Raw genomic sequence first — 114,775 nt, forward strand, 5'->3', positions numbered from 1 at the left:
GACCTCGGTGGTGCGCCCGGTCACCATGATGACGTAGGCGTCGGTGAACTCACGCAGTCGACGGCACACCTCGGTGCCGTCGGCGTCGGGCAGTACCAGGTCGAGCGTGACCAGGTCGGGCCCGAACTCCCGCGCGATCACCAGAGCATCGGCCCCGGTGAGCGCCGTGCGGGTCTCGAGCCCCAGACCCGCCAGCACGGCTTCGATGAGTGAGGCGATATCCGGGTCGTCGTCGACGATGAGGGCTCGGTGCGGCTGCACCCTGCCACCGTAGACGAGTGCACTGGTCCAAACCTGTCGATCCCCCGTACTCGACCCCTTCGGCATGATCGAATGGGTCCGTGACCAGTCCCCCGCTGGGTCGGCGACTCCCGGCCGACTCCCTCGCCGTGCGCGAAGGGCAGACGCACGCGGGGCTCGACCGCATCACGCGGCTGCTGCGGCTGGCCCTCGACGTGCCCATGGCCGCGGTCACGGTCCTCGAGGACGACGTCGCGTGGCGCCCCAGCTCCGCGGGGTTCCGAGCGCCGAGCCTGCCCGTCGAGCAGACCCTGTGCCTGCGCGTCGTCGAGCACGACGGTCCCCTCGAGATCCGCGACACCTTGACCGAGGCCTCGGTCGCCGACCTGCCGGCCGTTCGCGACGGCGTCCGCTTCTACGCCGGCATGCCGCTGCGCGACGCGACCGGGGTGGCGGTGGCGACTCTCTGCGCGTTCGACCGGCGGCCGCGTGAGCTCACCGAGGACCAACGCGAGGCGATGGTCGACCTCGCCACTTGGGCCGAGACCGAGCTCTTCGCCTCCAGCGAGATGGCCCAGGCCCGGCGCGTGCAGGCCTCGCTGCTGCCCGCCGCCCCGTTGCGCGACGGCGCCTGGGCCGTCGACGGTCTCTGCCTGCCGGCCATGAGCGTCGGCGGCGACTTCTTCGACTACGAGCTGCTCGACTCCGTGCTGCACCTCAACCTCGGCGACGTGATGGGCAAGGGCACCGGGGCGGCCCTCATCGGCGCCGCCGTCCGCACCGCCCTGCGCGGCACCGGCAACGCCGTCGCCGCGGGCGTCGACCTGGGCATCACCGTCACCCACTCCGCGAACGCCCTGCTCCCCGATCTCGAGCGCGCGGAGTCGTTCGTGACCCTCGTCGAGGCCGCGGTCGACCTCACCGACGGAGAACTGCGCTACGTCGACGCCGGGTCCGGGCTGGTGCTCCTCACGCGGGCCGACGGCACCGTCGAGGCGCTGTCGGGCGAGGATCGGCCCATCGGCGTGTGGCGCGGCGACCACTGGACCGAGGTACGACGCGTCATCGCCCCCGGCGACCGGCTCCTCATCTGCTCCGACGGTCTGCTGGACCTGCTCGACGACCCCCAGGCCTGGAGCCAGGAGGCCGGAGCCATGGTCATGGAGGCCGACGACCTCCCGTCGTTCCTCACCTCCGTCGCGGCCCTCGCGGCCCGTCGCGAGGCAAGCGACGACATCACGGTGCTCGCGCTCTTCCGGGAGCCCGGCGCGTGACCGCTCCCACCAAGGTGCCGCTCACCAGCCGACTGCTGGTGATCCGCACCATCGTCGTCGTCACGAGCCTGTTGGGCCTCAACTACGTGGGTTGGCGGTGGCTGGCCTCGGTCAACTGGTCGGCGTGGTGGATCGCGGTGCCGCTCGTGATCGCGGAGACCTACAGCCTCGTCGACTCCCTGCTCTTCGGCCTGGGCATGTGGCGACTGCGTGAGCGGGGCGAGCCGCCCCGGGCGCCCGAGGGCCACACCGTCGACGTGTTCATCACGACCTACAACGAGCCGCTCGACCTGGTGATGACCACGGCCCGCGCGGCTCAGGCGATCCGATACCCGCACCGCACCTGGATCCTCGACGACGGCAACCGCACCGAGCTGCGGGAGTCGGCGGAGTCCGAGGGCATCGGCTGGCTCACTCGCTCGACGGACTGGGTGAACATGCCGCGGCACGCGAAGGCGGGCAACCTCAACAACGCCCTGCTCTCCACCGATGGCGAGTTCCTGCTCATCCTCGACGCCGACCAGATCCCGAGCCCCGAGATCCTCGACCGCACGCTCGGCTACTTCCGTGACGAGCGGATGGGCCTGGTGCAGACCCCCCAGTACTTCGTCAACGTGCCTGACAGCGACCCGCTGGGGAGTCAGGCTCCGCTCTTCTACGGCCCGATCCAACAGGGCAAGGACGGCTGGAACTCGGCGTTCTTCTGCGGCTCCAACGCGGTGATCCGCCGTGAGGCTCTCATGCAGCTGGGCGTCGCCCGGTACGCCCACGAGGTCGAGACGGGCGTGAAGCAGGCCCTACGCACGGCGCGGCGGGTGATCCGCAGCGCCCGCCGCTCGCCCGAGGCCGGCGAGGACAAGACCCTGAGGGCTCTCGATGCGCTCGAGCGCGACGTCAGGGCCGCGCGCAGCGAGCTGTCCGACGGCGATGCGCTCTTCGACGTCACCTACCGCTTCCAGCAGCGCGTGGCCGGCATCCGCCGCGAGCTGGTCGCGGCCGACCTCACCGCCCTCCAGGCCGATCTCGACGTCATCGCGGAGCTGGAGGAGCTGGCGGCCGAGCCGGGCGAGAGCCTGACCACCGTCAGCCTGGCCTCACTCGAGCAGCTGGCCGAGCGCGACTGGTCGCCCCTGGGTGCGGTGCAGACCGTGGAGGCGCTGGTCTCCGCGGTCGACGTCAGCCGTTCCGACGAGGCCCAGCCGATCATGCCGATGGCGACCATCTCGGTGACCGAGGACATGGCCACGTGCATGAGGCTGCACGGCATGGGATGGCGCAGCGCCTACCACGACGAAGTGCTCGCCCACGGCCTGGCACCAGAGGATCTCTCCACCATGCTCACCCAGCGCCTGCGGTGGGCGCAGGGCACCATGCAGGTGCTCTTCCGCGAGAACCCCCTGCGCCAGAAGCGGCTGCGCTGGACCCAGCGCCTCATGTACTTCGCCACGATGTGGAGCTACTTCTCCGGCTTCGCGGCCGTCGTGTACATCGCCGCACCGGTCATCTACCTGGCCTTCGGCGTACTGCCGGTGCAGGCCCTCAGCTCATCCTTCTTCATCCGGCTCGTGCCCTTCCTCATCGTCAACCAGCTGCTGTTCTGGGTGGTGGCCGCCGGCAGACCGACCTGGCGCGGCCAGCAGTACTCCCTGGCCCTGTTCCCGGTCTGGATCCGCTCCTTCACCTCGGCGTTCGGGAACGTCGTGCTCGGCAGATCCCTCGACTTCGCCGTGACGCCCAAGACCCGGCAGGCACACGAGCGGCGCTGGGATCTGGTGAAGCCGCAGCTGTGGGCGATGGGCCTGCTCGCTGGAGCCGTGATCATCGGGATCATCCGCTACGCCGTGGGGCAGGCCGAGCCCCTCGGGCTGGCCCTCAACCTCTTCTGGGCCGTGTTCGACCTGGTGATCTTCTCGGTCATCGTCCAGGCCGTGCTCTACCAGGGCTTCTCCCCTACCGACACCGACACCAACACCAACACCAACACCAACACCGACACCAACACCGACACCGACACCGAGGCCGATCCAGCAGGCGTCAGCGCCGACGACCCCGCTCCCCGCCGCACCACCGATCCGACCCCGACCGGAGGAACACATGATTGAGATACCCGTCGACCACCGAGCCGACGGCATCGGCGTGCTAGCTCCCAGCGGCAGGCTGAACATGGTCTCGGCCAGAGCGCTGCGCAGCGCGATCGAGGAGCTCGTCGCGGCGGGCCACGCCCGGATCGTGCTCGACCTGGCCGAGACCTCGTTCCTGGACTCCTCCGGGCTCGGCGCGATCATCGCGGGCCTGAAGACGGCCCGTCAGGCGGGCGGCGACCTGCGCATCGCCCGACCGACCCCCGAGGTGCTCGCCGTCTTCCAGCTCACCAACATGGACCGGCTGCTGCGGCCCCGCGACACGGTCGACGGTGCGTTCGATGACTGAGATCCCGGCCGAGCTGGAGTTCGACGCGCTCGCCGTCCCGGAGAGCATGGACGACGCCCACGGCGTCCTCGAGCAGCTGTGGGCGCTCGACGAGAGCATCTCCCCCCTGGACCGGATGCGTTTCGAGCTGGCGGTCATCGAGATCCTCGGCAACATCATCGAGCACGCCTACGCCAATGACGTGGACCCACGGGTGCGTCGCGTCACGATGACGCTGACCCTCGACTCCGAGCACCTCGTGGCCGAGCTCGCCGACAGCGGCGTGCCGGTCGAGCTCGACCTCAGCGACATCGGGCTGCCCGACTTCGAGGCGGAGTCGGGCCGCGGCCTCGCCATGGCCCAGGCCTCGGTCGACGAGATGACCTACTCCCGCGACCAGGGCCGCAACACGTGGAGGCTGGTGTGCCGACGCGCCTGAGTCGCCTCGACGCCCGGCCGCTGCACTCACTGATCCTCCTGCGCCTCGCCCTCGCGCTGGTGCTGGGAGTGCTGGTGCTGAACGCGGCGCCCGAGCGGGCCGACGCTGCCGACGACGACCCCGCCCCCGCCGCCGGACACCCCTGGTTCGGCCCCTACCTGACCTGGTCCAGTGACCTGCCGCGCGACTACGGCGACCGCCTGGGGGCGACGCCGTCGCTGTACGCCCAGCAGGTCGACTACCCGCTCACCGACGACTCCCGCACGTACCTGCGCCAGTTCGCCGAGCAGGCCGCGACCCAGGGCGCCGTGGCGCTGCTGACGCTCGAGCCGAACCAGGGGCTGAGCGGGCTCGACGAGAGCGACGCGCGCGAGCTGGCCCGCGAACTCGTGCGCCTGCACCGGGCCTACGACTCCTTCTTCCTGGTGCGTTTCGGCCCCGAGATGAACGGCTCCTGGACGCCGTGGGGCCAGCAGCCGCAGGCCTACCGGGCCGCCTTCCGCACGGTGGCCGACGCCGTCCACGCCGCCACCGACCAGGCGCTCATGGTGTGGTCGCCCGTCTACGGGGCCGGCTACCCCTTCGGCGCGGCCTACGGCGACATCGCCCCCGGGCAGGCCCGTGACATCACCGCCCTCGACACCGACGACGACGGGTCGGTGGACGACGACGACGACCCGTACGGCCCGTACTGGCCGGGTCAGCGCTACGCCGACTGGGTCGGCATCACCTTCGACCACTTCGGCGACGACCGCCGCCGCGTCGACAACAGCCTCGACGTGACCCGGCGCGGGATCCCGCAGGGCCAAGACGAGGACGGCACCGGCTTCGCCACGAACACCGTGCCCGCCGCCGACGCCGTCTCCGCGCGGTGGGACGAGACCTTCGGCTACACCGACCCCGGCCGCCCCCGCACCTCGTTCTACGACCGGTTCGCCGTGCGCTACGACAAGCGCGTCGTGCTCGACACCGCGGCCCTCTGGCAGCCGGATCGCCCCGGCGACGACGAGGTGGCGATCAAGCGAGCCTGGTGGAAGCAGGTGTTCGACTCCCTCCCCGGCCATCCCCTCGTCGGCGCGATCGACTGGCTCGAGCAGCGGCGCCCCGAGGCCGAGGCCGACCAGCGCGTCGTCGACTGGCGGGCCACCCACACCGCGGCGCTCGCCGACGCGCTGCTGCGCGACCTGCGCGAGGCGCGCGTCGACCTCGGCCCGGTGACCGACGTCGTCGACCTCCAGGCCGGAAACGAGGCCACCGCGCAGGGGCGGCTGCCCGACCAGGAGTTCGCGGCCTCGAACCTGGGCTGGATCGTGGTGTGCGCGGTGGCCCTGGCCGTCGTGTTCCTCCTCGCCGGGCTGGTGGGTCGTTTCGTACCGTCGTGGCGCTACCCCGACGACGGCTCCGGGCGCGACCACCGCGTCGACCTGCTTCGCGGCTTCATGATCATCGCCGTCGTGATCACGCACGTGGAGCTCGCGGGGCCGTGGTCCTACATCACGCTCAACATGGTCGGTGCGATCACCGGCGCCGAGCTGTTCGTGCTGCTCTCGGGCATCGTCCTCGGCATGATCTACGCGCCCACCGTGCGCAAGCTGGGCGAGTGGGCGACCGCGGTGTCGATGTGGAAGCGGGCCCGCAAGCAGTACCTGGTGAGCCTCGCGGTGGTTCTGCTCGTGTACGGGCTGGGCCGGATCCCGTTCGTCGACGCCACCGCCCTCACCACCTTCACCGACCGTGGCACAGGCGAGGGCGGAGCCGGCGCGACCGGACGGGTCTACGACCTCTACGCCAACGCCGACCGACTGCTGGACTACCCGCCGCCCTGGTACGCCGTGAAGGAGCTGCTCCTCCTCGAGATCGGACCATGGATCTTCAACATCATGGGACTGTTCGTCGTCCTCAGCCTGCTGCTACCGCTGCTGATGGTGCTGGTGCAGCGGCGGCTGTGGTGGGTGCTCCTGGCTCTCTCCTGGGTGGCGTACGTGGTCGGAGTACGCACCGAGTGGCACGTCTTGCCCTCCCAGTTCGAGTCCGTGTTCCCGCTCCTGATCTGGCAGCTTCCCTTCGTGCACGGCCTCGTCGTGGGCGCCTACCGGCAACGGATCGTCGACGCCCTCACCGGTCGGCTCGGCAAGATCCTCACCGGACTGTTCGTGGTCGGCTACGCAGTCGTCCTGGGCTGGCTGTGGCTCGCCCAGCAGCAGGGGTGGGCGCCCGACCCGTTCCCCGCCGACTCCTACGCCTGGCTGGGCGAGCACGCCTACCTGCGCGTCGTGCTGCAGCCGGGCCGCCTGGTCGACCTGGTGTTCTTCTGCGTCGTCAGCTTCGGCGTGCTCACGACGTGTTGGCGGCCGATCAACGCAGTCATCGGCTGGCTGTGGACCCCGCTGGGGCAGGCGAGCCTCTACGTGTTCGTGGTGCACGTGTTCTTCGCGCTCGCAGTGGCCAACGTGCCCGGCCTGGACCGCTCCAGCTGGTGGCAGGGCCTGGTGCTGCACACCGCCGTCGTCGGACTGATCTGGCTGATGGTGCGTCACAAGGTGCTGTTCTCGGTCATCCCCCGGTAGCGGAGGTGGACTCGCCGGGACCGACGACGTCGGCCCCCCAGCGGCGTCGGCGTTCGGCGTCCGACTGCTCCCACCAGGGCGTGCCGCGCTCACCGAGAGCCACTTTGGCGGCCTGCACTCCGTCGCGGGCCACCCGCTCGTCGGCGCTGCCGCGAGTCCGTTTGACCTCGCGACGCCAGGCCATCAGCACGCGCTGCAGCTCGTGCCGGCGCTCCTCGGGGATGTCGGGGTCGGTGGCCCGCCAGCGGCGTCCGTCGACCACGATGTAGCGGCCATCGTCGGTTCGCTCGGGCATGCAGCCCAGGGTGGAGCCGGCGCCCCTAGGCCGCCACGCCCGCTTGGAGGGCCGCCCGGTCGATGACCCGACGGGCCCGCAGGCGATAGCGCCAGATCTGCAGGAGGCCGAGCCCCCACAAGAAGTACTGGAGCGACATGGCCCACCGGAACGCGCCGGGTGTGTAGTCCGACCCACCTCCGGGGGTGCGCCAGTCGAGGACGAGGCCGATGGCCACCACGAGCAGCAGACTGGCGGTGAAGCCGCCCATGTTGATGATGCCGGTCGACGACGCCAGCCGGGTCGCGGGGTTCGACGTGCGGCCGACGTCGAATCCGATGACGGAGGCCGGGCCGCCGACGCCGCACGCGAGCAGCATCAGCACGAGGAGCCACAGCGGGGCGTCGCCGGGCCACGCGAGGACCGCCGTCCACAGCGCGACCAGGGTGAGCACGATGACGAGCACCATCGACGAGCGGTGCCACGGGTGCAGGGCCACGAGCTGGCCGAGCACCGGGCCGGCGACGACCATGGCGAGGACCATCAGCGTCAGCAGGACGCCGGCCTCGCCCGCACTGCGGCCCTCGCCGCGCACGAGGAAGGGGTAGCCCCACAGGAGCCCGAGGGTGGTGGCGCTGAACTGGGTCGTGAAGTGCATCCAGAAGCCGAGGCGGGTGCCAGGGTGGCCCCACGACGCCGCCAGGCTCGAGCGCACCGCACCCCACGCCATCCGGTCGCCGCGCGTGGCGCGACGCTCCGGGGCGTCACGCAGGACCACGAAGCCCAGCGCCGTCAGCACCAGCCCGATCAGGGCGGTGGCGCCGTAGGCACGGGACCACCCCAGCGCGCCGAGCGCGAGGGTCATCGGGGCGGCCGCCAGCATCGTTCCCAGCTGGCCCACCGTGCCCGTGAGCTGGGTGAACAGCGGGATGCGGCGCACCGGGAACCAGGTCGCCAGCAGGCGCAGCACGCAGATGAACGTCATCGCATCGCCGATGCCCACGCCCGTGCGGGCCAGCAGGGCCGCGGGGTAGGACGTCGCGAACGCGAACGCGCCCTGCGAGACGCCGAGCAGCAGCGCCCCGGTCAACAGCACGCGACGCGGGCCGAACCGGTCGACCAGCAACCCCACCGGCACCTGCATCGCGGCGTACACCAGGAGCTGCAGCATGGTGAAGGCCGCCAGCTGGGCGGCGGAGATGTGGAACCGGTCGACCGCGAGCAGGCCCGCCACGGCCAGCGAGGAGCGGTGGAAGACCGCGAGCAGGTAGAGCGCCAGGGCCATCAGCCACACCGTCAGTCCGCGCGCGCTGACACGCTGGATCGTCGACGGGCTCGAGGTCACCGCCCCATTGTGCGCCCGAGGGGGAGCTGTCGAGCCATCGGAGCCGGCGTGAGACGGGCCACGTGATCACAGCTCACCGGCGCTCGCTTCGCTCGCGCGCTCCTCGCTCCTCAGGGGCGTCACGAACCTCGTTCCTCGCCTTGCGCCGCGCCCTCCTCACTTCGTCGCCGGCGCTCGCTTCGCTCGCGCGCTCCTCGCTCCTCGGGCACGGCCACAAGGCTCGTTCCTCGCCTTGCGCCGCGCCCTCGTCACTTCGTCGCCTCCATCATCTGGCGGAGCTCCTTGCGGAGGTCGCCGATCTCGTCGCGCAGACGGGCGGCGAGCTCGAACTGGAGTTCCGCGGCGGCGGTCTTCATCTGATCGGTGAGGTCGGTGATCAGCTGGGCCAGGTCGGCGCTGGGCATGCCGGCGGCGTCCTTGACGCGCTCGGCCTCGCCGGAGAGCGCCGGGACGGGCTGCTTGGTGCGGCCGGCCTTGCCCGCGCGGCCCTTGGCCTCGGTGCCTGCCCAGGTCTCGAGCAGCGCCTGGGTGGTCTCGTCCTCGCGGGCGAGCATGTCGGTGATGTCGGCGATCTTCTTGCGCAGCGGCATCGGGTCGATGCCGTGCTCGGTGTTGTAGGCGATCTGCTTCGCACGGCGCCGGTTGGTCTCGTCGATCGCGGCCTCCATCGACGGGGTGATCTTGTCGGCGTACATGTGCACCTGGCCCGACACGTTGCGGGCCGCGCGCCCGATGGTCTGGATGAGCGACTTGTCGGAGCGCAAGAAGCCCTCCTTGTCGGCGTCGAGGATGGACACCAACGACACCTCGGGCAGGTCGAGCCCCTCGCGGAGCAGGTTGATGCCGACGAGCACGTCGTAGGAGCCCAGGCGCAGGTCGCGCAGCAGCTCGATGCGCTTGAGGGTGTCGACCTCGGAGTGCAGGTAGCGGCAGTTGACGCCGGCGTCGAGCAGGTAGTCGGTGAGATCCTCCGACATCTTCTTGGTCAGCGTCGTGACGAGCACGCGCTCGTCCTTCTCGGTGCGCGCCTTGATCTCGCCGATGAGGTCGTCGATCTGGCCCTTCGTGGGCTTGACGACGACCTCGGGGTCGACGAGCCCGGTCGGGCGGATGATCTGCTCGACGACGTGCGGGGGGCGGTCGCCGCCCACGAGGTCGAGCTCGTAGTCGCCGGGCGTGGCGGAGAGGTAGATCGTCTGGCCGATGCGCTCGAGGAACTCCTCCCACCGCAGCGGTCGGTTGTCCATCGCGCTGGGCAGCCGGAAGCCGTGCTCGACGAGGTTGCGCTTGCGCGACATGTCGCCCTCGTACATGCCGCCGATCTGCGGGACGGCGACGTGGGACTCGTCGACGACGAGCAGGAAGTCCTCGGGGAAGTAGTCGAGCAGGCAGTTGGGCGCCGACCCGCGGGAGCGGCCGTCGATGTGCATCGAGTAGTTCTCGATGCCCGAGCACGACCCGACCTGGCGCATCATCTCGATGTCGTAGGTGGTGCGCATGCGCAGCCGCTGGGCCTCGAGCAGCTTGCCCTGCGCCTCGAACGTCGAGAGCTGCTCGGCCAGCTCGGCCTCGATGCCGCCGATGGCGCGCTCCATGCGCTCGGGCCCGGCCACGTAGTGGGTGGCCGGGAAGACGTAGAGCTCGGAGTCCTCGGTGAGCACCTCCCCGGTGACGGCGTGCAGGGTCATGAGCCGCTCGATCTCGTCACCGAAGAACTCGATGCGCACCGCGTGCTCCTCGTAGACCGGGAAGATCTCGAGGGTGTCGCCCCGCACCCGGAAGGTGCCGCGGGTGAAGGAGAGGTCGTTGCGCGTGTACTGGATCTCGACCAGGCGCCGCAGGATGGAGTCGCGGTCGTGCTCCTCGCCCACGCGCAGCCGGAGCATCCGGTCGACGTACTCCTGCGGAGTGCCGAGGCCGTAGATGCATGAGACGGTGCTGACCACGATCACGTCACGACGGGTCAGCAGCGAGTTGGTGGCCGAGTGTCGCAGCCGCTCGACCTCCTCGTTGATCGAGGAGTCCTTCTCGATGTAGGTGTCGGTCTGAGGCACGTAGGCCTCGGGCTGGTAGTAGTCGTAGTAGGAGACGAAGTACTCGACCGCGTTGTCGGGGAACAGCTGGCGCAGCTCGTTGGCGAACTGCGCGGCCAGGGTCTTGTTCGGCTGCATGACGAGCACCGGTCGCTGGAGGTTCTCGGCGACCCACGCCACCGTGGCCGTCTTGCCCGTGCCGGTGGCGCCGAGCAGGACGACGTCTTTCTCGCCGCCGGCGATGCGCTTGCTGATCTCGGCGATGGCGGCCGGTTGGTCGCCGGAGGGCTGGTACTCCGACTGGACGTCGAAGGGGGCGACGCGACGCTCGAGGTCGGTGACGGGACGCATGGCTCGAGCCTACGGGCGACCGCCGACACCCCCCGGGTCGCGCGGACGCGCGCGCACTAGATTGTGCCCGTGACCGCACGGCCCTCCCTTCCCGATCATGTGCTGCGCGCACTGCGCCGCACCCTCCTGATCGTGTTCGGGGTGCAGGTGCTGCTGGCCCTCGGCATGTCGCTGGTCGACTCCTACCGACGCCGCGGCAAGAAGCCCAGCCCGTTCCCGACCTCCGAGCCGGCCACCACGCCGGTGGGAGACGGTGCCGTGACCACCTACACGTACGGATCCGACCTCTACGCCGACATGATCGAGGCCATCGAGGGCGCCGAGCAGCAGATCCTCTTCGAGACCTACATCTGGAAGGGCGACGAGGTCGGCGAGCGGTTCAAACAGGCTCTGGCCGACGCCGCCGCCCGCGGCGTCGACGTCTACTGCATCTACGACGGCTTCGCCAACCTCGTCGTCTCGCCGGTCTTCAAACACTTCCCGCGCGGCATGAAGGTGCTGCGCTACCCGATCCACCCCGCCGGCTGGCGAGTGCTCGACCTCAAGCGGTACGGGCGCGACCACCGCAAGATCCTGGTCGTCGACTCGCGCGTCGGGTTCGTCGGCGGCTACAACATCGGAGCCGCCTACGAGACCGAGTGGCGCGACACGCACGTGCGCATCACCGGCCCCGGCATCTGGGATCTCCAACGGGCGTTCGCGGACCTCTGGAACGCCCACCACCACCGCCGGGTCGGCCGCAGCGAGCCGCCACTGCTGCTCGAGACCGCCGCCACCTGGGAGCCGCACATCCGCTTCCAACGCAACATGCCGCGACTGTGGATCTTCCCGATCCGCGGCATGTACCTCGAGGCCATCAACCGGGCCAGCCGCAACGTCTGGATCACGACCGCGTACTTCCTGCCCGACCAGGACTTCGTCGACGCCCTCAAGGACGCCGCCGCGCGCGGCGTCGACGTCCGACTGCTGGTGCCGCTGAAGTCGAACCACATCGTGGCCGACTGGATCTCGCGCGGCTACTTCTCCCAGCTGCTCGCCGCCGGCGTGCGCATCCTCCGGTTCAAGGACGCCATGGTGCACGCCAAGACCGCCACGGTCGACGGCACCTGGAGCACCGTGGGCACCGCCAACATCGACCGACTGAGCCTCCAGGGCAACTACGAGATCAACGTCGAGGTGATCGACGCCGGGTTGGCGGAGCAGTTGGAGCAGGTCTTCCTGCTCGACCAGACCAACTGTCTCGAGCTGACCATGGGCGAGTGGCAGGCCCGCGACCTGCACCGCAAGTTCACCGAGGCGCTGCTGGGCCCCCTGCGGCCGCTGCTGTAGCGCTCACCAGCGCCGAGGCCGGCAGCGTGAAGAGGTGGCGGGCGACGCAGCTCACGACGGCGTGCTCGACCGGACCGTCGGTGCTGGGCCACACCTCGCGGCGCACCACCTCGGCCGACGCGTCGCAGTCGGGACACACCACGAGCTCGATCACCGGTTGCATGACACGAGGCTGGGCCGCTCGTGTTACCTCCGGGTCACGCCGTCGTCCACATCACACCAGCCGCCGCGGGAACCGGGCCCGCGCGTGACGCGTCCCACCGGTATGCGTGCGATCGCTCTGGCCCTGGTGCTGCTGCTCACCGTCACGGGAGTCGCCGGCTGCGGCGACACGACGTCCGCCACCGACCCGGCCCCCTCTCCCAGCTCCACGACGGGGCTACGAGCCACCGTGCTCAGCGCCGACGAGGGCCTGGGGCATCAGGTCGCCGAGACCGTGGGCACCGACCGCGCCGCGTGGCTGCCCGGTCTGCGCGCCCTGGTGTTCGTTCCCCCTGCCGGCTACAGCGCGTGTGCCCCCACGGCCCAGGTGCTCGACGACGACCCGACGCACCTGCACATCGCGCTGGTGCCCTACCAGGGCAAGCAGATGTGCGCCGAGCTGGCTGTCGTCTACCCCGTCTCCGTCACCGGCCTCGCGAAGCCGCCTCGCCAGGTCACGGTCGACACCCTCGGCGGGCCGGTCGTGGCCGACGTCGAGGTCATCGACGGCCCGGCGACTCCCCCGGCCGCTCGCTGAGGCGCGAGCGCACGCGACGCGTCGGCACGTGACTCCACGGATCCTCTGGCCACGGGTGCTTCGGGTAGCGGCCACGCATCTCCGCCCGCACGCCCGGGTAGGCGTTCTCCCAGAACGAGGCCAGGTCCGAGGTGACGGCCAGCGGACGGCCTGCGGGCGAGAGCAGGTGCAGCAGCACCCGCACCCGGCCCTCGACCACCGCCGGGGTCTGCGCCCAGCCGAAGCACTCCTGGAGCTTGACCGCGAGCACCGGCTGCCCCTCGGCCTCCACGGCCAGCGCCGCCGCGTAGTCGACCCGGTACGACGACCCGCTCGGCACACTCAGCCGCGGCGGTGCGAGCTCGTCGAGGCGTCCGGCCTGGGGCCACGGCAGCAGACCGCGCAGGGCGGCGGCCAGGTCCAGGCGGGAGGGGTCGGTGCCCAGCCACTCCTCGGCTCGCTCCAGCAGCGCGTCGTCGGCCACGTCGGGCCAGGGCTCCCCCAGTACCGCGTGCAGGAAGGCGAGACGCTCGCGCAGGTTCCTCGCCGCGTCGCTCCAACGCAACTGGTCGAGGCCGCCGCGAGCCAGCGCCTCGGACCAGGCGCGGGTCACCACGTCGGCCGGTGGATTCCCGATCGGAGTCGACGACACCTCGATCGCCCCGAGTCGCACCACGGCCCGCGCTCGTGCCTTGCCGCCGACGACGTGGGCCTCGATCAATTCGCGCAGGCGACTGCCCGCCGCACCGAGGGCGACGTCCTCGCTGATCGGGACGGCGCTGCGCACGCGCGCGTCCCGCTCACCGTGGCGGCGGTCGAGGTGAGCGACGGCGAGCCACTCCTGCGCGGCGAGCGAGCCCTCGACGCGCACGCCGGTGCCCCCGACGGTCACGTGATCACCGCTGGCCCGGCGGCGGGCTATCCGCTCGGGGTGCGCCAGCGCAACCACCAGACCCGCCGCCACGTCGTCACTCACGACGGCAGCGCTGTCTCCGGCGAGGGCCTCCAGCCGGCGCACGGTGTCGACCCAACCTCGCGGGCGCTCGCGACGGGCTCGCCTCAGCCCGGCGACGAGATCGACGTCCGGACCCCGGACATCGTCGGCGAGGAGCGCCACGACCTCGGCGGCCGCCCGGGCACCGATCTGGGGTGCCGCGACGAGCAGCGCGCGGCCGAGCCGAGGGTCGACGGGCAGCTCGCCCAACGACCGACCGGTCGCGGTGAGGGTGCCCGCCTCGTCGACCGCATCGAGATCGCGCAGCGTCCGCTGCGCCGCCTGCCACGCGGTCGCGAGTGGTGGATCGGGCAGCGCGAGATCGTCGAGACGCGCGCCCCAGCAGGCCAGTTGGAGCGCCATCGGGGTCAGGTCGGCCGTGGCGATCTCGGGCAGCGGGTGCTCGGCGAGGTGGGCGTGCTCGGCCTGCGACCAGCAACGGTGCACCGTGCCGGGCCCGGTGCGTGCGGCCCGGCCGCCCCGCTGCTCCGCCGAGGCGCGACTCACCCGCACCGTGACCAGGCCGCCCATCCCACGGCTCCGGTCGAAGCGTGGCTCGCGGCTCAGGCCCGCGTCGACCACGGCCCGCACGCCGGGCACGGTGAGCGACGACTCCGCCACCGCAGTGCTCACGATCACGCGGCGCGCGCCGTCGGCAGTCGGCCGCAGCGCGGCGTCCTGCTCCTTCGCCGTGAGGCGTCCGTGCAGCGGTACCGCGACGCCATCCAGGCGGCGCACCACCTGGTCGACCTCGCGCACCCCTGGCACGAAGACCAGCACGTCGCCCTCGGCGGTGGTCAGGGCGCCGGCCGCCACCGCGGCGACGTGGTCGAGGAAGGCCGGGGTCACCCCGCGGTCGTCGAGCGGGCGGACGCCGGTCGGTGCCGGGGCCCACCGCACCGCCAGCGGGTGCGGCGAACCGGGCACCGACACCACGTCGGCGTCGAGCAGGGTCGCGAACCGCTCCGCCGCCACGGTGGCCGACATGGCGACCAGGCGCAGGTCCGGGCGCAGCGCGGCGCGCACGTCGAGCAGCAGGGCGAGCGCGAGGTCGGCGTCGATGCTGCGCTCGTGCACCTCGTCGAGCACCACCGCCGTGACACCGGACAGCTCCGGGTCGGCCTGGAGCCGGCGCACGAGCAGACCGGTGGTGACGACCTCGACCCGCGTATCGGGGCCGGAACGCCGCTCGCCGCGCACGGCGTACCCGAAGCGGCGTCCGAGCGGCTCGCCGGCGAGCTCGGCCATCCGGGCCGCTGCGGCCCGCGCCGCGATGCGACGAGGCTGGGTGACGATGACCCGGCCGGGGCCGATCGAGGCGACCCGCGGTGGCACCAGCGTGGTCTTGCCGCTGCCGGGTGGCGCCTGCACGACCACGGCACCGCGGTCGCGCAGGGCCCGCTCGATCGCGGCCAGCCCCTGCTCGACCGGCAGATGGCCGAGCATCGCGTCGGGCGGGCCGTTCAGCTCAGGCTCCGAACGTCGGCTGTCCGCGCAGGTAGGTCGCCCGCACGGCCGCACCGAACTGCCGGCCGTGCCAGGGGTTGTTGCGCGACAGCGAGAGCGAGGCGTCGCGATCGACGGTGACGTCGGCCGACGGGTCGACGAGCACCAGGTTCGCGGGGGCGCCGACCTCCAGGCCGCGGCCCTGCTCACCCAGACCGGCGATGGCGGCGGGGGTGCTCGACATGACCCGGGCGAGGTCGGCCCACGTCATGCGCCCGGTCTCGACCATCACCGAGGCGACCACCGAGAGGGCCGTCTCGAGGCCGAGCATGCCGAAGGCGGCGTCGACGAAGGCGTGCTCCTTGTCATGGCGCGCGTGCGGGGCGTGATCGGTGGCCACGGCGTCGATGGTGCCGTCGGCCAGCGCCTCGCGCAGCGCCTCGACGTCCTCCTGCGGGCGCAGCGGCGGGTTGACCTTGAAGGTGGGGTCGTAGCCGGCGAGCAGGTCGGTGGTGAGCAGCAGGTGGTGCGGGGTGACCTCCGCGGTCACGGACCAGTGTCCATCCTTCTCGGCCTGCGCCTTGGCCCAGCGGATCACCTCGACGGTGCCGGCGGTGGAGGCGTGCGCGACGTGCACGCGCGAGCCGGTGTGCCGGGCGAGCATCACGTCTCGGGCGACGATGACCTCCTCGGCGATGCCCGGCCACCCGGGGAGCCCGAGCCGACCCGACAGCTCACCCTCGTGGCAGCAGGCACTGGGCCCGGCCAGGGAGGGATCCTGGGCATGCTGGCTGACCACGCCCCCGAAGGCGCGCACGTACTCCAGCGCCCGGCGCATGACGCGCGGGTCGGCCACGCACTTGCCGTCGTCGGAGAAGACCTGCACCCCGGCCCGGGACCGGTGCATGAGGCCCAGCTCGGCGAGCTCCTCGCCGGCCAGACCCTTGGTGACGGCCCCCACGGGCTGTACGTCGACCAGCCCGGCGGCGCGGCCGAGGTCGAAGACGTGCTCGGCGGCCTCGGCGGTGTCGGTGACCGGGCTGGTGTTCGCCATCGCCAGCACCGCGGTGTAGCCACCGGCGGCGGCCGCGCAGGAGCCGGTGCGCACGGTCTCGGCGTCCTCGCGCCCGGGCTGGCGCAGGTGGGTGTGCAGGTCGACGAGACCGGGCAGCAGCACGAGCCCGTCGCCGTCGACGACATCGCCGGGCTCGATGCCGTCTGCATCGAGTCCGGGACCGATCTCGGCGATGACACCCTCGACCACGCGGACGTCGGCCGTGGTGTCACCGAGTAGCGACGCTCCCCGGACCAGCAGGCTGGCACTCATGCTGCACTCCCCTCTCCGGCGAGCAGGTGGTAGAGCACGGACATCCGGATCGCCACGCCCGCCGAGACCTGGTCGAGGATGAGCGACTGCGCCGCGTCGGCGGCGTCGGCGGCGATCTCGAGGCCGCGGTTCATGGGTCCGGGGTGGCAGATCGGGACGTCGGGGCCGAGCACCGCGAGCCGGTCGCGGGTCAGGCCGTAGCCGACGGTGTACTCGCGCGGGGACGGGAAGAACCCGCCGCTCATCCGCTCCTTCTGCACCCGCAGCATCATCACGGCGTCGGCCTTCGGCAGCACCTCGTCGAGTTCGTGCGAGAGGGCGAAGCCGGCCTCCTGCGACCAGGCGCCGACACCGCTGGGCATGAGCGTGGGGGGCGCGACGACGGTGACCCGTGCGCCGAGGGTGGCGAGCATGATGACGTTGCTGCGGAAGACCCGGCTGTGGGTGAGGTCGCCGACGATGGCGACGTGCTTGCCCTCCAGCGTGCCCAGCCGGCGAGTGAGGGTGTAGGCGTCGAGCAGCGACTGCGTGGGGTGCTCGTGCGTGCCGTCGCCGGCGTTGATGACGACCGCGTCGACCCACTGGCTCACCTGGAGCGCCGCACCGCTGGCGGAGTGCCGCATGACGAGCGCGTCGACTCCCATGGCCGCGATGGTGAGCACCGTGTCGCGCAGGCTCTCCCCCTTCGATGTCGAGGATCCCTTGCCGGTGATGTTGATCGTGTCGGCCGAGAGCCACTTGCCGGCGATCTCGAAGCTCGATCGAGTGCGGGTGGAGTCTTCGAAGAAGAGGTTGATCACCGTACGACCGCGCAGCGCGGGCAGCTTCTTGACCTCGCGGCGCTGCACGTCGTGCATCTCCGCTGCGGTCGTGAAGAGGGTCTCGATGTCGTCGGCCGAGAGGTCGGCGGCCGAGAGCAGATGCTTGTTCATGCCAGCCACACCCCCTCCAGCCCGTCGAGCTCCTCGAGCCGGACCATCACCCGCTCCGATCGCGAGCTGGGCAGGTTCTTGCCGACGTGGTCTGCCCGGATCGGCAACTCGCGGTGACCGCGATCGACGAGCACGGCCAGGCGGACGACGTCGGGTCGACCGAGGTCGTTCATGGCGTCGAGGGCTGCGCGCACCGTGCGTCCGGAGTAGAGCACGTCGTCGACCAGGACCACGGTGCGCCCGTCGAGGCCGCCGGGCGGGATCTCGGTGGGCTGCGGCCCACGAGCGGGGTGCTTGCGCAGGTCGTCGCGATACATCGTGACGTCGAGGGCACCGACGGGTACCTCGACGCCCTCGACCGCGGTGATGCGCTCGGCGATGCGACGTGCCAGCGGTACGCCACGGCTGGGAATGCCGAGCAGGACGAGGTCGCCGGCGCCCTTGTTGCGCTCGAGGATCTCGTGGCTGATGCGGGTCAGCGCCCGGGTGATGTCACGGGCGTCGAGGACGACGCGAGCCTCGGCGGGCGGCTGGACGGACGACTCGGCAGTCACCGGCTTGCCGGACCTCCTTCTGCGCCTCACAGGACGCCTCGTTAAAGGATGTCGATCACAGAACCTGAACTCGGGCGACCCTATCAGCGCGGCTGCTCGGCAGGAGAGGGTCGGCCGCAGCATCCCGCCGGTGCGACCACCGGCACGACCAGGCCACGGCTGCTCCGCCCACGCTCGGGACGAACGACCAGGTCAGTCCCCGGCGGACCAGTGTCCCACGCTCGCGGCGACTGCACTCACAGCTCGAGGAGAACCTTGCCGACCGCGCCGCCCTCGACGGCGGCATGAGCCTCGGCGGTCTGCTCCAGCGGGTAGTGGTGCAGCGGCAGCCCGGCGTCCTCCCCCACGCGCAGCGCCCCCGCCTCGACGGCGGCGGTGACGTCGTCGATCGCCGCGCGCAGCAGATCGCGGCGGAGCGTGTAGAGGATCAGCCCCTGGAGCCGCGCGTTCTTGGCGAAGGTCGCCCGCACCGGCACCGGGGCGGACTCGCCCTGCTTGTCGGCGTAGTAGGCGATGACCCCACCGTTGCGCACGACGCGCGCGTCGATCGCGGCGTTGTCGGCCAGCGACACCTCGACGACGATGTCGACACCGTCGGCTCCGTCCGGCGCGACGGCCTCGATCGCGGCGGCCGTGTCGTCGGCGGATCCGGCGGTGTAGTCCACGACGTGGTGTGCGCCCGCAGCCGTGGCCAGGGCGGCCTTCTCCTCGCTGCTCACCGTGGCGACGACCGTCGCACCGGCCCAGCGGGCGAGTTGGATCGCAGCGTTCCCGACAGCCCCGGCACCACCGGCGACGAGGACGGCGAGACCCTCCATCGAGCCGGGCGCAACGCGGGTGGCGAGGTCACCGGCGGTGAGGGCCCGGTGGGCGGTGACGGCCGGCACGCCCAGGCTGGCTCCGAGATCGAAGGACGCCCCCTCGGGCAACCGGCCCAGCGTCTCGACGGGCTGCACGGTGTACTGGGCGGCGGTGCCGAGGGCGCGCTCGTGCTGCGCCAGCACGGTCCACACCCGATCACCCACGGCCAGCGTGTCGACGCCGGGACCGACCGCGTCGACCGTGCCCGCGCCGTCCTGGCCCGGCGTCACCTCGTCGAAGTCGCCGTGCATGCCGTTGGCCCGGAACTTCCAGTCCGTCGGATTCACACCGGCGCGCTCCAGGCGCACCCTCACCTCGCCCGGCCCGGGCACGGGAACCGGTCGATCGACCACCTCCAGCACCTCGAAGGCGGCTCCGGTCTCCCGGTAGACGACGGCACGCATGCTGGTGGGTTCCATGGGTGGTGCAGCAGTCAGAGGGCGTCGGCCATTCCCGCGCAGGCCGCCAGCCACGAGCGCGTCGTCTGCTTCGACAGCTGCAGGTAGGGCACGACCGAGCCGGCGACGAGCATCGGGTCGTAGGGCACGCGGTAGACCCCCCGCGTGCGCTGCTCGTAGACGTCGACCAGGTCGTCGGCGAGCGCCTTGTCGACTTTCGGCGAGGGGTCGGAGAGCACGGTGACGGTGCGTTGCTTGAGGTCGGAGTAGCCCGCGTCGGCCAAGGCGTCGAGCATCCACAACCCGGAGTAGCCGGTGTCTTCGCGCACCGTGCTGGTGACGACGAGCAGGTCGGCCTTCTTCGCCGCCGCCAACCAGTTCTCGGCGCGCATGTTGTTGCCGGTGTCGACCAGCGTGATGCGGTAGAACCGCTGGAGCAGCGCGTGCACCGAGTCGAAGTCCTCAGCGCGGATCATGCCGGTCACGTCGGGCCGCTCGTCGGAGGCCAGGGTGTCGAAGTGCGCGTCTCCCTGGGAGCGTACGAACGCAGCGAGATCGCCGATGCGGGACTGGTAGACGTCGCTGAACCGATCGAGCTCCTCGAGCAGCTCGCGGGTGGTGTTGCGGTGCGCGGCGCGCTGGCACCGCATGCCCAGGGTGCCGCGGGTCTCGTTGTTGTCCCAGGCCACGACCCCACCCCCACGCACACTGCCGAAGGTGTACCCGGCGGCGAGCACGCCCGTGGTCTTGGCGGCCCCGCCCTTGGGGTTGACGAAGGCGATGGTGCGCGGGGCACCGAAGTCGCGTTGGACCATGGCTCGCAGCCGCTGGTGCTCGGTCTCCGCCGGGCCCATCGAGAGCTTCATCGCGCCACCCGACGCGCGGTTCAGCCAGCCGCGCCAGCCCCACGTCGCGGCCGGGTCGGTCGTGACGGCGGCTCGGCGATCGAGGAAGTCCGACGCCGTCGCGAAGCGTCGTGGCTCGCCGCGATGGGAGCTGGCGGGCTGGGGAGAGGACTGGCTGGAGGGCTGTTCCGAGAATGCCTGCGACATGGGCCCGAGCCTTCCCCGCCGCGGCCGCAGTCACACCCCGGGATCCGTGGCTCAGAGGCCGGTCTTGTGCAGCGCCACCCGGATCGTGCGGTGGAAGGTCGGGTAGGCGAAGTGCATGCCCCGCAGCGTCGCGACCGGGATCCGGGCGTGGACGGCGGCGCTGAGCAGGCCGAGCACCTCACCGCCGTAGGGCGCCACGACGCTGGCCCCGACGAGCACGCCACGGTCGGCGTCCGCCACCACCTTGACCAGCCCCTCGGCGCCGTGGATCCAGCCGCGCGAGTCGCGCCCGATGTCGGCCAGCCCGGTCACGACCTCGATGCCCTGCTCGCGGGCCTGCTCCTCGGTGAGGCCCACCGAACCGACCTCGGGGTCGGTGAACGTCACGCGGGAGACGCCGTGGTACTCCGCCCAGGGGCCCTCCTCGCCCAGCAGATCGCGCACCACGACGTCGCCCTGGTAGAGCGAGACGTGGGTGAACGCGCCGTGCCCCGTGATGTCGCCTACCGCCCACAACCGCTCGCCGGCCCGGCACCGCTCGTCGACCTCGATCGTGGTCGCCTCCGGATCGAGCCCGACCGTCTCGAGACCGATGTCGTCGAGGTTCTGGTGCCTGCCCGCGGCCACCAGCAGCCGGTCGACGACGACCTCCTCGCCGTCAACCACGATCGTGAAGCAGCGCCCGTCGTGGGAGACCCGCTCGACGTCGGCCGCGGCCCGCAGGTCGATGCCGTCGTCGCTCAGCACTCCGCACATGAGCTCGGCGCTCTCCGGCTCCTCGGGCATCAAGATGCGGGGCGCGACCTCGATCAGCGTGACCGCCGTACCGAACCGCGCGAAGGTCTGGGCGAGCTCGCAGCCGATCGGGCCGCCACCGATGACGGCCATGGATTCCGGCGCCTCGGTGAGCTCGAAGATGTCACGGTTGGTCCAGAACGGGGTGTCGTCCAGCCCGTCGATGGGCGGCGCGGCCGGCTTCGTGCCGGTGTTGACCACCACGCCGCGCTCCCCGACGAGCACGCGCTCGCCGTCGTCGGTCTGTACGCGCACCCGGCCGGTGCCGTCGAGGCGACCGTGGCCGCGCACGATGGTGACGCCCTCGTCGTCGAGCGGCTCGGCGTGCGCGTCGTCGTGCCAGTCGTGATTGGCCTCGCGGATGCGCGCCGCGGCAGGCGCCAGCGACGGGGTGACGCTGACCTCGCCGGAGAGCTCGCCGGCGCGCCGCGCCTCGGCGAGCGCGTCGGCCGAGCGGATCAGCAGCTTCGAGGGTGTGCACCCCCAGAAGGGGCACTCACCGCCGACCAGGCGCGACTCGACGCCGGCCACGGAGAGCCCGGCGCGGGCCAGCTTGCGGGCGGCGAGCTCACCACCGGAGCCGATGCCGAGCACGATGACGTCAAAGGACTCCTCGTCGACCATGGTTCCAGCGTGCCAGGCCTCACGACGCCCGGAGGGGTGGCGCGGCCTCGCCCGGTCAGGTGTCCAGGTGCTTGGCGCGGGCGAAGTTGAAGAGCCCGTAGCAGAGGATGCCGAGGGCGACCACGGACAGCAGAACCGCTCCGCCGGGCGCCTCGAGGATCTTCTGGAGCGCCACGTCGAGGCCACCGGATCTCTTCGGCTGGTGCTGCACCGCAGCCCAGCAGAAGAGAATGCCGACGACGCCGATGGCGGCGCCCTTGGCGGAGTACCCGACCTTGCCGAACACCAGGAACGCACGCCCGCTCTGACCGGCCTGACCCTCGGCATCGAGATCCTCGCGGAACTCCTCCGACCAGCCCTTGTGGATCTGCGCCACGCCGTAGCCGATGACGGCCAGGCCCACGACGCCGACGATGATCTGCCCGCCGGGAAGGTCCATGATCGTGGCGGTCCAGGAGTCGGTCCCGCCCTTGGACCCGCTGCCCATCGCCACCTTGACGGCCGAGACGCCGATCGAGAGGTACAGCAACGCCTTCAGCCCCGACTTCCACTCGTGATCGACGACGACCTCGATGCCCCGCCAGATCACCAGCAGGAACATGCCGACGGCCACGGCCCACACCGCCGCGGCACCGAGCGGTTGCTGCGCGAGCTCGTGCAGCGCGCCGCTGCTGCTGGCGCTGCCGGACCGGTCGCCGAGGGCGAGTCGCAGGGCGAGGTAGCCGATGAGCAGGTTCACCAGTCCGTACGCCAGTAGTCCGGCTCGTGCGGCGTTCTGCACCCAGGGGTGGTCATCGCCCCGCCGGGCGACGTCACGAGCAGGGTCTCGAAGGTCCGGCATACGCTCGGTCCTACCCCTTCGGGGACGCTCGTCGGCTCACCCGACGGCTCACCCGTCGTCGTCGAGGTCGGCCAGCGCGGACTCGATGGCCCGGTGGAAGGTCGGGTAGGCGTAGATCATCTCCCGCAACGTGGCGACCGGCACCTCGGCGTGGACGGCGACCGCCAGGAACCCGAGCACCTCACCCGCCGCGGGTCCCACGACGCTGGCACCGACCAGCACCCCACGGTCGGCGTCCTCGACCACCTTCACCAGTCCCTGCCCGGCGCCGCCGTGCAGCCATCCGCGCGAGCCGAGATCCTCGACGAGGCCGACGCGCACGGTCAGACCGGCCTCGCGCGCACGCTGCTCCGTCAGACCGACGCCGGCGACCTCGGGGTCGGTGAAGGTCGTGTGCGGGACGGCGCGGTACTGCGCGGCCGCGCCGCCTTCGCCGAGCACCGAGCGCAGCGCGATCGCCTGCTGGTACATCGCCACGTGCGTGAAGGCGCCCTGGCCCGTGACGTCGCCGATGGCCCACAGCCCCTCGACGGGGCCGTCCGCGCCGAGCACTCGCAGCCGCTCGTCGACCGCGAGGGTCCGGGCAGTCGGATCGAGACCGACCGTCTCCAGGCCGAGGTCGTCGAGGTTCGGCGTGCGCCCTGCTGCCACGAGCAGCTGGTCGGCATGCAGGGTCTCGCGCCGGCCCCCGGACTCCTCGACCGCGACGCTGAACGTGCCGTCGAGGTACCCCACCTCGGCGATCGAGACGCCGCTCATGACGCGCACCCCCTCGTGCGCCAGCACGTCGGTGAGCAGCGCCGACGCCTCGGGCTCCTCGGGTCCGAGAATCCGCGGCCCGGCCTCGAGCACCGTCGTGCGGGCGCCGAAGCGCGCGAAGACCTGCGTCATCTCGGCGCCGATGGGGCCGCCGCCGATGACGAGCAGCGACGCCGGCACGGAGGTGGCCTGCACGGCCTCGCGGTTGGTCCAGTACGGGGTGCTGTCGAGCCCGGGGATGGGCAGCTGCGCCGGACGGGTGCCCGGGTTGAGCACGACGCCGCGCTCGGCGCGCCACGTCGAGGTCGCGCCGTCCGGGCCCTGGACGGCGACGGTCCGCTCGCCGGTGAGCCGGCCTTGGCCGCGGGCGAAGGTGACCCCTGCGTCGGTGAGCCGGTCGACCGCGACCTGGTCGTCCCAGTCGGTGGTGGCCTCCTCGCGGATGCGCCGGGCCACCGGCTCCCACGACGCGGTGATCGTCGCCTCGCCGGCCAGGCCGTCGATGCGGCGTCCCTCGGCGAGCAGGTCGGCGGCACGCACCATCATCTTCGACGGCACACAGCCGTAGTACGGGCACTCGCCGCCGGTGAGGTGCTTCTCGACCGCCACGACCCGCAGCCCCGCCTCGGCCGCTCCGGTGGCGAGGGACTCCGCCCCAGGGCCGAGCCCGACGATGATCAGGTCGCAGGTCTGCTCCTCGCTCATGTCGCCATGATGGCACCCGAGGGGGCACGCGTCAGGGCACGGGAGAGGGCACGCGTCAGGGCACGGGAGCGGGGCACGCGTCAGGGCACGACGACGAGCTTGCCCACGTGCTCGCGCCGGGCCAGCTGCCGCTGCGCCTCGGCCACGGAGTCCAGGGCGAACGTCTCGGCGACGAGGGGTCGGACGACGCCGTGACGGGCGAGGTCGACGAGTCGCTCGAAGATGCGGGGCGTGTGCATCGTCGACCCGACGAGGGCCAGGTTGCCCAGGTAGAGCTCGCGCACGTCGAGGTCGACGGCCCAGCCGTCGAGAGCACCGGCGACGACCCAGCGGCCCCCGGGGCGCAGCAGGCCGAGACCTCGGCCGATCAGGGGGCCGGCCACGACGTCGATGACCGCGTCGTAGCCCCGCGGTGCGGCCGCCGCGGCGCCCTCGCGCACGGCTCCGCGGCGCCGGTCGACGGTGACCGAGGCGCCCGCTTCGCGCACGGCCGCGGCCTTGTCGCCGCTGCACACGGCCACCACGCGGGCACCGAGCGCACTGGCGAGCTGCACGACCGCGAGGCCCACGCCGCCCGAGGACCCCGTGACGAGCACGGTGTGACCCGCAGCGACCGACCCGCGGTCGAGCATGCCGAGCGCTGTCCCGTAGGCGATGGGCAGGGCGGCGAGCTCGACGTCGCTCAGCGGCGAGCCGTCAACCGCGTGGGCGCACGCGGCGGGCACGACGACGAACTCGGCGAACCCACCGTCGCGCTCACTGCCGAGCACATCGGCCGGCCGGGCGTCGGGCCCGTCGTCGTCGTAGAGGGCGGGGTCGAGGAGCACCCGGCCAGCCACGAGTTCGGGTGGCACCCCGTCGCCGCAGGCGACCACCGTGCCGGTGACGTCGCCGCCCTGGATCCGCGGGAAGTCGAGAGGCCCGAGCCAACCGCCCGGCTCGCCGTCGGCACCGTCGTGTCCGTACGCGCCCTCACGGGTCCACACGTCGGTGTTGTTGCAGCCCGCCGCGGCGACGCGTACGAGCACCTCGCCGGGGCCGGGATGCGGGGTCGCCACCTCGCGGACCTCGATCACCTCGAGCCCACCGTGACCGGTGATCACGGCAGCCCGCATGGTCGCTGGCGTCGGCACCGCTCAGAGCGTGGCGCGGTCGCGCTGGATGGCCCCGAGCACGCCGTTGACGAACTGCGGCGACTCGTCGGTGGAGAGGTCGCGCACCAGGTGCACCGCCTCGGAGACCGCGACCTCGTCGGGCACGTCGTCGTTGAAGAGGATCTCGTAGACACCGAGTCGCAGCACGTTGCGGTCGATCGCGGGCATGCGCGCCAGGGTCCAGTCGGTGGAGTACCGCGTGAGCAGCTCGTCGATGCGCTGCTGGTGGTCGACCACGCCGCGCACCAGGTCACTGGTGTACGGGTTGGTCGGCCCCTCACCGGACTCGATGGCCCGGGTCAGGGCGTCGAGGGGCGCCTCGGAGCGCATCTCGGCGCCGTAGAGGACGTCGAGGGCGCGCTTGCGCGCCTTGGAGCGAGCAGCCATGCGGTCAGGACTTGACGCGGCCGAGGTAGGAGGAGTCGCGCGTGTCGACCTTGACCTTCTCGCCCTGGTTGATGAACAGCGGCACCTGCACCTCGGCGCCGGTCTCGACCGTCGCCGGCTTGGTGCGACCGGTGGCGGAGTCGCCCGCGACGCCCGGCTCGGTGAAGGTGATGACCAGCTCGACCGACGGCGGCAGCTCGACGAAGAGCACCCGGCCCTCGTTGGTGGCCACGATGGCCTCGTTGTTCTCGAGCAGGAACTTCGCGCCGTCGCCGAGCACCTCGGGCGGAACCTCGAGCTGCTCGTAGGTGCCGGTGTCCATGAACACGTAGCTGGTGCCGTCGTTGTAGAGGTACTGCATGGTGCGGCGGTCGACCGTGGCGGTCTCGACCTTGGTGCCGGCGTTGAAGGTCTTGTCGACGATCTTGTTCGACTCGACGTTCTTCAGCTTGGTGCGCACGAACGCCGGGCCCTTGCCGGGCTTGACGTGCTGGAACTCCTGCACGGCCCACAGCTGGCCTTCGATGTTGAGGACCAGGCCGTTCTTGAGGTCGTTCGTGGTTGCCATCTGCGTGCGTCAGCCTTCCAAGATCCGGAGCGGCCCGCGGGTCTCGGGCCAGCGGGTGAGTCTACTGTCCGAGGGCGCTCACGAGCACGTCGAGGGCCATCCGGTAGCCCTCGATCCCGTGCCCGGCCACGACCTCCACCGCGAACGGCGTGACGACCGAGTAGTGACGGAACTCCTCGGGGCGCTGCTTCGGTTCCGAGATGTGCACCTCGACCAGCGGGGCCTCGAGCTGCCCGCAGGCGTCGAAGAGTGCGTAGGAGTAGTGCGTCCACGCTGCCGCGTTGAGCACCACGGGGGTGCGCTCGTCGGCGGCGGCGTTGAGCCAGTCGAGCAGCTCGCCCTCGTGGTTGGTCTGGCGCACCTCGACCTCGAGGCCGCGCTCGGCGCCCCAGGCCACGCAGAGGTCGGCCAGCTCGTCGTGGGTCGTGGTGCCGTAGATCTCGGGTTGGCGACGCCCCAGGCGGCCCAGGTTGGGACCGTTGAGCACCAGCACGCGGGTGCTCATGCCGTCGCCTGCGCCCGGGCGACCATGGTGTCGTAGGCGGCGCGCAGCCACGCGTCGTCCGGCCCGGCGAGCACGCGCGGCGTGCCGACCTCGTGCAGCACCACGAACCGGAGCTGGTTGCCGCGGGACTTCTTGTCGACCGCCATGGCCGCGCGCAGGGTGTCGAAGTCGGCACCGGAGTAGCCGGTGGGCAGCCCGACCCGCCCGAACGCGCTCACGTGCCGGTCGGCCGTGGCGTCGGAGAGCACCCCGGCGGCCCTGGCCAGCTCGGCCACGAACACGCTGCCGATCGCCACCGCCTCGCCATGGCGCATCCGGTAGGCCTCGGCCCGTTCGATCGCGTGCCCCATGGTGTGGCCGTAGTTGAGCGCCTCGCGTCCGGGGTGGACGTCGCCCGAGGTGCCGGCGGTCTCCTTGAGGTCGGCCACGACGACGTCGACCTTCACCTGCACCGAGCGCTCGACCAGCTCGCGCAGCGCCGGGCCGTCGGTGTCGAGCAGCTCATCGGTCTCGTGGCCCTCGACCAGCTCCAGGATGCGCGGGTCGGCGATGAAGCCGCACTTGACGACCTCGCCCATGCCGGCGATCAGGTCGGCCCGCGGCAGCGTGGCGAGCAGGGTGAGGTCGCACAGCACGCCCGCGGGCTCGTGGAAGGAGCCGACGAGGTTCTTGCCGGCGTCGGTGTTGATGCCGGTCTTTCCGCCTACCGCGGCGTCGACCATCGCGAGCAACGTGGTGGGCACGTGCACGACACGCACGCCCCGCAGCCAGGTGGCGGCCACGAAGCCCCCCAGGTCGGTGGTGGCTCCTCCGCCGAAGGTCACCACCGCGTCGGAGCGGGTGAAGCCGGCCTCGCCGAGGGAGGCCCAGCAGGCGGCCGCGGTGGCAGCGGTCTTGGCCGACTCGCCGTCGGGCACCACCAGCTCGGTGACCTCGAACTCGGCCTCCAGCGACGCGCGTACGGGCGCCGCCAGCGCCGCCAGGGTGTCGGGCAGGATCAGCGCGACCCGTTGGGGCCGGCCGCCGGCCCCGAGCAGCCCTACCAGCCGGTCGGCCACGCCGTGGCCGATCACCACGTCGTACGGCGCGGCGCCGCCGACGTGCAGGGTCGTGGGATCGGTGGTCAGTGCCCTCACGGGGTGACCCCCGGTAGGTCGTGTCCCAGGGCGGCGACGATCGCGTCGGCGACCTGGTCGGGGGTGCGACCGTCGGTGTCGACGGTGTGGGCGGCGACCGCGGCGTAGACGGGGGCACGCTCGTCGAGCAGCTTCTTGACCTGGGCGCGCACGTTGCCGAGCAGCAGCGGACGCGAGGTACCCAGCCCGACTCGCTTGACCGCCTCGCTCAGCCCGACCCGGAGGAACACCACGGGGTGACCTGCCAGCGCGGCCTGCGTGTCGGCGTCCAGCACCGCTCCCCCACCCAGGCTCAGCACCCCGGTGTGCTCGGCCAGTGCCGCCGCGACCGCGGCGCGTTCCAGAGCACGGAACGTCGCCTCGCCGTCGTCGACGAAGATGTCGGAGATGCTGCGGCCCTCCTCGGCCTCGACGTCGGCGTCGGTGTCGCGCAGGGGCACACCCCAGCGCTCGGCGAGCACGGCACCGACGGTGGACTTGCCGGACCCCATCGGGCCGACCAGCACCACCCGGGGGCCACTCACGTCGGTCACCGGTACTTCAGCGAGTCGAGGTAGGCGGCGTGGTTGCGCGCGGTCTCGGCCACGGAGTCGCCGCCGAACTTCTCGACGACGGCCTCGGCGAGCACCAGCGCCACCATCGCCTCGGCGACGATGCCGGCCGCCGGCACGGCGCAGACATCCGAGCGCTGGTGATGGGCCACGGCCTCCTCGCCAGTGCTCACATCGACCGTGCGCAGGGCGCGCGGCACGGTGGCGATCGGCTTCATGGCAGCGCGCACGCGCAGCACCTCGCCGGTGCTCATGCCGCCCTCGGTGCCACCCGCGCGGGCGGAGGTGCGGCGGATGCCGTCGGCGGTCGGGACGATCTCGTCGTGTGCCCGCGAGCCGGGGGTGGCGGCCAGCTCGAAGCCGTCGCCGACCTCGACGCCCTTGATCGCCTGGATGCCCATGAGCGCTCCGGCGAGCCGCGAGTCGAGGCGACGGTCCCAGTGCACGTGCGAGCCGAGGCCCGGCGGCAGACCGTGCACGACGACCTCGACGACGCCGCCGAGCGTGTCGCCGTCCTTGTGAGCGGCATCGATGCGCTCGACCATCGCCTGCGCGGCCTCGGGGTCGAGGCAGCGCACGGGGCTGTCGTCGAGCTGCGCCAGGATCTCGTCGTCCACGCGCTCGGGCCACACGCCGGACGGCGCGCGCACGCCGCCCAGCTCGATGACGTGGCTGAGCAGCGAGATGCCGCAGGCCTGCTCGACGAAGTTGCTGGCGACGCGCCCCAGGGCCACGCGGGCGGCGGTCTCGCGCGCCGAGGCGCGCTCGAGGATGGGGCGGGCCTCGTCGAAGTCGTACTTCTGCATGCCCACCAGGTCGGCGTGGCCGGGGCGCGGACGCGTCAACGCGGCGTTGCGCGCCAGCTTCTCGAGTTCGTCGGGGTCGACCGGGTCGGCCGACATCACCTTCTCCCACTTGGGCCACTCGGTGTTGCCGACCTCGATGGCGATCGGTCCGCCGAGGGTCTCGCCGTGGCGTACCCCGCCGAGGATGCGTACCTGGTCGGCCTCGAACTTCATGCGCGCGCCGCGACCGTAGCCGAGGCGGCGCCGGGCCAGGGAGTCGCCGATGTCGGCCGAGGTGAGCGCGACGTGAGCCGGGAGACCTTCGAGGATCGCGACAAGGGACGGGCCGTGGGACTCGCCCGCCGTGAGCCAACGCAGCATGACGCCAGTGTTTCACGGGCGGCCGCAGCGGCCGCAGCCCCGTCTCAGAGCAGGGCGGCGACGGGAGCCCCGACGAGCACGCCGAGCAGCGCGCCGACCACCATCGCCGGCCCGAACGGGTAGGCGGTCTTCAGGCGCGAACGGTCGCGCGTGGCGATGGCCAGGGCCAGTCCGGGCACGCCGAAGACCAGGAACCCGGCGTACATGCCGACCACGGCCTCCCCGACACCGATGCGGCCCAGCACCAGGCCCAGCAACGCGGCGAGCCGCACGTCGCCGAATCCCATGCCGGCCGAGCGGATGAACCACAGCACCCAGAAGATCGAACGCACCACGACCAGGGTGAGGCCGGTGCGCACGAGCACCCCGGTGTCGCGCGTGACGCCCCACTCGACCAGTGCCAGCACCACCAGCAGGCCGGTGGTGGGGAGGACGACCCGGATCGGCAGCAGGCGCGTGTGCCAGTCGACGTAGGCCAGCAGCACGCACGGCGGCACCGCGATCGTCATGTAGATCAGCGGCCACCCGGCGCCGAGGACCAGGGCGGCCGCGCCGACCGCCACCGCACCCGCGACCGCCGACCAGAGACCGAGCCGGGATCTCGCGGCCAGGTCGACGTAGAGCGGCTTCTCGGGCTCACCCTCGACGGCCTCGCTGACCTCTGGCTCGGGCAGCGCGCGGACCATCGCGGGCACGGCGAGGCCCGCCACCCCGCACGCCACCACGGCGAGCGCGAGGGCCACCCAGTCCGCGCCGTCCACCCCCGGACCCTAACCGTGACCCGTCGCTAGTTTTCACGTGACCTGCCACAAGTTTCCAGCCCACCTGCCACAACTTTCACCTCGTGCGCAAAGTAGCGGCAGGTCAGTTGAAAAGTCGTGACGGGTCACGTGAAAACTCGTGGCAGGTCAGCGGGGGTGGAGGGCGGACTCGCCTGCGGTGCGCATGGCGTGGATGAGGGCTGCGCGGGAGTCCTGGGTGGTGCGCGAGTCCGGGGCGGCGGGGGTGAACTGCTCGAACTGGAGGACCGCCTGGTGCACGAGCAGGTCGAGACCGGTCACCAGCACGCCGCCGCGCTCGCGAGCGGCGGCGGCCACGGGGGTGGGCCAGGGGTCGTAGACGACCTCGAAGACGCAGGACGCCGTATGCGCGGCCACCACCTCGGGGGTCTGGGCTGCGGCCGGGACGGTCGAGACGAGCAGATCGGAGTCGGTCGGTGCATCCAGCACCACGGTGCGCAGACGCAGCGAGGGGTCGTACGCCGTGAGGACGTCGATCGTCTCGACGGCGCGTTCGGGCGAGCGCACGGCCAGCGTGATCTCCGAGCACCCCAGTCCGACGGCGGCGAGGCCGATCGACGCCGCCGTGGCGCCGGCCCCCAGGATCGTGAGACGGCTGGCGGAACCCTCGTAGCGCTCGCGGAGCGCATGCATCGCTCCGGGCACATCGGTGTTGTCGGCGCGCCACGCCCCCGACTCCTCGCGCACCAGGGTGTTGGCGCCGCCGGCCGCTCGCGCGGTCGGCGAGACCGCCCAGCCGCGCTGGTGGCACAGCGCGAGCAGCTCGCGCTTCAGTGGCATCGTCAGCGACAGTCCGCGCCAGTCGTCCTCGCGCCCCTCGAGGCCTTCGAGGAATGCCGGCAGCCCACCCGAGGGCACGCGCACGGCGCCGTACTCGAAGCCGTGCACGCCCAGCGCCGCATAGCCCGCGCGATGCAGCACCGGCGAGAGCGAGTGCTCGATGGGGTCACCGAGCACCGCGCACCGCGCGGTCACGGGCGCCTCGGCCTGGGTCCGCCGGAGCTCGTCGTCGCGCAGCAGGCGAGATGCGGCGGCTCCAGGATCAGCACCGGTCGGACTCGTTGGCGCAGTACTCGTCGAGCTCGCGCTTGTAGGCCAGGAACTGGTCGTAGGAGTCGGTGAACTTGGTCTCGCCCGTCGCGAGATTGACCGTGACGTAGAAGAACCACGGGCCGTCGGCGGGGTTGGCAGCGGCCGCGATGGCGTCGTCGCCCGGCGCCTCGATCGGCGTGGGCGGCAGCCCCTTCTGCGTGTAGGTGTTGTAGGGCGAGTCGCTCACCGAGTCGATGTCGTCGGTGGTGAGCCGCGCGATCGGCTCGCGCCCGAGTGCGTAGTTCACCGAGGCGTCGACCTGCAGGAAGCCGGCGGAGGGGTTGGAGTCGATCTCGAGTCGGTTGTAGATGACCCGGGCGATCTTGGGCATGTCGTCGCCGCGCCCCTCGGCCTGCACGAGGCTGGCGACCGTCATCAGCTGCTCGGGGGTGTAGCCGAGCGCCTTGGCCCGGGCCTCGAGGTCGGCGTCGTCGGCGGCCTGGCGCCACCGGTCGACCATCTGTCGCAGCATGTCGGACGGCTTCGCGTTCGGCCCGAAGTCGTAGGTCGCCGGGAAGAGGTAGCCCTCCGCATTTCCCTTCGCGTACGACGGCAGCCCGATCTTGTCGGGCTTCTTCAGCGCGGCCTCGAACTTCGAGGCCGAGAAGTCGGTCGCGTCGGCGAGCTTGGCGACGATGTCCTCGACGCGGAGCCCCTCGGGGATGGTCACGCTGCTCTTGACCAGGTTGGCGGGGTCGACGAGCACGTCGATCGCGTCGGCGGAGGCCATCTTCTTCTTGAGGCTGTAGTAGCCGACCTGGATGCCGCCGGCGTCCTCGTTGGCGTTCGCCGCGGCGATGCAGGCGTCGACCGACGCCACGACCTTCTCGTCCTTGAGGTTGCGGCAGATCGTGGTGGCGGTGTCACCCGAGGCGACCTCGAAGGTGACCGAGCCTCTCCCCGGCCCGGCGTAGTCCTCGGGGTCGGACACCAGACCGTCGAGGAACGACTTGCCCTTGGACACCGCGAAGTACCCGCCACCGAGCACGATCGCGAGGGCGACGAGCACGGCCAGGCAGCCGGGAAGGCGACTGCGTCGGCGGCGCCGGCGTCCGCCCGCGACCACGGTGGCGTCGGGATTCCCGGGCAGCAGCGTCGTGTCGTCGTCGCTCATGCCTGGCGATCCTCCACGGTCTCGGTCTCCACGATCTCTCCGGGGGGCGTGCCGCTGGCACGCTCGGTGTCGAGGGTGTGCTGGAGGATCACGACCGCCGCGGCCTGGTCGACCACCGCACGTCGCGCCGCCCCCTTACGGCCTCGGTCGCGCAGCATAGCCTCCGCACTCACCGTGGAGAGGCGTTCGTCGACGAGCCGCACGGGTGTCGGCGCGACGCGCGCAGCCAGGCGGGCGGCGAACTCGCGCACCTTGACGGCGGCCGGGCCCTCGCCGCCACCCAGCGAGCGAGGGAGCCCGACGACGACCTCGAGGGCCTCGGCCCCGGTGTCGTCGGCGAGGTCTCGCAGGATGCGACGGATCCGGGCGAGGTCGCCCTTACCGCGGCGCACCGTCTCGACGGGGCTCGCCAGCAGACCCGAGGGGTCGCTGCGGGCTACGCCGATGCGCGCGTCGCCGGGGTCGATGCCCAGCCGGGTGCCGTGTCTCACCGCTGGGCGTCGGACACCAGGCCGGCGACCCGCGCGAGGGCCGCATCGACGCCGGACACGTCGGTGCCGGCTCCCTGGGCCTGGGCCGCCTTGCCGCCACCGCGACCGCCGATCAGCGGCGCCACCTCACGCAGCACCGCATCGGCCTGGACGCCGCGCGACTGCGCGGACCCGTTGGCGAGCACCACCACGGGCGCCTTGTCGCCGTCGACGCCGATGAGCACGACCACCGCGGGGCGCTCCTGCCCGAACCGGCCGAGGACGTCGGTCGCCAGCGTGCGCACGTCATTCGCCGCCGCACCGTCGAGCCGCTCGGCGACGACCTGCACGCCCTGCACGTCGACGGCCTTGTCGCACAGTGCGCCCGCGCCGGAGAGCAGTTGGGCCAGCCGAGCCTTGGCGAGCTCCTTCTCGCTCGCTCGCAGCCGCTCGACCATGTCGCCGACGCGTCCGACCAGGTCGTCGGGCTGGGTCTTGAGCAGCGAGGTGAGCTGGGCGACGACGTCGCGCTCGCGGGCCAGGTAGGCGAAGCCCTCGACGCCGGTGAACGCCTCGATGCGGCGGTTGCCCGACCCGACCGAGGACTCCCCCGTGATCACCACGGTGCCGATCTGCGAGGAGTGCTCGACGTGCGTGCCGCCGCAGAGCTCGCGCGACCACGGGCCGCCGATCTCGACGACGCGCACCTGGGACTCGTCGTAGGTCTCACCGAAGAGCGCGATCGCACCCCAGTCCTTGGCCTCGGGCAGGGTCATGTACTGCCAGCCGACGGGCAGGTCGGCGCGCAGGGCCCGGTTCGAGACCTCTTCGACGTCGCGCACCTGCGCGGGCGTGAGCCCCGTCGTCCACCCGAAGTCGAGGCGCAGGTAGCCGGGCCTGTTGTAGGAGCCCGACTGGAGCGCCGTGGGGCCGAGAACCTCGCGCAGCGCCGCGTGCACGACGTGGGTGCCCGAATGCGCCTGCCGGGCGCCGGTGCGCCACTCGGGGTCGACCTGCGCGTGCAACGCAGAGCCCGCCTCGAACTCGCCGTCGACGACGCGCACCTGGTGCACCACCAGTCCGCGCACCGGGCGCTGCACGTCGAGCACCTCGAGCCTGCCGCCGTCGAACTCGATGATGCCGGCGTCGGCGGCCTGGCCACCGGATTCCGCGTAGAACGGCGTGCGGTCGAGCACGATCTCGCCGACCTCGCCGTTGCCGAGCCTGGACACCGGCGCGCCGCCGGCGAGCAGCGCGATCGCCCGCGACTCGGTCTCGAGAGTCTCGTAGGCCAACCACTCGGTGGGGCCGTGCTCGTCGAGCACGCCGCGATAGAGACCGGTGTCGGCGTGCTGGCCCTTCTTCGCCTTCGCGTCGGCCTTGGCCCGCTCGCGCTGCTCGGCCATGAGCGAACGGAACCCGGCCTCGTCGACGTCGAGACCGGCCTCGCTGGCCATCTCGAGCGTGAGGTCGATCGGGAAGCCGTAGGTGTCGTGCAGTTGGAACGCCTGGGCGCCCGCCAGCATCGTGCTGCCGGACTCCTTGACCGACGTCGCCGCCTGGTCGAAGAGCGTGGTACCTGCCTCGAGGGTCTTGCGGAAGGCGTCCTCCTCGGCGAACGCCACCCGGGCGATGCGCTCCCACCCGGTCTCGACCTCGGGGTAGGAGAGCTTCATGCGGTCGCGGCTGACCGGCATCAGCTCGCGCAGCGCGTGCCCGTCGTACCCGAGCAACCGCATCGAGCGGACGGCGCGACGCAGCAGCCGTCGCAGCACGTAGCCGCGACCCTCGTTGCCGGGGGTGACGCCGTCGCTGATGAGCATGAGTGCACTGCGCACGTGGTCGGCGACGACGCGGAACCGCACGTCGTCGGCCTCACCCTGCTCGCCGCCGGCGCCGTAGGTCTTGCCGGTGAGCTCGGCGGCGCGCTCGATGACCGGGAAGACCTCGTCGATCTCGTAGAGGTTCTCCTTGCCCTGGAGCAGGTAGGCCACGCGCTCAAGGCCCATGCCGGTGTCGATGTTCTTCGCCGGCAAGGGCTTCTCGACGTCGAAGTCGGCCTTGGAGCGCACCGTGGAGAGCAGCTCCTGCATGAAGACCAGGTTCCAGATCTCCAGGAACCTGTCCTCGTCGGCGTTGGGGCCGCCGTCGGGGCCGTAGGCAGGGCCGCGGTCGACGTAGATCTCCGAGCACGGGCCGCCGGGCCCGGGCACGCCCATGTTCCAGTAGTTGTCCTCGAGGCCGCGCTCCTGGATGCGCTCGGTCGGCAGGCCGATGACCTCGTGCCAGATCTGCTTGGCCTCGGTGTCACTGGGCAGCACGGTGACCCAGATCTTCTCGGGGTCGAAGCCGTAGCCACCGTCGTCGACCGACCCGGTCACCAGCTCCCAGGCGAAGCGGATCGCGCCCTCCTTGAAGTAGTCGCCGAAGGAGAAGTTGCCGCACATCTGGAAGAAGGTGCCGTGCCTGGTGGTCTTGCCGACCTCCTCGATGTCGAGGGTGCGCACGCACTTCTGCACGCTCGTGGCGCGGTCCCACTGCGGGGTCTCCTGGCCGAGGAAGTACGGCTTGAACGGAACCATCCCCGCGTTGACGAACAGCAGAGTCGGGTCGTCGAGCAGCAGCGAGGCCGAGGGCACCACCGTGTGACCGTGCTTCTCGAAGTGGGCGATGAATCGTCGCCGGATCTCCGCGGTCTCCATCAGTCGGTGCCTTCCTCGTTCGTGTCGGTGGTGGTGCTCCTGGCGGCCAGCCGGTGGTGGGCCGGGGTCTGGAGCTGCCGGGGTGAGTCTCCAGGAGACGGCACACCGAGCCGCTGGCGCACCCCTGTTTCGGCGTCCGCGCGGCCCTGGGCCACCTCGTCGCGGAGCATGCGCAGCCCCAGCGCCGCGGCGCCCGCGCGGTCGCGCAGGCCGTCGACGGTGAGGGCTTCGGCGGCACGGCGCGCGCGAGCGGCTGCCCACACCCCCGCACCGGCCCCCGCTGCGAACCAGAGGCCTCTTCTCATGCCGACCTCACGCCGCCGACCCGTCGAGGCGGTCGCGCTCGCGGGCGCGCCACTCGCGCACGGCCTGGCGCTCCTCTGTACGACGCTGCCTGCGGGCACGCTTGAGCTCGCGCCGCATGGCGATCCGGATGCGAGCGCGCGACTCGGGAGCCAGGCCACGACGCAGCCCGGCCAGCAGGGTTCCGGCCTGCACGGCCGACTCGCGCAGCACGAGGTCGGCGAACAGCGCCGGCGGCAGGGACGGCGAGCCGCCGTCGTCCGCGGTCTCCGATGGCTCGTCGTCGGGCTGGCCGAGCCGGGTGATGACGAAGCCTTCCTGCCGCGTGGCGTTCGCCGTTGACGTCTCCGCCCCGATGGCGCGCAGCCGCGACTCCAAAGCGTCGATGCGCTCGGTGAGCGCGCGCGTGACCGCGTCGCGAGCGGCGGCCTCGGCCCGCAAGCGGCGGGAGAGGCGGCCGGCCACGGCCGCGAGCGCCAGCATCACCAGCAGGGCCGCACCCAGGCTCGCCAGCAGCGCGGTGGTGGGCAGGCTCATGGGCCCAGACCCTACCCGCCTCGGATGATACGACGAACCCGCTCCCAGCGCTCCCGGACGCCGGCCTCGGCCCCGATCTCCTTGGGCTCGTAGTAGCGCTTGTCGGCGACGACATCGGGGGCGTACTGCTGCTCGGCGATGCCGTACGGCTCGTCGTGGCTGTAGGTGTAGCCCTGGCCGTGGCCCAGCTTCTTGGCGCCGGCGTAGTGCGCGTCGCGCAGGTGCGCCGGAACGGGCCCGACGAGACCGGCCTGCACGTCGGCCGTCGCGGCGCCGATGGCGGTGGTGACCGCGTTCGACTTCGGCGCCGCCGCGATGGCGATGGTGGCGTGCGCGAGGGTCAGCCGGCCCTCGGGCAGGCCGATCAGCTGCACCGCCTGGGCGGCGGCGACGGCGGTGGGCAGGGCCGTGGGGTCGGCCAGGCCGACGTCCTCGCTGGCCAGGATGATCAGTCGGCGCGCGATGAAGCGCGGATCCTCACCGGCCTCGAGCATCCGGGCGAGATAGTGCAGCGCCGCGTCGACATCGGAACCGCGCACCGACTTGATGAAGGCGCTGGTGACGTCGTAGTGCTGGTCGCCCTGTCGGTCGTAGCGCACCGCCGCCACGTCGACCGCCCGCTCCGCGGTGCCGAGGTCGACCACTCCGTCCGAGCCTGTCGCACCGGCGGCGGCCTCGAGGTAGGTCAGGGCACGCCGGGCGTCGCCGCCGGCGAGGCGCACCAGGTGCTCCTCGGCGTCGTCAGCCACCGTGACCCGCCCCGCAAGGCCTCGCTCGTCGTCGATGGCGCGGCGCACCACCCCACGGATGTCGTCGTCGGTCAGCGACTCCAAGCGCAGCAGCAGACTGCGGCTCAGCAGCGGCGAGATCACGCTGAAGCTGGGGTTCTCCGTCGTGGCGGCCACCAGCGTGACCCATCGGTTCTCGACCCCGGGCAATAGAGCGTCCTGCTGCGCCTTCGAGAAGCGGTGCACCTCGTCGACGAACAGCACCGTCTCCCGGCCGGTGGCCACCAGCTCGTTGCGGGCAGCGTCGATGGCGCTGCGTACCTCCTTGACGCCGGCCGACACCGCCGAGATCTCCACGAACCGACGATCGGTCTGACCGCTGACGATCGCCGCGATGGTCGTCTTGCCGGTGCCCGGGGGCCCCCAGAGCAGGACCGACAGCGAGCGCCCGTCGTCGATGAGCTGTCGCAGTGGACTACCCGGCTTGCGTAGCTGCTGCTGGCCGACGAGCTCGTCGAGGGTGCGCGGCCGCATGCGCACGGCGAGTGGGGCGGAGGAGGTCGGGTTGGACGCCAGTGACCCGGCGCCCGAGCGGGTGCTCGGGGCCGGGTCGCCGCCGGGTGCCTTCGGTACGTCGAAGAGGGCGTCGCTCAGGCGGAGATCACCTGCTGCGAGGAGAGGTCGAACCACTGCTGGTCGTACCCCGGGCCGGTCGGCACCGGAGTTGCGGGCGAGGTGCCGGCTGGGCTGCCCTGGTCGTCGACCCCGAGCACCGAGGTCGTGACCGGGCGGGTGGGCGACTGGCCGAGCTCGCCGGCGAAGTGGCAGGCGACCTTGTGTCGCGGACCGATCTGCATCAGCGGCGGCTCGACGCGGGCGCAGATCTCCTGCGCCATCGGGCAGCGGGTGCGGAACCGGCAGCCGGAGGGCGGGTTGATCGGGCTCGGCACGTCGCCTTGGAGCCGGATGCGCTCGCGGCGCCCGCCCACCTCGGCCTGCTTGACGTCGGGCACCGCCGAGAGCAGCGCCTGGGTGTAGGGGTGGTGGGCGTGCCCGTAGATGGTGTCGCGATCGGCGATCTCGACGATCTTGCCGAGGTACATCACCGCGACCTCGGGGCAGAAGTGCCGCACCACCGCGAGGTCGTGGGCAATGAAGAGGAAGGAGATGTCGAACTCCCTCTGGAGCTGCTGGAGCAGGTTGATCACCTGCGCCTGGATCGACACGTCGAGGGCCGAGACCGGCTCGTCGGCCACCAGCAGCTTGGGCTGGAGGGTCAGCGACCGGGCGATGCCGATGCGCTGGCGCTGGCCGCCGGAGAACTCGTTCGGGTACCGATTGTAGTGCTCCGGGTTGAGACCGACGATCTCGAGCAGCTCCTGGACCCGCGGCAGGATCTTGTTCTTCGGCACGACGTCGTGGATGGCCAGGGGTGCACCGATGATCGAGCCGACCGTGTGGCGCGGGTTCAGCGAGGTGTAGGGATCCTGGAAGATCATCTGGATCTCGCGGCGCAGCGGCTTGAGCTTGCGGGGCGAGATGTCGGAGATGTCGTCGCCCTCGAACCGGATGGCGCCGCTGGTGGGCTTGTTGAGCCGGGTCACGAGGCGACCGGTGGTCGACTTGCCGCACCCGGACTCGCCCACGAGTCCGAGCGCCTGACCCTTCTCGACCTGGAAGGACACCCCGTCGACCGCCTGCACGTGGCCGACCGTCCGGCGGATCACGCCGGTCGACTTGACCGGGAAGTACATCTTCAGATCCTCGACCTCGAGGATCGGACGCTCGCTCATGCGGGCTGCTCCTGCTTCAGGACGCTGGAATCGGTGAGATGGCACCGCTTGACGTGGGTGGCCCCGGCCGCGGAGGTGAGCTCGGGCAGCTGCGTGGTGCACAGATCGCCGGAGACGTGCTCCTTGAAGCGGCAGCGCGGGCTGAAGGCACACCCGGGAGGCGGGTCGAGCAGGCTCGGCGGGTTGCCCTTGATCGGGACGAGCTGCTCCTCCGGGTCACCGGCAAGATCTGGAACGCTGGCAAGCAGGCCCCAGGTGTAGGGCATCTCGGGCTTGGTCATGATCTGGTTGGTCGTGCCGATCTCGACCGCACGCCCGGCGTACATGACCAGCACGTCGTCGGCCATCTCGGCCACCACTCCCAGGTCGTGGGTGATGATGATGCCCGAGTTGAACTCGCGCTGGAGATCCTGGAGCAGATCGAGGATCTGCGCCTGCACGGTGACGTCGAGGGCCGTGGTGGGCTCGTCGGCGATGAGCAGACCGGGGTCGTTGATCAGGCCCATCGCGATCATGGCGCGCTGGCGCATGCCGCCGGAGAACTGGTGCGGGTAGTCGTCGACACGGCGGTCCGGCTGCGGGATGCCCACCCGGTCGAGCATCTCGATCGTGCGCGCGCGGGCCGCCTTCTTCGAGACGTCGTTGTGCACCAGGTAGGCCTCGGCGATCTGGTTGCCCACCGTGTAGTAGGGGTGCATCGCCGAGAGCGGATCCTGGAAGATCATCGCGACGTCCTTGCCGCGCGCCCGACGCATCTCCTCGTTGCTCAACCGCAGCAGGTCGGTGCCCTCGAGCAGGATCTCACCGCTCACCTGCGCGCGGGTGCCGCGGTGCAGGCCCATGATGGCCGAGCTCGACACGGACTTGCCGGAGCCGGACTCGCCCACGATGCCGAGCGTCTTGCCGCGCTCGACGGTGTAGGAGAGGCCGTCGGTGGCCTTGACCAGGCCGTCCGCGGTCGGGAAGTGGACCTTGAGGTCACGTACCTCTAGGAAGGAGCCGGAGCCCGAGCCGGTGGCCGGGGCCGACGCGCCGCGCTTGCCCAAGCCGACACGCGAGGATCCAGGAGTCTTCTGGTCGCTCATGTTGAAGTGGTCCTTTCCCGCTCAGCCGAGCCGCACGCGCGGGTCGATGAACGCGTAGGAGATGTCGACCAGGATGTTGAGCACGATCACGAAGAACGCCGCGACGAGCACGACACCCACGATGGTAGGCAGATCGAAGGACGAACTGGACTGCACCGTCAGCAAGCCCAGCCCGGGGTAGGCGAAAACGGACTCGGTGATGATCGCACCACCCAGCAAGGTCGCGAAGTCGAGCCCGGCCATCGTGACCAGGGGGGTGAGCGCGGCGCGCAGCGCGTGCTTGAACAGCACCGGCCGGGTGCGCAGACCCTTGGACTTCGCCGTGCGGATGTAGTCCTCCCCCAACGACTCCAGCACGAAGGCCCGCGTCATGCGCACGTAACCGGCCATGAAGACCAGCGCGAGGGTGAAGGAGGGCAGCAGCAGGTTCTCGAACCAGGTGAACACGCCGCCGTCGGCGATGGTCACATATCCCGGATAGGGCAGGATCTCCCACTTGATCACGACGTATTTGAGGAAGAACACGGCGATGAAGAAGGTCGGGAAGGCGTAGGCGATCAAGGTGAGGCCGACCACGCCGCGGTCGATGAACGAGCCCTTGTAGACCGCGGCCAGAATGCCGAAGAGCACGCCGCCGATCAGCCACATCACCAAGGCCACCACGGCCAGGGAGATCGTGGTCGGCGCGGCCTGGACGATCAGCGAGTTGACGGTGGTTCCGACGTTCACCGAGTAGCCCAGGCACGGAGGGCCACAGTCGGTCACGAGCTCCGGGTTGCGCTCGCGGACCTCCTTGTCGGCCGGGAACTCGCGGCCGACCACCAGGCCTTTCATGAAGGTGCCGAACTGCACGTAGAGGGGCTGGTCGTAGCCCAGCGCCTTCTCGGTGACCTTGATCTGCTGCTGGGAGCAGTTCTTGCCGCACGCCAGTCGGGCCGGGTTGGCGGCCGTGGCGAAGAACAGCACGAAGGTCACCAGGGCGACAGCGACGAGCAGGACCACTCCGATGGCCGCGCGTCGCACTGCGTAGGCCCACATGTCGGGCACTCACCTTCTTCGACGAGGGAGGGCGCACCAGGCGCCCCGAGATGGTGGGGGTTCGGGTCGTGCGGGGCGAGCGGAACAGAGCCCACTCACCGGGATGCCGGGCGGGCACCGTAGTGCCCGCCCGGCATCACTGAGGTGGTGTCAGCTCAGACGGAGGGAACCGTCACTGCTGGACGCCGATGAGACCGATCTCCGGGTACGACGACGAAGCCGCCGTCGTGGTGAAACCGGTCACCTTGCTCCCGTAGAGCCAGTTGAACTTGGTGATCTCCAGCGGGATGTAGGCGACATCCTCACCGAGCTGCTTGTCGGCGTCTTCGAGGATCGACTTCTGCTCGTCGACGTCGGTGGCCTCCGCGGCCTGGTCGACCAGCTTGTTGAACGCGTCGGAGTCGTAGCAGCCGTAGTCGTTGCCACAGGTGGTCGACGAGATGTTCGGGCGGCCGTCGAACAGCGGCGGCAGCACGGTCATGGCCGAGGGCCAGTCGGCACCCCAGCCGGCCCACGTGACGTCGTAGTCGTCGTCCGGCTTGGAGATGACGTCGTAGTAGGTGTCGGTCAGCGGCGCCAGGGTGACGTCGAAGCCGGCCTTGTCCCAGCCCTCCTTGATGACGGCCATGGCCTTGTCCATCGTGGGCGACTTGGAGTAGCCGAGCTTGATCGGGTACGGCGTCTGCACGCCGGCCTTCTCGAGCAGGGCCTTGGCAGCGTCGGGGTCACCGTCGTTGTCGGCGTCGTCGGCGAAGGCCGGGTTGTCCGGGAAGTCCAGCGCCGGGTTCACGATGGTCTCCGAGGCCGTCGCGGAACGGTCGCCGCCCAGAGCCTTGACGTAGTCGTTCAGGGGCAGGGCCGCGGCGAGCGCCTGGCGGACGTTGACGTCCTTGAGGCGGTTGAAGTTCGGCACCAGGTAGTCGTTGTAGGGCGACTCCGGGTTCTGGTAGCGGTCCTCGACCGAGCCGGTGATCTTCGGGAACTGCGACGGCGCCACACGGGCGGTCGTGATCGCGGTCTGGTCGGCCGGGGCGTTGGCGATGAGACGGTCGTTGAACAGCTCACCCGCGGTGTCGGAGGGGTCGATCTGGTAGTCGATCGTGTCCGGCAGCGCCAGGCGCAGCTTGTCGGGCTCGTCGGTCGACGGGTCGTACTCGTCGTTGCGGACCAGCGTGGCGCCCTTGTTCTTGCTCCAGGTGCCGCCCTCGACCTTGTACGGCCCGTTCGAGAGCACCTTGAACTTGGACTTGTCGCCCTGGTCGAAGGACTTCTTGTACGGGTCGGTCATCATCAGCGACGCCGCGGCCAGCGGGAAGTCGGCCCACGGCTTGTCGAAGTGGAAGGTGATGGTCTTGTTGTCCGACGAGCACGAGACGGCCTTGTCGAAGGCGGCCTGCTGCTTGGCGGTGGCCTTGTAGGGGCCGGGGTAGTCCAGGCTGGAGAGGTAGCTCAGCGTGTAGTTCGGACCACCGATGATGAGGTCGTTGGCGAACACGCGCGAGGTGCCGTACTGCACGTCCTCACAGGTGATGTCGGAGCCGTCCTCCCACTTCACGCCGTCCTTGAGCGTGAACGACCACACCTTGCCGCCCTCGGAGGAGGTGCCGGTGTCGGTGGCGAGGTCCGGGACGACCTCGTTGGAGTCGTCCATCGGGAACGCCACGAGGCCGCGGTAGAGCAGCCGGCGGAACCACGACAGCTCGACGCCGTAGTAGATCCGCTGCGGGTCGGTCGACTCGAAGGGGAAGTGCTGGAGCACCGTGAGGGTCCCGCCCTTGGCGGACTCCGTGTCGCCACTCGAGTTGGTGTCGGTGCCGCCACCGCCGCCGCCACAGGCGGCGAGGATGGTGGCACCGAGGGCAGCCGCAGCAGTCGCTGCGAAAGTCCGCCTCAGTTTCATTCCGTGTTCCTTCCTTGTTGTGGTGTCCCGCGCTCGTCGCGGGGCACGGGGCGCTGACGGGTGTCGGCACCGGAAGCGTGAGGGTTCAGCGATTGCCCTTGGGGTCGAGCGCGTCGCGCAGACCGTCGCCGAGCAGGTTGAAAGAGACGACGATGACCATGATCGTGACCGCGGGGACGAAGAAGTAGAGCGGATCGGTGTCGGCGTAGCTCAGCGAGTCGTTGAGCACCGTGCCCAGGGTCGGGGTCGGGGGGCCGATGCTGACGCCGAGGTAGCCGAGGGCCGCCTCGGCGGAGACGAAGGTCGGCATGATGAGGGTGAAGCTCACCAGGATCGGCGCCCAGAGGTTGGGCAGGATCTCCTTGAAGTAGATGCGAGCGCGCGAGGCACCCATCAGATTGGCCGCCTGCACGAACTCGGCCTCGCGCAGCGACAGCACCTGCCCGCGCACGAGGCGGGCGATTCCGGTCCAGCCGAACAGGCCGAGGATCGCCACCACGTAGACCGCCTGGGAGGGGTTACCACTCGGCACGTGCAGCTTGTCGCTGATGAACGTGACCAGCACGGACGAGAGGGCCAGCAGCATCAGCGTCTGGGGGAACGACAGCGTGAGGTCGATGAGCCGGCCGATGATCGTGTCGGCCCAGCCGCCCGAGGCGCCGGAGACGATGCCGAGCACCACGCCGAGCACGATGGCGATGATCGTCGCGCTGATCGACATGGCCAGCGAGAAGGTGATGCCGTACCAGACCCGCGAGAGCGCGTCGCGGCCCACACCGGGCTCGAGGCCCAGGGGGTGGCTCGACGACATGCCGCCCCACTTACCGGAGGGCAGAGAGAACTCGTTGAGCAGATCCTGGTTCGTGCCGAAGGGGTCGAGCACGCCCGTCTTGACCAGGATCGGGGCCAAGACGGCGGCCACGAAGAAGAACACCACGATCGAGAACGCCGTCATGGAGAGCTTGTCCTTACGAAACCGCTCCATCGCGATACGAGTGGGCGACTTGCTGACCACCGCCGTGGACGGACCGGTCGAATGGTGCGTCGCCTCGTCGGTCGCGATCTCGTCGACCTCGTTCGCCGGACTGGTCATCTCACCTCGTCGTGTCGAGCGTTGCTGGGGCTGCACGCAACCAGCGTCTCGCTGTGCGGACACGGTGCGCTGCAACGGGACTCTAGGCGACGGGCAGCGCCCAAGCGATCACTCACACGTAACGATCAGGTCTCGACCACCTGCCTCGGATCACGACGACTCCTCCGGCGGTTCACGCCTCCGAGGCAAGATCCTTCGCGGACACGACGTCGACACCGGCTTCCTTTCGCTGCCCGGCACTGATGGGCGCCGGAGCGGCCGTGAGCGGGTCGTAGCCCCCACCGGACTTCGGGAAGGCGATGACCTCGCGGATGGAGTCGCTGCCCGACAGCAGCGCGCAGATGCGGTCCCAGCCGAAGGCGATGCCGCCGTGCGGCGGAGCGCCGAAGGTGAAGGCCTCGAGCAGGAAGCCGAACTTCTCCTGCGCCTCCGCCTCGCCGAGACCCATCACGGAGAAGACCCGTCTCTGCACGTCGTCACGGTGGATACGGATCGATCCGCCGCCGATCTCGTTGCCGTTGCAGACCATGTCGTAGGCCCAGGCCAGGGCGTTGCCGGGGTCGGCGTCGAAGGACTCGGTGTCCTGAGGCGAGGTGAAGGCATGGTGGACGGCCGTCCACGCACCGGCACCGACGGCGACGTCGCCGCTCGCCACGGCGTCGCCGGCGGGCTCGAACAGTGGGGCGTCGACGACCCAGAGGAACGACCAGGCGCTCTCGTCGATGAGGCCGCAGCGGCGTCCGATCTCCAGACGCGCCGCGCCCAGCAGCGCCCGGCTGGACTTCACCGGCCCGGCGGCGAAGAAGACGCAGTCACCCGGCTGCGCGCCGACATGCGCGGCGAGCCCGGCCTTCTCGGTGTCGCTGAGGTTCTTGGCCACCGGGCCACCCAGCTCGCCGTCCTCGGTCACCAGCACGTAGGCCAGCCCCTTCGCACCGCGCTGCTTGGCCCACTCCTGCCAGGCGTCGAGCTGCTTGCGCGGCTGGCTGGCGCCGCCAGGCATCACGACCGCGCCGACGTAGGGCGCCTGGAAGACCCGGAAGGAAGTGTCGGCGAAGTACTCGGTGCACTCCACGAGCTCCTGGCCCATGCGCAGGTCGGGCTTGTCCGAGCCGTAGCGTGCCATCGCCTCGGCGTAGGTCATGCGCGGCATCGGGAGCGGCACGTCGTAGCCGATCAGCTTCCACAGCGCCGCAGCGATCTGCTCGCCCAGGGCGATCACGTCGTCCTGGTCGACGAAGCTCATCTCGATGTCGAGCTGGGTGAACTCCGGCTGCCGGTCGGCGCGGAAGTCCTCGTCGCGGTAGCAGCGCGCGATCTGGTAGTAGCGCTCCATGCCAGCGACCATGAGCAGCTGCTTGAACAGCTGCGGGCTCTGTGGCAGGGCGTACCAGCTGCCCGGCCGCAGCCGGGCCGGCACCAGGAAGTCGCGGGCGCCCTCGGGCGTCGAGCGGGTCAGCGTGGGTGTCTCGATCTCGACGAAGTCGTGCTCGGCGAGCACCGCGCGCGCGGCCTGGTTGACCTTGCTGCGCAGTCGCAGAGCGGCCCCCGGAGCCGGACGACGCAGGTCGAGGTAGCGGTACTTCAGCCGCGCCTCCTCCCCCACGTCGACGTGCTCGTCGATCTGGAAGGGCAGCGCAGCGGCGGCGCTGAGCACCTCGATGGAGGAGGCCACGACCTCGACGTCGCCGGTCGAGATGTTCGCGTTGCGGTTGTGCTCGTCGCGTGCCACGACCGTGCCGCGGACCGTGACGCAGTACTCGTTGCGCAGGTCGTGCGCCGCACCGGTGAGCACCTCGTCGCGGGCGACCACCTGCACAGCGCCGCTGGCGTCGCGCAGATCGAGGAAGGCCACACCGCCGTGATCGCGCCGGCGGGCGACCCAGCCGGCGAGGGTGACTTCGGTGTCGACGTGCTCGGCGCGCAGGGTGCCGGCGTCATGGCTGCGGATCACGGGTGCTGCTCCTCGGTAGGGGGCTCGGTGCTGACGATGGTGGGGCGCAGGTCGTGCGCCGATGGTGTCCAGGCCGCGGGGTCGGCGTCCACCTGGTTTCCGTCGCGGATGTCCTTGACCTGGTGGGTGCCGTCGGGCTGCACGAACCAGACGAACGGGATGCCGCGGCGCTCGGCGGTGCGGATCTGCTTGCCGAACTTCGCGGCCGAGGGTGCGACCTCGCACGGGATGTCGCGACTACGCAGCGCGGTGGCCACGGCGTCACTGGCCGGACGCGAGTCCTCGCCGGTCAGGGCGACCAGCACGACACTGGGCACCGAGCGGTCGGCCGCCAGCCCGGTGCGGGCCATCAACGGGACGATGACCCGGCTGACCCCGAACGAGAGGCCCACGCCGGGGTAGGTGGTGCGGCCGTCGCTGGCCAGGGAGTCGTAGCGACCGCCCGAACAGATCGACCCCAGCGACTCGTAGCCGGCGAGACGGGTCTCGAACACGGTGCCGGTGTAGTAGTCCAGGCCGCGGGCGATCGAGAGGTCGGCCTCGACCCGCACCCGGTCGCCGACCAGGTCGGCGACGCCGTCGAGCAGCCGGGTCAGCTCGTCGACGCCCTCGGCGAGCAGGGGGTGGTCGACTCCCAGGTCGCCGACCAGGCGGGCCACCTCGGTGGCGTCCGCGGTGCGGATCTCGGCGAGGGAGAGCACGCGGTCGGCGGTCGCCTCGTCGACCCCGGCCTCGCTCACCAGCAGCTCGCGCACCTTCTCGACGGGCAGCTTGTCGAGCTTGTCGACCAGCCGCATGACCTCGTCGCCGGTGTCGATGCCCAGACCGGCGTAGAAGCCCTGGATCAGCTTGCGGTTGTTGACCTGGAGCCGGAAGCCGGGCAGGAAGGTGAGTCGGGTGAGCGCATCGACCATGACGCGCGTGACCTCGACGTCGTGGTGGAAGGGCAGCGCGTCGCGGCCGACGATGTCGATGTCGGCCTGGGTGAACTCGCGGAACCGGCCCTCCTGGGGGCGCTCGCCGCGCCACGCCTTCTGGATCTGGTGGCGCCGGAACGGGAACTCGAGCTTGCCCGCGTTCTCGAGCACGTAGCGCGCGAACGGCACGGTGAGGTCGAAGTGCAGCCCCATGCCGGCGTGGCCCTCGGCGCTCTCCTCGTGCAGTCGGCGCAGCAGATAGACCTCCTTGGAGGTGTCGCCCTTACGCAGCAGCTGGTCGAGCGGCTCGACGGCGCGGGTCTCGATGCCACCGAAGCCGTACAGCTCGAACGTGTGCCGCAGCGTGTCGACGACCTGTTGCTCGACGATGCGCTGCTCGGGCAGCAGCTCGGGGAAGCCGCTGAGCGGGGTCGGCTTGCCGGCCATCTAGAGCCCTCTCGTCGGTGCGGCGGGAGCCTCCGGGAGATCCTGGAGGTAGGGGTTGGTGGCGCGCTCGAGCCCGATGGAGGTCTGCTCGCCGTGGCCGGGCAGGACCACGATGTCGTCGGCGAGCGGCAGCACCTTCGCCGCCAGGGTGCGCAGCATCGTGGGGTGGTCGCCGCCGGGCAGGTCGGTGCGGCCGATGGAGCCCTTGAAGATCAGGTCGCCGGCGAACATGACCTCGGAGACCTCCGGCTGGCCGTGCGCGGCGCCGTACGAAGTGCGGAACGTGACCGAGCCCTGGGTGTGACCCGGCGTGTGGTCGACGACGAACTCCAGCCCGGCGAGCTCGAGCCGCTGGGCGTCGGCGAGCTCACGGACGTCGTCGGGCTCGGCCCACTCGTAGCTGCCGCCGAGCAGCATCTGACTGGTCTCGCGCGACATGCCGGCCATGGGGTCGGTGAGCAGGTGCCGGTCGTCGGGGTGGATCCACGCGGTGGCGTCGTAGCTGCCCGCGACCGGAGCGACGCACCACATGTGGTCGATGTGGCCGTGCGTCACGAGCACCGAGACGGGCTTGAGCTTGTGCTCGCGGACGACGTCGGCCACGCCGGAGGCGGCGTCCTTGCCGGGGTCGACGACGACGCACTCCGAGCCGGGACCGGTCGCCACCACGTAGCAGTTCGTGCCCCACGGACCTGCCGGGAAACCTGCGATCAACACCGGGCAACCCTAGCGAGCAGAGCGGTTTGTCTAGCATGGGGGCGTGACCAGTCACGAGTGGGGCCGGGTCGACGACGACCGAACCGTCTATGTGCGCACCAGCGACGGCGAACGCAGCGTCGGCCAGTATCCGGAGGGCACGCCCGAGGAGGCGATGGCCTTCTACACCAAGCGCTTCGACGCGCTCACCCTCGAGGTCGAGCTGCTCGAGAAGCGAGTGCGGTCGGGAGTGATGTCGCCCGACGAGGCCGCATCGTCGATCACGACGGTGCGCGAGCAGGTGCACGGCGCCAACGCCGTGGGCGACCTCGCCGGGCTCGAGGCGCGGCTCGACGCGCTGGCGCCCGTGCTCGCCTCGCAGCGCGAGGCCAAGCGCGCCGAGAAGGCCGAGAAGGCCGCGGAGTCCAAGGCGCACAAGGAGCGCATCGCCGCCGAGGCCGAGAAGATCGCGGAGAGCAACGACTGGCGCGGCGGCGCCAACCGGCTGCGCGACCTGCTCGATGAGTGGAAGAAGGTGCCGCGCATCGACCGGGCCTCCGACGACGCTCTGTGGAAGCGGTTCTCAGGCGCTCGCACGACCTACACGCGGCGTCGCAAGCAGCACTTCGCCGAGCTCAACGAGAAGCGCGGCGGGGCCAAGCTGGTCAAGGAGCGGCTGGTCAAGGAGGCCGAGGCGATCGCCGACTCCACCGACTGGGGCGAGACCGCCCGTCGCTACCGCGACCTGATGCAGCAGTGGAAGGCCGCCGGCCCGGCCGCCAAGTCCGACGACGACGCGCTGTGGAAACGGTTCCGCGGCGCGCAGGACGCGTTCTTCGGCGCCCGCGACGCGGCCAATGCAGCCCTCGACGCCGAGTTCGCGCAGAACGCCGAGGTCAAGGAGGCGTTGCTCGTCGAGGCCGAGGCTCTGCTGCCCATCACCGACCTCGACGCCGCCAAGAAGGCCTTCCGCGACATCGCGGAGAAGTGGGACGCCGCCGGCAAGGTGCCGCGCGCCCGCATCAAGGAGCTCGAGGGTCGCATCCGGGCCGTCGAGAACGCCATCCGCGACCTCGAGCAGGACCAGTGGCGGCGCAGCGACCCCGAGAAGTCGGCCCGCGCCGACGACATGGTCGCGCAGCTCCAGGCCCAGCTCGACCAGACCGTGGCGCAGCTGGAGAAGGCCAAGGCTGCGGGTAACGACCGCAAGGTCGCCGACCTGGAGAAGGAGCTCGAGAACCGCCAGGCGTTCCTCGACATGGCCCAGAAGGCCTCCGCCGACTACCGCTGAGCGGCCTACGGTCACGTGAAAGGCGCGTCGCCTCAGAACGTGACGTGCGAGATGTACCTGATGGCCGTCCCGTCCCTCGTGAAGGCGGACCAGGAGACCAGCCGCCCGGCCATGTCGGCGGCGCCGAGAACAGATCCCCTGCCGATCTGCTTGGTCACCCCTGATCCTCGGGAATAGAGGAACTGGCGATAGCCGTGCTTGGTGGTGCGACTGAACCAGACATAGCGCTGGCTCGCATTGACGTAGGCGAGGCGTCGGCCTTCTGCGACCACGCTTGCGGCTCCGTCGTCGACCACGACCACTTCATCGGTCGCGCCGCAGTCGAGGCTCACCACGATCGCTCCGCTGGGGAGCAGGACGATGTGGTGCAGTTGCCCGCACGGATCCTGACTCGCATAGATCTCCTGATCCTCCCCTGTGGTGACATCGCGCCGGATGACGGCGAAGCGGGCCTCGGGCCGCTGTTCGACCCACGCCACGTAATGCCCCGCCACCCGGGCCCCGGATCCTTCGGCGATCTCCTGTGGCTCAGCCTGGCCGGCTGCAGAGACCGAGTAGACGTTGAAGAAGAGTTCGTCCTCGACATAGGACGCGGTGGAGTAGTAGATCCGACCGTCGGAGGCCAGGCCCGGGACGGTACCCCCGGGATCCTCGACCGGAGCGTTACCGCCGGTCGGCTCAGAGCGCGCGACGAGCGCAGTCCGGCCGCTCTTGCTGCGGTAGAGGTAGAGCGACCACGGGTCGATGTTGAGCTGGGTGGACCGGGTCTCCTTCCACAGCACCACTCCCTTGCCCAACTCGGCCGTCACCACTTGCCGCTTGCGCCAGGCGCCTACCCGAGGGATCTCGACCCTCCCGCGGCGCCCGACCTGGGCCCAGAAGAGACGCGAAGCGGAGATGATGGAATCTTCGCTTGGCGGCGGAACCTGTTCCTCGATGATCCCCCCTGCCGGTTTCAGGGCGACTGGGTATGTCGACACCGAACCCTGGGCGCTGCGCTTCTCATAAACCGTCGTGTAATCCTGACCGTCGATCGCCAACGCTGGGACGTCCGCCTCGGTCGCACGGGCCGCGGGAGTCGACGAAGGCGGAGTCGCCGATGTCGACGAGGACGTCTGGCATGCACCCAAGGCGACCATTGCGAGCGTCAAGGAACACATCCACAACCGCGACATGGAGGAAGAGCTGAAGCGACGCATCAGAACGTGATTCCGTGGCCAGCTTGATTGAAGAAGTTCTGGTTGAACCACTTGAGACCGGCGTTGAACTTCTTGGCTGCATCCGCATACGCGGGCAGGGCGTCGGACCCGGCCGCCGGGTCGGCGAACCTGATGGTCGCGAGCTTGTCTGCCCAACCGTAGGCGACAATCCAGTGGCCAAGGGTCATATCGGGATGCCCGTTGTAGTGAAGGCCGTTCTTGAATTCGATGGTACTCACGCCAAAGGGCTTGTTGCGCTTGATATTCCCGTGCAGGGCGCTGGTGAACTTCTTCGTGGTCGGCTCTTCGAGATTGGAGTACGCAGTGTCACCCCGCCAGCGGTTCAGCCCACGACGGAAGTTGCCACTGGCCCAGGCAGTCACTTGCAGCGATGCCGTCTTCGTGTGGGCATCGTCCGCCACGTGATCCTGTGTGAGCGACTCTCCGTTATAGGCCGAAGCTCCCTCATTGGTTGACCGGAGGATCATCGTCCCCGCAGCCGGCCCGCAGTAGTACCACGTGCTCTGCGCGACGTGCGTGAGATCGACGGCTTTGGAATCAGGGATGGAAGGGCAGGGATTCTGCTCCGGACCGACGCAACCCCATTGCACTAGCTCGTTGTCGTAGGTGGCCAGTAACTCGTCGCGGCTGGAGACCTCACCCGACGATTGTGACAAGGTCTCACCGGGGGTCCATCCCCCAGTGCTGTTACCGTCCGCTTGCGCAGTCGACGGCACAAGAAGTGCCATCGGTAGCATCGCGGCGACACAACAGATGGTGCGCGATAGTCGGTTCATGGCTCGGGGCCGTCCCTCGATGTGGTCGATGGGTCTCAGGACAGACTCAGGCGCTCTTTGCTTGCAAGCAATGACACACGTTAAGGATTGCGCGAAGGACCGATCCGCTGCATCATGCCGGAGCGAGGCTACTGGGTGACGCGGTAGGCGTCGAAGACGCCGGGAACCCCGCGCACCGCCTTGATGACGGTGTCGAGGTGCTTGGCCTCGGCCATCTCGAAGCTGAACCGGCTCTTGGCGACACGGTCGCGCGTGGTCTGCAGGTTGGCCGAGAGGATGTTCACGTGCGCGTCGGAGAGCGCCATCGTGATGTCCGAGAGCAACCGCGCCCGGTCGAGCGCCTCGACGCAGATGTTGACCAGGAACGTCGAGGACTCGGTGGGCGCCCACTCGACCTCGAGCAGCTTCTCGGGCTGGCGCTGGAGCTCCTCGGCATTGGTGCAGTCGGTGCGGTGCACCGACACACCGCCGCCCTTGGTGACGAAGCCGAGGATCTCATCGGGCGGCACCGGGGTGCAGCACTTCGCGAGCTTGACCCACAGGTCGCTGGCGCCCTTGACGATGACGCCGGAGTCGGCGGAGGAGGATCGGCGTGAGCTGCGCCCGGCGCGGCCGGTGATCGTGACGGCCTCGGCAAGATCCTCCTCGGCTCCCTGCGCCCCGCCGTGCAGCGAGATGACGTGCTTGACGACCGCCTGCGCGGAGAGCTGGTTCTCCCCCACCGCCGCGTAGAGCGCCGAGACGTCGGCGATCTTGAAGTGCTCGGCCGCGAGCATGAGCGACTCGTGGGAGAGCAGCCTCTTCAGGGGCAGGCCCTCCTTGCGCATGAGCTTGGCGATCTGCTCCTTGCCCCGCTCGATGGCCTCCTCGCGCCGCTCCTTGGTGAACCACTGCTTGATCTTGTTGCGGGCACGCGTCGACTTCACGAAACCCAGCCAGTCTCGCGACGGCGCGGCCGTGGGCGACTTGGAGGTGAAGACCTCGATCACGTCGCCGTTGTCGAGCGTCGACTCCAACGGCACCAGGCGGCCGTTGACCCGGGCGCCGATCGTGTGGTGGCCCACCTCGGTGTGCACCGCGTAGGCGAAATCGACCGGCGTGGCGCCGGCCGGCAGCGCGATGACGTCACCGCGCGGCGTGAACACGTAGGTCTCGGCGCGGTTGATCTCGAAGCGCAGCGACTCCAAGAACTCGCCGGGATCCTCGACCTCGGACTGCCAGTCGAGCAGCTGGCGCACCCAGCTCATGTCGTCCATGTCACCGCGCTTCTCGGTGTCGACACCGGCGCGGCCGTCCTCCTTGTACTTCCAGTGCGCAGCGACGCCGTACTCGGCGCGCCGGTGCATGGAGAAGGTGCGGATCTGCATCTCGACCGCCTTGCCCTGCGGCCCGATGACGGTCGTGTGCAGCGACTGGTACATGTTGAACTTGGGCATCGCCACGTAGTCCTTGAACCGCCCCAGCACCGGGTTCCAGCGCGAGTGCAGCACCCCCAGCACCGCATAGCAGTCGCGGTCGTCGTCGACGAGGATGCGGATGCCCACCAGGTCGTAGATGTCGGAGAACTCGCGCCCGCCCAGGATCATCTTCTGGTAGATCGAGTAGTAGTGCTTGGGTCGCCCGGTGACCTTGGCCTTGATCCTGCCCTCGCGCAGGTCGGACTCGACCTGGGTGATCACCTCGGCCATGAATTGCTCGCGCGAGGGCGCGCGCTCGGCGACCATGCGCACGATCTCGTCGTAGATCTTCGGGTGCAGGGTCGCGAAGGCGAGATCCTCCAGCTCCCACTTGATCGTGTTCATACCCAGCCGGTGCGCGAGCGGGGCGTAGATGTCCAGCGTCTCCCGCGCTGTGCGCTCCTGGCTCTTCTGCGGTACGAAGCGCAGGGTGCGCATGTTGTGCAGTCGGTCGGCGAGCTTGATGACCAGCACCCGGATGTCGCGCGACATCGCGACGATCATCTTGCGGATCGTCTCGGCCTGGGCGGAGTCGCCGTAGACGACCTTGTCGAGCTTGGTGACGCCGTCGACCAGGCGCGCGACCTCCTCGCCGAACTCCTCGGTGAGCTCGTCGAGGGTGTAGGGGGTGTCCTCGACCGTGTCGTGTAGCAGGGCGGCCACGAGCACCGGCTCGGTCATGCCGATGCCGGCCAGGATGGTGGTGACCGCCAGCGGGTGGGTGATGTAGGGGTCGCCGCTCTTGCGCAACTGCGTCTCGTGCAGCCGCTCGGCGGTGGTGTAGGCCCGCTCGAGCAGGGCCAGGTCGGCCTTAGGGTGGTTGGCGCGGACGGCGCGGAAGAGCGGCTCGAGCACGGGGTTGGTGCCGGGCGCCCGCGAACCCATGCGCGCCAGCCGCGCGCGCATGCTGCGTGACGAGACATCGGCGGCCGCAGCCCGGTCAGGACGCCGCGGCGGTACCCGCGGTGGCTGCTCGCTGGCCCGATCCGTCATGGGGCGAGTGTAGTGACGCCGCGGGGGTTCACGACACCGTCAGGAGACGGTCATCAGCGAGGTGACCGGCAGATCGCCGAGCGCCTCGCGCCAGGGCAGGAAGGCGAGGTCCATGAGCACGGCCACGCCCGCCACGGTGCCACCGCAGGCCTCGACCAGCTCGACCGTGGCGCGGGCGGTGCCACCGGTGGCGAGCACGTCGTCGACGAGCAGCACCCGGCCACCGGCGCCCGCGGCGTCGGTGTGCACCTCCAGCGTCGCCTCGCCGTACTCCAGCGCGTAGGAGACGGCGTGCGTCTCACGCGGCAGCTTGCCCTGCTTGCGCACCGGGACGAAACCGACGCCCAGCGCGAGCGCGACCGCCGGGCCGAGGATGAAGCCGCGCGCCTCCATGCCCCAGACCGCGTCGACGCACCGCTGCCCGTCGGCGTCGCGACCGGCGTCGGCCAGGGCGTCGACCACGAGCGCGAGTCCGTCGGGGTCGGCCAGCATCGGAGTGATGTCCTTGAAGACCACACCGGCCTCCGGGAAGTCCGGCACGTCGACGACGAGCCGGCGCAGCACCTCGGCTGCGGTCACTTCCTGCCCCGCTTCGAGCGGCTCTGGCGCGTCGGCTGCTGCCGCCCGGACGACGCGCTGTCGCGCACCTCGCCCTTCGACGGTGGGGCCACGCGACCACGCCCGTAGGCCTCCGAAGCGCGGGGCGCCGTGACCGGACCGCTGCCGCCGGCGCCACGCACGGTGGTGTCCTCGGGCACCGGATCGCCCTGGAGCCCCTCGAGCCCCGCTGGCTCCGATGCCAGCGGCATGTCCTCGGCGAAGGACGGGACGGCGGCGTAACGGTCGGCCTCCACCCGCGCTCGCGCCTTGGCGTGCCGCTCGGCCGCCTTGACCTCGGACTCGCTCGACTTCAGCTGCACCAGGAACGGTGTCGCGATGAAGATCGAGGAGTAGGTGCCGGCCGCCGTCCCGACGAACAGCGCCAGAGCGAGGTCTTGGAGGGTGGAGGCACCGAGCTGGATCGAGCCGATCACCAAGATCGTGCCGACGGGCAACAGGGCCACGATCGAGGTGTTGATCGAGCGCACCAGCGTCTGGTTGACGGCCAGGTTCGCGGCCTGCGCGTAGGTCTGGTGCTTCTCGCGCATCTGCTTGACGTTCTCCTTGACCTTGTCGAACACCACGACGGTGTCGTAGAGCGAGAACGCCAAGATGGTGAGAATGCCGGTGACGGTGGCGGGCGAGACCTCGAAGCCGGTGAGCGCGTACACGCCGACCGTGATCACGACGTCGTGCACCAGGGCCAGCAACGCCGCCATCGACATCTTGAGCTCACGGAAGTAGGCCCAGATGAAGAGCGCCGTGAGGATGATGAAGACCGTGAGGCCGATGAAGGACTTCTGGGCGACCTGCTTGCCCCAACTGGCGCCGACGTCTGACTGGGAGATCGAGCCGTCGGCCGTGCCGGTCTCGGCGAGGATCGCCGAGGTGACCTGCTCACCCTCGGTCGGGCTCAGCGGCTCGGTCTGCACCAGCACGCCGTCGGTGCCGACGGTGGAGGCGACCGGATTCGAGGCGGCCTCGATGCCCGTCGACTTCACCGCCTCGCGGATCGCGTCGACCTCGCTCTGCGACGCACCGTCGGCGACCTGCACCCGGAAGGCGGTGCCACCGGTGAACTCGATACCCAGGTTCAGGCCCTTGAACGCCACGCCGCCGATCGCGAGCGCGACGATGACGAACGAGATCAGATACCAGAGCTTCCAACGGCCGACGAAGTCGATCGAACGGCGACCCGCGTAGAGGTCGTTGCCGAACCGTGCGAACGCGCCCATCAGGCAGTCCTCTCCTTGGTGCGGCCCGCTGGCGTGCCGGGCGTGATCCGGTCGATCCCCAGCGTCTCGGCGTTGAGACCCGAGAGGCGGTGGCCGCGATTGAAGAAGCGGAACCGCGCCAGCCACGACACCATCGGGTGGGTGAACCAGAAGAACACGCCGAGGTCGATGAGCGTGGTCAGGCCCAGCGCGAACGCGAAGCCCTTGACCACGCCGGCCGCGAAGACGTAGAGCACGACGGCCGCCAGCAGCGAGACCGCGTCGGCGGCCAGGCAGGTGTTCCGAGCCCGCTTCCAGCCCGCCTCGACCGCGACGCGCATCGACTTGCCGGCGCGCATCTCGTCACGGATGCGCTCGAAGTACACGATGAAGGAGTCCGCGGTGATGCCGATCGCGATGATCAGGCCCGCGATGCCGGGCAGGGTCAGGGTGAAGCCCGCGGTCTCGCTCAGCAGCAACACCAGGGCGTAGGTGATGGCAGCGGACGCGACGAGCGACGCGATGACCACCATGCCCAGCCCGCGGTAGTACAAGAGGCAGTAGAGCATGACGATCGCGAGCCCCACGGCGCCCGCGGTGAGTCCGGCGGTGAGGTAGTCGCCGGCCAGCGAGGGACCGATGGTCTCGGCCAGCGGATCCTTCTCGAAGCTGATCGGAAGCGAGCCGTAGCGCAGGCTCGTGGCGAGACTGTTGGCCGACGTCTCGTTGAAGTTGCCGCTGATCTGGGCGTTGCCGTCGAGGATGGGCTCGTTCACCACCGGGTTCGAGAGCACCTGGCCGTCGAGCACGATCGCGAACTGCTTCTCCGTGCCGGCCAGTGCCGAGGACACCTTGCCGAAGGTGCTCGTCGCCTCGCCGTTGAAGCTGAGCGTGACCACCCAGCCGACCTGGTTCTGCGGGATCTCGGCGGCGGCGTCCTTGAGCTGGGTGCCCTCGATCATCGCATTCGAGAGCAGGAACGGGACGCCGCTGTCGTCGCAGGTGATCAGCGGCGAGTCGGGCTCGTCGGCCATGAGGGCCTGGCTGCCGTCCTTCGGGCACGCGTTCGCCTGGCTGAAGGCGTTGAACGCATCGACGCAGGCCTGGGTCGGTGAGTCGATCCAGGTGAGGGGATCCGTCGAGGTCTTGTCCTTGGCGGCAGCGGAGGTGCAGCCGCGCAGCTGACGCTTGAGCGCGGCGTTCTGCTGGCCGCCGGACTGGCCGCCGGATTGGCCGGTCGACCCGGTCGTGGGCTTGCCCGTGGGGCTGCTCGACGTCGTGGTCAGCGGGGTGGCCGACACGTCGGCGCCGGGTGAGGAGTCGGACGTCGGGGACGCCGAGGGGCTGGCGGTCGCGCGCGCGTCGGGCTTGACCGCGAACCCCACGGGCGGGCGGTTGTTGCCCGTGCCGTCGCTGCCGCCGCTCTCGGGATCAGAGGAACCGGACGCCGCACCGGAGGGCAGGCTCTGCTGGAGCTGACTGGTCGCACCACTCGAACCGGTGGTGCCGCCGCACTGACCGTCGACGGCCGAGCAGGCGACGAGACGGAACCGCAGCTGGGCGGTACGGGTGATCGTGTCGAGCAGGTCGCGAGCGTTCTTGCCCGGTACCTCGATCACGATCTCGTTGCTGCCCTGGGTCGTGACGTCGGCCTCGGCGGTGCCGGAGCCGTTCACACGGTCGTCGATGATCTGGCGAGCCTCGTCCAGCGACTCCTGGGAGGGGCTGCCCGTGGCACGCAGCGTGATGCTCGTGCCGCCGCGCAGGTCGAGCCCCAGGCTGGGCTTCCAGGTGCCGGCCAGGGCCACCAGGCCGTAGGCGACCGCGAGAGCGAGCGCGAACACCACGAGGGTGCGGCCCGGACGCGCCTTGTTGCGTGCCATGCCTTCAGTTCTCCTCGTCCGACGTCGGGTCGGGGTTCTTGTCCAGCGTCAGGTCGGTTGCCTGCTCGTCTTCCGTCCCGGCGAGCGGGGCGACCTTCTGACCGACGGCGGCGCGCGCCACCCGGATCACCACGCCGTCTGCGATCTCGACCGACACCGCGGTGTCGTCGGGGTCGTCGGGGTCGTCGAGCGCGCGCAGGATGCCGTAGACGCCCGAGGTCAGCATGACCTCGTCACCCACCCCCAACGAGCGCTGCATCGTCATCAGTTCCCGGTTGCGCCGTGTCTGCGGCCGAACGATGAGGAGCCAGAAGATGACGGCGATGACCAGGAGGGGCAGCAAGCCCGCAAACTCCACGACGAACCTCTCCAGCGATGGACGACAGCAGTCAGCCTCCCTCGGGGCTGGACCCGAGGCCGAGGCGACGTGGAAGTCTAACCGTCGGGGTGTGACGAGACGTCAATCACGGTGTCGCCGCGGGTCACGGGTGCATCACGATGAGCCCCACCGCGACGTTCGCCGGCGTTACTCGACGTCGAAGAGCCCCAGGTCGGCCCCCGCCGGCGGAGCCAGCCCGAGATGGGCCCAGGCGGCCGGGGTGGCGATGCGTCCCCGTGGCGTGCGGGCCAGGAAGCCGATCCGCACGAGGAAGGGCTCGGCGACCTCCTCGACGGTCTCGCGCTCCTCCCCCACGGCGACGGCCAGGGTCGACACGCCCACGGGCCCGCCACCGAAGCGGCGGCACAGCACGTCGATGACGCCTCGGTCGAGCCGGTCGAGACCGAGCTGGTCGACCTCGTAGAGGTCGAGTGCCCGTTCGGCCACCTCGTGGGTCACGACGCCTGAGGCGCGCACCTGCGCATAGTCGCGCACCCGGCGCAGCAGCCGGTTGGCGATGCGCGGGGTGCCCCGGGAGCGCGAGGCGATCTCGGTGCCACCGGCCGAGGTGAGCTCGACCCCCAGGAGCCTCGAGGAGCGGCCCACGATGGTCTCGAGGTCGGCCGCCTCGTAGAACTCCAGCTGAGCGGTGAACCCGAACCGGTCGCGGAGCGGACCCGGCAGGAGTCCGGCTCGCGTCGTGGCCCCGACCAAGGTGAAGGGCGGGATCTCCAGGGGGATCGCCGTCGCACCCGGCCCCTTGCCGATGACGACGTCGACCCGGAAGTCCTCCATCGCCATGTAGAGCATCTCCTCGGCCGGCCGGGACATGCGGTGGATCTCGTCGATGAAGAGCACGTCGCCCTCGTTGAGGCCCGAGAGGATGGCGGCCAGGTCGCCCGCATGCGTGATGGCCGGCCCGCTGGTGAGCCGCAGTGGCACCCCCATCTCGTGCGCGATGATCATCGCCAGCGTCGTCTTGCCGAGCCCCGGGGGGCCGGAGAGCAGCACGTGGTCGGGAGCGCGCTCGCGCAGCCTCGCGGCCTCCAGCACCAGGCCGAGCTGGTCGCGCACCCGTCGCTGCCCCACGACCTCGTCGAGGCTGCGTGGGCGTAGCGCGGCCTCGACGGCGCGCTCGTCGCCCTCGGCCTCGGCGGCGGTGAGCGAGTGGTCGGCGTCCATCGCCGATCAGGCCTTCGAGAGCGTGCGGAGTGCGGCGCGCAGCAGACCTGCCACGTCGGGGGCGGTGCCGGGCGCGACGTCGACGCTCACCTGCTCGACCGCCTGGTCGGCGTCCTTGACCGACCAGCCGAGACCCACCAGACCCTGGCGCACCTGGTCGCGCCAGGGCTCGGACGTCGCGGAGATCGCGGCCACGTGACCGCCCGTGGGGGCGCCGAGCCGGTCCTTGAGCTCGAGGATGATGCGCTGCGCGCCCTTCTGCCCGATGCCGGGAACCCGAGTGAGGGTCTTGGTGTCGTCGGCGGCCACCGCCGTGCGCAGGGCATCGGGCGAGAGCACCGCGAGCATGGCCTGGGCCAGCTTCGGGCCGACCCCCGAGGCCGTCTGGAGCAGCTCGAAGCAGGACTTCTCGTCGTCGTCGGCGAACCCGAAGAGGGTCAGGGAGTCCTCGCGCACCACCATGCTCGTGGGCAGGTGTGCCTCGCGCCGGGTGCCGATCATCGGGCTCAGCGTGGCCAGGGTGCCTGGAGTGCAGTGCAGTTCGAGGCCGACTCCCCCGACCTCGACGACGGCGCTGGTGAGGGTCACGGCGGTCACGGGACCGCGTAGGTAGGCGATCAACGGGCTCTCCTTGCGGTCGCGAGGGCGGCGCGCTGGCGGGCCGCGGCCTGCTCGATGCGGGCCTGGGCACCGCCGCGCCAGATGTGGGTGATGGCCAGGGCCAGGGCGTCGGCGGCGTCGGCTGGCTTCGGGGTCGCGTCGAGGCGCAGGATGCGGGTGACCATGGCCCCGACCTGCTGTTTGGTGGCCCGGCCACTCCCGCTGACGGCGGCCTTGACCTCGCTGGGCGTGTGCATGGCGATCGGTAGACCGATGCGGGCGGCCACGACCATCGCCACGCCCGCCGCCTGGGCGGTGCCCATCACCGTGCTGACGTCGGAGCGCGCGAAGACGCGCTCGACCGCGACCGCGTCGGGCCGGTGCTCCTCGATCCAGGCCTCGACGCCCCTCTCGATCGTCACCAGTCGCTGCGGCACCTCCAGGTCGCTGCTGGTGCGCAGGACACCCACGTCGACCAGGGCCAGCGGACGCCCGACCGACCCCTCGACCACGCCCATGCCGCACCGGGTCAGGCCGGGGTCGATGCCGAGCACGCGCACGGGCGGAACCTCCTGGGGCGGTGCAGTAGAAAGATGGCAGATGTCGAACGTGTGTTCGCTCCACGCTAACCGCGACCACCCACGCGACCCCAAACGACACGCCGCTCCCCCACCGCCCGCGCCGACCTGCCACGAGTTTTCAGCTGACCCGTCGCCAGTTTTCAGCTGACCCGTCGCCAGTTTTCAGCTGACCCGTCGCCAGTTTTCACCCGACCTGCCACGATCTTCCACGTGACCCGCCACGACGGCGCCGTGGACATCCCGCCGGCCGTCGATGCGCTGGCGACGGAGTTGCGCCGCATCGACTGGGTCACGCACCTGCTGGTGGGCGGCTCGCTCGCCACCGGCGACTACCGTCCGGGGGTCAGCGATCTCGACCTCGTCGCGATCATCGATCCGCCACGAGGGGCCGACCCGCGGCCCGCGATCCGTCGCGTGCATCGGCACCTGGACGGCGGCGTAGCGGCGGGCGCCGCACTCGGCTGCGCCTACGTCGCCCGCGACTCCGTCGCCGAGACGACCGCTCGCCACCCCACGTGGACGCACGGCAGGCTCGTCGAGCGCCCACTCTCCGGCATCGCGCGGATCGAGCTCGCGCGACACGGCTTCGCCGTCCTCGGACAGCCTCCAGGAGCTGTCTTCGGCCCCGTCAGCGACGAGGACGTACGACACGCCGCGCTCGAGGAGCTCACCGGCTACTGGACCGTCGCGGCCCGGCGCCCCTGGTGGTGGCTCGACCCGAGCATCGCCGAACTCGGGCTGACCTCCATGGCCCGGGGCCGACACGCACTCGAGACCGGCGCTCTCCTCACCAAGTCGGCAGCCATCGACGTCGTCGATGCGCCCGCGTGGCTGAGGTCCGATCTCCGGGCTCGTCGCGATGGGCAGCACGTGCGATGGCGCTGCCTCCGCGCGGCTCGGATCGCCTGGCGCGACGCGCGGCGCACCACGGCAGCGGCTCGAGCATGCGCCGGAACCCGCGCCGGAAGACGCTGAGCGGTCGGTCAGGCCTCGACCTGCTCCATGACGTCGTCGGAGATCTCCGCGTTGGCGAACACGTTCTGCACGTCGTCGAGGTCGTCGACCGCGTCGACCAGCCGCACGACCTTGCCGGCGTCGGCCGGATCGGCCACGGGGATGTCGAGCGTGGCCACGAACTGCACCTCGGCGGAGTCGTAGTCGATGCCGGCGGCCTGAAGCGCCGTCCGCACGGCGACGACGTCGGAGGACGCCGATAGCACCTCGAAGCTCTCGCCCAGGTCGGAGACGTCCTCGGCGCCGGCGTCGAGGGTGGCCTCGAGCACGTCGTCCTCGACGACCTCGCGGCCCTTCTGCTCCTTGGGCACCACGACGACGCCGCGGCGCTCGAAGAGGCGGGAGACCGAGCCGGGGTCGGCCATGGTGCCGCCGTTGCGGGTGACCGCGGTGCGCACCTCCATCGCGGCGCGGTTGCGGTTGTCGGTGAGGCACTCGACGAGCAGCGCCACGCCCTGGGGGCCGTAGACCTCGTACATGATCGTCTCGTAGTCGACGCCGCCGCCGTCGAGACCGCCGCCGCGCTTGACTGCTGCGTCGATGTTCTTGTTCGGCACCGACTGCTTCTTGGCCTTCTGGACGGCGTCGTAGAGCGTCGGGTTGCCGGCCGGGTCGGGTCCGCCCATCTTCGCCGCGATCTCGATGTTCTTGATCAGCTTGGCGAACAACTTTCCGCGCTTGGCGTCGATCGCGGCCTTCTTGTGCTTCGTGGTCGCCCACTTGGAGTGCCCGGACATGCGCTACCTATCTCTCCTCGCTCGTCTTCGCGCCCGCCAGGTCGCAGAACAGTGCGTGCACGCGGGCGTCGGTGCCCACCTCGGGGTGGAACGACGTCGCCATCAGGTGCCCTTGGCGGACGGCGACGATCCTACCCGCGGCCGGTCCGGCGTCGACCCGGGCGAGCACCTCGACGCCGGCCCCGGCGTCCTCGACCCACGGCGCTCGGATGAAGACGCCGTGCACGCGCGAGTCGAGACCCCGCACCTCGACGTCCCCCTCGAAGGAGTCGACCTGGCGGCCGAAGGCGTTGCGCCGCACCGTGACATCGAGCCCGCCGACGGTCTGCTGACCGGGCGCGCCGTCGAGGATGCGGTCGGCCAGCAGGATCATGCCGGCGCAGGTGCCGAGCACCGGCAGCCCGCCCGCGATGCGCTCTCGCAGAGGCTCGAGCAGCTCGAACGTGCGCAGCAGCCGGATCTGGGTGGTCGACTCACCGCCGGGGAGGACGAGTCCGTCGACGGCCGCTATTTCGTCGGGGCGCCGTACTCGCGTCGTCCGTACGCCCAATCGCGCCAGCGCCTGCTCGTGCTCACGCACGTCACCCTGGACCGCCAGCACTCCGATCACTCGATCACCACCGCGCCAGGGTAGGGCTGGGTCCGGGAGGCCGGGGTACCGGGGCGAGCGGTGAACGGCTCACATGGCCCGGGCTGTGCCGAGACCCGCGACCGGCTCACCTACCGGTGAGGCTCACCAGCCGCGCTCGGCGAACTGGATCGAGCGGGCCGGCTCGTCGACGTTGAGGCCGACCATGGCCTCGCCGAGACCACGCGAGACCTTGGCGATCATCGCGGGGTCGTCGTGGAAGGTGGTGGCCTTGACGATCGCCTCGGCCCGCTGGGCGGGGTTGCCGGACTTGAAGATGCCCGAGCCCACGAACACGCCGTCGGCGCCGAGCTGCATCATCATCGCGGCGTCGGCCGGGGTCGCGATGCCGCCCGCGGTGAACAGCACGACCGGCAGGGTGCCGGTCTCGGCGACCTCCTTGACCAGGTCGTAGGGCGCCTGGAGCTCCTTGGCCTCGACGTAGAGCTCGTCGGGGCTCAGGGCAGCGAGGCGGCGCATCTGGGCGCGGATCGTGCGCATGTGCGTGACGGCGTTGGAGACGTCGCCGGTACCGGCCTCGCCCTTGGAGCGGATCATCGCCGCGCCCTCGGCGATGCGGCGCAGCGCCTCGCCCAGGTTCGTCGCGCCGCACACGAACGGCACCTGATAGGCCCACTTGTCGATGTGGTGGGAGTAGTCGGCCGGCGTGAGCACCTCGGACTCGTCGACGTAGTCGACGCCGAGACTCTGGAGCACCTGGGCCTCCATGAAGTGCCCGATGCGCGCCTTGGCCATCACCGGGATCGAGACCGCGTCGATGATGCCGTCGATCATGTCGGGGTCGCTCATCCGCGACACCCCGCCCTGGGCGCGGATGTCGGCCGGCACCCGCTCGAGCGCCATCACGGCGACCGCTCCGGCGTTCTCGGCGATCGTGGCCTGCTCGGGCGTGACGACGTCCATGATCACGCCGCCCTTGAGCATCTCGGCCATGCCGCGCTTGACCCGAGTGGTGCCGGTCTGAGTCTCGTCCATGCGGCCGATCCTAGAGCCGCGGGCCTCAGGCCGGGCAGGTGGGACCGAACACCTTCTCGACACGCCAGCCGCCGATCTTGCCGTCGACCCGGAGCTTGACCCTCACCCGGGTGCGCCGGTTCCTACTCGCGCTGGAGAAGGAGACCTCCTCGCCTCGGTGCGAGGCGACGGCGCTCTTCGCCACCGGCGTCGAGTCCGTGCTCGCCGCAACCGCGGCCGGTGCGTCACCGAGCGGCGTCGCGCGCCAGCGCCTGGCGGCGCACCTTGAGGATGCGGAACACGACGGTGTAGGCGTTCGCGAACGCGAGGATCCACAGTGCGGCGTACATCAGCCAGGGCGTGCCCACGATGGCACCGAGGCCGGTCGCGACCAGGATCAGCACCAGCCGGTCGGCACGCTCGGCGAGGCCTCCCCTGGCGTCCATGCCCAGCGACTCCGCCTTCGCCCGGGCGTAGGAGGTCACCGACCCCATCACGAGGCAGAACAGCGCGAGCGCCAGGTAGAGCGTGGAGTCGCCGGGGCCGGCGAAGTACAGCACCAGTCCGCCGAAGACCGCTCCGTCGCCGATGCGGTCGAGCGTGGAGTCCCAGAACGAGCCGAAGGTCGAGGAGCGCCCCAGAGTGCGCGCCATCTGACCGTCGATGAGGTCGCTGAAGACGAACGCCGTGATGAACAAGACACCCGCCAGCAGGTGTCCGGTCGGGAAGAACGCCAACGCGCCGGTGGCCACGCCGAGGGTGCCCACGAGGGTCACCACGTCGGGGCTGATGCCCAGCTTGATGAACAGGTTGACGAAGGGCGCCAGCATGACGCCCTGCCAGAAGCCCTTGAATCGGTCCAACATCGCGCGAGCAGGCTAGCGGTCGAGCAGCAGATCCGCCGCTTCGGCGACCGCGGAGGGTGCGCCCGCGAGGTGCCAGACCTGGCCCGCCGCCTCGACTCGCCGCACCGCACCCCCGAGGCCGAGCACCAGTCCGGCTCCCGGGAGCCGGTCCCACGGCGGCACCGAATGCTGGAACAGCATGCCCAGCCCGCCTTCGGCCACCGCCGTGACATCCATCGAGCCCGACCCGAGCATCCGCACCGTGGCCACGCGGTCAGCCACTCGACGCCAGGCGTCTCCGACCGGGCCGTGCTGCCACGACGGGTGCAGATAGGTGGCCACGCCGGACGACGCCAGCCGGGCGTCGGCGAGCGGTGGCAGCGCGACGCCGTCGACGGCGGTCGGTATGCCGGGGCCGCCCACGAAGGTGCGGTGCCGCACCGGGTCGTGCACGGCGCCGAGCAGCACGTCGTCGTCACCCTCGCCGCGCAGCGCCAGGGCAGAGCACCACCACGGCAGGCCGGCCACGAAGTTCCACGTGCCGTCGACGGGATCGATCACCCAGGTGCGCCCCGACGTGCTCTCGCGCGCGGTGCCCTCCTCGCCGAGCAGGCCGTCGTGGGTGCGCTCGGCCACGAGCCGTTCGGTGATGAGGCGCTCGGCGGCGTGGTCGGCTGCGGTGACGACATCGGAGATACCGCTCTTGGTGTCGACGGCCAGCGAGTCGGTGCCCTGGTCGCGAATCCGGGCGGCCAGCGTGGCGGCCGCGCGCACCAGGTCGGCGGCGAGCGCGATGTCGGCGCTGGAGGCCGACGGGCTCACGCCTCCCACGCCTCGGCGAGCAGCGCGCGGGTGTCGCCGAGCAACTCCGGCAGGGTCTTGGTGCGCCCGATGATCGGCATGAAGTTCTGGTCTCCCGGCCAGCGAGGCACGACATGCTGGTGCAGGTGGGCGGCGATGCCCGCGCCGGCGATGTGGCCCTGGTTCATGCCGATGTTGAAGCCCTCGGCCCGCGACACGGTGCGCACCGTGCGCATGGCCTCGCGGGTGAGGTCGGCGATCTCGCCCGACTCGGCGTCGGTGGTCTCGGTGTAGTCGGCGATGTGCCGGTACGGGCACACCATGAGGTGGCCGGGCGCGTACGGATAGAGGTTGAGCAACACGAAGGCCCACTCACCGCGGCGCACGACCAGACTCTCGTCGTCCGGCAGCGCGGGGATGCGGCAGAAGGGGCACTGGCCCGAGCTCGCGTCGGTCGGCTTGTTCTCGCCACGGATGTAGGCCATGCGGTGGGGGGTCCAGAGGCGGTCGAGGTCGTCAGGCTCGCCGATGCCGTCCTGGCGCAGCACCTCGTCGTGGTCGCTCACGACGGGCTCACCGCGGCCAGTAGCTCCTGAACCGACTGGTCGCGGTCGAGGTCGAGGCCCAGACCGCGGGCGTGCCCGTGGATGATGAACCACACCGAGTCGGTCACCAACGACACGAACACCGGCGCCGAGGGCCGCCGCTCCTCGCGCGCCAGCCAGCGTCGCACCGCCCCGAACACCGCGCCGACGAGCCCGAAGACGAGCGGATCGATGGCGTCGGACTGGTCCTCGGAGAGCTCCAGCCCGAGGGCGTCGATGGCAAACGAGATGACCTCGGAAACCTGGTGCGCGATGCGCTCGAGACCACGCTGGAGGGTGTCTGCGCCGCTGTCGGACTCCGCCAGCCGGTGCAGGGCGGGGTGCGCGACGGCCCAGGACACGTAGGTCGACACGATGCGCTCGATGATGCCGACCACGGTGCCGTCGAGGGTGACCGCGGGGAGCAGCTCGGCGGCCAGGTCGTCGACGATCGCGGCCTGGACGGCGCGGTCGAGGTCGGCCCGGTCGGCGAAGTGCCGGTACACGACCGTGCGGGAGAGTTCGGCGCGGTCGGCGATCTGCTGAACGTGCACCTCAGCGCCCGGCTCGTGTGCCTCGACGACGGCGATGGCGGCGTCGATGATGGCCCGGCGGCGCTCTGAGTTGTGCTGCTCCCAGCGCGCCTGGCGGCCGTCGGCCATCGACGTCCTCCCCGGGTTGGTCGTGCTCGGTGTCCTACGGGACGGCAGCGTACTCCCGAGCGCCGACACCCAGCAGACCCGCCTCGAGGTCGTCGAGCAGGCTCGCGACGGTCTCCTCGGCGCAGGCCTTGTTGGCGCCGATGCCGCCCGAGGCGCCGCGCTTGGCCCAACCCACGACGTAGCGGCCGGGTGCGGTACGACCCCGCTCGTGCACGATGCCGGACGGCTCGTGGCCGATGGCGTGCACCACGAGGTCGGCCGCGAGCCGCGTGCCGTCGGCCAGCTCCACCGCCTCGACGTGGCGCTCGCCGGAGACGCGGGTCGGCGTCGCCTCGAACCTGAGCACGATGCGCCCCCGCGCCCCCGGCACGGACGCCGGCAGCCCGGCGAGCAGTCGCTGCTTGGGATCGCTCGGGTCCAGCGCCGCACCACCAGGCTCGACCGCGACCTCGACGAGTCCGTCGGTGGCGAGGCCGACGAGACCGACCACCTCCGGCAGTGTGAAGGCGGCGTGGGCCGGGCCCCGCCGGGCCAGCACGACGACCTCCGAGACGCTCGTCCCGACGACGCCGCCCGGGTCGAGCACGAGCATGCGCGCGACGTCGAGGGCGACGTTGCCCATACCGACGATGACGGCGCTTCGGGCGCCGGCCAGACCGGGTGCCGGGTCTGGCTGGCCCGGGTCGCGGTTCCACCAGCGGGCCAGCGCCGTGCCACCGACCACACCGGGCAGGTGCTCGCCGGGGATGTCGAGGCGGCGCTCGGGGCCGGCTCCGGTCGCCCAGATCACCGCGTCGTAGTCGTCGAGCACACCGGACCCGTCGTCCACGCGGGTGGAGAGGCGGTAGCCGAAGCCGGGTTGCCGCTCGATCTTCTCGAACAGCCCGGTCACCCGGCGGGTGCTCTCGTGATCGGCGGCGACGCCGGCGCGGGCGAGCCCGTGGGGCACGGGCTGGGCGTCGATCACGTCGACACCGATGCTCGGGTGGCGCAGCAGCTCGTCGGCCGCGTAGAGCCCTGCCGGGCCGGCTCCGACGACCGCGACGCGCACGGGCCGCCGCTCTCGTAGGCGGCGCGGTGGCGAGACGATCGCCAGCGGCACCCGGTCGGCGTGCGGGAAGGCCTCGTAGTACTCGACCGCGAGGTCGGCGAACGGCCGCTGGCCGGGCGAGAGGGAGGTGTGCGGCACGATGGCGCCCACGGGGCAGGCGGTGACGCAGGCGCCGCAGTCGACGCAGCCGGCCGGGTCGACGTAGACCATCTCGGTCTGACCGAATCCGGGTTCACCGGGCGCGGGATGGATGCAGTTGACCGGGCAGGCGAGCACGCACGAGGCGTCGGCGCAGCAGGGCTGGGTGACGACGTGGGTCATCGGGAAGCTCTCGGAGCTCTCAGGCGGCCGAGCGAGCGGGCTCGCTGCGGAACCTCGAGGGCGGGCCGTCGATGCCCAGGCGTCGCCACACGCGGCGGGAGGCGGGGTTCATCAGCCCGACGCTCTCGACGAGCATCCGCACGTCGCCGAAGAGGTCGCGCAGGAAGCGCTGCGACTCCGGGGATTGCCAGTAGACCTCGCGCATCACGTCGTCCGGGATGCCCATGTCGCGCCGGGCCCGCTTCGCGGGCACCAGGATCTCGTTGGCCAGCCACTTCATGATCACCGGCACCAGGAAGCTCAGCAGCCACCGGTCGTGGCGGCGCAGCCGCGGGGCGTGGTGGGCGACGAACTCGTGGGCGAAGCCGATGTGCCGAGCCTCCTCGGCCACGTGGATCGCCATGATGCGCTGCAGCAGGGGGTGCATGTCACCACCGGCGCGCAGGATCGACTTCTGCACGTGGTCGATGGGCTCCTCGCCGGCCAGTACACCGAAGAAGAACCCGACCGGCACCCAGCGAGCGAAGAGCGGCAACACCGGCGACACGGCGCGGAAGAAGAGCGAACCGCCCTTGACCCGCTGCCCCGAGCGGTTCACGAACTCCTGGAACATCTGGGTGTGGTGGCACTCCTCGGTGGCCTCGTGCGTGGAGTAGCGGAACTCCGGGGAGCCGTTGGGCAGCGAGAACGCGTAGTTCATCAGGCCGCTGATGAGGATCTGCTCGAACTGAAGGCCGACCTTGGTCACGTTCGCCTGCCGGTACAGCCCGATGCGGATCTGCTCGGCCTCGGGCAGCGATCGGTACCACGCGGTGCGCCCCAGCACGTCGTGGGCGGGCAGCTTCCAGCGTGGGTCGTGCGGGTCGACCTGGTGGTCAGGTGCGTCCCACTCGATGTCGAGGAACGCGTCGAAGTGCTGGTGCACCGAGGCCTCGGAGAGGGTCCGGAGGCGCTCGTCGTACGGGCTCGTGGTCATGACCCGCACATTACTGCGACACGGTGTGACATGTACAGGGTTTGCGCGACACCGTGTCGCGGTTTGTGTCGGATCAGCCCGGTGGCGCGAAGTAGCGACCCAGATCGCGGGAGATGCCGGGGCAGGTCAGGTTCTGGTCGCGGCCCTGCTCGACCCACTGCCCCATCACGGGCACCCCGCCCTGGATCGATTCGCCGGAGCACTTCGAGAGCGCCGCCGCCCGCGAGGTCGGGCCGGCAGCGCGCCACTCCGGCACGCGCATCGCGAACCCGCCGACGATCTGGGAGTAGAGGTAGGGGGTGGAGTACACGCCTACCTCGTAGCCGAGATCGGTGTAGCCGCGCCGGGTGCCCTCGACCACCGCGGCGTTGGCCGCTTCATCGCCGCTCCACTCGAAGAACTTCACGGGCTCGACATCGATCCACACGATCGGCGAGGCCAGGCCGGCGGCGCGCATCGACCGCACGTTGTAGAGCGCCTGCTGGTAGCCCACGTTCTTCAACGCACCCAACCGGTCGCCCCCGTCGAACGGGCCGTCGTCGCCGAACCGGCTCAGCGTGTCGGAGTCCGGGTAGCTCACCACCGCATAGGCAGCCGTCATGAGACCCTGCGACGAGGCCAGCGCCGCCTGATCGGCCAGGCACGGGTTCGGGAAGAAGCCGGGGCCGTTGGTCAGCCCGATCACCGCGTACTCCGCGGCCGGTAGCGGGCCGGGCAGACCCATCGAGCGCTTCTGTGGGATGCCCATGCCCTTCGGGCACTGCGGCCAGCTGAAGTCGGAGCCGAGCACGGGTGCACCGTCGCGGGCCGGGATCCTCGACTGCTCCCCAGCGGCCTTCTCGGCCAGATCGGCCAGGTTCTCCATCTGCTCGCGCTGCACGTCGGTGAGCGTCAGTCCGTCGTCACTCACCTTGCCCGCACCCTTGCCCGCGTTCGGGAACGCCTCGGGGGTCGGCTTCGCCGTCGCACCGGACGACGCCCGCGGCGCCGCAGCCGACTCACCGCCGCTCGGGTCGTCGTCCGCGCCACCGGAGCAGCCGGTGACCAGCAGGCACCCGAGCAGGGCACCGGCCAGCCACCGACCGCGCACGATCACACCTGCGCCCGGGTGGCCACCGCCTGGGCGACGCGCTCGATGGCCTCCGCGATGGGCACGCCGTTGTCCTGGTGGCCGTCGCGGTAGCGGAACGACACCGCGCCGGCCTCCATGTCGTCCTTGCCCGCGATGAGCATGAACGGGATCTTCTCCAACTGAGCGTTGCGGATCTTCTTCTGCATCCGGTCGTCGGAGTCGTCGACCATGACGCGCAGGCCTTGCGCCTTCATCTGCGCGGCCACCTCGCGCAGGTAGCCGACCGCGAACTCGGCGACGGGGATCGCCTGCACCTGCACCGGGGCCAGCCACGGCGGGAACGCGGCGCCGTAGTGCTCGGTGAGCAGGCCGACGAAGCGCTCGATGGAGCCGAAGAGGGCGCGGTGGATCATCACCGGGCGCTGCCGCGAGCCGTCGGCGGCGGTGTACTCGAGCTCGAAGCGCTCGGGCAGGTTGAAATCGAGCTGGATCGTCGACATCTGCCAGGTGCGGCCGATGGCGTCGCGCGCCTGCACGGAGATCTTCGGGCCGTAGAACGCCGCGCCGCCGGGATCGGGCACGAGGTCGAGCCCGGAGGCGGTGGCGACCTCGCGCAGCACCTCGGTGGCCTCGTGCCAGGTGGCGTCGTCGCCGACGTACTTCTCGGCGTTCTTGGTCGACAGTTCGAGGTAGAAGTCGTCGAGGCCGTAGTCGCGCAGCAGGTCGAGCACGAAGGTGAGCAGCGAGCTGAGCTCGTCGCGCATCTGCTCGCGAGTGCAGTAGATGTGGGCGTCGTCCTGCGTGAACCCGCGAGCGCGGGTGAGGCCATGCACGACACCGGACTTCTCGTAGCGGTACACGGTGCCGAACTCGAAGAGCCGCAAGGGCAGCTCGCGGTAGGACCGACCGCGCGAGCGGAAGATGAGGTTGTGCATCGGGCAGTTCATCGGCTTGAGGTAGTAGTCGACGCCCGGCTTGTCGCCCTGCGGGTCGAGCTGGAGCGCCGGGAACATGCCCTCGGCGTACCAGTCGAGGTGTCCGGAGGTCTCGAAGAGCTGCCCCTTGGTAACGTGCGGGGTGTAGACGAACTCGTAGTCCGACTCCTCGTGCCGGCGCCGGGAGTAGTCCTCCATCTCCTTGCGCACGATGCCGCCCTTGGGGTGGAACACCGCGAGGCCGGAGCCGATCTCGTCGGGGAAGCTGAAGAGGTCGAGCTCGCGGCCGAGCTTGCGGTGATCGCGCTTCTCGGCTTCCTCGAGCCGGTGCAGGTAGTCGGCGAGCTCGTCCTTGGTGGGCCAGGCGGTGCCGTAGACCCGCTGGAGCATCTTGTTCTTCTCGTTGCCGCGCCAGTACGCCGCCGCGCTGCGCATCAGCTTGAACGCCGGGATGCGCTTGGTGGTGGGCAGGTGCGGGCCGCGGCACAGGTCGCTCCAGGCGACCTCGCCGCCGCGGCGCAGGTTGTCGTAGATCGTCAGCTCACCGGCACCGACCTCGACGCTGGCGCCCTCGGCGGCGTCCTCGCTCTGGCCCGAGCCCTTGAGACCGACCAGCTCGACCTTGTACGGCTCGTGGGCCAGTTCGGAGAGTGCCTCGGCGTCGGTGGTGACCCGGCGGGAGAACTTCTGGCCCTCCTTGATGATCTTGCGCATCCGGGTCTCGATCTTGTCGAGGTCGGCGGGCGTGAACGGGGTCTCGACGTCGAAGTCGTAGTAGAAGCCGTCGGTGACCGGCGGGCCGATGCCGAGCTTGGCCTCGGGGTAGAGATCCTGCACGGCCTGGGCCATCACGTGGGCGCAGGAGTGTCGCAGCACGTCGAGGCCGTCGGGGCTGTCGATGGCGATGCCCTCGACCTCGTCACCGTCGGCGAGCTCGTAGGAGAGATCCTTCAGCTCACCGCCGACCCTCGCGACGATGACGTCGGGTGTCTCGGTGAACAGCTCCCAGGCCCGGGTGCCGGTCGTGACCTGCCGCTCCGCACGCTCCGATGCGTTGACGACGGCGATCTTCAGGTCCGACACGGGTCTGCTCCTGGTGCGTTCTCGAGATCCCCGACCGGGCGGCAGGGGCTGACCGGCTCAGGGTATCGGCGCCTCCCCCACCTTCGCGCGGGGGTTTGGCCGGGCCGAGTGATCGGGAGCGGTCGTCAGCGACGGGCGATCGTCTTGACGACCGCACCGGACTGCTTGGGCTCGGTGAGGGTGTGGGCCGTGCGCTTGATGCCGTAGGCCGTCACGTACGCCGCAGCGTTCTTGCCGCCCTCGAGGTGGCTGCTCAGGGTGAGCGTCACAGTGCCGGCGTCGGTGTCCCAGTCGGCGTCGAGGTCCGAGGCCTTGATCGGCCCGGAGCTCTCGACGTTCAGATCCTGGAAGCCGCCGATGATCTCCGGACCGTCGGCGCCGTCCTGGGTCTGCATCGTGACGTGCACGTCGCGCTTCTGCCAGGAGTAGACGACCACGAAGCGCCCGGACGCCGGGTCGAGGCCGGGCACGTCGAGGGTCACCGAGAGTTGGTCGGGCCCGAAGGTCGCCGAGACCTTCTTCACCACCTGGGCCTCGGTCGAGACCGGCGCGTCGCTGGTGCTCTCGGTCGGTGACGGAGAGGTGGTCGCGCTGCTGGAGGCGGTGGTCTCGTCGGTCGCCGTGCCGGTGGTCTCGTCACCGCACGCGGCCAGGCCGAGCCCGAGCACGGCTGCGAGGGCCAGGGCGGAACTACTGCGGGCGGCGAGGGAGGCGTCCATACCTCTCAGGATGACACGCGCACGCCGGCCCCACCGCGATCATCCGGTGAGGCCGGCGTGCTCAGGAGGTGGCGCGACGGCTGAGGATCAGAAGGCGCCGACGCCGTTCGGCGTGCCGAGACCGGTCGGGCCGTCCCAGCCGGCACGCGCGTTGCACCACTGCGTGGTGGGGCAGGTGCCGTTGCTCCCGCTGGTCACGTCGAAGAGTTGGCCGCTGTTGGCGTACGGGATCGCGTTGGCGTAGCCGGAGGTGTTGCCCGACAGCGCGTAGACCGAGGCGATGATCGGGGAGGACTCGCTGGTGCCGCCGATCTGGCCCCACGTCGAGGCGTTGCGGCTGGTCGGGTAGTAGACGGCCAGGCCGCCGTTCGACGGATCGGCCGCCGCGGAGACGTCGGCCATGGCCCGCTTGGAGCATCCGGTGTCGTAGCTCGACGCCGCTGCGAGCGCCGTGTTGTAGGTCGAACAGCCGGAGCCGGCGCCGTCCCAGACCGACTCGGACCAGCCGCGCGTGTTGCTGGCCTTGACCAGGCTGGTGCCGCCGACAGCCGTGACGTAGGCGGACGATGCCGGGTAGCTGCCGCCCTGGTAGCCGTTGTCGCCGGTCGAGGCGGTCACGGCGATGCCCGGGAAGTCGTAGTACTTGCCGTAGGTCGTGTCGGCTGCGTCGCCGCCCCCGTAGGAGTTCGAGATCGCGACGACGCCCGACTGCTTGGCCGCGGTCTGCACGGCGGTGCCGAGGTTGGCGAACGAGGCGGTCTTGGCCTGGACCACGACGATCTTGCAGTCGGGGCATGCGGCCGAGACGGCGTCGACGTCGAGCGCCTGCTCGCCGCCCCAGCCGACGTCGGTGCGGGGGTAGCTGGTGCCACCGTTCTGGTCCACGATCTTCAGGCAGCCGTTGGCCGTGGTGCAGGCCGGCAGCCCGAACTGGCTGCGATAGGTGGCCAGGTCGCGCTCGAGGTTCGGGTAGCCGTAGGCGTCGACGATCGCGACGGTGCGGCCACCGGACGTCAGGCCGGTGAGCTTGTAGGCGTCTTGGAGACCGGCAGGCGTGAGCCCGGTGCTCGGCGGGGTCGTGGACGCCAGCCGGTTGCCCTTGCCGTTCACGACGATCTTGGCGCCACACGCCGCGGTGGCCACGGACTGCTTGGCCGCGGCCGCACTGCTACACAGTCGCTGGCTGTGCATCTGGCCGGTCGGCGACGCCGACGAGGCGACAGCCGCCGGGGCCGCCGAGGCGGCCGGGCTGCCGACCACGCCGGCCAGGGCCGACGTCGCGAGGGCCGCCGAGGCGGCGAAAGAGAGGAGAACAGACTTCTTCACAAACGCTCCTAGTGTGCATAGGAGGCTCCCGAGATGGTGGAGCCCGCTCTGGTCAGAGCACTCACACTCTGGCGGCGCGCAAGGAAGTTGTATAGGTCGATCGTGTGGAGGCTTGCTGATTTTCCGGTGAGAGCCGCGTGAGGACGCACGGACCATGCGTCGCCTCGGCTCAGGTGCCCACGTCGCGCGGATCGGGGACACGACCCGCGCGACGTCACCCCCGGCCGCACCTCGCACCTCGCAGCGCCGGCGGAGTGTGGGCCCGCCAGGCTCGCGGGAAGCGTTGCACTGGTCTCATACCCGGTCATCGCCTGGCTATGCGCCGGACCAGACCACGCTGGAGACCCGAGGACAGCAGTCTCGCCGGTGGAGCGCGACCTCTCGTTGACGAGCCTCACGGGCACACTGTCCAAGCACACTCCTCGTTCCCCTGCTCGACAGAAGCTGAGGCAACCGCGACTCGTAGACGAAACGGCGGCGCCGGGTTCATCGGCGACATCGGCGAGGATCGGGGCGATGAGTCCTGACCCGCGCGATCGCCGGGAGCGTAAGGAGCGCAGCCCGAACGGTCGGCGGTTCCTCGCCGGATGATCCGCACGACGGCGTCTACTCCGCGCGCCACCGCGCCGACGACGCGTCGCAGTCCGAGCCCCGCAGTGATGTCCTCGACTCGTGTCCGGTCAAGGTGCGAGCCACCATGCGTGCCGCGCTCACCACCGTGGCATCAACGCGGCCGAAGCGTTTCGCTAGGCCGAGATCCACATGGAGATCTGGGTTCCGGATGCGGCGATTCGCGGTGCCTCGCAGCGCGCGGTGCCGACGATGAGGGCGTACGGCGTCCAGTGGCTCGAAGGTCGCAAGACCCGTGGCCGCGAGCTTCGGCCGACCACCCGCCAGCAGTACCGGATGCTGCTCGACACCCACATCTACCCGACCTTCGGCGACGAGCGGCTCGACCGGATCACCGCCGAGGACGTCACCAGAGTTGCCCCAACTACGTCGTCCATATGGGTTATCGCCCATACGCTGATGAACGAGAGGAGTCACCACGGCCAAGGAGTTCTCCGAGTATGCGCGGGGGCGTCGTGCCGACCAGAGCGCCGAAGGGCGCGAGGCCGAGCGCGTCTTTCGTGCTGCCTACGCCTTCGGTCATGCCATCTACTCGGCCCGGAAGGCCCGTAACCTTCGCCAGTCAGACCTTGCCGAGCTCAGCGGCGTCGCCCAGGCGGACATCAGCCGCATCGAAGGAGGACAGATCGCGCCGACCGTCCCGACCCTGCTGAAGCTCGCCGACGCGCTCGGTGCTCAGATCCAGTTCGTGCTTCCTCCGGCCGACGGCAACACCGCTGACTCGCAGGCCGCACATGAGGTGTTCGCGCTGAGCGTCGGCGCTTGGTCCGACGCGGATACCAGGAGCGGGGCTGGCGACTTCTACGGCGCGAGCACGGGACGCAGAGTCACGAAGGACGAAGAGCCGTGTTCGCGCAGCAGTGCACGAGTCCGCTTGTCCAGGTCGACGATCGTGTTCCCCGACGCCTTTGCCTCGACGGTGGTCACGCCGCGGACTCGGGGGCGAGAGGGGCGGTGCACGTTCGGTGCACGGTGGCCCGGAATTGCGAACCGCCCCTGATCTGTTGTCGCAGGTCAGGGGCGGTTGAGAAGCTGGTGGGCGATACTGGGTTTGAACCAGTGACCTCTTCCGTGTCAAGGAAGCGCGCTACCGCTGCGCCAATCGCCCGAGGTGGAGACGGGATTTGAACCCGTGTAGACGGATTTGCAGTCCGTTGCCTCGCCTCTCGGCCACTCCACCGTAGGAGGTCACACCGTGAGGGAGACCCTCCGAGCGGACGACGAGGCTCGAACTCGCGACCTCAACCTTGGCAAGGTTGCGCTCTACCAACTGAGCTACGTCCGCTTGCGACTCCGGGGCGGGCCCCGGCGTGCGTCGTGAACAGTAGCGGATGCCCAGGAGGCCGCCAAATCCACCCCGAGGACGGCGCGTCCTACAGTTTCGGGCATGCGCGCATGGGCCGATGGACGTCTCCTCAACCGGGCCGACGAGGCCGTTCTTCCGGTCACTGACCACGGCGTGACGGTGGGCGACGGCGTATTCGAGTCGGTCAAGGTGGTCGACGGCCGCCCGTTCGCTCTCGACCTCCACCTCGATCGCCTCGTGCGCAGTGCCGCCGGACTCGGGCTCATCGAGCCGAGCCGCTCCGATGTGCTCACCGGCGTGCGCGCCGTGCTCGCCGAGGAGCACCTGCCCCTGGGCCGGTTGCGGATCACGCTCACGGGCGGCCCGGCACCACTCGGGTCGGGTCGAGGCGACAGCCCGGGCACCCTCATGGTCGTGGCGGCACCGATGGCGCCGCTGTCGGCGTCCACGTCGGTCGTGACGGTCTCGTGGACCCGCAACGAGAACAGCGCGACCGCCGGGCTCAAGACCACCAGCTACGCCGACAACGTGATCGCCTTGGCCGAGGCGGCGCGACGGGGTGCCAGCGAGGCGATCTTCGCCAACACGCGGGGCGAGCTGTGCGAGGGCACCGGCTCCAACGTCTTCTACGTCGTGGACGGCGAGCTGCGCACGCCCAGTCTGGCCAGCGGCTGCCTTGCCGGCGTCACCCGCGCCCTGGTGCTCGAGTGGGTCGAGGCGGTCGAGGTCGACGAGCCCCTCGAGGTCGCGGCCGGAGCCGAGGAGGTCTTCCTCGTCTCGACCACCCGTGACGTGCAGGCGGTGACGCGCTGGAACGAGCGCGAGCTCGCCGCTCCCGGCCCCGTCACCCGGGCTGCGGCAGCGGTCTGGAGGGAGCGTGCACCGGAGCTCTTCAAGGGTGTCGAGGACTCAGCGGCGCCGATGTGATCGAGCGCGCGACCATGCGCTACAGTCCAACACCGCACGGGCGATTGGCGCAGTGGTAGCGCGCTTCGTTCACACCGAAGAGGTCACTGGTTCGAACCCAGTATCGCCCACCACCTCTCCAGACCCCCTCCGATCTGCGAAGCAGCAGGTCGGAGGGGTTTCTGCTTCCTGTGACCTGCGGTCCTCCAGGGCAGCCGCCAACGCTTCTACTCGCCAGATGTGGAGCAAACGCTCAGAGGTGGAGCAAGCGACAGGTCTCCACGTCGACCAGACGATGGGCATGAGGCGCTTGGGGGCTGCGTGCTGGTCCCTGACCTTGTTGACGTACCTCCCCTAGAGGCACCTAGCGGCGCCGAAGCCGCCCACGATCCAGCCCCTGGCCACCCCGCCACCGGTGGCCGCGCTGACCACGAAGGCGATGAATCCGGTACCGCCGCAGATGACCTCGACCCTCTTCACCTCGACATCGGCCATGGTCCCCTTCGTCCCCCTAGCGTGCACACCTAGGCATCGGCGACGGAGAGGAGGAACTGCGCGTTGGTCAGCGGGTGCATCCACCACGCGTCCTCCCGCTCAGTCGGCTCGACGCCGGTGACGGGCTTGGCGTTGGGGTGGTGGTTCGTGCCGCACGTTCATGCGGTGCTTGATCCCATGGGGGAGCTTGGTGCCCTTGGCGGTCTTGGACTTCGCGCTGGACCAGCGGTGCTTCGTCTTCGGCTCGTACTGGCCGGGGCTCGGGCACGGCCCGTCGGCGCAGACGGCCCCGCCGGTGGCGGCCATGGCGCGATCGAGAGCGGGGAACGCCACGAAGGCCGCGACCAGGCCCAGGATGATGGCGAGAACGATGGCGATGACCCATGAAACGACGGTTCGAGCGTTGCGGTTGACCATAAGGCCTCCTGCTTCCGAGAGGTCGAGGTTGAGGGTGCTGGACAGTTTGCCTGGCCATCGCTGACCCAAACGTCGCTCTCCACAAGACGTCGTGAGCCACCCCCGTCAACGGTCGTTCTCAGATGGAAGGGATGGGCCAATCGGTCGGCAAAGCACGTGACCAGACGGGAAAGCGCGCAGCTGAGGTAGCGTCAGATCACGTCGAGCCTGGCACTGTTCGTGCAGTTCAGAGAGCCTTCTTCTCAGATCAGAAGCGACAAGGACGCGACTCGGCGATGAACGTTCACACCGAAGAAGTCACCGGTGCGAACTCGGTGTCGCCCATCACCTGCTGAACGGCTCCGGATCTGCGCAAGCGCAGCGTCCGGGGCTGTTTCTCATGGCCTCGACCCTCCACGCGACAGATGCGCCATCTCGCGTGGTGAGGCATCGTCACCCCATGAGCGAACCTCCGGTGATGTCCCCGGGTGCCAACCGCGAGCTTCCGGCCCACACTCTGAGCGCCTACGTCGACATCGTCATGTCGCACGTGAGCCGGCCGGGCGTCGATCTCGACCTGTCCGTCGTGGCGGTCGACTCGGGTGGGCGCGTCACCCACGAGAACGACTTCGTCTTCTTCAACAACACCCGGCATCGGTCCGGGAGCGTGGAACACCTCGGCCAGCGCGCGTCCGGCGGTCGTTCGTGGGATGCCGCACGCGTGCACCTATCGAGGGTGCCGGGCGAGATCCACGCCCTGCACGTCACCATGAGCGGGGAGCATGACGGGTTTGCCGCCGTCCCCGACCTGCGCGTGGAGATCGTCGATCACCTCTCCTCCACGATGGCACTCATCGACCTGGGCGCTCTGCAGACCGAGAGCGCGGCGATCGCACTCGAGCTCTACCGGCGTTCTGGGTCGTGGAAGGTGCGCGCCGTCGCGCAAGGGTGGGACGCCGGGTTCGGGGCCCTGGTCGAGCACTACGGCATCGCCGTCGAGGAGCCCGTCCAGGCCACGCCGCCAGTGGCCCCGCGAGCGACTCCTCCCCCACCTCCCGCACCCTCGCCGCCGTCTGGCCATCCGACCCCGCAGTCGCCCCCTCCTCCGGAACCTGCCCCGGGGCTAGCGTCCGCCCGTCGCGGACTGTTCGGTCCGCGACGCAAGGATCTGGAGCGAGAGCTCCAGGCCACGCGTGCACAGGTCGCCTCGCTCGGCATCCTCGATGCCATCGAGTTGAGCCGGCTCACCGAGGAGCGCCGTACCGAACTCGCGACCGTCCACCGCGAGATCGCCACGGCCAGGGCCGAACTCGACCTGCTGCGCAGTCAGGTCGTGGAGACCGACGACGTCTACATGCTCCAGGCGGCGGGCATCTACGAGTTCGCACACCCGCTGGAGAGCTCGGTCGCCCACAAGGACCGCCTCAAGACGCTCAAGGAGCGCTACAAGTCGCTGACTCGCGCCCAACGAGCCGTCAGCGCCACCACCAACTGGACGATCAACGGCTCCGTGCAACAGGGCGCCAAGATGGTCAAGGACACCTCGAAGCTGATGCTCCGTGCCTACAACGCAGAGGCCGACAACTGCGTGCGCGTCGTCCGGCCCCACTCTCTCGAGACGAACGTGCAGCGCCTGGAACGCGCCCGAGACGCCATCGCCAAGCTCGGAGCGATCATGTCGATTCGCATCACCGACGAATACCACCGCCTGCGGGTCGAGGAGGTGCGGCTGACTGCCGACTACCACGCGAAGGTGGCCGAGGAGCGAGAGGCCCAGCGTGAGGCTCGCGAGCGCGAACGCGAAGACCAACGCGCCCAGCAGGAGTACGAACGTGAGCGTGAACGGCTCCATCGCGAGCGAGCCCAGGTGGAGCGAGCCCTCGACGTCGCCCTGAGCGGCACGGCGGACCAGGCGGCGGTAGAGCAGCTGCGTCAGCGGCTTGCTGCAGTAGACGACGAACTGGAGGAGGCCGCCGTGCGAGCCGCGAACTCACGCCTCGGATTCGTCTACGTCATCTCGAACATCGGCGCCTTCGGCGAGAAGATCGTCAAGATCGGCATGACGCGCCGGCGCGAGCCCATGGATCGGGTGCGCGAGCTCGGCGATGCGTCGGTTCCCTTCCTGTTCGACGTCCACGCCCTCATCTTCAGCGAGGACGCTCTCGGGCTCGAGGCCCGGCTCCACGCGGCGTTCGCCCACCGCCGCGTCAACCGGGTGAACCTGCGCCGCGAGTTCTTCTACGTGACCCCGAGCGAGGTACGAGCCGAGTTGACGAAGCTCAAGAACGAGCACCTCCTGGACTTCACCGACACTCCGCTCGCAGACGAGTGGCGTCGCAGCGTGGCGATGGCGGGCGGCCCGGGATCACAGGCCTGACCGGTTCCGTGCGTTCGGCCGGAGCCGGTCCTCAGCCCTCGGCCGGCACCGAGCCCCCCTCCATGCTCCAGGCGGTGGCGAGCGGCATCAGGTCGGCGATGGCGACGCTGCGTGGCCCCCGAGGCGTGGGCAGGACGACCCGGATGTCGGGGTGGTAGTCGAAGAGCACCTGCCGGTCGCGGCCGCACGGACCCACCACACCGCGCCCGTGGTTGCCCACGGCCGCGATGACGGTGATCTCGCGTGCTCCCCCGGCGCGCGCCGCCCCCAACGCCACCAGTTCGGCGCAGGGTCCACCGGTGAAGTGATAGAGATTCACCCCCGTGAACACGCGTCCGTCGGCGGCGCGCACGGCCGCCCCCATGGTGTGCACACCCTCCTCGTCGGGGCCGGCGTCGGTGTTCTCGTCGATCGCGCGGCGAGCGAGATCGACGAGCTCCTCGTCTGCATCGGTGAGCTCGCGGGCGGACGACGGAAGCGTGGGTCGCATGCCTCGCACCGTAGCTGCCGGGCGAACGTCCCGAGCACGTGAAGAAGGCGTGCAGAAGCGTTGTGAACCCTGGACTCCCGCGCCAGAGCGGGCACTGTAGGGGTCACCGGCCACGAGCTGGAGCACGACGTGAACGCCGCGAGAAGGTGGTGTGGGAGCGCCCCTTGCTGAGCGATCCGTCGTGTCAGGCCCCCGGAGCAGACCGCGAACCCGCTCCGGGGGCCTTCGCGGCCCCCGGGGTGAAGAACTCGGCCGGCGTGTCCGCTCACTGCCGCCCACTCACGCAGAAGGGAGCCCCGTGTCGGGGACTCCGGGGCTCCCACGCCGGCCCGGTGCGGGAGGGGCCAGCGCGACGCGGCAACGGCCTCCCCCCGGAGTCGTGCCTGCGTCGGCAGGTAGGACACTACGGACCGCGCCGTCGCGATGGCACGGTCAGAACGGGTGGTTCCCCCGATCCGCGGCGGCATAGTCCGATAGGACTACGCGTCGACCTGATCCGCCCGCACCACTGCGTCTGCGAACAGTTCGTCGAGATCCTCCGCGAGCGCGAAGCCTGCTCCGACCATGGCGCGTGCCGCGTTCTCGTACTGGGTCAGGTACTCCTCGCGCGAGGAGTACAGCCCCGCCACCGTCGCGCTGTCGAGCGCAGTGGTCGAGCCGAAGAGTTGGCAGATGATCGTCGCCTCGGGGGTCGAGAAGCCACTCAGCATCTCGACGGGCACGTCGACCGCCGGAGTCCGCACGCCCCCGCGGGTGTTGCCGACCTCGTCGAGCACGTAGGCGCCGCAGCGCACCTCCAACTCCTGCGCCGACGGCGGCGCCTGATCGTCGCGCACCCACTCCTCGAGGGCTCGCAGGGCGGCCCGCAGCACGAACACCTGCTGCCCCCGGTTCACCGGCGTGGGACAGCCCAGGAACTCCTCGAACTCACCGATCTGGAAAAGGTCGGCGTGGGCGGTGCCGGCAACCTCCCACGTGCGTAGCGAGGGCCCGTCGGGCTGGCGTGCCGGAAAGGAGTTCATGCGCCCCAGCACGTCGGTCTCGGTCTGCACCACCACCACACGCGCGTCGAGGTCGTCGGGCAGCCTCCCGACGTTCGAGGCCAGGATCTCGGCCATCGTGTACTGCTCCGCCGCGGGTTCGGACGGCGGCAGGGCGCCGCCGCGCGAGTGCACCAGGAAGCCGTGGAAGACGCGGTGCTGCACGTGAACCGACGCGAGATAGCGCGAGAGGGTGCAGGCCGACTGCGACTCCCCCGCGGCCAGCAGCAGCTCGGCATCGACGAGGCCTCCGACCGCGACCGCGATCTGGGAGTAGATGTCGAAGCACCAGGCGTCACCCGGATGACTCATCGAGCCGTAGCGCTCCGGATCCTCCCCCTTGAGTCCACCCGGAGCGCCCAGGCCCTCGCCCACCGTCACGGAGCCGGTGCCGCCCTCCACCCCGACGTACTGAGCCGAGACGGCCGCGTAGACGTGGCCCCGGCGCACGATCTCGGCGGACACGTAGGTCCACTCCGGCGCCGCCTCACGGCCGCTGCTCACGTTGAGCCACTCGACCACGGCAGTGCCACTAGCCGCGGTCTGCGGAGGCCGTCGGAGGACCACCCGCACGCAGTAGGGCGCCTCGGCGCCCGAGACCGAGACCGCGGTGCCGGAGGCGAGGTACTCGGTCTCGGTCCAGCCGATCGCGGCCAAGTCCACCGGCGGTCTGGCCCCCGCCAGTCTCACGTCTCCCGCAGGAAGCTGGCGCAGCTCGGCCGCCGGACGCATCAGGAGCCGCTCGCCTCGGCGGCGGCCTTGGCCTTCGCGCGCTCGGCCTTGCCGATCGTCTCCTCCACGATCTGGTTCAGCTTCGAGCCGTCGGGCCAGCCGGCGTAGTGGCAGCACATGATGACCATCTCCCGGAGCTCGATGGCGTCGAACTCGCCGTTGGCGTAGGCGGCCGGCACCTGGATGCCGAGCACGTCGGCGTAGCCCTTGCCGGCCAGCATGCCGATGAGCAGCAGCCGACGGTCCCGCGTCGTGAGGCCGGGCCGCTGCCAGATCTCACCGAAGAGGTGGTCGACGGTGTAGTGGAAGAAGTCGCCGTCGCCGTCGGACATCTCGAAGCCGTAGACCTCCTCCATCTTCTCCAGTCCCTCACGGCGTGCCTGCGGGAGGTCGTCGAACTTGCCCATGGGTCTCACTCCTCGTCCTTGCTGCTCGGCATGCCGAGCCCGTCTGCCAATCGCGCCAGCGCCAGCTTGGCCAGCGGCACCTCGACCCCCAGGTCGTCGGCCAGCTCGGTGGCGAAGGTCAGATCCTTCTCGCCCAGCGACACGACGTGCTCGAACACGCCGAACCAGAAGTCGTCGCGAGCGATCGGGGCGGTCGTGTCGCGATACATGATCGCGCCGGGGCCACCCGTGATCGCGTCGGTGTAGCGGACGACGTCGCCCAGCGCGGCGAGGTCGAGACCCGCGGCCTCGGCGAGGCGCTGCGCCTCGGTCGCGGCCGTGAAGGCGGCGAAGTGCATCATGTTGCGCGCGAGCTTGAACATCGTGCCCGCGCCGATCGGACCGGCGTGGATCACCTTCTCGCCCATCGCCTCCAGCACCGGACGGGCCGCCTCGAAGGCGGCGTCCTCACCGCCGACGAGGATCGCCAGCCGCCCGTCCGAGGCACCCATCGCGCCGCCGCTGACCGGCGCGTCGAGCACCCGGACGCCGTGGCGCGCAGCCACGTCGGCCAGCTGGGCCGGCGTGCCGGTCGCCACGGTCGAGTGGATCACGACCGTGGTGCGGTCGCCCGATACACCCATCACCTCGCCGAGCACGTCGCGCACCTGGTCGTCGTCGCGGACCATGACACAGACGACATCGCAGTCACGGGCCAGGTCGGCCACGCTGCCGTGCACGGAGGCGCCCGCCTCCTTCAGCTCGGCGAGCGGCGCTTCGGCGATGTCGAAGACTCCGAGCGAGAAGCCGCGCTCGGCCGCCTGCGAGGCCAGCCGGAGCGCCATCGGCTTGCCGATGTTGCCCAGTCCGACGAACCCGACGTTCAGCGCAGCAGCCATCGCACTCACGCCCGGAAGGTCTGGCCGCCGTCGACGGCGATGATCTGGCCGGTGATCCAGGAGGCGTCGTCGGAGAGCAGGAAGAGGCAGGCGCCGACCATGTCGTCGACCTCGCCCATGCGCTTGAGGGCCAGGTTCTTGACCAGTTCCTTCGACGCATCGCCGGCCTGGGTGCGGGTGGCCTGGGTGTCGGTCGGGCCGGGGGCGATCGCGTTGACGCGGATCCCCTGGCCGCCGAGCTCGTGCGCCAACTGCTGGGTCAGGCCGTTCACCCCGACCTTGGCCAGACCGTAGAAGCCGGAGTAGAGGTAGGCCGCAGTCGAGGACTGGTTGACGATCGCGCCCCCACCCCGCTTCTGCAGGGCCGGCAGGCAGGCGCGGGTCATGACCAGGGCGCCGTCCATGTTCACGCTCATGAACTTCTTGTAGTAGTCCCAGTCGACCGAGATGAGCAGGTCGAAGGCCATGTCGCCGTAGATGGCGGCGTTGTTGACCAGGTAGTCGATGCCCCCGAAGGCCTCCGTGGCCGCGTCGGCCATGGCAGCCGCCGACTCGTGGGAGGAGACGTCGGTCGCGACGAAGATCGCCGTGCCGCCGTCGGCCTCGATCTGCTCGACGACCTGCTGGCCGGCGTCCTCGTTGAGGTCGGCGACCACGACGGACGCGCCCTTCGCGGCGAGCGCCTTGGCGTAGGCCTCGCCGATGCCCTGCGCCGCGCCGGTGACGACGGCGACCTTCTCTTCAAAGCTCATGGTGGTTGTTCTCTCCTTGATTCGTGATCGGTTTCGACCCGCCGTCGCGACCTCGTGCCTCAGTCGCGGGCGTGCTCAACCCGCTGTCTGGGCGAGCGGCGTTCGCAGGCTCACGCCGGCTCGGCCAGCGTCTTCGTCTCCAGGTACTCCTCGAAGCCGGCGACGCCCATCTCACGCCCGATGCCGGACTGCTTGTAGCCGCCGAAGGGAGCGTCGGGGGCGAACCATACGCCGCCGTTCACCGCGATCGTGCCGGTGCGGATGCGGGCGGCGACCGCCTTGGCGCGCTCGAGATCCCCGGAGTCGACCGAGCCGGAGAGGCCGTAGTCGGACTCGTTGGCGATGCGGACGGCGTCGTCGTCGCCGTCGTGCGCGATGACGACGAGCACCGGGCCGAAGATCTCCTCCTGCGCCAGGCGCGAGGAGTTGTCGAGGCCGGCCACGACGGTCGGCTCGATCCAGAACCCGCCGGCGAGCTCGCCGTCCTTCTCGGCCACCTTGCCGCCGCAGGCGAACGTGCCGCCCTCCTGCTCGGCCAGCTCGAGGTAGGCCGCGACCCGGTCGCGCTGGACCGCCGAGATCACCGGGCCGCAGATCGAGCCGGCGCTGGCGGGGTCGGCCGTGCCGATGCTCGACATGCAGTCGGCGGCGGCCTGGACGGCCTCGTCGTACTTCTCGCGCGGCACGATGAGGCGCGTGGTGATGGCGCAGCCCTGACCGGCGTGCATGCACGCCGCGAAGGCGGTGGCACCGGCGGCGCCCGCCACGTTGGCGTCGTCGAGCACGATGGCGGCCGACTTGCCGCCCAGCTCGAGGAACGTCTTCTTCAGCGTGGCTGCACCGGCCTGCATGATCGTGCGCCCGACGGCCGTCGAACCGGTGAAGGAGACCATGTCGACGCGCGGGTCGGTGGTGAGCATCGCCGCGACGTCGTTCGACCTCGGCATGACCACGTTGAACACGCCGGCCGGCATGTCGGTCTTCTCAGCCACGAGGCGCCCGAGCTCGGCCCCCACCCACGGGGTGTCGGGGGCCGGCTTGAGCACCACGGTGCAGCCGGCCGCCAACGCGGGGCCGATCTTGGCCAGGTTGATCTGGGTGGGCACGTTCCACGGCGAGATCGCCGCGACGACGCCGACCGGCTCGCGGTGCACGGTGCGCCGGGTCGGGATGCCCATCGGCTGGGCCTCACCGAGGTCGGTCTCGAACTCGTAGTCCTCCAGCAGGTCGGTGACCCACTTCAGGCCACCGACGGGGACGTCGAAGCCGGCGGCGCTCATCATGAAGTCGGGCATCCCGACCTCGGCGGTGGTGAGCGCCTTGAAGGCGTCGGCCTCCTCGACCAGCGCGTCGTGCAGTTGGCGCAGGCAGCGCACCCGCAGGGCGTGGTCGGTCGCCCAGTCACTCTCGTCGAACGCGCGCCGGGCCGCGCCGATGGCGGCGTCGACGTCGCCTGCGGTGCTGTCGGGCGCCGTGCCGATCTCCTGGCCGGTGGCCGGATCGAGGATGGGGTAGCTCGCGCCGTCGGAGGCCGGCGCCAGCTTGCCGTCGATCAGCTGCTGGGCTGCGGGGATGGTGAGAGTCAGGCGGCTCATGCGGAGGCCTCCGGGGCGCTGGTCTGGGTGAGGTACTGGCCGGCCTCGACCGGCGGCGGCCACACGGTCGAGGGCATCTCGGCGTAGCGGTAGTGGCCCGGCACCTCGAGGCCGGCCACCGACATCCGCTTGAGCAGCGTGTCGGGGGCCTTCTTGGCGCCGAGGATCTCCATGAAGGTGTGCGTGGTCGAGGGCATGTCGAACCAGTCGCGCTGCCAGGCGAACTTGAGCTGACCCTCGTCGGCGCCGGAGGTCTGACGCTCGATGCCGAACCACGAACCGCCGATGCCGAGGATCTCGTACTCCTCGCCGGTCTGGTCGTCGATGATGCCGGACTTCTGCTTCCAGAAGCCCACGACCATGCCCTTGGCCTCGTCGATCACCGAGCACATGTAGTCGTAGTGCCAGCCGTCGAGGCCGTCCATCTCGATGCCGATGGCGTAGTCGCGGATCTGGTCGCGACCGACGGCCATGAAGTGTTCGTCGGGGGCGTACATCCACCCGTAGGTGGCGTCCTCGGCGTAGTGCTCGGCCATGACGCGCCAGTCACCGGTGCGTTCGGCCTCGCGGTTGATCTCGAGCCAGGAGTCCCAGAACTCCTCGATCTCGGCCCGGCTCAGACCAGCATCCAATCCCACGGTCACTCCTCCTCGAGGTCCAGCGCCATCGCTGGGCAGTACTTCACGGCTTGCTTGACGGCGTCCTTCTCGGAGGCCGGGGGGTGCTCGTCGAGCACGACGACCACGTCGGCGTCCTCGTCGAAACCGAAGACGGCGGGCGCCTCGCCCTGGCAGAGCTGGTGGCCCTGGCAGACGTCGAGGTCGGCGGTGACTCGGTAGCCACCCGCACCGGCGCTCACTTCTGCCGCCTCTTGTACCTGGCGCGGCAGGGGCGCTGGAGCTGGATGACCATCTTGGAGTAGTCGTCGCGATAGCTCTCGCTGGGCTGCGTGAGCTCGAACTCGAAGTCGCGCAGCAGCACCGAGAAGATCGCCTTGATCTGCATCATCGCGAAGGCGTTGCCGACACAACGGTGCTTGCCGGCGCCGAACGGGATCCAGGTCCAGCGGTTCTGGAGATCCTCCTGGCGCTCGTCGAGGTAGCGGCCGGGGTCGAAGGACTCCGGGTCGGGGAAGTCCTCGGGCAGCCGATTCGACACCCGCGGCGAGGACGCCACGATGGTGCCCGGCGCGATGGCGTGGCCGGCGAGCTCGATCTGCTCCTGCACGACCCGCATGAGGATGATCAGCGGCGGGTGCAGCCGCAGCGTCTCCTTGATGACCGCCTCGAGCTTCGGGATCGAGCGCAGCGCCTGGAAGGAGATCTCCGAGCCATCGGCGTAGAGGTCGTCGAGCTCGGTGGTGACCTCGGCCATCACCTCGGGGTGCCGCATCAGCTCGATGAGGGTCCATGCCGAGGTGCCCGAGGAGGTGTGGTGCCCCGCGAACAGCATCGAGATGAACATGCCGGTGATGATGTCGGCGTCGAAGTCGACCGAGATGAGCACGTCGAGCAGGTCGCGGTCCTCGCGGGCGACCTTGCCGCGGGCCTTGCGCTTGTCGATGATCTCCTGCACCAGGGCGACCAGCTGCTCACGGGAGCGGTCGCGGATCTCGAAGGACTCCACGCCCTCCATGTAGGGGTCGACGTAGGCCAGCGCGTCGGTGCCGCGCTCGAGACCGTGGTAGGCCTCGGCGAACCGGCCGTCGATCTCCTCACGGAACGGTCGACCCACCAGGCAGGCGGCGGTGTTGTAGATGGTGAGCTCGGCGAAGAAGTCGAGCAGGTCGATCTCGCCCTCGTCGCCCCAGTCGGCGACCATGCGGTTGATCTCGGCCTCGATGGTGCTGGCGTGGCCACGCATCTGGTCACCGCGCAGCGCTTGGGTCTTCAGCGCCTGCTGACGCTCCTCGGGCGAGGCGTCGAAGACGACGCCCTTGCCGAAGATCGGCGTCATGAAGGGGTAGGCCGCGGCCTGGTCGAGGGTGGCGTCGGGGGCCTTGAAGAACTGCTCGTTGACCTCGCCGCCGGTGACCATGACCACCTCCTTGTCGGCGATCCGGAACCGGCCGATCTCGCCGCACTCGGTGTAGACACGCTGGAACAGCGCCACCGGGTCCGTGCGCATCTCGGCGAGGTGGCCGTGGCCGTCCTCGTCGGGTACCGCGACGGAGACCTCGGGGATGTCGGCCAGGGCCGACTCGGGCTGGGTGGCAGTCATGGGTGTCAGTCCTCCACTGGGGCTTCGGGCGAGACCTCGACGAGGTTCATGTGGACGCCGCGAGGCGCGTCGATGACCGCCTTGATGGCGTCGGCGTGCGGTTGCGGCGCAAGGAAGTGCTGGTGTCGGGCGTGACCGAACTTGACCCACCCGTTGAGGACCATCGCGGTCTCCTCCGGATCCCAGTCCATGCCCATCTCGCTCCACGTCGGCCCGGGGCGCACGACCGAGACGCGCACGCCCGTGCCCTCCATCTCCATCTGCATGGCCGCGGCGAGACCCTCGAGCCCCCACTTGCCGGCGGCGTAGCCGCCCATGAAGGGGCGGGCCCGCACGGCGACGTCGGAGGAGATGACGACCAGGTCGCCACGCCTGCGCTCGACCATGCCGGGGAGGAACGCCTTGGCCAGACGTTGTGTGCCCACGATGTTGACGTCGAGCTCACGCCGCAGCGTGGCGGTCTCCATCTCGTGGATCCGGCCCGGTGCGATGAGGGCAGCGCCGGAGACGACCGCCTCGATGTCGCCGAGATCTGCGATCGCCTTCGCCGCGAACTCCTCGACCGAGGCGTCGTCGGCGACATCGAGCGCATGGGCAGTGGCCTCTCCCCCGGCTTCTCGGATCGTGGAGACCAGCGCCTCCAGCTTCTCCACCCGCCGGGCGCCGACGGCCACCGGGTAGCCGCCCGCAGCCAGGGTCAGCGCCGTCGCCTCACCGATGCCCGAGGATGCTCCGGCGATGACGACCGGACGACGATCGGGGCGGGCGTACTTCTCAGAGGGCATGCTCAGCGCACCTTCGCGGTCATGGGCACGTGGGCGAACCCGCGCACGTTGGCGGAGTAGAAGCGGACCGAGGCGTGGTGGTCGACCTCGACGCGCGAGAAGCGGCGCACCAGCTCGCCGAGTGCGACGCGGGCCTCCAGGCGGGCGAGGTTGGCGCCGAGGCAGAAGTGCCGGCCGCCGCCGAAGCTCAGGATCTTGGCGTGCTCGTCGGGGTCGCGGTGCACGTCGTAGCGATCGGGCTCGGTGAACACCCGGTCGTCGTGGTTGGCCGCACCCAGCGCGAGCAGCAGCTGGGCGCCGGCCGGCGCCGTGACGCCATCGACCTCGAAGTCCTGCACCACGAGCCGAGCCAGGAACTGGCTGGAGGTGTCGAAGCGCAGCGTCTCCTCGATCCACGGGTCGACGAGCGGTGTAGCGGGGTCGGCGAAGACCTCGTCGAGCTGCCGGGGGTGGCGCGTCAGGTGATAGACGGCGTTGCCGAGCAGCTTGGTGGTGGTCTCGTTGCCGGCGACCACCATGAGGAAGAGGAATCCGTTGATCTCGGAGTCCGTCATGCGCTTGCCTTCGTCCTCGGCCAGCAGCAGCGCGCTGGTGAGGTCGTCGGTCGGGTTCTTGCGCCGCTCCTCGATCATGCCCTTGTAGTAGTCGTAGAGCGCGAGGCTGGCCTCGATGCCGGCAGGCGGCACGTCGCGCAGGCCGTCCTCACGATGCACGAGCAGGTCGGCGAGGCGACGCACCTCGACACGGTCGGCCGCGGGCACGCCCATCATCTCGCTGATGATGTCCATCGGCAGCAGGCCGGCGAAGTCGCCGATCCAGTCGAACGACACCGACCCGTCCGCGTCTGCCCGGTCGCGCAGACCGGCGAGGTAGGCCTGCGAGATCTCTCGAATGCGGGGCTCGAGCTCGCGCACGCGGCGGGGGGTGAAGGCACGGGAGACCAGGCGGCGCAGACGGGTGGTCTCGGGCGGATCCATGGCCAGGAACGACATGGCGGTGTGCGCGTACTCGTTCCAGGCACTGGCGTCGATCGAGACGCCCATCTTGTTCGAGAACGTGGCGTCGTCGCGTAGCGCGGCCGCGACGTCGGCGTGCCGGCTCAACACCCAGTAGTCGAACTCCTCGTTGTGGAACAGAGGCGCCTGGTCTCGCAGCCACGCGTAGTGGCCGTAGGGCGCGTCTTGGATCTTGTGGTCGTAGATGTCGAAGGACGACTCGATGCTCGGCGCACTCACGCGTGGCCCGCCACGATGGCCGCGACGACCGGGTCGAGCCGGTCGCCCATGTCGGTGTAGGTCATGACACCCATGCCCGCCTGGAGCAGGGCACCGGAGAAGGCGAGCACCAGGGCATCGAGGAGGGCCGGCGTCGCCGCGTCGCCCAGGGCGGCCTCGAAGCGGTGCACGAAGTCGGCGCCGATGCGCAGCCGGAGTCGCTCGACGTCGGGGTCGCTGCTCAGCAGCGCCGGGGTGACGGCGGCCGCCAGCTCCGGCACGGCGGCCAGCGCCGCACCCATCTGACGGGTGACGGCCTGCACCCTGGCGACCGGCGTGTCGCCCGAGACCACCTGGGGCACCTCGTGGTCGAGATAGCGCCAGAACAGTTCGGCGAAGAGGTGGTTCTTGGAGGCCACGTAGGTGTAGGCGGTGGCAGCGGACACGCCGGCGCGCGTGGCGACGGAGCGAATGGTCAAGGCCTCGTAGCCCGTGGCCCGCAACTCGTCGGATCCCGCGAGGAGCAGCCGCCCCAGGGTTTCGGCGCGTCGCCCGTCGACCGCTTGACGAGCTGTGGTGGACATCTGACTGGACACGTGTCCAACTTATGTCGTCGCCAAGTATAACGCAAGCCGTGACCTACGTCACGTCGCGTCGTTGTCACCCCGTACATCGTCTGCAAATTCGGAGTGCTCATGCGTCGACCCGTGCGTCGTCTCACCCTCGGCCTCGCTGCCGCCATCACCTCGGCCGCGCTCGCGGCCTGCGCATCCCAGATCTCGCCCGACACCGTGGCGGCGGCCAACGGCCGAGTCGGCGCCGGAGCAGTGGCCGGCGATTCCGGGTCCGGCACGTCGTCCGGCGACACGGGCGGCGCGGACGCCTCCACGGGCGAGGCGGATGGCACCTCGACCGCCGACGACGGGTCGAGCGGGTCATCGACGACGAGCAGCTCGTCGGATTCCTCGGGCGACAAGGCGCCGGCCGCCTCGGGCGCGGGTGCCGCCGACGGCGGGGTCACCGCCGGCACGTGCGACGGCTTCAAGAACCAGACCGGCATCACCGACAAGACGATCACCCTCGGCAACGTCGCCGACATCTCCGGCCCGGTGCCCGGGCTGTTCCAGATCGCCCAGGACTCCGTCAAGGCATTCGTGGCCTACTACAACGCGACCAACCCCGACGGACTGTGCGGTCGCACGCTCGTGCTCAAGAGCTACGACAGCCGCGGCGACGCCAGTGGTGACCAGCAGGCCTACGCCAACGCGTGCGCCGACACCTTCGCCGTGGTCGGCTCGGTCTCCGCGCAAGACCAGGGCGGTGCCGCCACGGCCGACAAGTGCGGCATCCCCGACATCCGTGGTTTCACCGTCACCAGCGACCGACGAGACTGCGGCAGCTGCTTCTCGTCGTACGCCCTCGCGCCCAACCTGGTGCCCAGCTCGAACGCCGACTACTGGAAGAAGGCCAACCCCGAGGCGGCTCAGCACATCGGCATGTTCTACGTGAACGTGCCGGCCGCCAAGCAGAACGCCGAGAGCGCGGTCGCGGCCTACAAGAAGGCCGGCCTGGGCGTCGACGTCGTGCAAGGTATCGACACCGGCGAGTTCAACTACTCGGTCTACGCCCAGCAGATCAAGGACAAGGGCGTCCAGTTCGTGCAGTACTACGGGCCTTACCAGTTCTCCATCCGGCTCCAGAAGGCCATGGAGCAGCAGGGCGTGAAGGTGCCGGTGTACTTCGAGGACGCCACCATCTACGACCAGCACTACGTCGACGAAGCCGGCAGCGCCGGCGAGGGCACCTACGTCTACACGACCACGGATCTGCTCGACAACACCAAGAACCCCGAGATGGCGCTCTACCGCGCCTGGCTCGAGCGGGTCTCCCCCGGCAGCGCACCCAACTTCTACGGCGTCTTCGCCTGGTCGGCGGCGCGACTGTTCGTGCAGGAGGCCACCAAGCTCGGAGGTGGACTCACGCGCCCGTCGCTGGTGTCGTCGGTGAGCAAGGTGCGCGACTGGACCGGCAACGGGATCCACACCAGTGCCGACGTCGGCGAGAAGATCACGCCCAAGTGCACCCGGATCATCCAGCTCAAGGGCGGTTCGTGGCGCCAGGTCTCCCCCGGCGACTACGTCTGCGGCTCCCTCATCGACTCCGGCGTGGGCGGCTGAACCGACCGAGACTTCGACAAGACACCTGTCCAGTTATGTGTCAGGCTGCGACCCTGTGACCACCACCTCGCCCATCAGCCGCGCCCGGAGCAGCTACGCCGACCTCAGCCGCGACGAGCTGGCCAGGCTCGTGCCCGAGCTACTGCTGATCGGGCAGCTCATCGACCGGGCCGGCATGCCCTGGGTCATCTCGGCCTTCGGCGCCGAGGCGATGACCCAGGTCGCGATCGAGGAGTGGGCCGGCGCCTCGCCGCACTACACCCGGCGCATGCAGCAGGCCCTGGGGTACTCGCCCGCCGTCGACGGCGAGGGCGACGTGGTCACGATCTTCAAGGGCCTCCAGCTCGACATCGGTGCTCCGCCGCAGTTCATGGACTTCCGCTATCGCGTCGACGACCCGCAGCACGGGGAGTTCTGGCTCGACCACTGTGGCGCCCTGCTCGACGTCGAGCCGATGGGTCCGGACTACGTCAAGGCCATGTGCCACGACATCGAGGATCCGACCTTCGACGCCACCGCCGTGGCCACGAACCCGCGTGCCCAGGTGCGTCCGATCCACCGGCCGCCCCGCGTCCCTGCCGACCGCAGCCCGCACTGCGCGTGGACCGTGATCATCGACAGCGCGCACCCGCCGGTCTCGCCGCTGCCGCCGTACTACGTGATCGAGGCGACCAGGGCCGTCGGGGTCGTGCTCGACGACATCGACACCTGCGACGAGGGCGCGAGTGACTACGCCGGAGCGCTGCTCGACGACTTCGACTTCGCCGCCTACTCCCACTCGGCCCTCGTGCGGATGGCCGACGAGGTCGCACTCCAGATGCACCTGCTCAACCTCTCCTACGTCGCCGCGGTGCAGGCGCGCGCCGACACCCCCGAGGGGGCGACCGAGATCTGCCGCAAGCAGCTCGTCGCCCTCGCCTGGACGGCCTCGGAGCGGATCCGCGCGGCCCTCGAGATCCCCCGGGATCTCGACGGAGCGCTGCGCGTGCTCTCCCTGCACCCGCTGCTGAACCCCGTTGCCTACGTCGGGGGCCAGGTAGACCGCGGCGCCCGCACGGTGCGCGTCGCTCACGGCGACGCCCACCACGACGGTAGCTGGGTCTCGCTCGTCGGCCCCGGCCGCACGACGGCGCTGGCGTCGGCCCTGCACGCCGTCGATCCGACGATCGCGCTCGACGTGTCGGGCACCGAGGACGACTGGACGCTCACGGTGAGCGGCGGCGACCAGCCCGCGGAGCCGCCGCCTGAGGCCTCGGTGATGACGTTCACCCGGGGTTCGACCTTCGAGTTCGAGTCTCGTCGGTCACTTCCCATCTTCCCGGTCTGATCCACGCCCTAGGATCACCGCTCATGCCGCTGCTCTCCGATGCACCCGTCGTCGTCACCGGTGCGTGCGGTCTCGTCGGCCGCCACGTCGTCGCCGAACTGCGTTCGCGGGGCTACCCCGTCGTGGCCACCGACCTCGGCACACGCGCCAACCGCGACCACGCGGCGGCCCTGCACCACGATTCCGACCTGCTGTGGCGTTGGTGCGACCTGACGGTGCCCGAGCAGACCGCCGGCCTGGTCAAGGCGAGCGTCCCTCGCGCGGTCGTGCACCTCGCCGGCGTGATCCCTCCGCTGTGCTACAGCAATCCCGGGCTGGCCGAGAAGGTCAACGTGGGCGCCACCCAGGTGCTGGTCGACGCGATCGCGGCGCACGCCCCGCAGGCGCGCCTGGTGCATGCCTCCAGCATCGGCACCTACGGCCCGCGCAATCCCCACCGCGACCTGGGCCTGCTCACCGCCGACACGCCACAGCAGCCCGAGGAGGTCTACGGGCTCACCAAGCTGCGCGCCGAGGAACTCGTGCGCGGGGCGTCCACCCCGTGGGTGGTGCTGCGCCTGGGCGGCGTGATGACCACCGACGTCGGCGCTCAGATGAGTACCGACAACATCTTCTTCGAGGGCGCCCTGCCCGCCGACGGCAGGCTGCAGACCGTCGACGTGCGCGATGTCGCCAGAGCTTTCGGCGCGGCCATCGGCGCCGACTGCGTGGGCGAGATCCTGCTGATCGGCGGCGACGAGACGCACCGGCGCCGCTACGCCGACATCTCCCATGCCCTCGCCGGCGCGATGGGCCTCGAGGACGGCATCCCGCCGGGTCGCCCCGGCAACCCCGACGACGACACGGCCTGGTTCGCCACCGACTGGATGGACACCGACCGGGCGCAGGAGGTGCTCGACTTCCAGCGCATCACCTGGCCGGCCCTGCTGGAGGAGGTGCGCACGGCCAGCGGCTGGATGTTCTACGGCTACCGCGTCGCCGCGCCCGTGGTGCGCATCGGGTTGGCCCGGCTCTCGCCCTACCGCGGGCAGCCCGGTGAGTACGCCGACCCGTGGCGGGTCATCGCCGAGCGCTGGCCGGCGTCCTTCACGAGCTGAGCGAGGCCAGCACTCCCAGATCCCGGATCGCCGCACCACTGCGCCGCGTCATGGCCGCGAACATCTCGTCGCCGCGCTCGGTGCGAGTGCCGTAGGCACAACCGAAGGTGACCACGAGCGGCACCTGGAGTTGCCCGAACACGTAGTCGCTCCAGCACTCGTCGAGGTCGTGGTCGCCGACCCCGAGCTCGACCAGACGCGCGTGGTAGGCGGCCACGACGTCGCGCTCGGCCGCACGGCGCGCCTCGGGCTCCAGGCTGGTCGTGACCAGGTAGGCGAGGTCGCGCCCGGGCAGACCGATCGAGAGCGTCTGCCAGTCGACGGCTGCGACCTCACCGCTACCGCCCTCGGGGGTGAACATGAGGTTGTCGAGCCGGTAGTCGCCGTGCACCAGCCCGAAGCGCTGCTCCTGCCGGGCCAGCGACCACGCCTCGATGTGCGGCACGGTCGCACGCAGGGTCGCGACATCGTCCGCGGCGAGCCTGCTGGCCAGAGCGTCGACGAACAGGTCGACCGTCGGGCCGTAGAGCTCGGCCAGCGTCGCGGCACCCTCGGCGTCGTTGCGCGTGATGCCGGGCAGCCGGAGCAACGACGGGTCGCTCCACCGAGGTCCGTGCAGACCCGCCAGGTTCACCGCGGCGTCGAGCACTCGCTCCGGCGTGCAGCCGGCGATCTGGTCCCCCTGCTCCAGCGGCGCCAGATCCTCCAGCAGGAGCACGAAGTGGCCGGTCTGGTCGTCGAATCGCGCTGCATGCGCCCTCGGCACCCGCACCGCGACCGTGCGGGCGATCCGGTCGTAGAAGAGGAGTTCGGTGCGATACGCCCCGGCCAGCATCTGTCGGGATCCAGGGTCCGCGGCGGGCAGCTTGAGCAGCAGGCTGCGCCAACCGCCGGGGGTGTGCACGCGCAGTCGCATCGCCGTGCCGATCTGACCGGTGCCGACGCGGGCGACATCGACCTCGGTGACGTCTTCCCCGAGGAGGCCGGAGGCCCAGGCCGGCGTGATGTCGTCGACCTGCTCCACGACCCAGTCGAGAGTGCTCACGAGATGCGTCCCGGGTTGGCGGGGAGCGCGTTGAGGGTGGCCGGACGCCGCGTGGCCCACGCCGCGACGACGGGTGCGAGCTCGGTGGGGGTCGCGCCGTGCAGCACGACGGAGTCGGCGCCCGCATCGAGCTGGTCGGCGATGCGCGCGGCGCACTGCTCCGCGGTGCCCGTGGCCGAGGCGCCCAGCCACTCCTCGGGCAGCAGCCGGTCCCGGATGTCTCTGAGCTGCTCGGTGCTCCCGGTCGCATCGAGGGCTCCGGCGTGGCCGGTGACGGCCGGGTCGGCGGCGAAGCGCTCGAGCACGTCGGCGTCCCAGTCGTTCGCGCGCACCAGCACCGCGCCGTAGCCCTGGAGGTAGGTCGCGAGCCGGCCCACCAGCTTGCGCAGCCGCGCCTGCTCGGGCAGGGAGTCCTCGACGGTGGCGAGCACCGACCAGATGCGCACCGAGGCCGGGTCGCGCCCGGCGTCCTGGGCGGCGCTGCGCACGATGTCGACGGCACGTGCCACGGTGCGGTCGGTCATGAAGGTGTGCAGCACGACACCGTCCGCGAGTCGGCCGGCCTGAGCCAGGCTGTTGTCGCCGATGGCCATCGAGAGCACCGGGATGCGCTCGTCGAAGGAGGAGTCCTGGGAGAGGAACGGGTAGCTGCCGGCCGGGCCGGCGTGCCCGAACGCCTCGCCCGCCCACAGCCGCCGGTAGATGCCGATGGCGTCGGCCATCGAGGCGCTCGTGCTGCGCGGCACGCCCATGACGTCGAAGAGCAGGTCGAACCCGCGGCCCAACCCGAAGGCGTAGCGACCCTCGCTCATCCGGTGGGCCGTGACGGCCATCGTGGCGGTGACCAGCGGGTGCCGGGTCTGGTGGTTCGTGGCCGCGGTGGCGATGCCGAGCCGTTCGGTCGTCGCCGCGACGGCGCCCGCCATGACCCCGGCGTCCTTGCAGGTGAACCGCTCGCTCAGGAAGATCGAGCCGATGCCCATCTGCTCGGCGAGCCGAGCCTCGGCGACGACGTCGAGGGGACGCTCGGTGTGGCCGGCCAGGCCGTAGCAGGCCAGCTCGGGAAAGCGCACGCGCGTCAGGTGGCGATGAAGAGGATCTCGTCGCGGCCGTACTCCATGTCCGGGTGCTTCTCGGCGAGGTGGGCTTGGGTCCTCTCGACCAGGTCGTCCTCGTTCTCGCCCTTGATGTTCTCGCCGCACGGGCAGCTCAGTCGCGTCTTCATGCGTGGCACCCTAGTGCAGTAGGTCACTTTTTGACACCTGTCAGGTTTCTCTTGACGCGTGTCAACTCCCCGCTCTACGGTCACCGGGTGAGCCACCCACGCACCGCCGTCATCGGCGCCGGCATCTCCGGCCTGACCTCCGGCAAGATGCTCAACGACTACGGCGTCGAGTACACCTGCTACGAGACCTCCGACCGAGTCGGGGGCAACTGGGCCTTCGGTAACCCGAACGGCCACTCCAGCGCCTATCGCTCGCTGCACATCGACACCTCCAAGCACCGGCTGTCGTTCAAGGACTTCCCGATGCCGGAGTCCTACCCCGACTTCCCACACCACACCCAGATCAAGGCCTACCTCGACGACTACGCCGATGCCTTCGACATCAGGCGCCACATCGAGTTCGAGAACGGCGTGGAGCACGCCGACCCGCGGCCCGGCGGTGGGTGGACGCTGCGCCTGCACAGTGGCGAGACCAGGGAGGTCGACCTGCTGGTGGTGGCCAACGGACACCACTGGGATCCGCGCACCGCCGAGTTCCCCGGCGAGTTCACCGGAGAGTCCTTCCACTCCCACCACTACATCGACCCCGAGACGCCGCTGCACCTGAAGGACAAGCGCATCCTGGTCGTCGGCATCGGCAACTCGGCTGCTGACATCTCCGTCGAGCTGTCCAGCAAGTCGCTGCGCAACGAGGTCACGTTGTCGACCCGGTCGAGCGCCTGGATCGTGCCGAAGTACACCTACGGCCTGCCGGCGGACAAGTACTACGTGACCACCCCGTACCTGCCGCTGAAGTGGCAGCGCTGGGCGGCTCAGAAGATGCAGTTCATGACCGGCTCGAACCCCGAGCTGTACGGGTTGCCCAAGCCGAACCACAAATTCTTCGAGGCGCACCCGACCCAGTCCATCGAGCTACCCCTGCGCCTGGGGTCCGGAGACATCACGCCGAAGGTCAACATCTCGCGCCTCGACGGCAGCGCCGTGCACTTCGAGGACGGCACGAGCGCCGAGTTCGACGTCATCATCTACGCCACCGGCTACAACATCACCTTCCCGTTCTTCGACCACGACGTGATCTCCGCGCCGGAGAACCACCTCCGGCTCTTCAAGCGGATGTTCCTCACCGATCCCGCCCGCCGCGACGCGGTGTTCATGGGCTTCGCCCAGTCGACCCCCACGCTGTTCCCGTTCGTGGAGGCCCAGGCCCGGCTGATGGCTGCGTACGCGATCGGTCGCTACGCGCTGCCGACCCCGGCTGCCATGGAGCAGGCGATCGACGACGACCAAGCCCGGTACACCGGCCACATGCTCGACCGACCCCGGCACACCCAGCAGCTCGACTACTTCATCTACGAGCACGACCTGCGCGCCAAGGAACTCCCCGCCGGCCTACGGCGCGCGGGCACCCTCGTCTCGTGACCGCCGAACCGGTCTCCTCCGGCATCCTTCCCAAGGGCGATCAGCGTCGCGCCGCCCTGCTGGTCTCGCTGGGCGACCTGCTCACGGAGTCCTCCGACCTGGAGTCGGTCAACGTGGCGGACATCTCGCGGCGCGCCGGCGTGACGCGATCGGCCTTCTACTTCTACTTCGACAACAAGGCCGCCGCCGTCACCGCACTCGCCGAGCAGACCTACGCCGACGCGCTCGCCGCCGCCCACCGACTCGATGACCTCGCCGTCGCTCCGCTGACCCGGATCACCTCGATGCTCGACGGACTCTTCGCCGCCGTCGAGGACCACGCGCCCCTCGTCCGAGCCACCCTCGAGGCGCGGGCCAGCAGTGCCGACGTACGCGCCGTCTGGGATGCCCAGCGGCTCTCCTTCGTCGAGCACCTCGCCGGCGTCGTGGACGCCGAGCGGCAGGCCGGCCAGGCGCCGGCGGGGGCCGACGCGACGCTGCTGGCCACCATGCTGCTCGAGCTGAACGACCGCGCCATCGAGCGTCTCGTGCAGGGCAGCGTCGACCGTGCCGGACTGCTCGACACCGTGGCCTCCATCTGGCTGCGCACGATCTACTCCCCCGACCCCGCATCCGCGCCGCTCCCGGACCCGGAGCCGGACCCGGACATGGGCCCGGAAACAGACCCGGACATGGACCCGGAATCAGACCCGCACCCAGCAGCAGAGGGAACCGCATGAAGCACGATGAGCTGACCTTCGACTCCGCCGGCGCCGCCTGCTCGGCGTGGCACTTCACCGGTGAGGGATCCGCCCTCGCCACCGACTCCGGTCGCCCGGTCGTCGTCATGGCCCACGGCCTCGGCGGCACCAAGGACTCCGGCCTGGCGCCCTTCGCCGAGGGACTGGCCCGCGCCGGTCTCGACGTGCTCGCCTTCGACTACCGCGGCTTCGGAACCTCCGAGGGCACACCGAGACAACGGGTGCGTCTGGAGGACCAGGTCGCGGACTACCGAGCCGCCGTCGAGGCGGCACGACGGCTGCCCGGGGTCGACCCGGCACGCGTGGTGCTGTGGGGGGTCTCACTCTCGGGCGGGCACGTGCTGCGCGTCGCCGCCGAACGCGAGGACGTCGTCGCCGTGGTGAGCATGACACCCATCGTCGACGGACGAGCTGCCGCCCGGCACGCCCTCAAGCACCACTCCCCCGGATCCATGGCCCGCGCCGCCGCCGACGGCCTGCGCAGCCGAGTCTCGGCCCGGCGTGGCGCCGGCTCCGTGACCATGCCCATCGTGGCCCCGCCCGGCCGGCCGGGCGCCATGACCCTCGACGGCGCCCTGGAGAGCTACCTCTCGATCGCCGGGCCGACGTGGGTCAACGAGATCGACGCCGACGTCAGCTTCGAGCTGGGTACGCGCGCGCCCGCCAAGGCCGCCAAGCAGCTCACCTGCCCCGTGCTCGTGCAGATCGCCGACTTCGACCGCAGCGCGCCACCGCACGCGGCGGCGAAGGTCGCCTTCTCGGCGCGCGCCCACGTGCACCACTATCCGTGCGACCACTTCGACGTGTGGCCCGGCCAGGAGTGGCACGAGACGGCCCTGCGCCACCAGGTCGCGTTCCTCACGCGCGCGACGGCGCGCTGACGCACAACGGCGCGCTGCGTCAGCCGAGCTGGGCCCTGGCCCACGCGTAGTCGGCCTTGCCCGAGGGCGATCGCTGCACGTGGGGCACCCGGATGAATGCCTTGGGCAGCTTGTAGCGGGCGATCCGCTCCGAGGCGACCGCGAGCAGGGCTTCGTCGGAGATCTCACCGGCGGTCTCGTCGAGCGAGACGACGGCCACCGGCTCGGCGCCCCACTTCTCGGAGGGTCGGCCGACGACGAGGACGTCGAGCACGGCCGGGTGCGCACCCACCGCGCCCTCGACCTCCTCGGCGAAGATCTTCTCGCCACCGGAGTTGATGGTGACGCTCTCGCGGCCGAGCAGGTGGATCCGGCCATCGGGCAGGATCTCGGCCCGGTCGCCGGGCACGGCGAACCGCTCGCCACCGATGGTCGGGAACGCCTCGGCGGTCTTGACGGCGTCGCCGAGGTAGCCCAGTGGCGCCCGCTTGCGCTGCGCGAGCCAACCGCTGCCGGACTCTCCGTGGTCACCGCCCGGTGCGACGACGCGGCTCTTGGTGTCGTCGACCACGACGGTCGAGGCGACCGGTGTGAAGGTGCCCGCTTCGGCGTCCATGCCCTTCATCGTCAACGAGCTCATCTGCAGGCCCGTCTCGGAGGCACCGGCGGCATCCATGACCATGATGTGCGGCAACAGCTCGAGCAGCCGGTCACGCACCGCGGCCGAGAGCGGCGCGGCGCCGTTGTTGATCGCCGCGAGACCGCTCAGATCGAACTCGCCCTGCTCGAGCGCCTTGATGATCGGGCGCACCATCGCGTCGCCCACGACCGGCAGACTGACACACCTCTCGCGAGACGCCGTGGCGAGCACGGCCGGCGCGTCGAAGGCGCGGGGGTTCTCGGCCAGCACGATCGAGCCGCCACCGGTCATGATGTGGAAGGTCGACCACTGGGCTGCGCCGTGCATGAACGGCAGCGCCATCATCAAGCGCATCCCGCCCCCCGCTGTGACCGCGGCATCGACGAGCTGGTCGTAGGAGGTGTAGGGCTCGTTGCTGCCGAACGGTGTGCCGCCCATCGAGGTGACGAACATGTCGTCTTGTCGCCACAGCACGCCCTTGGGCATGCCCGTGGTGCCCCCGGTGTACACGATGTAGAGATCGTCGCCCGCGGGCTCGGGCAGAGCGATGTCGGCCGCGCGACCCTCCGCCAGGGCGTCGGCGTACCACATGGCGCCGGGCAGCAGGTCGGCCGGCGGCTCGCCGTCGAGCCCGTCGGGCACCTGCACCAGCACCTCGAGGTCGGGCAGGTGGTCGCGCACCTGCGCCACCACCGCCGCGAAGGACGACGCGAACACCAGCACCTTCGAGCGCGAGTCACGCAGCACGTAGGCGAGCTCCTCGGCCACGTAGCGGTAGTTGATGTTGATCGGCGCGACGCGCGAGCGGAACGACGCGAGCATGCCCAGCAGGTACTCCGGGCAGTTGTAGAGGTAGAGCGCGAGGTGGTCCTGCCCGGACTCGTGGCCGCCGAGCTGCGATCGCTCCGTCGTGCACCCGAGGCCGCGTGCGGCGAGGAACCGGGCCAGGGCGTCGACCTCGTCGGCCAGGGCTTCGTAGGTGTAGCGGCGCTCCCCCTGCACCAGCACCTCCTGGTCAGGCACGGCGGCGGCGATCGTGGTGAAGACCCTGGCGAGGTTGAACCCGGACTCGGGCAGCTCGGTCAGCATGAGAACACGTTACAGTTTTCAGATCCTGCGGCGTGACGGCCGTCTCACGCCGGGGCCAGCCGATCGGCCGGCAACCACTCCTCGACCAGCCCCCACTCGTGGGCACGCACCCGCGCGGCGTACACGACCAGCCCTTGCCACGCGACGTCTGCCCCGGAGCCCGCGCGACGCCACTCCAGCAGCAGCCCCGGGCGCTTCTCCCCCTCGCCGTCCACGGCGTCGGAGACCCAGCAGTGCCGCGCCGGACACGACTGGGACGGCGCCACGCGATGTGCTGCGGGTCCGCCGATCCGCCGACGCTCGGCCAGGGGCACACCGCGGAGGTGCTTGTCGTACCCGCCACCAGCCATGCGCGCCATGATCGCACACTCGTTCGAACACGACTCGTCGCTGATCGCGCCGCCGGTGGTTGAGCCGGGCGAGGCGCCAGCCGAGTCCCGTGTCGAAACCCCGAAAGCCTCCAAGCAGCGTTGCCTTCACAGTCACCGGGTTTCGACGCGCTCGGCCGTGAACGGCCTCACGGCTCAACCACCGCACGACCTCGCCGTGGGTGCCGGGGCGAGGCGCCAGCCGAGTCCCGTGCTCTCCGGTGGTTGAGCCGGGGCGAGGCGCCAGCCGAGTCCCGTGCTCTCCGGTGGTTGAGCCGGGCGAGGCGCCAGCCCAGTCCCGTGCTCTCCGGTGGTTGAGCCGGGCGAGGCGCCAGCCGAGTCCCGTGTCGAAACCCCGGAAGCCTCCAAGCAGCGTTGCCTACACAGTCACCGGGTTTCGACGCGCTCGGCCGTGAACGGCCTCACGGCTCAACCACCGCACGACCTCGCCGTGGGTGCCGGGACGAGGCGCCAGCCCAGTCCCGTGCTCTCCGGTGGTTGAGCCGGGCGAGGCGCCAGCCGAGTCCCGTGTCGAAACCCCGAAAGCCTCCAAGCAGCGCTGCCTACATAGTCACCGGGTTTCGACGCGCTCGTCGCTGGCGCTCCTCACGGCTCAACCACCGCACGACCTCGCCGTGGGAGCCGAGGCGAGGCGCCAGCCCAGTCCCGTGCTCTCCGGTGGTTGAGCCGGGCGAGGCGCCAGCCGAGTCCCGTGTCGAAACCCTAGAAGCCTCCAAGCAGCGTTGCCTTCACAGTCACCGGGTTTCGACGCGCTCGTCGCTGGCGCTCCTCACGGCTCAACCACCGCACGACCTCGCCGTGGGAGCCGAGGCGAGGCGCCAGCCGAGTCCCGTGCTCTCCGGTGGTTGAGCCGGGCGAGGCGCCAGCCGAGTCCCGTGTCGAAACCCCGGAAGCCTCCAAGCAGCGTTGCCTTCACAGTCACCGGGTTTCGACGCGCTCGTCGCTGGCGCTCCTCACGGCTCAACCACCGCAGGACTCACTCCTCGGCGGAGGACTCCTCCCCGTGGGTGCCGGGGCGAGGCGCCCAGGGCAGCTCGCGGGCCGGGCGCACCACGATGAGTCGATCGCCGCGCGCCAGCTGCGTGACCACGGGGTCGAAGTAGCGGTAGACCTTCTCGTCGCGCACGACGGCGATCACCTGGTCGGGCACCTGCTGCGGCTGGCGGCCCACCTCCGAGACGAGCAGGTCGCGCTCGGCGACTTCGAGGCCCTCGCCGTAGGTGAGCAGATCCTCCATCACCGAGCCGAGCATCGGGGAGACCGTCGAGAGGCCGAGCAGCCGGCCGACGGCCTCGGAGGAGGTGATGACCGAGTCGGCACCGGACTGGCGCATGAGCGGCGCGTTCTCCTGCTCACGCACCGCCGCCACGATCCACGCGTCGGGGTTGAGCTGGCGCACGGTGAGGGTGGCCAGCACGTTGGTGTCGTCGCGGTCGGTGGTGATGATGACCTGCTCGGCGTCCGCCACCCCGGCCCGGCCGAGCACCTCGCGCCGTGTCGCGTCGCCCGTGATGACCGCGAGGTCGTCACTGTGGGCCTCCTGCATGGCCAGTGGGCTCGGATCGACCACGACGATCTGGCCGCGCTCGGTGCCGTTGCCCACGAGGGTCTCCACGGCGCTGCGACCCTTCGTGCCGTAGCCGATGACGACGACGTGGTGGGACATGCTGTTCCTCCAGCGTGAGATCCGGAAGGCCTCGCGCCCCTGCGAGGCGAGCACCTCCAAGGTGGTGCCGATCAACAGCACCAGGAAGGCGATACGGGCGGGCGTGATGACGAACGCGTTGATCAGCCGGGCGTGCGGGGCGACCGGCGCGATGTCGCCGTATCCGGTCGTGCTCAGCGTGACGGTCGTGTAGTAGATGGAGTCCACCACGCTGATACCCGAGCCGGGATCGGCGTTGTCGACGTAGCCGTCCCGGTCGAGGTAGACCAGCAGCACCGTGCCGACCAGGATGAAGAGGGCCAAGGCGAGCCGGCGCACCAGCTCGTACCACGGCGAGCGCACCCGCTCGGGCAAGCTGATCAGATCCCTGCCACGGCGCTGCGGGGAGGGGGTGCTCGAGCTCACGGAGCGAACCTACTGGACCACCTCCCGTGCCAGGGCGACGTGGGGCCCGCGCCCGACTACCGTGGTGCGCATGCCCACACCGCAGACGGGGCGCCACGACCTGCGCACCGTGACGAACCAGGCACCGCTGCTCGCCGGCCACAACGTGGTCACCTCCGATGCCGCGTTGTCCGACGCCGTGCTCCGGCACGCCGACACCGCCACGCTGGACTCGTTGGTGGGTCTCGGCGCCGAGGCCGGGACGGCCGAGGCGCGCGAACACGGGATGCTGGCGAACGAGAACACGCCGCGCCTCACGCCCTACGACCGCTACGGCAACCGCGTCGACGAGGTGACCTTCCACCCGTCCTGGCACTGGCTCATGGAGCGCGCCATCGGTCACGGGCTCGCCGCGACACCCTGGCAGGAGCAGGCCGACGGCGCCGCGCACGCCCACGTGCGCCGCGCCGCGGGCTTCTTCGCGTGGTCGCAGACCGAGCCGGGCCACGGCTGCCCGGTGTCGATGACCTACGCCGCGGTGCCCGCGCTTCGCGCCGACGACGCGCTGGCCAAGGAGTGGACCCCCCTGCTCGCGTCGCGTCGATACGACCCGGGCCTGCGCTCGCTGACCGACAAGGTCGGCGCGCTGGCTGGCATGGGCATGACCGAGAAGCAGGGCGGCTCGGACGTGCGGGCCAACCGCACCATCGCCACCCCGACCGACGGCTTCGCCGACCACCCCGGCGAGTGGTACGCCCTGCGCGGCCACAAGTGGTTCACCTCCGCGCCGATGAACGACGTGTTCCTCGTACTCGCGCAGGCCGGCGACGATCACGACCGGCTCAGCTGCTTCGTCCTCCCGCGGGTACTGCCCGACGGGTCGCGCAATGCCCTCGACGTCGTCCGGCTGAAGGACAAGCTGGGCAACCGGTCGAACGCCTCCTCCGAGCTCGAGCTGGACGGCACGCTGGCGATCCGGCTCGGCGACGAGGGTCGGGGCGTGCGCACGATCATCGAGATGGTCGCCGCCACGCGCCTGGACTGCGTGCTCGGCTCCGCCTCGCTCATGCGTCGCGCCGTCGCGGAGGCGTCGTGGCATGTCGCGCACCGCTCCGCGTTCGGCGGCGTGCTCGCCGACAAACCGCTCATGCAAAACGTCGTGGCCGACCTGGCCGTCGAGTCCGAGGCGGCCACGGCCCTGGCCATGAGACTCGCTGCGGCCGTCGACGCGCCGCACGACCCCCACGAGGCGGCCCTGCGCCGCATCGGGCTGCCCCTGGCGAAGTTCTGGGTCAGCAAGCGGGTGGCACCGCTGGCCGCCGAGGCACTGGAGTGCCTCGGCGGCAACGGCTACGTCGAGGAGTCCGGCATGCCGCTGATCTACCGCGAAGCACCGCTGAACTCGGTCTGGGAGGGCTCCGGCAACGTCAACGCCCTCGATGTGCTGCGGGCCCTGAGCCGTGAGCCCGAGGTGCTCGACGCCTGGCTCACCGAGGTGGGCGCGGCGCGGGGCGCCGACGATCGCTTCGACGCCTACCTCGACGACACCCTCGCCCTGGTGGGCGCGTGGATGGGCGAGCCCGAGGCGATGGAGCGCGGCGCTCGGCGGCTGGCGATGCGGATGGCGCTGCTGCTCCAGGGGGCGCTCCTGGTGCGGTTCGCGCCGGCCGAGGTCGCCGACATCTTCTGCGCCTCACGGCTCGGCGCCGGCTACGACGGCGTCTTCGGCACCCTCGACGGCGGCGACCTGGCCGCCGTCGTCGCCCGCACCACCCCGGTGGCATGACCACGACCCTCGAGCCGTTGTCAGCGACCCGGCAACGAGACGACCGGCACCGGCGCACCTGTCCGCACTGCCTGGCCAAGGCGGGCGCCGCCCGGGCCAAGCCGGCCTTTCGCCCCGATATCGAGGGCCTGCGCGCCATCGCGGTCGTGCTCGTCGCCCTCAACCACGCCGACGTGCCCGGATTCGGTGGGGGCTACATCGGCGTCGACGTGTTCTTCGTGCTCTCCGGCTTCCTCATCACCGGCCTGCTCGACGACGAGGCCGACCGCACCGGACGCGTCTCCATCGGCGGCTTCTACGCCCGCCGCGTGCGCCGCATCCTGCCCGCGGCCTCGCTGGTCACCGTCACGACCGTCGCGATCGCCTACCTGCTCGGTGGCGCCTCGTTGGGCAACCGGACCGCGGCCGACGGCGCGTGGGCGTCGGTCTTCTTGGCCAACATCCACTTCGCGGCGAGCGGCGTCGACTACTTCAACCGCGGCGGCTTCGGTTCGCCCCTGGAGCACTACTGGTCGCTCGGCGTCGAGGAACAGTTCTACGTCGTCTGGCCCGTGCTCATGCTCGGCATCGCCGTGCTCACCCGCTACGCGCGCCAGCACCGCAGCTGGCTGGTCGCCGGCGTGATGACCCTCATCTGCGCGGTCTCCTTGTGGTTCTCGGTCACCTACACGCACTCCTCCCCGACCGCCGCCTACTTCTCCCCCTTCACCCGCGCCTGGGAGCTGGGTATCGGCGCCCTGGCCGCGGTCACGCTGCGCCGTCGTCCGCCCCTGACTCGACACGCGCCCGCCATCGGCGCGGCCGTGGCCCTCGCCGGCCTGGCCGCCATGGCGGTGGCTGCCTTCACCTTCACCTCCGACACTCCCTTCCCCAGCGCCTGGGCGCTCGTGCCGGTGCTCGGAACCACCACGGTCGTGGTGGCCGGCATCCTCTCGCCCGGTCACGCGATCGCTCGGGTGCTCGGCTCGGCACCGATGCGGTTCGTGGGCCTGCGCTCCTACGGCTTCTATCTCTGGCACCTGCCCTTCCTCGTGCTGCCCGCTCTGCGCTGGCAGGTCGACCTTCCGATGCGGATCGCCCTCCTGCTCGCAGCCTTCGGCGCGGCGACCGTGATGTACGTGGCGCTGGAGAACCCGGTGCGGCACTCCCGCGTGCTCGCCCGCCGCACCCCCTGGGCCCTCGGCCTGGGTGCCGCCCTGGTGGTCACGGGGCTGGTCGTGACCCTGGGCGTGCAGCAGCTCAACCGGGTGCAGTACAGCGGCTCGCAGAACGTGGCACTGGCCGACCTGCCCACGGCGAAGGCCGTCCGGGCGGACCTTCCCGCCGCCCTGCGTCTCAGCTCTCCACCCGCCGACCTCGCACCACCCATCGACGACATCGCGAACGCCGGATCCCTCACTCCCGACCAGGAGACGTGCGACAGCGACTACGGCGTCACGCAGGCCACGCTGTGCTTCCTCGGCGACACCTCGAGCTCGCGTACCGTCGTGCTCTGGGGGGACTCCCACGGCGCGATGTGGATGCCCGCCCTATCGGCGGTGGCCTCCCAGGAGGGCTTCCGCCTGGCGGTCTTCACCAAGTACGGCTGCGCGCCGCTGCTCGGCGTCGAGCCGTGGCACCCGACCGACGACCGCGCCTACGGCGAGTGCACCGCGTTCAAGCAGTCGGTCGTGCCCCTGGTGCAACAGCTCGCCCCCGAGCAGGTGATCCTCACCGGAGCGTTCAAGGGCTGGGCCTATGTCGGACCCGACGGCGACGAGGTGCCCGGCGGGACGTTCACCAGCACCAAGGGCGAGTGGCTACCCAATGACACCGTCGACTCGGTCTGGGACGCCGCCCTCGGCCGCACCATCAAGGCGATGGAGCAGACCGGCGCCGCGGTCACGGTGCTCGGCGACATCGGCTATCCGCTCGAGGACAACTCCGTGTGCATGGCCACCCACCGCAGCGACGTCGGCGCGTGCAGCACCCCGCGCAAACAGGCGGTGTTCGACGCCCACAACGCCGCGGAGGAGGCCACCGCCGACAAGGCGGGGGCGACGTACGTGCCGGTGGTGCAGCTGCTCTGCACCCGCCAGGCGTGCCCCGCGGTCAACGACGACACCGTCGTCTACCGCGACGCCTACCACGTCACCAGGCAGTACTCGGAGCTGCTGGCCCGAGCCGTGGGCACCGCGCTCGGGCTCGTGAGCGACGCGACGGGCTCGGGCCGGCAGGCGGGATCCGGCTCAACCGGCTGAGACGGCGGCCGGGGCCGCGTGCGCGGTCTCGGCGTCACCGCCCTCGTCGAGCATCGTGGTCTCGTCGAAGGGCAGCTCGCCGGCGAGCACTGCGTCTAGACGGGCCCGGTCGAGGCTGCCGGTCCAGTGACCGACCAGCACGGTGGCGATCGAGTTGCCGGCGAAGTTGGTGAGCGCCCGGGCCTCCGACATGAAGCGGTCGATGCCCACGATGAGACCCACGCCGTCCAACAACTCCGGACGGTGCGAGGAGAGGCCACCGGCCAGGGTCGCGAGGCCGGCACCGGTGACACCGGCGGCACCCTTCGAGGCCACGACCATGAAGACCAGCAGCGAGATCTGCTCGCCGATGCTGAGCGGGTCGCCGAGAGCCTCGGCGATGAACAGGGAGGCCATCGTCAGGTAGATCGCGGTGCCGTCGAGGTTGAACGAGTACCCGGTCGGCACGACCACGCCGACGGTCGGCTTGTCGACGCCGGCGTGCTCCATCTTGGCGATCAACCGCGGCAGGGCCGACTCCGAGCTCGAGGTGGAGAGGATCAGCAGGAACTCGCGCCCCAGGTAGCGGAACAGCGAGAGCACGTTGACGCCGGTGGCGAGCCGCAGGATCGAACCGAGCACGACGAACACGAACAGGAGGCAGGTGACGTAGAAGCCGAGCATCAACATGGCCAGGCTCTTCAGCGCATCGATACCGGTCTCCCCCACCACCGCGGCCATGGCACCGAAGGCACCGACCGGCGCCACCCACATGATCATCGCGAGCACCCGGAAGACCACGCGCTGGAGGTGGCCGACACCGCGGAGCACCGGCTTGCCGGCCTCTCCCATCGCCTGGAGTGCGAACCCGATGAGCAGCGCGACGAGCAGGGTCTGGAGCACGTCCCCGCTCGTGACCGACGAGAACATCGAGGTGGGGATGATGCCCAGGACGAAGTCGGTGGTGGACCCCGAATCGGTGGCCTGGGCGGCGCCCGAGGCGGCGACACTCTCGGTGAGGTCCAGGCCGTCGCCGGGCTTGATGAGGTTGCCGACGACCAGTCCGATGGCCAGCGCCACGGTCGACATCGCCAGGAAGTAGACCAGCGCCAGCCCGCCCACCTTGCCGACCTTGGCCGCCGAGGCGACCGAGCCGACACCGATGACGATCGTGCAGAAGATCACCGGCTGGATCATCATGCGGATCAGCGCCACGAACCCGGTGCCGAGCGGCTTGAGCTCGACCCCGACATCGGGAGCCACGAGCCCCACGAGGATGCCCAGGCCGACCGCCACGAGCACGGCGATGTAGAGGTAGTGGGTGCGCGATCCGGGCGCCGAGGCCGGCGTCTTCGCAGTGGCAGCAGAGGTACTCATGCACCCACTGCACCCCATGATGTGAGCCACGTCACCTTTGTGGTCGTTGAGTTCACGGCCGGTTCGGCCCGGACGGACTGGACGGCCGGGGTGCAGAATGCGCCACGTGCACGTTCCGGGTCGTCGGCTGAGCAGGGGCCTCTCCATCGCACGCCAGGTTCTGGTGCTCCAGCTCCTGGTGGTACTCGTGCTCGTGCTCGTCTCCCTCGGCCTGGCCGCCCTCGACGCGCGGGCCAACGCGCGCGGCGCCGCGACCCAACGGGCGGTCTCCGTGGCCCGTGCGGTCGCCGACTCCCCCGACGTCCGCCGGGCTCTCGCTACGACCGACCCGAGCCGGCGGATCCAGCCCTTCGCCGAGGAGGTCCGCCGCGACGCCGATGTCGACTTCGTGGTCGTGATGGCGCTCGACCGCACGCGCTACAGCCACCCGACCCCCGAGAACATCGGCAAGCCGTTCGTCGGCGACCTCGGCGACGCCCCCGAGGGCGGGGTGTTCACCCAGCAGTACACCGGCACGCTCGGCCCGTCCATGCGCGCCGTCGTGCCCGTGACCGACGACGACGGCCGGGTGCGCGCCCTGGTCTCGGTGGGCATCACCATCACGGCGATCGACGACGCCCTGACCCGCGACCTGGTGACGATCGGCGTCGCGGCTCTCGCCGTCCTGGCGGTGGGAGCGCTCGGTGCGTGGCTGCTGGCGCGACGACTGCGCCGACAGACCCACGGACTCGGCGAGGCCGAGATGACGCGGATGTACGAGTACTACTCGGCGGTGCTGCACGCCGTGCGCGAGGGGCTGCTGCTGCTCGACGGCGAGGGGCGGGTGCAGTTGGTCAACGACGAGGCGCGGCGCCTGCTGGACCTACCCGACGACGTGCTCGGTCGCGACCTGGCCGACCTCGACCTGCCGCCCGGACTGGTGGCCGCCGCCCGCGGCGGCCACCGCGAGAGCGACGACCTCTACCTCGCGGGCGACCGGATGCTGCTGGTGTCGTCGGCTCCGGCATCGTGGGAGGGTCGCGAGGTGGGCTCCGTGGTCACGCTGCGCGACCACACCGAGCTGCGCTCGGTCACGGGCGAGCTCGACGTCGTGCGCGGCCTCACCGAGTCGCTGCGCTCGCAGAGCCACGAGGCGGCCAACCGGCTGCACACGGTGGTCTCCCTCGTCGAGACCGGCCACACCGAGGAGGCCATCGACTTCGCCACCGAGGAGCTGCAGGTGGCCCGCTTGATGACCGACCGGCTCGTCGGCGCCGTCGGCGACCCGGTGCTGGCCGCGTTGCTGCTCGGCAAGAACGCGGACGCCGCCGAGCGTGGCGCCGAGTTGGTCGTCGAGGGCGAGCTGAGCGACCCCGAGGCGCTCGGCCTGACCCCGCGCGACCTCGTCACCCTGCTGGGCAACCTGGTCGACAACGCGCTCGACGCGGTAGCCGGCCAGCCGACGCGACGGGTGCGGGTGCGGCTCTCGGAGGGGGCGGATGGCGCCAGCATCGCGGTGGGTGACAGCGGACCCGGGCTCTCGGCGTCCGATGCCGACACGGTGCTCGCGCGCGGCTGGACCGCCAAGGCCGAACCTGGCAGCGGTCGCGGCCTGGGCCTCGCCCTGGTGCTCCAGGTCGCCCGGAGCCATGACGGCGACCTCGTCGTCGAGCGCAGCGACCTCGGTGGGGCCGAGCTGATCGTGCAGGTGCCGCGTGCCTGAGCGCAGCGGATCCGAGGCCCGCGGGTCCGAGGGCAGCGAGCCCGTTGAGCGGGTGTCGGTGCTGGTGGTCGAGGACGACGCCCGCACGGCCGCGGCGCACGCCACCTACGTCGGGCGCCTCGACGGCTTCACGCTGGCCGGCGTCGCGCGGTCGGCCGCTGAGACGGTGCGGCTGCTCGAGGCGCAACGCGCCGAGGGGCACCCGGTCGACCTGCTGCTGCTCGACATGAACCTCCCCGACACACACGGGCTCTCGTTGCTGCACGGGCTGCGCGCCTCGGGTCACCTCTGCGACGTCGTGGCCGTCACCGCCGCCCGCGACGCCGATGTCGTGCGGCGCGCTGTCGCCCAGGGCGTCGTGCTGTACCTGATCAAACCGTTCACGTTTCGCATGTTCCGCGCTCGACTCGAGCAGTACGCCGCCTTCCATGCCGGACTGCATGCTCGGCTCGACGACGGCGGCGAGCTGGCCCAAGACGACGTCGACGCCATGATCGGCTCGCTGCGCTCCTCCCGCGACACCGACTCCGCGGCGCTGCCCAAGGGCATGAGCGCCGAGACCATGCGTCAGGTGGTCGCCGCGCTGCGCGAGGCCGGCGCCGCCCTCTCGGCCTCCGAGGTCGCCGAGCGCGTCGGGGCCTCGCGCGTCACGGCACGCCGCTACCTGGAGCACCTGGCCGAGGCGGGGCAGGTGCTGCGGGCACCGAGATACGGGCGTGGCGGCCGGCCAGAGCTGGAATACCGTCGCCGCTGAGGGTCTGGCGTTCTCGGCACGGGCGGCGCGAACGCGGCCTATCGTTCGGTGCGTGTCGCAAGAGAGCGGGTCGCGCCCCAGCGCGGCGGACCTGGGCGTGAGCCAAGAGCTCTACGACCGCATCGTCGCCGACCTCGACCGCTCGCGGAGCGCGGCACACCCCGTCCCAGAACCTGCGCGCGCGCCCCGGCTCGGCGGCCGCAGCCGGCTGATGCTGGGCGCGCTGGGCGCGCTGGTGTTCCTCGTGCTGCACTCCGTCTCCACCTCGGACGCCGACGACGGCCAGGCGACCTTCGCCTTCTTGCACACACAGAGCGACGGCACGCCGGTGGCCTACACCTCCTGCCGTCCGATCCAGGTGGCGGTCTACCCGGCCGGCGGACCACCCGACGCCGAGGCACTCGTCGCGGACGCCGTGGCCGTCGTACGGGCGGCCACCGGCCTCGACATCGTGGTGACCGGCAGCTTCGGCGGCGCCGCGCCGAACTGGAACTTCGCCGCGGCTCCCGTCACGCCCGACGACCCGATCAGCGTGTCCTGGCAGGACGGCGCCGCGATCGCCGACATGACCGACGAGACCGCCGGACTCGGCGGCAGCCGGGTCTTCACCAACCCCGACGGCAGCAAGCGGCTGGGCGCCGGGACCATCGCGCTCTCGCGCGACTACTACGCCGAGCTGGCCGACGAGGACGATCGCGCCGAGGAGGTCGCTGTGATCGAGCACGAGTTCGGCCACGTGCTGGGCCTGGACCACGTCGACGACCGCGGCGAGCTGATGAACGCCGCGAACCTCGGCCAGACGTCGTTCGGCGCCGGCGATCTCGAGGGTCTGCGCAGGCTCGGGCAAGGGCGGTGCTTGTGATGCGGGCGGTCGTCTACGACGCCTACGGCGCTACCCCCGAGGTCTGCGAGATGGCCGAGCCCTCGTGTCCGGCGGACGGGGTGGTGGTGCGGGTCGAGGCCACCGGCGTGTGCCGCTCGGACTGGCACGCCTGGCGCGGCCACGACCCGGTGCCGCTGCCGATGGTGCCGGGGCACGAGCTCGCCGGTCACGTGGTGGCGGTGGGAGGCGAGGTGCGCCGCTGGCAGGTCGGCGACCGAGTCACCGTTCCGTTCGTGGTGGGCTGCGGTCGGTGCCCGGTCTGCTCAGGCGGTGACGCCCAGGTGTGTCCGCATCAGGAGCAGCCCGGCTTCACGATGCCGGGATCCTTCGCCGAACTGGTCGCCCTGCCCGCCGCCGACGCCAACCTCGTGGCGCTGCCAGAAGAGGTCGACATGGTGTCGGCCGCCGCCTTGGGGTGCCGCTTCGCGACCGCCTATCGGGCGCTGCACGCGCACGGTCGCGTGCGAGCCGACGAGTGGGTGGCGGTGCACGGCTGCGGTGGCGTCGGCCTCTCGGCGGTGATGGTCGCGGCCGCGGCCGGAGCGCGCGTCGTCGCGGTCGACGTCCGAGCCGATGCCCTCGAGCTGGCTCGCCGGGTGGGCGCCGAGGCGACCCTGGGTGCGGACCCAGACCTCGGCGTCACCTCGGAGGCCGTCCGTGACCTGACCGACGGCGGGGCGCATGTCTCCCTGGACGCCGTCGGGTCACGCACGACCGCCGAGGCGTCGGTGCGCTCGCTGCGCCGTCGGGGTCGGCACGTGCAGGCCGGGCTGCTGCTCGGGGCCGACTCCTCCCCCGTGCTGCCGATGGACCGCGTCGTGGCGTGGGAGCTGAGTCTGCACGGCACGCACGGCATGGCCGCCCACGAGTACCCACCCATGCTGGCCGCCGTCGCCGAGGGCATTCTGCGCCCGGACCTCCTGGTCGGCCGCACCGTCACCCTCGACGAGGCACCCGGCGCCTTGACGTCGCTCGGCACCGACCGATCACCGGCCGGCATCACCGTCGTCCAACCCTGACCCGTCGCTAGTTTTCACGTGACCCGTCGCTAGTTTTCGCGTGACCCGTCGCTAGTTTTCGCGTGACCCGTCGCTAGTTTTCGCGTGACCCGTCGCTAGTTTTCGCGTGACCCGTCGCTAGTTTTCGCGTGACCCGTCGCTAGTTTTCGCGTGACCCGTCGCTAGTTTTCGCGTGACCTGCCACCTTTTCCACGCATGAAACTCGTGGCAGGTCACCTGCAAACTGGCGACGGCTCAGCGGAAAACTCGTGGCAGGTCAGACGAAAACTGGCGACGGCTCAGCGGAAAACTCGTGGCAGGTCAGGCGAGCTCGAGGCCGGGATAGAGCGGGTGCTTGTCGAGCATCTCGGCCGAGGCGGCCTTGACCTTGTCGGCCACGCCGTCGGCGAGGGTATAGGAGGCCTTCGACGGGTCGCCGGCCTTGGTGGTGCCGGGCTGGGTGTTGC

At 70.6% G+C, this 114,775-nt stretch carries 107 protein-coding genes, 4 tRNA genes and 1 pseudogene (2 of these 112 running past the window's edge); 26 read left to right on the forward strand and 86 right to left on the reverse strand.

The genetic code is table 11. From position 1 onward, the window contains the following. Positions 1-261: the start of a response regulator transcription factor gene (locus ISG29_RS10650; protein ID WP_194503403.1), read on the reverse strand. It extends 438 nt beyond the left edge of the window; only the first 261 of its 699 coding nucleotides appear in the window; its start codon is at positions 259-261; its stop codon lies off the left edge, out of view. Between the two features lie 80 nt (positions 262-341). On the opposite strand from ISG29_RS10650, the gene ISG29_RS10655 reads away from it, so the two are divergent. The 5 genes from ISG29_RS10655 to opgC are packed head-to-tail and all read left to right on the forward strand — an operon-like array spanning position 342 to position 6,929. Then, the gene (locus tag ISG29_RS10655; RefSeq protein WP_194503404.1) at positions 342-1,514 is read left to right on the forward strand and encodes a PP2C family protein-serine/threonine phosphatase; all 1,173 of its coding nucleotides are present in this window, start codon (positions 342-344) and stop codon (positions 1,512-1,514) included. Next, positions 1,511-3,616 carry a glycosyltransferase family 2 protein gene (locus ISG29_RS10660; RefSeq protein WP_194503405.1) on the forward strand — a complete coding sequence of 702 codons (2,106 nt, stop codon included), beginning with the start codon at positions 1,511-1,513 and terminating at the stop codon, positions 3,614-3,616. Before ISG29_RS10655 ends, ISG29_RS10660 begins: the two co-directional genes overlap by 4 nt. Next, complete coding sequence (locus ISG29_RS10665) at positions 3,609-3,944, forward strand: STAS domain-containing protein (RefSeq protein WP_194503406.1); 336 nt, start codon at positions 3,609-3,611, stop codon at positions 3,942-3,944. The genes ISG29_RS10660 and ISG29_RS10665 overlap by 8 nt, the downstream gene beginning before the upstream one ends. Further along, on the forward strand, positions 3,937-4,362 hold the full coding sequence (locus ISG29_RS10670; RefSeq protein WP_194503407.1) for an ATP-binding protein: 426 nt from the start codon (positions 3,937-3,939) through the stop codon (positions 4,360-4,362). Before ISG29_RS10665 ends, ISG29_RS10670 begins: the two co-directional genes overlap by 8 nt. Beyond that, entirely contained in the window at positions 4,347-6,929 is a 2,583-nt protein-coding gene (gene opgC, locus ISG29_RS21295; protein ID WP_194503408.1) for an OpgC domain-containing protein, read from the forward strand. Before ISG29_RS10670 ends, opgC begins: the two co-directional genes overlap by 16 nt. Here the strand turns inward: opgC and ISG29_RS10680 are convergent. From ISG29_RS10680 to uvrB, 3 genes are all read right to left on the reverse strand, one after another. Continuing rightward, a complete protein-coding gene (locus ISG29_RS10680; RefSeq protein WP_194503409.1) occupies positions 6,916-7,224 on the reverse strand; it encodes a hypothetical protein in 309 nt (102 codons plus the stop codon). The two genes, opgC and ISG29_RS10680, sit on opposite strands and share 14 nt — an antisense overlap. A gap of 25 nt (positions 7,225-7,249) precedes the next feature. After that, positions 7,250-8,548, reverse strand: a complete 1,299-nt coding sequence (locus ISG29_RS10685) for an MFS transporter (RefSeq protein ID WP_328828761.1) — start codon at positions 8,546-8,548, stop codon at positions 7,250-7,252. 248 nt (positions 8,549-8,796) lie between these two features. Continuing rightward, a complete protein-coding gene (uvrB, locus tag ISG29_RS10690) occupies positions 8,797-10,932 on the reverse strand; it encodes an excinuclease ABC subunit UvrB (RefSeq protein ID WP_194503410.1) in 2,136 nt (711 codons plus the stop codon). Between the two features lie 69 nt (positions 10,933-11,001). Here uvrB and ISG29_RS10695 point away from each other — a divergent pair, with 69 nt between their 5' ends. Further along, complete coding sequence (locus ISG29_RS10695) at positions 11,002-12,261, forward strand: phospholipase D-like domain-containing protein (RefSeq protein ID WP_328828764.1); 1,260 nt, start codon at positions 11,002-11,004, stop codon at positions 12,259-12,261. On the opposite strand, the gene ISG29_RS10700 is transcribed toward ISG29_RS10695, so the two are convergent. Next, positions 12,221-12,424, reverse strand: a complete 204-nt coding sequence (locus ISG29_RS10700) for a hypothetical protein (protein ID WP_194503411.1) — start codon at positions 12,422-12,424, stop codon at positions 12,221-12,223. The genes ISG29_RS10695 and ISG29_RS10700 overlap by 41 nt on opposite strands. 102 nt (positions 12,425-12,526) lie before the next feature. Between ISG29_RS10700 and ISG29_RS10705 the strand changes: the two genes are divergently transcribed. Then, entirely contained in the window at positions 12,527-13,000 is a 474-nt protein-coding gene (locus ISG29_RS10705) for a hypothetical protein (protein WP_194503412.1), read from the forward strand. Here ISG29_RS10705 and hrpB read toward each other — a convergent pair. From hrpB to ISG29_RS10865, 32 genes are all read right to left on the reverse strand, one after another. Further along, positions 12,963-15,419, reverse strand: a complete 2,457-nt coding sequence (gene hrpB, locus ISG29_RS10710; protein ID WP_194503413.1) for an ATP-dependent helicase HrpB — start codon at positions 15,417-15,419, stop codon at positions 12,963-12,965. The genes ISG29_RS10705 and hrpB overlap by 38 nt on opposite strands. A gap of 22 nt (positions 15,420-15,441) precedes the next feature. Next, entirely contained in the window at positions 15,442-16,746 is a 1,305-nt protein-coding gene (locus ISG29_RS10715; RefSeq protein ID WP_194503414.1) for a dihydroorotase, read from the reverse strand. Further along, the gene (locus ISG29_RS10720; protein WP_194503415.1) at positions 16,743-17,678 is read right to left on the reverse strand and encodes an aspartate carbamoyltransferase catalytic subunit; all 936 of its coding nucleotides are present in this window, start codon (positions 17,676-17,678) and stop codon (positions 16,743-16,745) included. The genes ISG29_RS10715 and ISG29_RS10720 overlap by 4 nt, the downstream gene beginning before the upstream one ends. Next, positions 17,675-18,232, reverse strand: a complete 558-nt coding sequence (gene pyrR, locus ISG29_RS10725) for a bifunctional pyr operon transcriptional regulator/uracil phosphoribosyltransferase PyrR (protein WP_328828769.1) — start codon at positions 18,230-18,232, stop codon at positions 17,675-17,677. Before pyrR ends, ISG29_RS10720 begins: the two co-directional genes overlap by 4 nt. A gap of 236 nt (positions 18,233-18,468) precedes the next feature. Continuing rightward, on the reverse strand, positions 18,469-19,512 hold the full coding sequence (locus tag ISG29_RS10730) for an NADPH:quinone reductase (protein ID WP_235959223.1): 1,044 nt from the start codon (positions 19,510-19,512) through the stop codon (positions 18,469-18,471). A gap of 14 nt (positions 19,513-19,526) precedes the next feature. Continuing rightward, the gene (locus ISG29_RS10735; protein WP_235959226.1) at positions 19,527-20,543 is read right to left on the reverse strand and encodes a MinD/ParA family ATP-binding protein; all 1,017 of its coding nucleotides are present in this window, start codon (positions 20,541-20,543) and stop codon (positions 19,527-19,529) included. Between the two features lie 51 nt (positions 20,544-20,594). After that, the gene (locus tag ISG29_RS10740; protein ID WP_194503417.1) at positions 20,595-21,962 is read right to left on the reverse strand and encodes a dihydrolipoyl dehydrogenase family protein; all 1,368 of its coding nucleotides are present in this window, start codon (positions 21,960-21,962) and stop codon (positions 20,595-20,597) included. Positions 21,963-22,017: 55 nt separating this feature from the next. Continuing rightward, complete coding sequence (locus ISG29_RS10745; RefSeq protein ID WP_194503418.1) at positions 22,018-22,803, reverse strand: DUF1206 domain-containing protein; 786 nt, start codon at positions 22,801-22,803, stop codon at positions 22,018-22,020. 48 nt (positions 22,804-22,851) lie between these two features. Next, positions 22,852-24,267, reverse strand: coding sequence for a dihydrolipoyl dehydrogenase family protein (locus tag ISG29_RS10750; protein WP_194503419.1), 1,416 nt, complete (start codon positions 24,265-24,267; stop codon positions 22,852-22,854). Positions 24,268-24,347: 80 nt separating this feature from the next. Next, a complete protein-coding gene (locus ISG29_RS10755) occupies positions 24,348-25,400 on the reverse strand; it encodes a zinc-binding dehydrogenase (RefSeq protein WP_328828773.1) in 1,053 nt (350 codons plus the stop codon). Positions 25,401-25,403: 3 nt separating this feature from the next. After that, on the reverse strand, positions 25,404-25,808 hold the full coding sequence (gene nusB, locus ISG29_RS10760) for a transcription antitermination factor NusB (RefSeq protein ID WP_194503420.1): 405 nt from the start codon (positions 25,806-25,808) through the stop codon (positions 25,404-25,406). Positions 25,809-25,812: 4 nt separating this feature from the next. Further along, positions 25,813-26,376, reverse strand: coding sequence for an elongation factor P (gene efp / locus ISG29_RS10765; RefSeq protein WP_194503421.1), 564 nt, complete (start codon positions 26,374-26,376; stop codon positions 25,813-25,815). A gap of 61 nt (positions 26,377-26,437) precedes the next feature. Beyond that, complete coding sequence (locus ISG29_RS10770; RefSeq protein ID WP_194503422.1) at positions 26,438-26,881, reverse strand: type II 3-dehydroquinate dehydratase; 444 nt, start codon at positions 26,879-26,881, stop codon at positions 26,438-26,440. Then, positions 26,878-28,017: a 3-dehydroquinate synthase gene (gene aroB, locus ISG29_RS10775; RefSeq protein ID WP_328828776.1), complete on the reverse strand. Its 1,140-nt coding sequence runs from the start codon at positions 28,015-28,017 to the stop codon at positions 26,878-26,880. The genes ISG29_RS10770 and aroB overlap by 4 nt, the downstream gene beginning before the upstream one ends. Next, the gene (locus ISG29_RS10780) at positions 28,014-28,541 is read right to left on the reverse strand and encodes a shikimate kinase (protein ID WP_456237964.1); all 528 of its coding nucleotides are present in this window, start codon (positions 28,539-28,541) and stop codon (positions 28,014-28,016) included. Before ISG29_RS10780 ends, aroB begins: the two co-directional genes overlap by 4 nt. A gap of 5 nt (positions 28,542-28,546) precedes the next feature. Further along, on the reverse strand, positions 28,547-29,734 hold the full coding sequence (aroC, locus tag ISG29_RS10785; RefSeq protein ID WP_194503423.1) for a chorismate synthase: 1,188 nt from the start codon (positions 29,732-29,734) through the stop codon (positions 28,547-28,549). 44 nt (positions 29,735-29,778) lie between these two features. Next, positions 29,779-30,495: a prepilin peptidase gene (locus ISG29_RS21625; RefSeq protein WP_194503424.1), complete on the reverse strand. Its 717-nt coding sequence runs from the start codon at positions 30,493-30,495 to the stop codon at positions 29,779-29,781. Positions 30,496-30,642: 147 nt separating this feature from the next. Continuing rightward, positions 30,643-31,509 (reverse strand): shikimate dehydrogenase, encoded by an 867-nt coding sequence (locus ISG29_RS10795; RefSeq protein WP_194503425.1) that lies wholly within the window; start codon positions 31,507-31,509, stop codon positions 30,643-30,645. A gap of 67 nt (positions 31,510-31,576) precedes the next feature. After that, a complete protein-coding gene (mltG, locus tag ISG29_RS10800; protein ID WP_194503426.1) occupies positions 31,577-32,740 on the reverse strand; it encodes an endolytic transglycosylase MltG in 1,164 nt (387 codons plus the stop codon). Continuing rightward, a complete protein-coding gene (gene ruvX / locus ISG29_RS10805) occupies positions 32,737-33,231 on the reverse strand; it encodes a Holliday junction resolvase RuvX (RefSeq protein ID WP_194503427.1) in 495 nt (164 codons plus the stop codon). Before ruvX ends, mltG begins: the two co-directional genes overlap by 4 nt. Continuing rightward, complete coding sequence (gene alaS, locus ISG29_RS10810) at positions 33,228-35,912, reverse strand: alanine--tRNA ligase (RefSeq protein ID WP_194503428.1); 2,685 nt, start codon at positions 35,910-35,912, stop codon at positions 33,228-33,230. The genes ruvX and alaS overlap by 4 nt, the downstream gene beginning before the upstream one ends. After that, positions 35,912-36,217, reverse strand: coding sequence for a DUF6167 family protein (locus ISG29_RS10815; protein ID WP_194503429.1), 306 nt, complete (start codon positions 36,215-36,217; stop codon positions 35,912-35,914). Before ISG29_RS10815 ends, alaS begins: the two co-directional genes overlap by 1 nt. Positions 36,218-36,224: 7 nt before the next feature. Next, positions 36,225-36,752 carry a hypothetical protein gene (locus tag ISG29_RS10820; RefSeq protein ID WP_194503430.1) on the reverse strand — a complete coding sequence of 176 codons (528 nt, stop codon included), beginning with the start codon at positions 36,750-36,752 and terminating at the stop codon, positions 36,225-36,227. 11 nt (positions 36,753-36,763) lie between these two features. Next, on the reverse strand, positions 36,764-38,134 hold the full coding sequence (locus ISG29_RS10825) for a replication-associated recombination protein A (protein ID WP_207793020.1): 1,371 nt from the start codon (positions 38,132-38,134) through the stop codon (positions 36,764-36,766). Continuing rightward, the gene (locus ISG29_RS10830) at positions 38,131-39,273 is read right to left on the reverse strand and encodes an ABC transporter ATP-binding protein (protein ID WP_194503431.1); all 1,143 of its coding nucleotides are present in this window, start codon (positions 39,271-39,273) and stop codon (positions 38,131-38,133) included. The genes ISG29_RS10825 and ISG29_RS10830 overlap by 4 nt, the downstream gene beginning before the upstream one ends. Then, complete coding sequence (locus tag ISG29_RS10835) at positions 39,270-40,358, reverse strand: ABC transporter ATP-binding protein (protein ID WP_194503432.1); 1,089 nt, start codon at positions 40,356-40,358, stop codon at positions 39,270-39,272. The genes ISG29_RS10830 and ISG29_RS10835 overlap by 4 nt, the downstream gene beginning before the upstream one ends. Positions 40,359-40,379: 21 nt before the next feature. After that, positions 40,380-41,396, reverse strand: a complete 1,017-nt coding sequence (locus ISG29_RS10840; protein ID WP_194503433.1) for an ABC transporter permease — start codon at positions 41,394-41,396, stop codon at positions 40,380-40,382. Positions 41,397-41,568: 172 nt separating this feature from the next. Next, positions 41,569-43,296 (reverse strand): ABC transporter substrate-binding protein, encoded by a 1,728-nt coding sequence (locus ISG29_RS10845; RefSeq protein ID WP_194503434.1) that lies wholly within the window; start codon positions 43,294-43,296, stop codon positions 41,569-41,571. Between the two features lie 85 nt (positions 43,297-43,381). Beyond that, entirely contained in the window at positions 43,382-44,389 is a 1,008-nt protein-coding gene (locus ISG29_RS10850; protein WP_194503435.1) for an ABC transporter permease, read from the reverse strand. A 172-nt stretch (positions 44,390-44,561) separates the two neighbouring features. Continuing rightward, a complete protein-coding gene (aspS, locus tag ISG29_RS10855; protein ID WP_194503436.1) occupies positions 44,562-46,343 on the reverse strand; it encodes an aspartate--tRNA ligase in 1,782 nt (593 codons plus the stop codon). After that, complete coding sequence (hisS, locus tag ISG29_RS10860) at positions 46,340-47,707, reverse strand: histidine--tRNA ligase (protein ID WP_194503437.1); 1,368 nt, start codon at positions 47,705-47,707, stop codon at positions 46,340-46,342. The genes aspS and hisS overlap by 4 nt, the downstream gene beginning before the upstream one ends. Further along, the gene (locus ISG29_RS10865; protein WP_194503438.1) at positions 47,708-48,424 is read right to left on the reverse strand and encodes an MBL fold metallo-hydrolase; all 717 of its coding nucleotides are present in this window, start codon (positions 48,422-48,424) and stop codon (positions 47,708-47,710) included. 43 nt (positions 48,425-48,467) lie between these two features. On the opposite strand from ISG29_RS10865, the gene ISG29_RS10870 reads away from it, so the two are divergent. Next, on the forward strand, positions 48,468-49,694 hold the full coding sequence (locus tag ISG29_RS10870) for a DUF349 domain-containing protein (RefSeq protein WP_194503439.1): 1,227 nt from the start codon (positions 48,468-48,470) through the stop codon (positions 49,692-49,694). 32 nt (positions 49,695-49,726) lie between these two features. Here ISG29_RS10870 and ISG29_RS10875 read toward each other — a convergent pair whose 3' ends face one another. The 10 genes from ISG29_RS10875 to ruvC form a co-directional block, all read right to left on the reverse strand. After that, positions 49,727-50,734 carry a hypothetical protein gene (locus tag ISG29_RS10875; RefSeq protein WP_194503440.1) on the reverse strand — a complete coding sequence of 336 codons (1,008 nt, stop codon included), beginning with the start codon at positions 50,732-50,734 and terminating at the stop codon, positions 49,727-49,729. Between the two features lie 158 nt (positions 50,735-50,892). Beyond that, complete coding sequence (locus tag ISG29_RS10880) at positions 50,893-51,642, reverse strand: C39 family peptidase (protein ID WP_194503441.1); 750 nt, start codon at positions 51,640-51,642, stop codon at positions 50,893-50,895. Between the two features lie 176 nt (positions 51,643-51,818). Next, entirely contained in the window at positions 51,819-54,053 is a 2,235-nt protein-coding gene (locus ISG29_RS10885) for a RelA/SpoT family protein (RefSeq protein ID WP_194503578.1), read from the reverse strand. A gap of 126 nt (positions 54,054-54,179) precedes the next feature. After that, the gene (locus ISG29_RS10890; RefSeq protein ID WP_194503442.1) at positions 54,180-54,719 is read right to left on the reverse strand and encodes an adenine phosphoribosyltransferase; all 540 of its coding nucleotides are present in this window, start codon (positions 54,717-54,719) and stop codon (positions 54,180-54,182) included. After that, a complete protein-coding gene (gene secF, locus ISG29_RS10895; protein WP_194503443.1) occupies positions 54,716-55,975 on the reverse strand; it encodes a protein translocase subunit SecF in 1,260 nt (419 codons plus the stop codon). The genes ISG29_RS10890 and secF overlap by 4 nt, the downstream gene beginning before the upstream one ends. Continuing rightward, positions 55,975-57,837 carry a protein translocase subunit SecD gene (gene secD, locus ISG29_RS10900; protein WP_194503444.1) on the reverse strand — a complete coding sequence of 621 codons (1,863 nt, stop codon included), beginning with the start codon at positions 57,835-57,837 and terminating at the stop codon, positions 55,975-55,977. Before secD ends, secF begins: the two co-directional genes overlap by 1 nt. Before the next feature lie 4 nt (positions 57,838-57,841). Continuing rightward, on the reverse strand, positions 57,842-58,195 hold the full coding sequence (yajC, locus tag ISG29_RS10905) for a preprotein translocase subunit YajC (RefSeq protein WP_328828787.1): 354 nt from the start codon (positions 58,193-58,195) through the stop codon (positions 57,842-57,844). A gap of 168 nt (positions 58,196-58,363) precedes the next feature. Further along, positions 58,364-59,398, reverse strand: a complete 1,035-nt coding sequence (gene ruvB / locus ISG29_RS10910) for a Holliday junction branch migration DNA helicase RuvB (protein WP_194503445.1) — start codon at positions 59,396-59,398, stop codon at positions 58,364-58,366. 6 nt (positions 59,399-59,404) lie between these two features. Further along, positions 59,405-60,019 carry a Holliday junction branch migration protein RuvA gene (ruvA, locus tag ISG29_RS10915; RefSeq protein ID WP_194503446.1) on the reverse strand — a complete coding sequence of 205 codons (615 nt, stop codon included), beginning with the start codon at positions 60,017-60,019 and terminating at the stop codon, positions 59,405-59,407. Continuing rightward, positions 60,016-60,558 (reverse strand): crossover junction endodeoxyribonuclease RuvC, encoded by a 543-nt coding sequence (ruvC, locus tag ISG29_RS10920; protein ID WP_194503447.1) that lies wholly within the window; start codon positions 60,556-60,558, stop codon positions 60,016-60,018. The genes ruvA and ruvC overlap by 4 nt, the downstream gene beginning before the upstream one ends. Before the next feature lie 231 nt (positions 60,559-60,789). Between ruvC and ISG29_RS10925 the strand changes: the two genes are divergently transcribed. Next, on the forward strand, positions 60,790-61,554 hold the full coding sequence (locus ISG29_RS10925; protein WP_328828790.1) for a nucleotidyltransferase domain-containing protein: 765 nt from the start codon (positions 60,790-60,792) through the stop codon (positions 61,552-61,554). An 8-nt stretch (positions 61,555-61,562) separates the two neighbouring features. On the opposite strand, the gene ISG29_RS10930 is transcribed toward ISG29_RS10925, so the two are convergent. The 14 genes from ISG29_RS10930 to ISG29_RS10995 all read right to left on the reverse strand — a co-directional run bounded on the left by ISG29_RS10930 (position 61,563) and on the right by ISG29_RS10995 (position 74,308). Next, positions 61,563-62,330 (reverse strand): YebC/PmpR family DNA-binding transcriptional regulator, encoded by a 768-nt coding sequence (locus ISG29_RS10930; protein ID WP_194503448.1) that lies wholly within the window; start codon positions 62,328-62,330, stop codon positions 61,563-61,565. Positions 62,331-62,337: 7 nt separating this feature from the next. Then, a complete protein-coding gene (gene pdxT, locus ISG29_RS10935; protein WP_194503449.1) occupies positions 62,338-62,931 on the reverse strand; it encodes a pyridoxal 5'-phosphate synthase glutaminase subunit PdxT in 594 nt (197 codons plus the stop codon). 132 nt (positions 62,932-63,063) lie between these two features. Then, on the reverse strand, positions 63,064-63,954 hold the full coding sequence (gene pdxS / locus ISG29_RS10940; protein WP_194503450.1) for a pyridoxal 5'-phosphate synthase lyase subunit PdxS: 891 nt from the start codon (positions 63,952-63,954) through the stop codon (positions 63,064-63,066). A gap of 25 nt (positions 63,955-63,979) precedes the next feature. Further along, positions 63,980-64,138, reverse strand: coding sequence for a hypothetical protein (locus ISG29_RS10945; RefSeq protein ID WP_194503451.1), 159 nt, complete (start codon positions 64,136-64,138; stop codon positions 63,980-63,982). 40 nt (positions 64,139-64,178) lie between these two features. After that, positions 64,179-64,799 (reverse strand): phosphatidylinositol phosphate synthase, encoded by a 621-nt coding sequence (gene pgsA / locus ISG29_RS10950; RefSeq protein WP_194503452.1) that lies wholly within the window; start codon positions 64,797-64,799, stop codon positions 64,179-64,181. Positions 64,800-64,811: 12 nt separating this feature from the next. Then, positions 64,812-65,600, reverse strand: a complete 789-nt coding sequence (locus tag ISG29_RS10955) for an inositol monophosphatase family protein (protein ID WP_194503453.1) — start codon at positions 65,598-65,600, stop codon at positions 64,812-64,814. Further along, positions 65,597-66,145: an HIT family protein gene (locus tag ISG29_RS10960; protein WP_328828794.1), complete on the reverse strand. Its 549-nt coding sequence runs from the start codon at positions 66,143-66,145 to the stop codon at positions 65,597-65,599. Before ISG29_RS10960 ends, ISG29_RS10955 begins: the two co-directional genes overlap by 4 nt. Continuing rightward, positions 66,142-66,825, reverse strand: coding sequence for a TetR/AcrR family transcriptional regulator (locus tag ISG29_RS10965; RefSeq protein ID WP_194503454.1), 684 nt, complete (start codon positions 66,823-66,825; stop codon positions 66,142-66,144). Before ISG29_RS10965 ends, ISG29_RS10960 begins: the two co-directional genes overlap by 4 nt. Positions 66,826-66,859: 34 nt before the next feature. Then, positions 66,860-68,197 (reverse strand): FAD-dependent oxidoreductase, encoded by a 1,338-nt coding sequence (locus ISG29_RS10970; protein ID WP_194503455.1) that lies wholly within the window; start codon positions 68,195-68,197, stop codon positions 66,860-66,862. A gap of 19 nt (positions 68,198-68,216) precedes the next feature. Then, positions 68,217-69,173, reverse strand: coding sequence for an AurF N-oxygenase family protein (locus ISG29_RS10975; RefSeq protein WP_194503456.1), 957 nt, complete (start codon positions 69,171-69,173; stop codon positions 68,217-68,219). Between the two features lie 73 nt (positions 69,174-69,246). Further along, positions 69,247-70,263, reverse strand: a complete 1,017-nt coding sequence (locus ISG29_RS10980) for a glycoside hydrolase family 25 domain-containing protein (protein WP_194503457.1) — start codon at positions 70,261-70,263, stop codon at positions 69,247-69,249. A 2-nt stretch (positions 70,264-70,265) separates the two neighbouring features. Beyond that, the gene (gene thrS, locus ISG29_RS10985) at positions 70,266-72,263 is read right to left on the reverse strand and encodes a threonine--tRNA ligase (protein WP_194503458.1); all 1,998 of its coding nucleotides are present in this window, start codon (positions 72,261-72,263) and stop codon (positions 70,266-70,268) included. A 125-nt stretch (positions 72,264-72,388) separates the two neighbouring features. After that, on the reverse strand, positions 72,389-72,982 hold the full coding sequence (locus tag ISG29_RS10990) for a hypothetical protein (protein ID WP_194503459.1): 594 nt from the start codon (positions 72,980-72,982) through the stop codon (positions 72,389-72,391). An 87-nt stretch (positions 72,983-73,069) separates the two neighbouring features. Next, positions 73,070-74,308 carry a S53 family peptidase gene (locus tag ISG29_RS10995; protein WP_194503460.1) on the reverse strand — a complete coding sequence of 413 codons (1,239 nt, stop codon included), beginning with the start codon at positions 74,306-74,308 and terminating at the stop codon, positions 73,070-73,072. Between the two features lie 822 nt (positions 74,309-75,130). On the opposite strand from ISG29_RS10995, the gene ISG29_RS21830 reads away from it, so the two are divergent. Both ISG29_RS21830 and ISG29_RS21835 read left to right on the forward strand, forming a co-directional pair. Continuing rightward, a complete protein-coding gene (locus ISG29_RS21830; RefSeq protein ID WP_407940197.1) occupies positions 75,131-75,490 on the forward strand; it encodes a tyrosine-type recombinase/integrase in 360 nt (119 codons plus the stop codon). After that, a pseudogene (locus tag ISG29_RS21835) lies at positions 75,429-75,938 on the forward strand (helix-turn-helix domain-containing protein); the annotation flags it as partial. The gene ISG29_RS21830 and the pseudogene ISG29_RS21835, both read left to right, overlap by 62 nt. 33 nt (positions 75,939-75,971) lie before the next feature. On the opposite strand, the gene ISG29_RS11010 reads toward ISG29_RS21835, so the two are convergent. The 3 genes from ISG29_RS11010 to ISG29_RS11020 form a co-directional block, all read right to left on the reverse strand. Then, positions 75,972-76,046 (reverse strand) — tRNA-Val (locus ISG29_RS11010). Between the two features lies 1 nt (position 76,047). After that, positions 76,048-76,118, reverse strand: a tRNA-Cys gene (locus ISG29_RS11015). A 32-nt stretch (positions 76,119-76,150) separates the two neighbouring features. Continuing rightward, positions 76,151-76,223 (reverse strand) — tRNA-Gly (locus ISG29_RS11020). A 102-nt stretch (positions 76,224-76,325) separates the two neighbouring features. On the opposite strand from ISG29_RS11020, the gene ISG29_RS11025 reads away from it, so the two are divergent. Next, a complete protein-coding gene (locus ISG29_RS11025) occupies positions 76,326-77,171 on the forward strand; it encodes an aminotransferase class IV (protein WP_194503462.1) in 846 nt (281 codons plus the stop codon). A 38-nt stretch (positions 77,172-77,209) separates the two neighbouring features. Then, positions 77,210-77,284, forward strand: a tRNA-Val gene (locus ISG29_RS11030). Between the two features lie 220 nt (positions 77,285-77,504). Here the strand turns inward: ISG29_RS11030 and ISG29_RS11035 are convergent. Next, complete coding sequence (locus ISG29_RS11035; protein ID WP_194503463.1) at positions 77,505-77,645, reverse strand: hypothetical protein; 141 nt, start codon at positions 77,643-77,645, stop codon at positions 77,505-77,507. 99 nt (positions 77,646-77,744) lie between these two features. Continuing rightward, positions 77,745-78,062, reverse strand: a complete 318-nt coding sequence (locus tag ISG29_RS11040) for a hypothetical protein (RefSeq protein ID WP_194503464.1) — start codon at positions 78,060-78,062, stop codon at positions 77,745-77,747. 439 nt (positions 78,063-78,501) lie between these two features. Between ISG29_RS11040 and ISG29_RS21300 the strand changes: the two genes are divergently transcribed. Beyond that, a complete protein-coding gene (locus ISG29_RS21300) occupies positions 78,502-80,418 on the forward strand; it encodes a DUF4041 domain-containing protein (protein WP_194503465.1) in 1,917 nt (638 codons plus the stop codon). A gap of 31 nt (positions 80,419-80,449) precedes the next feature. Here ISG29_RS21300 and ISG29_RS11050 read toward each other — a convergent pair whose 3' ends face one another. From ISG29_RS11050 to ISG29_RS11105, 12 genes are all read right to left on the reverse strand, one after another. Beyond that, complete coding sequence (locus ISG29_RS11050; RefSeq protein ID WP_194503466.1) at positions 80,450-80,908, reverse strand: cytidine deaminase family protein; 459 nt, start codon at positions 80,906-80,908, stop codon at positions 80,450-80,452. Between the two features lie 479 nt (positions 80,909-81,387). Beyond that, positions 81,388-82,680 (reverse strand): alpha/beta hydrolase domain-containing protein, encoded by a 1,293-nt coding sequence (locus tag ISG29_RS11055; protein WP_268927683.1) that lies wholly within the window; start codon positions 82,678-82,680, stop codon positions 81,388-81,390. Beyond that, the gene (locus ISG29_RS11060; RefSeq protein WP_194503468.1) at positions 82,680-83,087 is read right to left on the reverse strand and encodes a carboxymuconolactone decarboxylase family protein; all 408 of its coding nucleotides are present in this window, start codon (positions 83,085-83,087) and stop codon (positions 82,680-82,682) included. The genes ISG29_RS11055 and ISG29_RS11060 overlap by 1 nt, the downstream gene beginning before the upstream one ends. Before the next feature lie 5 nt (positions 83,088-83,092). Next, positions 83,093-83,965 carry an NAD(P)-dependent oxidoreductase gene (locus tag ISG29_RS11065; RefSeq protein WP_194503582.1) on the reverse strand — a complete coding sequence of 291 codons (873 nt, stop codon included), beginning with the start codon at positions 83,963-83,965 and terminating at the stop codon, positions 83,093-83,095. A gap of 5 nt (positions 83,966-83,970) precedes the next feature. Then, complete coding sequence (locus ISG29_RS11070; RefSeq protein WP_194503469.1) at positions 83,971-84,717, reverse strand: SDR family oxidoreductase; 747 nt, start codon at positions 84,715-84,717, stop codon at positions 83,971-83,973. Positions 84,718-84,827: 110 nt separating this feature from the next. Continuing rightward, the gene (locus ISG29_RS11075; protein ID WP_194503470.1) at positions 84,828-86,312 is read right to left on the reverse strand and encodes an aldehyde dehydrogenase; all 1,485 of its coding nucleotides are present in this window, start codon (positions 86,310-86,312) and stop codon (positions 84,828-84,830) included. After that, complete coding sequence (locus ISG29_RS11080) at positions 86,309-86,950, reverse strand: nuclear transport factor 2 family protein (RefSeq protein ID WP_194503471.1); 642 nt, start codon at positions 86,948-86,950, stop codon at positions 86,309-86,311. The genes ISG29_RS11075 and ISG29_RS11080 overlap by 4 nt, the downstream gene beginning before the upstream one ends. A 2-nt stretch (positions 86,951-86,952) precedes the next feature. After that, positions 86,953-87,171 carry a ferredoxin gene (locus ISG29_RS11085; protein ID WP_194503472.1) on the reverse strand — a complete coding sequence of 73 codons (219 nt, stop codon included), beginning with the start codon at positions 87,169-87,171 and terminating at the stop codon, positions 86,953-86,955. After that, entirely contained in the window at positions 87,168-88,532 is a 1,365-nt protein-coding gene (locus ISG29_RS11090) for a cytochrome P450 (RefSeq protein WP_194503473.1), read from the reverse strand. Before ISG29_RS11090 ends, ISG29_RS11085 begins: the two co-directional genes overlap by 4 nt. 5 nt (positions 88,533-88,537) lie before the next feature. Then, a complete protein-coding gene (locus ISG29_RS11095; RefSeq protein ID WP_194503474.1) occupies positions 88,538-89,317 on the reverse strand; it encodes an SDR family oxidoreductase in 780 nt (259 codons plus the stop codon). Positions 89,318-89,319: 2 nt separating this feature from the next. Continuing rightward, positions 89,320-90,552 carry a cytochrome P450 gene (locus ISG29_RS21630; protein ID WP_328828802.1) on the reverse strand — a complete coding sequence of 411 codons (1,233 nt, stop codon included), beginning with the start codon at positions 90,550-90,552 and terminating at the stop codon, positions 89,320-89,322. Beyond that, entirely contained in the window at positions 90,549-91,127 is a 579-nt protein-coding gene (locus ISG29_RS11105; protein ID WP_194503475.1) for a TetR/AcrR family transcriptional regulator, read from the reverse strand. The genes ISG29_RS21630 and ISG29_RS11105 overlap by 4 nt, the downstream gene beginning before the upstream one ends. Before the next feature lie 99 nt (positions 91,128-91,226). Here ISG29_RS11105 and ISG29_RS11110 point away from each other — a divergent pair, with 99 nt between their 5' ends. The 3 genes from ISG29_RS11110 to ISG29_RS11120 are packed head-to-tail and all read left to right on the forward strand — an operon-like array spanning position 91,227 to position 95,132. Beyond that, on the forward strand, positions 91,227-92,708 hold the full coding sequence (locus ISG29_RS11110) for an ABC transporter substrate-binding protein (protein WP_194503476.1): 1,482 nt from the start codon (positions 91,227-91,229) through the stop codon (positions 92,706-92,708). Positions 92,709-92,763: 55 nt separating this feature from the next. Beyond that, the gene (locus ISG29_RS11115) at positions 92,764-94,035 is read left to right on the forward strand and encodes a hypothetical protein (RefSeq protein WP_328828805.1); all 1,272 of its coding nucleotides are present in this window, start codon (positions 92,764-92,766) and stop codon (positions 94,033-94,035) included. A gap of 23 nt (positions 94,036-94,058) precedes the next feature. Beyond that, entirely contained in the window at positions 94,059-95,132 is a 1,074-nt protein-coding gene (locus tag ISG29_RS11120) for an NAD-dependent epimerase/dehydratase family protein (protein ID WP_194503477.1), read from the forward strand. Here ISG29_RS11120 and ISG29_RS11125 read toward each other — a convergent pair. From ISG29_RS11125 to ISG29_RS11135, 3 genes are read right to left on the reverse strand one after another with little or no spacing between them, the layout of a single operon-like run. Continuing rightward, positions 95,122-96,177, reverse strand: coding sequence for a phosphotransferase family protein (locus ISG29_RS11125; protein WP_194503478.1), 1,056 nt, complete (start codon positions 96,175-96,177; stop codon positions 95,122-95,124). The genes ISG29_RS11120 and ISG29_RS11125 overlap by 11 nt on opposite strands. Then, a complete protein-coding gene (locus ISG29_RS11130; protein WP_207792985.1) occupies positions 96,174-97,250 on the reverse strand; it encodes a TIGR03857 family LLM class F420-dependent oxidoreductase in 1,077 nt (358 codons plus the stop codon). Before ISG29_RS11130 ends, ISG29_RS11125 begins: the two co-directional genes overlap by 4 nt. 5 nt (positions 97,251-97,255) lie before the next feature. Beyond that, the gene (locus ISG29_RS11135) at positions 97,256-97,402 is read right to left on the reverse strand and encodes a DUF1059 domain-containing protein (protein WP_194503479.1); all 147 of its coding nucleotides are present in this window, start codon (positions 97,400-97,402) and stop codon (positions 97,256-97,258) included. An 87-nt stretch (positions 97,403-97,489) separates the two neighbouring features. On the opposite strand from ISG29_RS11135, the gene ISG29_RS11140 reads away from it, so the two are divergent. Genes ISG29_RS11140 through ISG29_RS11150 form a run of 3 tightly spaced genes read left to right on the forward strand, consistent with a single transcriptional unit; the run spans position 97,490 to position 100,442 of the window. Next, complete coding sequence (locus ISG29_RS11140; RefSeq protein ID WP_194503480.1) at positions 97,490-98,821, forward strand: flavin-containing monooxygenase; 1,332 nt, start codon at positions 97,490-97,492, stop codon at positions 98,819-98,821. After that, complete coding sequence (locus ISG29_RS11145; RefSeq protein WP_207792987.1) at positions 98,818-99,540, forward strand: TetR/AcrR family transcriptional regulator; 723 nt, start codon at positions 98,818-98,820, stop codon at positions 99,538-99,540. The genes ISG29_RS11140 and ISG29_RS11145 overlap by 4 nt, the downstream gene beginning before the upstream one ends. After that, the gene (locus tag ISG29_RS11150; RefSeq protein ID WP_194503481.1) at positions 99,537-100,442 is read left to right on the forward strand and encodes an alpha/beta hydrolase; all 906 of its coding nucleotides are present in this window, start codon (positions 99,537-99,539) and stop codon (positions 100,440-100,442) included. Before ISG29_RS11145 ends, ISG29_RS11150 begins: the two co-directional genes overlap by 4 nt. Before the next feature lie 19 nt (positions 100,443-100,461). Here ISG29_RS11150 and ISG29_RS11155 read toward each other — a convergent pair whose 3' ends face one another. From ISG29_RS11155 to ISG29_RS11165, 3 genes are all read right to left on the reverse strand, one after another. After that, entirely contained in the window at positions 100,462-102,150 is a 1,689-nt protein-coding gene (locus tag ISG29_RS11155; protein ID WP_194503482.1) for an acyl-CoA synthetase, read from the reverse strand. A 44-nt stretch (positions 102,151-102,194) separates the two neighbouring features. Then, complete coding sequence (locus ISG29_RS11160) at positions 102,195-102,509, reverse strand: hypothetical protein (protein ID WP_194503483.1); 315 nt, start codon at positions 102,507-102,509, stop codon at positions 102,195-102,197. Between the two features lie 1,006 nt (positions 102,510-103,515). Next, positions 103,516-104,610 carry a potassium channel family protein gene (locus tag ISG29_RS11165; protein ID WP_194503484.1) on the reverse strand — a complete coding sequence of 365 codons (1,095 nt, stop codon included), beginning with the start codon at positions 104,608-104,610 and terminating at the stop codon, positions 103,516-103,518. A 70-nt stretch (positions 104,611-104,680) separates the two neighbouring features. Between ISG29_RS11165 and ISG29_RS11170 the strand changes: the two genes are divergently transcribed. Together ISG29_RS11170 and ISG29_RS11175 are read left to right on the forward strand one after the other, a co-directional pair. Beyond that, complete coding sequence (locus ISG29_RS11170; protein ID WP_194503485.1) at positions 104,681-106,375, forward strand: acyl-CoA dehydrogenase family protein; 1,695 nt, start codon at positions 104,681-104,683, stop codon at positions 106,373-106,375. Further along, entirely contained in the window at positions 106,372-108,615 is a 2,244-nt protein-coding gene (locus tag ISG29_RS11175; protein ID WP_194503486.1) for an acyltransferase family protein, read from the forward strand. Before ISG29_RS11170 ends, ISG29_RS11175 begins: the two co-directional genes overlap by 4 nt. Here ISG29_RS11175 and ISG29_RS11180 read toward each other — a convergent pair. Continuing rightward, a complete protein-coding gene (locus tag ISG29_RS11180) occupies positions 108,604-109,971 on the reverse strand; it encodes a cation:dicarboxylate symporter family transporter (RefSeq protein ID WP_194503487.1) in 1,368 nt (455 codons plus the stop codon). The genes ISG29_RS11175 and ISG29_RS11180 overlap by 12 nt on opposite strands. 106 nt (positions 109,972-110,077) lie before the next feature. Between ISG29_RS11180 and ISG29_RS11185 the strand changes: the two genes are divergently transcribed. The 4 genes from ISG29_RS11185 to ISG29_RS11200 are packed head-to-tail and all read left to right on the forward strand — an operon-like array spanning position 110,078 to position 114,329. After that, entirely contained in the window at positions 110,078-111,673 is a 1,596-nt protein-coding gene (locus tag ISG29_RS11185) for a sensor histidine kinase (RefSeq protein WP_328828813.1), read from the forward strand. Continuing rightward, positions 111,666-112,427 (forward strand): response regulator, encoded by a 762-nt coding sequence (locus ISG29_RS11190; RefSeq protein WP_194503489.1) that lies wholly within the window; start codon positions 111,666-111,668, stop codon positions 112,425-112,427. The genes ISG29_RS11185 and ISG29_RS11190 overlap by 8 nt, the downstream gene beginning before the upstream one ends. A 52-nt stretch (positions 112,428-112,479) precedes the next feature. Next, positions 112,480-113,289 (forward strand): matrixin family metalloprotease, encoded by an 810-nt coding sequence (locus ISG29_RS21635; RefSeq protein WP_194503490.1) that lies wholly within the window; start codon positions 112,480-112,482, stop codon positions 113,287-113,289. Further along, positions 113,289-114,329 carry an alcohol dehydrogenase catalytic domain-containing protein gene (locus ISG29_RS11200; RefSeq protein WP_194503491.1) on the forward strand — a complete coding sequence of 347 codons (1,041 nt, stop codon included), beginning with the start codon at positions 113,289-113,291 and terminating at the stop codon, positions 114,327-114,329. The genes ISG29_RS21635 and ISG29_RS11200 overlap by 1 nt, the downstream gene beginning before the upstream one ends. Before the next feature lie 300 nt (positions 114,330-114,629). Here ISG29_RS11200 and ISG29_RS11205 read toward each other — a convergent pair whose 3' ends face one another. After that, a protein-coding gene (locus ISG29_RS11205) for a glycine hydroxymethyltransferase (RefSeq protein WP_194503492.1) crosses the window boundary here: on the reverse strand, positions 114,630-114,775 show its 3' end. 1,294 nt of this gene lie beyond the right edge of the window; only the last 146 of its 1,440 coding nucleotides appear in the window; its start codon lies beyond the right edge, outside the window; it ends in the stop codon at positions 114,630-114,632.

Source organism: Nocardioides acrostichi (assembly GCF_015319165.1).
GTDB classification, from domain to species: Bacteria; Actinomycetota; Actinomycetes; order Propionibacteriales; family Nocardioidaceae; genus Nocardioides; species Nocardioides acrostichi.

Excerpts from the sequence above, each read along its gene's own strand:
- ISG29_RS11095 (WP_194503474.1), bottom strand. The coding sequence starts at position 89,317 with ATGCCCTCTGAGAAGTACGCCCGCCCCGATCGTCGTCCGGTCGTCATC.
- secF (WP_194503443.1), bottom strand. The coding sequence starts at position 55,975 with ATGGGCGCGTTCGCACGGTTCGGCAACGACCTCTACGCGGGTCGCCGT.
- ISG29_RS10750 (WP_194503419.1), bottom strand. The coding sequence starts at position 24,267 with ATGAGCGAGGAGCAGACCTGCGACCTGATCATCGTCGGGCTCGGCCCT.
- ISG29_RS10820 (WP_194503430.1), bottom strand. The coding sequence starts at position 36,752 with ATGAGCCTGCCCACCACCGCGCTGCTGGCGAGCCTGGGTGCGGCCCTG.
- ISG29_RS11170 (WP_194503485.1), top strand. The coding sequence starts at position 104,681 with ATGCCCACACCGCAGACGGGGCGCCACGACCTGCGCACCGTGACGAAC.
- ruvB (WP_194503445.1), bottom strand. The coding sequence starts at position 59,398 with ATGGACGCCGACCACTCGCTCACCGCCGCCGAGGCCGAGGGCGACGAG.
- ISG29_RS10970 (WP_194503455.1), bottom strand. The coding sequence starts at position 68,197 with ATGACCCACGTCGTCACCCAGCCCTGCTGCGCCGACGCCTCGTGCGTG.
- ISG29_RS11035 (WP_194503463.1), bottom strand. The coding sequence starts at position 77,645 with ATGGCCGATGTCGAGGTGAAGAGGGTCGAGGTCATCTGCGGCGGTACC.
- ISG29_RS10745 (WP_194503418.1), bottom strand. The coding sequence starts at position 22,803 with ATGCCGGACCTTCGAGACCCTGCTCGTGACGTCGCCCGGCGGGGCGAT.
- aroC (WP_194503423.1), bottom strand. The coding sequence starts at position 29,734 with ATGCTGCGTTGGCTCACGGCGGGCGAGTCCCACGGCCCGTCCCTTGTC.
- ISG29_RS10715 (WP_194503414.1), bottom strand. The coding sequence starts at position 16,746 with ATGAGTGCCAGCCTGCTGGTCCGGGGAGCGTCGCTACTCGGTGACACC.
- ISG29_RS11110 (WP_194503476.1), top strand. The coding sequence starts at position 91,227 with ATGCGTCGACCCGTGCGTCGTCTCACCCTCGGCCTCGCTGCCGCCATC.
- ISG29_RS10835 (WP_194503432.1), bottom strand. The coding sequence starts at position 40,358 with ATGAGCGACCAGAAGACTCCTGGATCCTCGCGTGTCGGCTTGGGCAAG.
- pdxS (WP_194503450.1), bottom strand. The coding sequence starts at position 63,954 with ATGGACGAGACTCAGACCGGCACCACTCGGGTCAAGCGCGGCATGGCC.
- ISG29_RS10850 (WP_194503435.1), bottom strand. The coding sequence starts at position 44,389 with ATGACCAGTCCGGCGAACGAGGTCGACGAGATCGCGACCGACGAGGCG.
- ISG29_RS10735 (WP_235959226.1), bottom strand. The coding sequence starts at position 20,543 with ATGTCGCAGGCATTCTCGGAACAGCCCTCCAGCCAGTCCTCTCCCCAG.
- hisS (WP_194503437.1), bottom strand. The coding sequence starts at position 47,707 with ATGGCCGGCAAGCCGACCCCGCTCAGCGGCTTCCCCGAGCTGCTGCCC.
- ISG29_RS21830 (WP_407940197.1), top strand. The coding sequence starts at position 75,131 with ATGAGGGCGTACGGCGTCCAGTGGCTCGAAGGTCGCAAGACCCGTGGC.
- ISG29_RS10880 (WP_194503441.1), bottom strand. The coding sequence starts at position 51,642 with ATGGCACTTCTTGTGCCGTCGACTGCGCAAGCGGACGGTAACAGCACT.
- ISG29_RS11060 (WP_194503468.1), bottom strand. The coding sequence starts at position 83,087 with ATGGGCAAGTTCGACGACCTCCCGCAGGCACGCCGTGAGGGACTGGAG.
- ISG29_RS10885 (WP_194503578.1), bottom strand. The coding sequence starts at position 54,053 with ATGCGCGCGCGGCTGGCGCGCATGGGTTCGCGGGCGCCCGGCACCAAC.
- ISG29_RS11160 (WP_194503483.1), bottom strand. The coding sequence starts at position 102,509 with ATGGCGCGCATGGCTGGTGGCGGGTACGACAAGCACCTCCGCGGTGTG.
- uvrB (WP_194503410.1), bottom strand. The coding sequence starts at position 10,932 with ATGCGTCCCGTCACCGACCTCGAGCGTCGCGTCGCCCCCTTCGACGTC.
- secD (WP_194503444.1), bottom strand. The coding sequence starts at position 57,837 with ATGGCACGCAACAAGGCGCGTCCGGGCCGCACCCTCGTGGTGTTCGCG.
- ISG29_RS11050 (WP_194503466.1), bottom strand. The coding sequence starts at position 80,908 with ATGCGACCCACGCTTCCGTCGTCCGCCCGCGAGCTCACCGATGCAGAC.
- alaS (WP_194503428.1), bottom strand. The coding sequence starts at position 35,912 with ATGGAGACCGCGGAGATCCGGCGACGATTCATCGCCCACTTCGAGAAG.
- ISG29_RS10830 (WP_194503431.1), bottom strand. The coding sequence starts at position 39,273 with ATGAGCGAGCGTCCGATCCTCGAGGTCGAGGATCTGAAGATGTACTTC.
- ISG29_RS10665 (WP_194503406.1), top strand. The coding sequence starts at position 3,609 with ATGATTGAGATACCCGTCGACCACCGAGCCGACGGCATCGGCGTGCTA.
- ISG29_RS10770 (WP_194503422.1), bottom strand. The coding sequence starts at position 26,881 with ATGAGCACCCGCGTGCTGGTGCTCAACGGTCCCAACCTGGGCCGCCTG.
- hrpB (WP_194503413.1), bottom strand. The coding sequence starts at position 15,419 with ATGCTCGGCCATCTGCCGGTCGAGCAGGGGCTGGCCGCGATCGAGCGG.
- ISG29_RS10720 (WP_194503415.1), bottom strand. The coding sequence starts at position 17,678 with ATGAACAAGCATCTGCTCTCGGCCGCCGACCTCTCGGCCGACGACATC.
- ISG29_RS10700 (WP_194503411.1), bottom strand. The coding sequence starts at position 12,424 with ATGCAACCGGTGATCGAGCTCGTGGTGTGTCCCGACTGCGACGCGTCG.
- efp (WP_194503421.1), bottom strand. The coding sequence starts at position 26,376 with ATGGCAACCACGAACGACCTCAAGAACGGCCTGGTCCTCAACATCGAA.
- ISG29_RS11055 (WP_268927683.1), bottom strand. The coding sequence starts at position 82,680 with ATGCGTCCGGCGGCCGAGCTGCGCCAGCTTCCTGCGGGAGACGTGAGA.
- ISG29_RS11155 (WP_194503482.1), bottom strand. The coding sequence starts at position 102,150 with ATGCTGACCGAGCTGCCCGAGTCCGGGTTCAACCTCGCCAGGGTCTTC.
- ISG29_RS11040 (WP_194503464.1), bottom strand. The coding sequence starts at position 78,062 with ATGGTCAACCGCAACGCTCGAACCGTCGTTTCATGGGTCATCGCCATC.
- ISG29_RS11200 (WP_194503491.1), top strand. The coding sequence starts at position 113,289 with ATGCGGGCGGTCGTCTACGACGCCTACGGCGCTACCCCCGAGGTCTGC.
- ISG29_RS11090 (WP_194503473.1), bottom strand. The coding sequence starts at position 88,532 with ATGACTGCCACCCAGCCCGAGTCGGCCCTGGCCGACATCCCCGAGGTC.
- ISG29_RS10965 (WP_194503454.1), bottom strand. The coding sequence starts at position 66,825 with ATGGCCGACGGCCGCCAGGCGCGCTGGGAGCAGCACAACTCAGAGCGC.
- ISG29_RS11180 (WP_194503487.1), bottom strand. The coding sequence starts at position 109,971 with ATGAGTACCTCTGCTGCCACTGCGAAGACGCCGGCCTCGGCGCCCGGA.
- ISG29_RS11065 (WP_194503582.1), bottom strand. The coding sequence starts at position 83,965 with ATGGCTGCTGCGCTGAACGTCGGGTTCGTCGGACTGGGCAACATCGGC.
- ISG29_RS11075 (WP_194503470.1), bottom strand. The coding sequence starts at position 86,312 with ATGAGCCGCCTGACTCTCACCATCCCCGCAGCCCAGCAGCTGATCGAC.
- ISG29_RS10815 (WP_194503429.1), bottom strand. The coding sequence starts at position 36,217 with ATGAGAAGAGGCCTCTGGTTCGCAGCGGGGGCCGGTGCGGGGGTGTGG.
- ISG29_RS11135 (WP_194503479.1), bottom strand. The coding sequence starts at position 97,402 with ATGAAGACGCGACTGAGCTGCCCGTGCGGCGAGAACATCAAGGGCGAG.
- ISG29_RS21300 (WP_194503465.1), top strand. The coding sequence starts at position 78,502 with ATGAGCGAACCTCCGGTGATGTCCCCGGGTGCCAACCGCGAGCTTCCG.
- ISG29_RS10975 (WP_194503456.1), bottom strand. The coding sequence starts at position 69,173 with ATGACCACGAGCCCGTACGACGAGCGCCTCCGGACCCTCTCCGAGGCC.
- ISG29_RS10845 (WP_194503434.1), bottom strand. The coding sequence starts at position 43,296 with ATGAAACTGAGGCGGACTTTCGCAGCGACTGCTGCGGCTGCCCTCGGT.
- ISG29_RS10670 (WP_194503407.1), top strand. The coding sequence starts at position 3,937 with ATGACTGAGATCCCGGCCGAGCTGGAGTTCGACGCGCTCGCCGTCCCG.
- mltG (WP_194503426.1), bottom strand. The coding sequence starts at position 32,740 with ATGAGCGACGACGACACGACGCTGCTGCCCGGGAATCCCGACGCCACC.
- ISG29_RS11025 (WP_194503462.1), top strand. The coding sequence starts at position 76,326 with ATGCGCGCATGGGCCGATGGACGTCTCCTCAACCGGGCCGACGAGGCC.
- ISG29_RS10990 (WP_194503459.1), bottom strand. The coding sequence starts at position 72,982 with ATGGACGCCTCCCTCGCCGCCCGCAGTAGTTCCGCCCTGGCCCTCGCA.
- ISG29_RS10930 (WP_194503448.1), bottom strand. The coding sequence starts at position 62,330 with ATGTCCGGGCACTCCAAGTGGGCGACCACGAAGCACAAGAAGGCCGCG.
- ISG29_RS10740 (WP_194503417.1), bottom strand. The coding sequence starts at position 21,962 with ATGGTCGACGAGGAGTCCTTTGACGTCATCGTGCTCGGCATCGGCTCC.
- nusB (WP_194503420.1), bottom strand. The coding sequence starts at position 25,808 with ATGGCTGCTCGCTCCAAGGCGCGCAAGCGCGCCCTCGACGTCCTCTAC.
- ISG29_RS11150 (WP_194503481.1), top strand. The coding sequence starts at position 99,537 with ATGAAGCACGATGAGCTGACCTTCGACTCCGCCGGCGCCGCCTGCTCG.
- ISG29_RS11175 (WP_194503486.1), top strand. The coding sequence starts at position 106,372 with ATGACCACGACCCTCGAGCCGTTGTCAGCGACCCGGCAACGAGACGAC.
- ISG29_RS10680 (WP_194503409.1), bottom strand. The coding sequence starts at position 7,224 with ATGCCCGAGCGAACCGACGATGGCCGCTACATCGTGGTCGACGGACGC.
- ISG29_RS10705 (WP_194503412.1), top strand. The coding sequence starts at position 12,527 with ATGCGTGCGATCGCTCTGGCCCTGGTGCTGCTGCTCACCGTCACGGGA.
- ISG29_RS11070 (WP_194503469.1), bottom strand. The coding sequence starts at position 84,717 with ATGAGCTTTGAAGAGAAGGTCGCCGTCGTCACCGGCGCGGCGCAGGGC.
- ISG29_RS11120 (WP_194503477.1), top strand. The coding sequence starts at position 94,059 with ATGCCGCTGCTCTCCGATGCACCCGTCGTCGTCACCGGTGCGTGCGGT.
- pgsA (WP_194503452.1), bottom strand. The coding sequence starts at position 64,799 with ATGTTGGACCGATTCAAGGGCTTCTGGCAGGGCGTCATGCTGGCGCCC.
- ISG29_RS10730 (WP_235959223.1), bottom strand. The coding sequence starts at position 19,512 with ATGGAACCCACCAGCATGCGTGCCGTCGTCTACCGGGAGACCGGAGCC.
- ISG29_RS10840 (WP_194503433.1), bottom strand. The coding sequence starts at position 41,396 with ATGTGGGCCTACGCAGTGCGACGCGCGGCCATCGGAGTGGTCCTGCTC.